107 protein-coding genes, 1 tRNA gene and 4 pseudogenes (2 of these 112 running past the window's edge) are annotated in these 113,081 nt (G+C 58.0%); 72 read left to right on the top strand and 40 right to left on the bottom strand.

Going from position 1 to position 113,081, the window contains the following annotated elements:
* Both mdh and ACTG27_RS13550 read left to right on the top strand, forming a co-directional pair.
* On the top strand, positions 1–553 hold the 3' portion of the coding sequence (gene mdh, locus ACTG27_RS13555) for a malate dehydrogenase (RefSeq protein ID WP_005340384.1). Its footprint begins 383 nt before the window's first position; the window shows 553 of its 936 coding nt (coding positions 384–936); its start codon lies off the left edge, out of view; the stop codon is at positions 551–553.
* Positions 554–948: 395 nt separating this feature from the next.
* Positions 949–1,533, top strand: coding sequence for a tetratricopeptide repeat protein (locus tag ACTG27_RS13550; RefSeq protein ID WP_026034955.1), 585 nt, complete (start codon positions 949–951; stop codon positions 1,531–1,533).
* 99 nt (positions 1,534–1,632) lie between these two features.
* On the opposite strand, the gene hmpA is transcribed toward ACTG27_RS13550, so the two are convergent.
* The gene (gene hmpA, locus ACTG27_RS13545; protein ID WP_227273001.1) at positions 1,633–2,826 is read right to left on the bottom strand and encodes an NO-inducible flavohemoprotein; all 1,194 of its coding nucleotides are present in this window, start codon (positions 2,824–2,826) and stop codon (positions 1,633–1,635) included.
* A 111-nt stretch (positions 2,827–2,937) separates the two neighbouring features.
* On the opposite strand from hmpA, the gene ACTG27_RS13540 reads away from it, so the two are divergent.
* Entirely contained in the window at positions 2,938–3,408 is a 471-nt protein-coding gene (locus ACTG27_RS13540) for an Rrf2 family transcriptional regulator (protein ID WP_005340388.1), read from the top strand.
* Positions 3,409–3,448: 40 nt separating this feature from the next.
* Here the strand turns inward: ACTG27_RS13540 and ACTG27_RS13535 are convergent, their stop codons facing one another.
* Together ACTG27_RS13535 and ACTG27_RS13530 are read right to left on the bottom strand one after the other, a co-directional pair.
* Positions 3,449–4,729, bottom strand: a complete 1,281-nt coding sequence (locus ACTG27_RS13535; protein ID WP_416004134.1) for an HlyC/CorC family transporter — start codon at positions 4,727–4,729, stop codon at positions 3,449–3,451.
* A gap of 42 nt (positions 4,730–4,771) precedes the next feature.
* Complete coding sequence (locus tag ACTG27_RS13530; RefSeq protein ID WP_005340390.1) at positions 4,772–5,560, bottom strand: cytochrome C assembly family protein; 789 nt, start codon at positions 5,558–5,560, stop codon at positions 4,772–4,774.
* A gap of 202 nt (positions 5,561–5,762) precedes the next feature.
* On the opposite strand from ACTG27_RS13530, the gene ffh reads away from it, so the two are divergent.
* The 5 genes from ffh to rplS all read left to right on the top strand — a co-directional run bounded on the left by ffh (position 5,763) and on the right by rplS (position 9,275).
* A complete protein-coding gene (ffh, locus tag ACTG27_RS13525; protein WP_005340391.1) occupies positions 5,763–7,139 on the top strand; it encodes a signal recognition particle protein in 1,377 nt (458 codons plus the stop codon).
* Positions 7,140–7,316: 177 nt separating this feature from the next.
* Positions 7,317–7,565: a 30S ribosomal protein S16 gene (rpsP, locus tag ACTG27_RS13520; protein WP_005340392.1), complete on the top strand. Its 249-nt coding sequence runs from the start codon at positions 7,317–7,319 to the stop codon at positions 7,563–7,565.
* Between the two features lie 24 nt (positions 7,566–7,589).
* Positions 7,590–8,111, top strand: a complete 522-nt coding sequence (rimM, locus tag ACTG27_RS13515) for a ribosome maturation factor RimM (protein ID WP_033114063.1) — start codon at positions 7,590–7,592, stop codon at positions 8,109–8,111.
* A 34-nt stretch (positions 8,112–8,145) separates the two neighbouring features.
* The gene (gene trmD / locus ACTG27_RS13510; protein WP_005340400.1) at positions 8,146–8,895 is read left to right on the top strand and encodes a tRNA (guanosine(37)-N1)-methyltransferase TrmD; all 750 of its coding nucleotides are present in this window, start codon (positions 8,146–8,148) and stop codon (positions 8,893–8,895) included.
* Between the two features lie 32 nt (positions 8,896–8,927).
* Positions 8,928–9,275: a 50S ribosomal protein L19 gene (gene rplS / locus ACTG27_RS13505; protein ID WP_005313505.1), complete on the top strand. Its 348-nt coding sequence runs from the start codon at positions 8,928–8,930 to the stop codon at positions 9,273–9,275.
* A gap of 108 nt (positions 9,276–9,383) precedes the next feature.
* Here rplS and ACTG27_RS13500 read toward each other — a convergent pair whose 3' ends face one another.
* Positions 9,384–9,707, bottom strand: coding sequence for an isoamylase early set domain-containing protein (locus ACTG27_RS13500; protein ID WP_005348910.1), 324 nt, complete (start codon positions 9,705–9,707; stop codon positions 9,384–9,386).
* Between the two features lie 80 nt (positions 9,708–9,787).
* Positions 9,788–10,462 carry a DNA mismatch repair endonuclease MutH gene (gene mutH, locus ACTG27_RS13495; protein WP_033135512.1) on the bottom strand — a complete coding sequence of 225 codons (675 nt, stop codon included), beginning with the start codon at positions 10,460–10,462 and terminating at the stop codon, positions 9,788–9,790.
* A 733-nt stretch (positions 10,463–11,195) separates the two neighbouring features.
* Between mutH and rppH the strand changes: the two genes are divergently transcribed.
* From rppH to ACTG27_RS13455, 8 genes and pseudogenes are all read left to right on the top strand, one after another.
* Positions 11,196–11,723 carry an RNA pyrophosphohydrolase gene (rppH, locus tag ACTG27_RS13490; protein ID WP_005357996.1) on the top strand — a complete coding sequence of 176 codons (528 nt, stop codon included), beginning with the start codon at positions 11,196–11,198 and terminating at the stop codon, positions 11,721–11,723.
* 14 nt (positions 11,724–11,737) lie between these two features.
* A pseudogene (gene ptsP, locus ACTG27_RS13485) lies at positions 11,738–14,016 on the top strand (phosphoenolpyruvate--protein phosphotransferase).
* Between the two features lie 67 nt (positions 14,017–14,083).
* Positions 14,084–14,908, top strand: coding sequence for a prolipoprotein diacylglyceryl transferase (lgt, locus tag ACTG27_RS13480; protein ID WP_439979803.1), 825 nt, complete (start codon positions 14,084–14,086; stop codon positions 14,906–14,908).
* Positions 14,908–15,702 carry a thymidylate synthase gene (gene thyA / locus ACTG27_RS13475; RefSeq protein ID WP_005340427.1) on the top strand — a complete coding sequence of 265 codons (795 nt, stop codon included), beginning with the start codon at positions 14,908–14,910 and terminating at the stop codon, positions 15,700–15,702. Before lgt ends, thyA begins: the two co-directional genes overlap by 1 nt.
* Before the next feature lie 223 nt (positions 15,703–15,925).
* Positions 15,926–17,116 (top strand): Na+/H+ antiporter NhaA, encoded by a 1,191-nt coding sequence (gene nhaA / locus ACTG27_RS13470; protein WP_439979802.1) that lies wholly within the window; start codon positions 15,926–15,928, stop codon positions 17,114–17,116.
* The gene (locus ACTG27_RS13465) at positions 17,113–17,520 is read left to right on the top strand and encodes a hypothetical protein (protein WP_019445581.1); all 408 of its coding nucleotides are present in this window, start codon (positions 17,113–17,115) and stop codon (positions 17,518–17,520) included. The genes nhaA and ACTG27_RS13465 overlap by 4 nt, the downstream gene beginning before the upstream one ends.
* Positions 17,507–18,439 (top strand): transcriptional activator NhaR, encoded by a 933-nt coding sequence (gene nhaR, locus ACTG27_RS13460; protein WP_005340434.1) that lies wholly within the window; start codon positions 17,507–17,509, stop codon positions 18,437–18,439. Before ACTG27_RS13465 ends, nhaR begins: the two co-directional genes overlap by 14 nt.
* 51 nt (positions 18,440–18,490) lie before the next feature.
* Complete coding sequence (locus tag ACTG27_RS13455) at positions 18,491–18,793, top strand: ArsR/SmtB family transcription factor (protein ID WP_013724128.1); 303 nt, start codon at positions 18,491–18,493, stop codon at positions 18,791–18,793.
* 49 nt (positions 18,794–18,842) lie between these two features.
* On the opposite strand, the gene rpsT is transcribed toward ACTG27_RS13455, so the two are convergent.
* Complete coding sequence (rpsT, locus tag ACTG27_RS13450; RefSeq protein WP_005308808.1) at positions 18,843–19,106, bottom strand: 30S ribosomal protein S20; 264 nt, start codon at positions 19,104–19,106, stop codon at positions 18,843–18,845.
* Between the two features lie 191 nt (positions 19,107–19,297).
* On the opposite strand from rpsT, the gene murJ reads away from it, so the two are divergent.
* The 12 genes from murJ (at position 19,298) to tapY2 (ending at position 33,128) form a co-directional block, all read left to right on the top strand.
* Positions 19,298–20,860 carry a murein biosynthesis integral membrane protein MurJ gene (gene murJ / locus ACTG27_RS13445; protein WP_439979801.1) on the top strand — a complete coding sequence of 521 codons (1,563 nt, stop codon included), beginning with the start codon at positions 19,298–19,300 and terminating at the stop codon, positions 20,858–20,860.
* 155 nt (positions 20,861–21,015) lie between these two features.
* A complete protein-coding gene (gene ribF / locus ACTG27_RS13440) occupies positions 21,016–21,990 on the top strand; it encodes a bifunctional riboflavin kinase/FAD synthetase (protein ID WP_439980522.1) in 975 nt (324 codons plus the stop codon).
* Positions 21,990–24,851, top strand: a complete 2,862-nt coding sequence (gene ileS / locus ACTG27_RS13435) for an isoleucine--tRNA ligase (protein ID WP_439979800.1) — start codon at positions 21,990–21,992, stop codon at positions 24,849–24,851. The genes ribF and ileS overlap by 1 nt, the downstream gene beginning before the upstream one ends.
* On the top strand, positions 24,851–25,348 hold the full coding sequence (gene lspA / locus ACTG27_RS13430; RefSeq protein WP_005340447.1) for a signal peptidase II: 498 nt from the start codon (positions 24,851–24,853) through the stop codon (positions 25,346–25,348). The genes ileS and lspA overlap by 1 nt, the downstream gene beginning before the upstream one ends.
* Entirely contained in the window at positions 25,345–25,797 is a 453-nt protein-coding gene (gene fkpB / locus ACTG27_RS13425; protein ID WP_042059691.1) for an FKBP-type peptidyl-prolyl cis-trans isomerase, read from the top strand. Before lspA ends, fkpB begins: the two co-directional genes overlap by 4 nt.
* A complete protein-coding gene (gene ispH, locus ACTG27_RS13420; protein ID WP_058057986.1) occupies positions 25,797–26,732 on the top strand; it encodes a 4-hydroxy-3-methylbut-2-enyl diphosphate reductase in 936 nt (311 codons plus the stop codon). Before fkpB ends, ispH begins: the two co-directional genes overlap by 1 nt.
* A gap of 110 nt (positions 26,733–26,842) precedes the next feature.
* Positions 26,843–27,247, top strand: a complete 405-nt coding sequence (locus ACTG27_RS13415; protein WP_021230967.1) for a type IV pilin protein — start codon at positions 26,843–26,845, stop codon at positions 27,245–27,247.
* 2 nt (positions 27,248–27,249) lie between these two features.
* Entirely contained in the window at positions 27,250–27,816 is a 567-nt protein-coding gene (pilV, locus tag ACTG27_RS13410; RefSeq protein ID WP_005340453.1) for a type IV pilus modification protein PilV, read from the top strand.
* Positions 27,813–28,796 (top strand): type IVa pilus pseudopilin TppC, encoded by a 984-nt coding sequence (gene tppC, locus ACTG27_RS13405; protein WP_107683790.1) that lies wholly within the window; start codon positions 27,813–27,815, stop codon positions 28,794–28,796. Before pilV ends, tppC begins: the two co-directional genes overlap by 4 nt.
* Positions 28,796–29,233 carry a type IVa pilus pseudopilin TppD gene (gene tppD, locus ACTG27_RS13400; protein WP_041202403.1) on the top strand — a complete coding sequence of 146 codons (438 nt, stop codon included), beginning with the start codon at positions 28,796–28,798 and terminating at the stop codon, positions 29,231–29,233. Before tppC ends, tppD begins: the two co-directional genes overlap by 1 nt.
* Positions 29,234–29,244: 11 nt before the next feature.
* Positions 29,245–32,856 (top strand): pilus assembly protein, encoded by a 3,612-nt coding sequence (locus tag ACTG27_RS13395; RefSeq protein WP_439979799.1) that lies wholly within the window; start codon positions 29,245–29,247, stop codon positions 32,854–32,856.
* Positions 32,853–33,128 (top strand): type IVa secretion system protein TapY2, encoded by a 276-nt coding sequence (tapY2, locus tag ACTG27_RS13390; RefSeq protein ID WP_069529597.1) that lies wholly within the window; start codon positions 32,853–32,855, stop codon positions 33,126–33,128. The genes ACTG27_RS13395 and tapY2 overlap by 4 nt, the downstream gene beginning before the upstream one ends.
* Before the next feature lie 3 nt (positions 33,129–33,131).
* On the opposite strand, the gene ACTG27_RS13385 is transcribed toward tapY2, so the two are convergent.
* Positions 33,132–33,629, bottom strand: a complete 498-nt coding sequence (locus ACTG27_RS13385; RefSeq protein WP_041202404.1) for a GspH/FimT family pseudopilin — start codon at positions 33,627–33,629, stop codon at positions 33,132–33,134.
* Between the two features lie 146 nt (positions 33,630–33,775).
* On the opposite strand from ACTG27_RS13385, the gene ACTG27_RS13380 reads away from it, so the two are divergent.
* The 4 genes from ACTG27_RS13380 to luxS are packed head-to-tail and all read left to right on the top strand — an operon-like array spanning position 33,776 to position 36,927.
* The gene (locus tag ACTG27_RS13380) at positions 33,776–35,398 is read left to right on the top strand and encodes an NAD+ synthase (RefSeq protein WP_439979798.1); all 1,623 of its coding nucleotides are present in this window, start codon (positions 33,776–33,778) and stop codon (positions 35,396–35,398) included.
* A gap of 9 nt (positions 35,399–35,407) precedes the next feature.
* Positions 35,408–35,746, top strand: coding sequence for a nitrogen regulatory protein P-II (gene glnB, locus ACTG27_RS13375; RefSeq protein ID WP_005308848.1), 339 nt, complete (start codon positions 35,408–35,410; stop codon positions 35,744–35,746).
* A gap of 50 nt (positions 35,747–35,796) precedes the next feature.
* Positions 35,797–36,399, top strand: coding sequence for a transglycosylase SLT domain-containing protein (locus tag ACTG27_RS13370; RefSeq protein ID WP_439980521.1), 603 nt, complete (start codon positions 35,797–35,799; stop codon positions 36,397–36,399).
* A gap of 18 nt (positions 36,400–36,417) precedes the next feature.
* Positions 36,418–36,927 (top strand): S-ribosylhomocysteine lyase, encoded by a 510-nt coding sequence (gene luxS / locus ACTG27_RS13365; protein WP_005340462.1) that lies wholly within the window; start codon positions 36,418–36,420, stop codon positions 36,925–36,927.
* Positions 36,928–37,252: 325 nt separating this feature from the next.
* On the opposite strand, the gene ACTG27_RS13360 is transcribed toward luxS, so the two are convergent.
* Complete coding sequence (locus tag ACTG27_RS13360; RefSeq protein WP_439979797.1) at positions 37,253–37,879, bottom strand: type II secretion system protein; 627 nt, start codon at positions 37,877–37,879, stop codon at positions 37,253–37,255.
* A 41-nt stretch (positions 37,880–37,920) separates the two neighbouring features.
* Between ACTG27_RS13360 and ACTG27_RS13355 the strand changes: the two genes are divergently transcribed.
* From ACTG27_RS13355 to deoD, 7 genes and pseudogenes are all read left to right on the top strand, one after another.
* Positions 37,921–38,694 (top strand): TatD family hydrolase, encoded by a 774-nt coding sequence (locus tag ACTG27_RS13355; RefSeq protein ID WP_439979796.1) that lies wholly within the window; start codon positions 37,921–37,923, stop codon positions 38,692–38,694.
* A gap of 222 nt (positions 38,695–38,916) precedes the next feature.
* Positions 38,917–40,191, top strand: coding sequence for a NupC/NupG family nucleoside CNT transporter (locus ACTG27_RS13350; protein ID WP_005340466.1), 1,275 nt, complete (start codon positions 38,917–38,919; stop codon positions 40,189–40,191).
* Positions 40,192–40,316: 125 nt separating this feature from the next.
* Positions 40,317–40,487, top strand: coding sequence for a XapX domain-containing protein (locus ACTG27_RS13345; RefSeq protein WP_005340467.1), 171 nt, complete (start codon positions 40,317–40,319; stop codon positions 40,485–40,487).
* A 424-nt stretch (positions 40,488–40,911) separates the two neighbouring features.
* Positions 40,912–41,685 carry a deoxyribose-phosphate aldolase gene (deoC, locus tag ACTG27_RS13340; protein WP_005340468.1) on the top strand — a complete coding sequence of 258 codons (774 nt, stop codon included), beginning with the start codon at positions 40,912–40,914 and terminating at the stop codon, positions 41,683–41,685.
* A 109-nt stretch (positions 41,686–41,794) separates the two neighbouring features.
* Positions 41,795–43,126 (top strand): thymidine phosphorylase, encoded by a 1,332-nt coding sequence (gene deoA, locus ACTG27_RS13335; RefSeq protein ID WP_439979795.1) that lies wholly within the window; start codon positions 41,795–41,797, stop codon positions 43,124–43,126.
* Positions 43,127–43,140: 14 nt separating this feature from the next.
* A pseudogene (locus ACTG27_RS13330) lies at positions 43,141–44,347 on the top strand (phosphopentomutase).
* Positions 44,348–44,423: 76 nt separating this feature from the next.
* Positions 44,424–45,140, top strand: a complete 717-nt coding sequence (gene deoD, locus ACTG27_RS13325) for a purine-nucleoside phosphorylase (protein ID WP_005340471.1) — start codon at positions 44,424–44,426, stop codon at positions 45,138–45,140.
* A 67-nt stretch (positions 45,141–45,207) separates the two neighbouring features.
* Here deoD and ACTG27_RS13320 read toward each other — a convergent pair.
* Positions 45,208–45,835: pseudogene (locus ACTG27_RS13320) on the bottom strand (AhpA/YtjB family protein).
* Between the two features lie 120 nt (positions 45,836–45,955).
* On the opposite strand from ACTG27_RS13320, the gene serB reads away from it, so the two are divergent.
* Both serB and ACTG27_RS13310 read left to right on the top strand, forming a co-directional pair.
* A complete protein-coding gene (gene serB, locus ACTG27_RS13315; RefSeq protein WP_439979794.1) occupies positions 45,956–46,966 on the top strand; it encodes a phosphoserine phosphatase SerB in 1,011 nt (336 codons plus the stop codon).
* A gap of 28 nt (positions 46,967–46,994) precedes the next feature.
* Positions 46,995–47,900 carry an alpha/beta hydrolase family protein gene (locus tag ACTG27_RS13310; protein WP_439979793.1) on the top strand — a complete coding sequence of 302 codons (906 nt, stop codon included), beginning with the start codon at positions 46,995–46,997 and terminating at the stop codon, positions 47,898–47,900.
* 54 nt (positions 47,901–47,954) lie between these two features.
* Here ACTG27_RS13310 and ACTG27_RS13305 read toward each other — a convergent pair whose 3' ends face one another.
* Positions 47,955–50,333: a PilZ domain-containing protein gene (locus ACTG27_RS13305; protein ID WP_439979792.1), complete on the bottom strand. Its 2,379-nt coding sequence runs from the start codon at positions 50,331–50,333 to the stop codon at positions 47,955–47,957.
* A 100-nt stretch (positions 50,334–50,433) separates the two neighbouring features.
* On the opposite strand from ACTG27_RS13305, the gene radA reads away from it, so the two are divergent.
* Entirely contained in the window at positions 50,434–51,801 is a 1,368-nt protein-coding gene (gene radA / locus ACTG27_RS13300; RefSeq protein WP_005340481.1) for a DNA repair protein RadA, read from the top strand.
* Between the two features lie 81 nt (positions 51,802–51,882).
* Here radA and ACTG27_RS13295 read toward each other — a convergent pair whose 3' ends face one another.
* Both ACTG27_RS13295 and ACTG27_RS13290 read right to left on the bottom strand, forming a co-directional pair.
* A complete protein-coding gene (locus tag ACTG27_RS13295; RefSeq protein ID WP_005340482.1) occupies positions 51,883–52,263 on the bottom strand; it encodes a PilZ domain-containing protein in 381 nt (126 codons plus the stop codon).
* Between the two features lie 100 nt (positions 52,264–52,363).
* Positions 52,364–52,846, bottom strand: a complete 483-nt coding sequence (locus tag ACTG27_RS13290; RefSeq protein ID WP_005348975.1) for an Rsd/AlgQ family anti-sigma factor — start codon at positions 52,844–52,846, stop codon at positions 52,364–52,366.
* A 337-nt stretch (positions 52,847–53,183) separates the two neighbouring features.
* Here ACTG27_RS13290 and hupA point away from each other — a divergent pair, with 337 nt between their 5' ends.
* Positions 53,184–53,456: a nucleoid-associated protein HU-alpha gene (gene hupA / locus ACTG27_RS13285; protein WP_005340484.1), complete on the top strand. Its 273-nt coding sequence runs from the start codon at positions 53,184–53,186 to the stop codon at positions 53,454–53,456.
* Between the two features lie 127 nt (positions 53,457–53,583).
* Here the strand turns inward: hupA and ACTG27_RS13280 are convergent, their stop codons facing one another.
* The 3 genes from ACTG27_RS13280 to ACTG27_RS13270 form a co-directional block, all read right to left on the bottom strand.
* On the bottom strand, positions 53,584–54,027 hold the full coding sequence (locus ACTG27_RS13280; RefSeq protein WP_439979791.1) for a PACE efflux transporter: 444 nt from the start codon (positions 54,025–54,027) through the stop codon (positions 53,584–53,586).
* A 163-nt stretch (positions 54,028–54,190) separates the two neighbouring features.
* Positions 54,191–55,048 (bottom strand): hypothetical protein, encoded by an 858-nt coding sequence (locus tag ACTG27_RS13275; protein WP_439979790.1) that lies wholly within the window; start codon positions 55,046–55,048, stop codon positions 54,191–54,193.
* 111 nt (positions 55,049–55,159) lie between these two features.
* Entirely contained in the window at positions 55,160–56,383 is a 1,224-nt protein-coding gene (locus ACTG27_RS13270; protein ID WP_439979789.1) for an Nramp family divalent metal transporter, read from the bottom strand.
* Between the two features lie 237 nt (positions 56,384–56,620).
* On the opposite strand from ACTG27_RS13270, the gene rpsF reads away from it, so the two are divergent.
* From rpsF to ACTG27_RS13250, 4 genes are all read left to right on the top strand, one after another.
* Positions 56,621–57,007: a 30S ribosomal protein S6 gene (gene rpsF / locus ACTG27_RS13265; protein WP_005308887.1), complete on the top strand. Its 387-nt coding sequence runs from the start codon at positions 56,621–56,623 to the stop codon at positions 57,005–57,007.
* Between the two features lie 30 nt (positions 57,008–57,037).
* Positions 57,038–57,268, top strand: a complete 231-nt coding sequence (gene rpsR, locus ACTG27_RS13260; RefSeq protein ID WP_005308890.1) for a 30S ribosomal protein S18 — start codon at positions 57,038–57,040, stop codon at positions 57,266–57,268.
* A 52-nt stretch (positions 57,269–57,320) separates the two neighbouring features.
* Positions 57,321–57,767 (top strand): 50S ribosomal protein L9, encoded by a 447-nt coding sequence (gene rplI, locus ACTG27_RS13255; RefSeq protein WP_005340490.1) that lies wholly within the window; start codon positions 57,321–57,323, stop codon positions 57,765–57,767.
* A gap of 101 nt (positions 57,768–57,868) precedes the next feature.
* Complete coding sequence (locus tag ACTG27_RS13250; RefSeq protein ID WP_150996058.1) at positions 57,869–58,609, top strand: ferredoxin--NADP reductase; 741 nt, start codon at positions 57,869–57,871, stop codon at positions 58,607–58,609.
* A gap of 49 nt (positions 58,610–58,658) precedes the next feature.
* Here ACTG27_RS13250 and ACTG27_RS13245 read toward each other — a convergent pair whose 3' ends face one another.
* Together ACTG27_RS13245 and ACTG27_RS13240 are read right to left on the bottom strand one after the other, a co-directional pair.
* Positions 58,659–59,009, bottom strand: coding sequence for a hypothetical protein (locus ACTG27_RS13245; RefSeq protein WP_162507950.1), 351 nt, complete (start codon positions 59,007–59,009; stop codon positions 58,659–58,661).
* 19 nt (positions 59,010–59,028) lie between these two features.
* Entirely contained in the window at positions 59,029–59,325 is a 297-nt protein-coding gene (locus tag ACTG27_RS13240) for a hypothetical protein (RefSeq protein WP_439979788.1), read from the bottom strand.
* Between the two features lie 255 nt (positions 59,326–59,580).
* On the opposite strand from ACTG27_RS13240, the gene ACTG27_RS13235 reads away from it, so the two are divergent.
* Entirely contained in the window at positions 59,581–60,591 is a 1,011-nt protein-coding gene (locus ACTG27_RS13235) for a hypothetical protein (RefSeq protein WP_058058685.1), read from the top strand.
* Positions 60,592–60,645: 54 nt separating this feature from the next.
* On the opposite strand, the gene ACTG27_RS13230 is transcribed toward ACTG27_RS13235, so the two are convergent.
* Positions 60,646–60,813: a hypothetical protein gene (locus tag ACTG27_RS13230; RefSeq protein WP_005308905.1), complete on the bottom strand. Its 168-nt coding sequence runs from the start codon at positions 60,811–60,813 to the stop codon at positions 60,646–60,648.
* Positions 60,814–60,869: 56 nt separating this feature from the next.
* Between ACTG27_RS13230 and ACTG27_RS13225 the strand changes: the two genes are divergently transcribed.
* The 4 genes from ACTG27_RS13225 to gshA are packed head-to-tail and all read left to right on the top strand — an operon-like array spanning position 60,870 to position 66,753.
* Positions 60,870–61,847, top strand: coding sequence for an NADP-dependent oxidoreductase (locus ACTG27_RS13225; protein ID WP_439979787.1), 978 nt, complete (start codon positions 60,870–60,872; stop codon positions 61,845–61,847).
* Positions 61,844–62,281, top strand: a complete 438-nt coding sequence (locus ACTG27_RS13220; RefSeq protein WP_058058683.1) for a YqaA family protein — start codon at positions 61,844–61,846, stop codon at positions 62,279–62,281. The genes ACTG27_RS13225 and ACTG27_RS13220 overlap by 4 nt, the downstream gene beginning before the upstream one ends.
* Before the next feature lie 27 nt (positions 62,282–62,308).
* A complete protein-coding gene (locus ACTG27_RS13215; RefSeq protein WP_227095817.1) occupies positions 62,309–65,122 on the top strand; it encodes a M16 family metallopeptidase in 2,814 nt (937 codons plus the stop codon).
* Positions 65,123–65,154: 32 nt separating this feature from the next.
* Positions 65,155–66,753 carry a glutamate--cysteine ligase gene (gene gshA / locus ACTG27_RS13210; RefSeq protein ID WP_005340500.1) on the top strand — a complete coding sequence of 533 codons (1,599 nt, stop codon included), beginning with the start codon at positions 65,155–65,157 and terminating at the stop codon, positions 66,751–66,753.
* Between the two features lie 97 nt (positions 66,754–66,850).
* Here the strand turns inward: gshA and ACTG27_RS13205 are convergent, their stop codons facing one another.
* Positions 66,851–68,641 carry an AMP-dependent synthetase/ligase gene (locus ACTG27_RS13205; RefSeq protein WP_439979786.1) on the bottom strand — a complete coding sequence of 597 codons (1,791 nt, stop codon included), beginning with the start codon at positions 68,639–68,641 and terminating at the stop codon, positions 66,851–66,853.
* A gap of 227 nt (positions 68,642–68,868) precedes the next feature.
* Here ACTG27_RS13205 and ACTG27_RS13200 point away from each other — a divergent pair, with 227 nt between their 5' ends.
* The gene (locus tag ACTG27_RS13200; RefSeq protein ID WP_439980520.1) at positions 68,869–69,372 is read left to right on the top strand and encodes a hypothetical protein; all 504 of its coding nucleotides are present in this window, start codon (positions 68,869–68,871) and stop codon (positions 69,370–69,372) included.
* Between the two features lie 37 nt (positions 69,373–69,409).
* On the opposite strand, the gene rimI is transcribed toward ACTG27_RS13200, so the two are convergent.
* Together rimI and ACTG27_RS13190 are read right to left on the bottom strand one after the other, a co-directional pair.
* A complete protein-coding gene (gene rimI, locus ACTG27_RS13195) occupies positions 69,410–69,859 on the bottom strand; it encodes a ribosomal protein S18-alanine N-acetyltransferase (RefSeq protein ID WP_439979785.1) in 450 nt (149 codons plus the stop codon).
* 109 nt (positions 69,860–69,968) lie between these two features.
* The gene (locus tag ACTG27_RS13190) at positions 69,969–70,403 is read right to left on the bottom strand and encodes a DNA polymerase III subunit psi (protein WP_128834966.1); all 435 of its coding nucleotides are present in this window, start codon (positions 70,401–70,403) and stop codon (positions 69,969–69,971) included.
* Between the two features lie 314 nt (positions 70,404–70,717).
* On the opposite strand from ACTG27_RS13190, the pseudogene ACTG27_RS13185 reads away from it, so the two are divergent.
* From ACTG27_RS13185 to ACTG27_RS13175, 3 genes and pseudogenes are all read left to right on the top strand, one after another.
* Positions 70,718–72,332, top strand: a pseudogene (locus ACTG27_RS13185) (ATPase RavA domain-containing protein).
* A gap of 9 nt (positions 72,333–72,341) precedes the next feature.
* A complete protein-coding gene (gene viaA / locus ACTG27_RS13180; protein ID WP_167570859.1) occupies positions 72,342–73,796 on the top strand; it encodes an ATPase RavA stimulator ViaA in 1,455 nt (484 codons plus the stop codon).
* A 217-nt stretch (positions 73,797–74,013) separates the two neighbouring features.
* Positions 74,014–75,861, top strand: coding sequence for a diguanylate cyclase (locus tag ACTG27_RS13175; RefSeq protein ID WP_439979784.1), 1,848 nt, complete (start codon positions 74,014–74,016; stop codon positions 75,859–75,861).
* A 140-nt stretch (positions 75,862–76,001) separates the two neighbouring features.
* On the opposite strand, the gene ACTG27_RS13170 is transcribed toward ACTG27_RS13175, so the two are convergent.
* Positions 76,002–76,355, bottom strand: a complete 354-nt coding sequence (locus ACTG27_RS13170; protein WP_439980519.1) for an SDR family NAD(P)-dependent oxidoreductase — start codon at positions 76,353–76,355, stop codon at positions 76,002–76,004.
* Complete coding sequence (locus ACTG27_RS13165) at positions 76,313–76,723, bottom strand: SDR family NAD(P)-dependent oxidoreductase (protein WP_439979783.1); 411 nt, start codon at positions 76,721–76,723, stop codon at positions 76,313–76,315. Before ACTG27_RS13165 ends, ACTG27_RS13170 begins: the two co-directional genes overlap by 43 nt.
* Positions 76,724–77,152: 429 nt before the next feature.
* On the opposite strand from ACTG27_RS13165, the gene prfC reads away from it, so the two are divergent.
* Positions 77,153–78,742, top strand: coding sequence for a peptide chain release factor 3 (gene prfC / locus ACTG27_RS13160; protein WP_085942998.1), 1,590 nt, complete (start codon positions 77,153–77,155; stop codon positions 78,740–78,742).
* 72 nt (positions 78,743–78,814) lie between these two features.
* Here the strand turns inward: prfC and ung are convergent, their stop codons facing one another.
* The 3 genes from ung to mdtH all read right to left on the bottom strand — a co-directional run bounded on the left by ung (position 78,815) and on the right by mdtH (position 81,811).
* A complete protein-coding gene (ung, locus tag ACTG27_RS13155; RefSeq protein WP_439979782.1) occupies positions 78,815–79,483 on the bottom strand; it encodes a uracil-DNA glycosylase in 669 nt (222 codons plus the stop codon).
* Between the two features lie 83 nt (positions 79,484–79,566).
* Positions 79,567–80,475 carry a bifunctional helix-turn-helix transcriptional regulator/GNAT family N-acetyltransferase gene (locus tag ACTG27_RS13150; RefSeq protein ID WP_439979781.1) on the bottom strand — a complete coding sequence of 303 codons (909 nt, stop codon included), beginning with the start codon at positions 80,473–80,475 and terminating at the stop codon, positions 79,567–79,569.
* A gap of 139 nt (positions 80,476–80,614) precedes the next feature.
* The gene (gene mdtH / locus ACTG27_RS13145) at positions 80,615–81,811 is read right to left on the bottom strand and encodes a multidrug efflux MFS transporter MdtH (RefSeq protein WP_005340523.1); all 1,197 of its coding nucleotides are present in this window, start codon (positions 81,809–81,811) and stop codon (positions 80,615–80,617) included.
* A gap of 92 nt (positions 81,812–81,903) precedes the next feature.
* On the opposite strand from mdtH, the gene ACTG27_RS13140 reads away from it, so the two are divergent.
* Complete coding sequence (locus tag ACTG27_RS13140; RefSeq protein WP_005349020.1) at positions 81,904–82,797, top strand: LysR family transcriptional regulator; 894 nt, start codon at positions 81,904–81,906, stop codon at positions 82,795–82,797.
* A 32-nt stretch (positions 82,798–82,829) separates the two neighbouring features.
* Here ACTG27_RS13140 and ACTG27_RS13135 read toward each other — a convergent pair whose 3' ends face one another.
* Entirely contained in the window at positions 82,830–84,605 is a 1,776-nt protein-coding gene (locus ACTG27_RS13135; RefSeq protein WP_439979780.1) for a M4 family metallopeptidase, read from the bottom strand.
* 346 nt (positions 84,606–84,951) lie between these two features.
* On the opposite strand from ACTG27_RS13135, the gene ACTG27_RS13130 reads away from it, so the two are divergent.
* Complete coding sequence (locus tag ACTG27_RS13130) at positions 84,952–85,506, top strand: GNAT family N-acetyltransferase (protein WP_115522024.1); 555 nt, start codon at positions 84,952–84,954, stop codon at positions 85,504–85,506.
* A complete protein-coding gene (rimJ, locus tag ACTG27_RS13125; protein ID WP_107683760.1) occupies positions 85,506–86,057 on the top strand; it encodes a ribosomal protein S5-alanine N-acetyltransferase in 552 nt (183 codons plus the stop codon). The genes ACTG27_RS13130 and rimJ overlap by 1 nt, the downstream gene beginning before the upstream one ends.
* Positions 86,058–86,119: 62 nt before the next feature.
* Here the strand turns inward: rimJ and ACTG27_RS13120 are convergent, their stop codons facing one another.
* The 3 genes from ACTG27_RS13120 to ACTG27_RS13110 form a co-directional block, all read right to left on the bottom strand.
* Positions 86,120–86,368 carry a hypothetical protein gene (locus ACTG27_RS13120; RefSeq protein ID WP_005340533.1) on the bottom strand — a complete coding sequence of 83 codons (249 nt, stop codon included), beginning with the start codon at positions 86,366–86,368 and terminating at the stop codon, positions 86,120–86,122.
* A gap of 309 nt (positions 86,369–86,677) precedes the next feature.
* Positions 86,678–87,727 carry an oxidoreductase gene (locus ACTG27_RS13115; protein ID WP_330124875.1) on the bottom strand — a complete coding sequence of 350 codons (1,050 nt, stop codon included), beginning with the start codon at positions 87,725–87,727 and terminating at the stop codon, positions 86,678–86,680.
* Between the two features lie 135 nt (positions 87,728–87,862).
* Entirely contained in the window at positions 87,863–89,026 is a 1,164-nt protein-coding gene (locus ACTG27_RS13110; RefSeq protein WP_076495766.1) for a multidrug effflux MFS transporter, read from the bottom strand.
* Positions 89,027–89,264: 238 nt separating this feature from the next.
* On the opposite strand from ACTG27_RS13110, the gene rdgB reads away from it, so the two are divergent.
* Positions 89,265–89,861, top strand: coding sequence for an RdgB/HAM1 family non-canonical purine NTP pyrophosphatase (gene rdgB / locus ACTG27_RS13105; RefSeq protein ID WP_005340539.1), 597 nt, complete (start codon positions 89,265–89,267; stop codon positions 89,859–89,861).
* A gap of 90 nt (positions 89,862–89,951) precedes the next feature.
* Complete coding sequence (hemW, locus tag ACTG27_RS13100; protein WP_330124874.1) at positions 89,952–91,097, top strand: radical SAM family heme chaperone HemW; 1,146 nt, start codon at positions 89,952–89,954, stop codon at positions 91,095–91,097.
* Positions 91,098–91,214: 117 nt separating this feature from the next.
* On the opposite strand, the gene ACTG27_RS13095 is transcribed toward hemW, so the two are convergent.
* On the bottom strand, positions 91,215–91,454 hold the full coding sequence (locus ACTG27_RS13095) for an alternative ribosome-rescue factor A (RefSeq protein ID WP_330124873.1): 240 nt from the start codon (positions 91,452–91,454) through the stop codon (positions 91,215–91,217).
* A 235-nt stretch (positions 91,455–91,689) separates the two neighbouring features.
* Positions 91,690–92,124: a Zn(2+)-responsive transcriptional regulator gene (zntR, locus tag ACTG27_RS13090; protein WP_368152943.1), complete on the bottom strand. Its 435-nt coding sequence runs from the start codon at positions 92,122–92,124 to the stop codon at positions 91,690–91,692.
* 416 nt (positions 92,125–92,540) lie between these two features.
* Between zntR and purH the strand changes: the two genes are divergently transcribed.
* From purH to ACTG27_RS13070, 4 genes are all read left to right on the top strand, one after another.
* The gene (gene purH, locus ACTG27_RS13085) at positions 92,541–94,133 is read left to right on the top strand and encodes a bifunctional phosphoribosylaminoimidazolecarboxamide formyltransferase/IMP cyclohydrolase (RefSeq protein WP_042084461.1); all 1,593 of its coding nucleotides are present in this window, start codon (positions 92,541–92,543) and stop codon (positions 94,131–94,133) included.
* A 114-nt stretch (positions 94,134–94,247) separates the two neighbouring features.
* Positions 94,248–95,534 (top strand): phosphoribosylamine--glycine ligase, encoded by a 1,287-nt coding sequence (purD, locus tag ACTG27_RS13080; protein ID WP_005341242.1) that lies wholly within the window; start codon positions 94,248–94,250, stop codon positions 95,532–95,534.
* A gap of 277 nt (positions 95,535–95,811) precedes the next feature.
* Positions 95,812–96,186: a cytochrome b562 gene (locus ACTG27_RS13075; RefSeq protein ID WP_005349056.1), complete on the top strand. Its 375-nt coding sequence runs from the start codon at positions 95,812–95,814 to the stop codon at positions 96,184–96,186.
* Positions 96,167–96,724 (top strand): cytochrome b/b6 domain-containing protein, encoded by a 558-nt coding sequence (locus ACTG27_RS13070; RefSeq protein WP_368152944.1) that lies wholly within the window; start codon positions 96,167–96,169, stop codon positions 96,722–96,724. The genes ACTG27_RS13075 and ACTG27_RS13070 overlap by 20 nt, the downstream gene beginning before the upstream one ends.
* Before the next feature lie 164 nt (positions 96,725–96,888).
* Here the strand turns inward: ACTG27_RS13070 and ACTG27_RS13065 are convergent.
* From ACTG27_RS13065 to rpsU, 5 genes are all read right to left on the bottom strand, one after another.
* Positions 96,889–96,965 (bottom strand) — tRNA-Ile (locus ACTG27_RS13065).
* Between the two features lie 187 nt (positions 96,966–97,152).
* Positions 97,153–99,048, bottom strand: a complete 1,896-nt coding sequence (gene rpoD / locus ACTG27_RS13060) for an RNA polymerase sigma factor RpoD (protein ID WP_263718854.1) — start codon at positions 99,046–99,048, stop codon at positions 97,153–97,155.
* A gap of 183 nt (positions 99,049–99,231) precedes the next feature.
* A complete protein-coding gene (dnaG, locus tag ACTG27_RS13055; protein ID WP_111900991.1) occupies positions 99,232–101,019 on the bottom strand; it encodes a DNA primase in 1,788 nt (595 codons plus the stop codon).
* Between the two features lie 88 nt (positions 101,020–101,107).
* Positions 101,108–101,551 carry a GatB/YqeY domain-containing protein gene (locus ACTG27_RS13050; protein WP_042084472.1) on the bottom strand — a complete coding sequence of 148 codons (444 nt, stop codon included), beginning with the start codon at positions 101,549–101,551 and terminating at the stop codon, positions 101,108–101,110.
* A 15-nt stretch (positions 101,552–101,566) separates the two neighbouring features.
* Entirely contained in the window at positions 101,567–101,782 is a 216-nt protein-coding gene (gene rpsU / locus ACTG27_RS13045; RefSeq protein ID WP_005309452.1) for a 30S ribosomal protein S21, read from the bottom strand.
* Between the two features lie 179 nt (positions 101,783–101,961).
* Here rpsU and tsaD point away from each other — a divergent pair, with 179 nt between their 5' ends.
* On the top strand, positions 101,962–102,975 hold the full coding sequence (tsaD, locus tag ACTG27_RS13040) for a tRNA (adenosine(37)-N6)-threonylcarbamoyltransferase complex transferase subunit TsaD (protein WP_005340567.1): 1,014 nt from the start codon (positions 101,962–101,964) through the stop codon (positions 102,973–102,975).
* 244 nt (positions 102,976–103,219) lie between these two features.
* Here the strand turns inward: tsaD and ACTG27_RS13035 are convergent, their stop codons facing one another.
* Positions 103,220–104,539 carry an anaerobic C4-dicarboxylate transporter gene (locus ACTG27_RS13035; protein WP_376890085.1) on the bottom strand — a complete coding sequence of 440 codons (1,320 nt, stop codon included), beginning with the start codon at positions 104,537–104,539 and terminating at the stop codon, positions 103,220–103,222.
* 125 nt (positions 104,540–104,664) lie between these two features.
* Positions 104,665–106,107: an aspartate ammonia-lyase gene (gene aspA, locus ACTG27_RS13030; protein ID WP_005340569.1), complete on the bottom strand. Its 1,443-nt coding sequence runs from the start codon at positions 106,105–106,107 to the stop codon at positions 104,665–104,667.
* A 442-nt stretch (positions 106,108–106,549) separates the two neighbouring features.
* On the opposite strand from aspA, the gene ACTG27_RS13025 reads away from it, so the two are divergent.
* Positions 106,550–107,026, top strand: coding sequence for an FxsA family protein (locus ACTG27_RS13025; RefSeq protein ID WP_005340570.1), 477 nt, complete (start codon positions 106,550–106,552; stop codon positions 107,024–107,026).
* A 47-nt stretch (positions 107,027–107,073) separates the two neighbouring features.
* Here the strand turns inward: ACTG27_RS13025 and ACTG27_RS13020 are convergent, their stop codons facing one another.
* A complete protein-coding gene (locus ACTG27_RS13020; RefSeq protein ID WP_234918731.1) occupies positions 107,074–108,408 on the bottom strand; it encodes an MATE family efflux transporter in 1,335 nt (444 codons plus the stop codon).
* Between the two features lie 260 nt (positions 108,409–108,668).
* On the opposite strand from ACTG27_RS13020, the gene ACTG27_RS13015 reads away from it, so the two are divergent.
* The 4 genes from ACTG27_RS13015 to ACTG27_RS13000 form a co-directional block, all read left to right on the top strand.
* Positions 108,669–108,962: a co-chaperone GroES gene (locus tag ACTG27_RS13015; RefSeq protein ID WP_005340573.1), complete on the top strand. Its 294-nt coding sequence runs from the start codon at positions 108,669–108,671 to the stop codon at positions 108,960–108,962.
* 43 nt (positions 108,963–109,005) lie between these two features.
* On the top strand, positions 109,006–110,640 hold the full coding sequence (gene groL, locus ACTG27_RS13010) for a chaperonin GroEL (RefSeq protein WP_005340575.1): 1,635 nt from the start codon (positions 109,006–109,008) through the stop codon (positions 110,638–110,640).
* 102 nt (positions 110,641–110,742) lie between these two features.
* Positions 110,743–111,243, top strand: coding sequence for a molybdopterin-binding oxidoreductase (locus ACTG27_RS13005; RefSeq protein WP_019444953.1), 501 nt, complete (start codon positions 110,743–110,745; stop codon positions 111,241–111,243).
* A 23-nt stretch (positions 111,244–111,266) separates the two neighbouring features.
* A protein-coding gene (locus ACTG27_RS13000; protein WP_439979779.1) for a putative bifunctional diguanylate cyclase/phosphodiesterase crosses the window boundary here: on the top strand, positions 111,267–113,081 show its 5' portion. Its footprint extends 117 nt past the window's final position; the window shows 1,815 of its 1,932 coding nt (coding positions 1–1,815); it begins with the start codon at positions 111,267–111,269; the stop codon falls past the right edge of the window.

Here is a 113,081-nt window from a genome sequence, read left to right as displayed (position 1 = left end):
CGCCGAAGTGCTGAAGAAAGCCGGTGTCTATGACAAGCGTCGTTTGTTCGGCGTCACCACCCTGGACGTGATCCGCGCCGAGACCTTCGTGGCCGCTGCCAAAGGGCTGAACATCGACAAGGTTCGCGTCAACGTGATCGGTGGTCACAGTGGCGTGACCATTCTGCCGCTGCTCTCCCAGATTGAAGGCGCTTCCTTCACCGCTGAAGAAGTGGCAGCCATGACCAAGCGCATCCAGAATGCCGGTACCGAAGTGGTGGAAGCCAAAGCCGGTGGCGGTTCTGCGACCCTCTCCATGGGTCAGGCGGCTTGCCGTTTCGGTCTCTCCCTCATCAAGGGTCTGCAGGGCGAAGCCAACGTTGTTGAGTGCGCCTACGTGGAAGGCAACGGCGAGCACGCCACCTTCTTCGCACAGCCGGTACTGCTGGGCAAGAACGGCGTCGAAACCGTACTGGATTACGGCAAGCTGAGCGCGTTCGAGCAGGAAGCGATGGAAGGCATGCTGGCTACCCTGAAAGCCGATATCCAGCTGGGTGTCGATTTCGTCAAGTAAGCGGGTCAACCGTGCCAACAAGGGAGCTTCGGCTCCCTTTTGTATTGATGAGATCCGCCCGGAAGGCTAAGGGGATGGGGCTTGGTGCCGATAACAGAGTGCAGCAGGAGATCCTTATGATGAAACCCCTTACCCTTCTCGTTCTTGTCGGTGCATTCACCGCGCCCCTTTATGGTGCCGAGGCGGTATCGGCTGCCGTATCGAGCGATGCGCCTGCAGCAAGTGCATCGGCACCGACAGCAAGCAGTGCTGCGGTGGCAACGGCCCCTGTCTCTGCTGCTACGCCAGCGCCCTCTGACGCTGTCCCCGTCTTGCTTCCGGCCGAGCCGGTCACACCCGTTGCCAGCAGTGGCGAGGGGGCCGCGCCGCTGCCAAAACCGGCTGAGCCTGCCGCTGTGGTGGCGCCTCCCGCGCCTCTGGCCGCTGGCGAGTTGCAGGCGGTGCCGCTCTATCGTCAGGACGAGCTGCTCAACTGGATTGAGCAGGGGCGCCATCTCACTCAGGTTAAACAGGATCGCTGTCAGCTAACTCAGGATATCGAAGCACGCGCCTCGGTGATGAAGATCCCTGCCTATCAATTCCTCTGGGGGGATATGCTGGCGTGGGGGGTCTGTACCAAGTCCAACGCCGAGCTCGGGGTGCAATATATGTGGGAGGCGGCCAATCAGGGGTTGGCGCCGGCGCTGGAGCAGTTGGGTCGCTACTACTGGAAAGGAACTTTGGTGCAGAAGGATTTGGTGCGAGCCGAAACTCTGATGCGCGAGGCAGCCAGCCTCGGTTTTCTGCGGGCCCGCATCGAGTGGGTCGAGATGCTGTTGCAGGGGATGGGCAGTCCGCTCGATTATGAGGACGCCTATCGCTGGCTCCATGGCTCCGTCATCGGTGACAAGGCGCTGCACCAGAAGGCGGCGAGTCTGCTCAACCGTCTTGGCAACAGGATGCCGGCCAACGTGGTGGCCCGCGCCAAGGCGATGCACTGATCCAAAAAAATGACCCACAGATCTGCACCTGTGGGTCCGGTTCCAGCCGCCGTGCCATGACAGGCCGGAACCTCCCTCTGTTATATGGCTGCCTGCGCCTTAGAGATCTTGATGGGGGCCAAAAACTTCGTAATGGAGCTGCCCCGCTGGCACCCCAGCCGCCAGCAGCTGCCGCTTGATCTCTTGCATGAAGCCGACAGGGCCACAGAAGTAGTAGTGGGCCTCAGGCGTGATGCGCTCCTTCACGGCAGTCAGATCCATGGTGCCGGCCAGATCGTAATCTTGACCCTGCACATCACTGGCTTCCGGCTCCCTATACCAGATCCGGCTCAGCAAGTTGGGATGCTGGCGGGATTTTTGCTGAATATCCTCCCGGAAGGCGTGTACAGCGCCCTGTTCGCAGGCGTGCAACCAGGTGACATCAGCCTGATGGCCGTTCGCCAGCAGCTGGTTGAGCATGCTCATCATCGGCGTCACGCCGACACCGGCGGAGAGCAGTACGACCGGGGTCTGGCTGTCGGCTTTCAGGTAGAAATCGCCGGTAGGGGGCATCACCTCGATCTTGTCACCCGCCTGCAGGTGATCGTGCAGCAGGTTGGAGACCTGGCCCTGTGGCTCACGCTTGACGCTGATGCGGTAATCCTGCCCGTTGGGGGCATCGGAGAGGGAGTACTGGCGGATCTCCTGATATTCCAGCTTGGGGTGAACCAGCTTGATGCTGAGGTATTGGCCCGGTTTGAAGGTCAGTACCGGCTTGCCATCTTCCGGCGCCAGCAGGAAGGAGGTGATGAGTTCGCTCTCGGCTCGCTTCTCCTTGATGATGAAGGTGCGGGTACCTTGCCAGCCGCCATCCTGATTGGCCTTCTCCTGATAGATCTCTCGCTCGCGGCCGATGAAGATGTCTGCCAGCACGCCATACGCCTTGCCCCATGCCTCCAGCACCTCGTCGGTGACCGCACTTCCGCCCAATTCTTTGAGCGTGGCCAAGAGATGACTACCTACAATGTGATATTGTTCCGGCTGGATCAGGAATCCGGTATGTTTGTGCGCAATCCGCTCGACCGCACCGGCGAGCGCTCCCAGATTGTCGATATTCTTTGCATACGCGGCGACTGCATTGAACAGGGCCAGCGGCTGGCCGCCACTGCGTTGATGGGCCAGGTTGAAGATATCTTTCAGCTCCGGGTTATGGCTGAACATCCGCTGGTAGAAGTGCTGGGTGAGGGCAGGGCCTGCCGATTCGAGCAGCGGAATGGTGCTTTTGATGACGGCAACGGTGGTTTGATCTAGCATAGGGGCCTCGTTCTAATTGAACATATAAAATGTCATTTAATAAGTGGCATCCTAGATGTTTATTTGATTTGAATCAATACTCCACTTTTCGCATCGCGCTAATCAGGTTTTATGAGACTAACCAGTTATACAGATTTTGGATTGAGAGCCCTGCTCTATCTTGCCACCCTGCCGGAAGGGGAGTTGTCGAGCGTTGCCAAGGTATCGGCCCTGTATGGCGTTTCCCGCAACCACATGGTGAAGGTGGTCAATCAGCTGGTGAAGCTGGGCTATCTGCAATCCCAGCGTGGCAAGAATGGCGGTATTCGTATGGCTTGCGATCCCGCCACCATCAATATCGGGCAGGTGATCAGGGCGCTGGAAGGCAATCTGGACGGCATTGACTGCGGCTCGCCCGCTTGTCACATCGTCTCTGTCTGTCTGCTCAAGAGTGCGCTGAAAGAGGCGATGGATGCGTTTCTGGCGGTGATGGACAGCTATACGCTGCAAGACCTGCTGGCCAACCGCGACGAGTTGCAACGGGTGTTTGGCGAGTTGATCCCGACGCTGGTGCTGGAGCCGGATGATGAAGATGAGCAATGACGATGAGCAATAGAAAAGGGCTGCCACTGGCAGCCCTTTTTCAATCTTGTGAATCCGACTCCGCCCGGTACGATGCAGGCATGATCCGCGCCATCTTGACCATATTGTTCTCCACATCGAGGATCTCGATAGGATAACCGGCCAACCGGATCCCGATGTTGGGCTGGGGGATCTCCTCCAGATATTCGAGGATCAGACCGTTGAGGGTACGCGGGCCGTCGATGGGCAGGTGCCAATTCATCTCCTTGTTCAGCTCACGAATATTGGCTGAGCCTTCGACCAGATAAGAACCATCTGACTGGGGGTGGATCTCGTCGCTCGGCGCTGGCGTCATGGAGGTGGTGAAGTCGCCCACTATCTCTTCCAGAATATCGTCCAGAGTGATTAGCCCCTGAATGTCGCCGTATTCGTCGACGATCAGGCCAATTCGCTCCTTGTTGCGCTGGAATTTGGCCAGCTGCACGTTGAGCGGCGTTCCTTCCGGAATGAAGTAGATCTCGTCCACTTCACGCAATAGACTCGATTTGTTGAACTGATCCTTAGCTACCAGCCGCAGGGCATCGCGCGCGTGCAAAAAGCCGACAACGTCGTCGATATTGTCGCGATAGAGCAGGATCTTGGTGTGAGCGCAGTGGGCTAGCTGGCGCTGGATGCTCTTCCAGTCATCGTTGATGTCGATGGCGTAGATATCGCTGCGTGGCACCATGATGTCCTCGACCAGCATCTTGTCGAGATCCAGAATGCTCAGCAGCATCTCCTGATGACGCTGGGGGATCAGGTTACCCGCCTCATTGACTATGGTGCGCAGCTCCTCGGTGTTGAGAGAGTCATCCTTGTTGGGGTTGATCTTCAGCATCTTGAGCAGGCCGCTGGTGATGCCGTTGATCAGCCAGACCAGCGGCGAGAGTGGCACCATCAGCCCCTTGAGGATCCAGGAGGCGGGATAGGCGATCTTCTCCGGGAACATGGCTGCCAGCGTCTTGGGGGTCACTTCACCGAATACCAGCACCACCAGGGTCAGGCCGAAGGTGGCGATGGCGACCCCGAGATCACCAAACAGCCGGATACAGACGATGGTGGCGATGGCGGAGGCGAGAATATTGACCAGATTGTTGCCGATCAGGATCAGCCCCAGCAGGCGATCGGGGCGGGCGAGCAGTTGCTCGACGCGACGTGCGGCTTTGTGTTTGGTCTGTGCCAGATGCCGCAGTTTGTAGCGGTTGATGGACATCAGGCCGGTTTCGGCACTGGAGAAGAAGGCGGAAAGAAGGATCAAGATAACGAGAACAATCAGTAATGTACTCGTTGAGATGCTGTCCAAAAAGGGCTCCTGTTGGATGGTATGGCTAAAAGAGTATAGGTGTCAGCTCAACAGCACTTCTTTGACGAAGCGGCTGCCAAAGTAGGCAAGAGTCAGGATGAAGCTGCCAATCAGACTGAGTGTGATGACTTTACGGCCGCGCCAGCCATAGGTGTGATGACCCCACAGCAGCAACACGTAAACACACCATGCCAGGATGGAGAGCACGGCCTTGTGAGACTTGCCCTGGGCGAACATATCTTCGAGGAAGAAGAGGCCGGAGGCGATGGAGAGTGTCAGTAGCAACACCCCTGCAGAGATCAACTGAAACAGCCGTTTTTCCACTGTCATCAGTGGCGGCATGGCTGGCAGGTTGCTGATTTTTCTCGATTTAAGCTGCTTGTCCAGACAGGCGAGCTGCAGCGCAAACAGACAGGCGATCATCAATACCGAGTAGGCCATCAGGGCGAGGCCGATGTGCAGCAACAGCTGGGGATGGGCCTCCAGATGGGTGATATAGCGACCCGGGATCAAGGCGCTGGCAGCCAGCAACAGGGCCGAGAAGCTGTAGACCACCGGCAGCAGGATCCAGCCGTTGAAGCGGCGGGTCACGCAGGTCATGAAGCAACTGATGATGAGGCTGACCAGCGAGGCAACGTTGAGCATGCTCAGGTTCTGGCCGTAACTCTGCAATACCTCTGAACCGAGGGCGCTGGCGTGGGCGATCAGGGCCAATCCGATACAGGCAAACAGGGAGCGCTGTCCCACCGGCTTGGCGCTCAGTAACAGATGCAGGGAGGCGATGATGGCCAGCAGATAAAACGCCAGGGCCAGAACAGAGATTACGATCATAACCAGGTCGTTGTTGCACAAGCTTTTGAGGGTAAGAGGGGCAGTATACCTTGCACGAGAAGTGCTCGCCAGTTGTGCAACGGCCGATCTGCCCATATATAGGGAGAAGGTCCCTGCTGCTGCGGTGCGGTGAATAATCGTCCTCGCGCCCGCTCTGGGTTATAATGCCCCCAATTTATTACGCCAAGAACCGGAATCCGTCATGTTTGAGAATTTGACTGAACGACTCTCGCGCACCTTGCGCAATGTCAGTGGCCGTGGTCGCCTGACCGAAGATAATATCAAGGAAACCCTGCGCGAAGTTCGCATGGCGCTGCTCGAGGCGGATGTCGCCCTGCCGGTAGTGCGTGATTTCGTGGCGCGTGTCAAAGAGCGCGCGGTCGGGCAGGAAGTGGCCAAATCCCTGAGCCCGGGCCAGGCATTCATCAAGATTGTGCACGGTGAACTGGTCACCGTGATGGGGGAGGCCAACGAACAGCTCAACCTGGCTGCCCAGCCGCCAGCGATCATCCTGATGGCCGGTCTGCAGGGTGCCGGTAAGACCACCACAGTTGGCAAACTGGCCAAGCTGCTCAAAGAGCGCAGCAAGAAGAAGGTGCTGGTGGTCAGTGCCGACGTTTATCGACCTGCGGCGATCAAGCAGCTGGAGACCCTGGCCAGCGACATCGGTGTCGACTTCTTCCCGAGCGATGCCAGCCAGAAGCCGGTCGACATCGCCACCGCAGCCATCGATCAGGCGCGCAAGAAATTCTATGACGTGGTGATCGTCGATACTGCCGGTCGTCTGCACGTTGATAGCGAGATGATGGCCGAGATACAGGATCTGCATGCCACCATCAAGCCGGTCGAGACCCTGTTCGTGGTGGATGCCATGACCGGTCAGGATGCCGCCAACACCGCCAAGGCGTTCAACGAAGCGCTGCCGCTCACCGGCGTGATCCTCACCAAGGCGGACGGCGACGCCCGGGGTGGTGCCGCGCTGTCGGTACGTCACATCACCGGCAAGCCGGTCAAGTTTATCGGTATGGGTGAAAAGACCGATGCGCTGGAGCCGTTCCACCCGGATCGTCTCGCCTCCCGCATCCTCGGTATGGGCGATGTGCTCTCTCTTATCGAAGAGGTCGAGCGCAACGTCGATAAAGAGAAAGCGGCCAAGCTGGCCAGCAAGGTCAAGAGTGGCAAAGGCTTCGATCTGGAAGATTTCCGCGAGCAGCTGGCCCAGATGCGCAACATGGGCGGCATGATGGGGATGCTCGACAAGCTGCCCGGCATGTCCGGGCTGCCGGATAACGTTAAAGATCAGATGGATGACAAGCTCACCGTGCGAATGGAGGCTATCATCAGCTCCATGACGCCGAAGGAGCGTGCTCACCCCGATCTCATCAAGGGTTCCCGCAAACGCCGTATCGCCGCAGGTTCCGGCATGCAGGTGCAGGATGTGAACAAGCTGCTCAAGCAGTTCACCGAGATGCAGCGCATGATGAAGAAGATGTCCGGCAAGGGTGGCATGCGTAAGATGATGAGCCAGATGAAGAACATGATGCCCCCCGGTTTCGGTGGCGGTCGCGGCCCGTTCTGATCCGGCCTGCGTGTTGATGGGGGTCTGCAGCGGCAGGCCCCTTTTCATTGCCGCTCTGCGCAAAAAATGGCTGGCTTGGTTGCAATTATTACGAATCCAAGTAGAATTACGCGGCTTATTTTAAGCTAGGGTCCGCGTGTTTGCGGGCCTTGTTCATTAGATGTTAATGAGGACGATATGGTAACCATTCGTTTACAACGTGGTGGCGCGAAAAAGCGTCCGTTCTACCAGGTAGTAGTTTCTGACAGCCGTTGCGCCCGTGACGGTCGCTTCATCGAGCGCGTTGGTTTCTTCAACCCGGTTGCTGCTGGTCAAGCTGAAAAGCTGAACCTGGACCTGGCTCGTATCGAGCATTGGGTTGCTACTGGTGCCGCTGTTTCTGACCGCGTTGCCAAGCTGATCAAAGACGCTAAAAAAGCTGCTTAATCAGCCCAACGGTAAGGAGTTAAGGTGGAAAAACCTGTAGTTCTGGGCACCCTGGGTACCGTTTATGGCATCAAGGGCTGGCTTAAAGTGAACTCCTTCACCGATGTTGCCGAAGCGATTTTCGATTACAACCCCTGGCTGATTAATCAGAACGGGGCGTGGCGTGAAATTCGGGTCTCATCCTGGAAACGTCACAACAAGGGTCTGATTTGCAAACTCGATGGTATCGATGTGCGCGAAGATGCCCTGGCATTGACCAATGTCGAGATTGGCGTAGCCGCCGATCTGTTGCCTGCGTTGCCTGAAGGTGAGTTCTACTGGCGTGACCTGATTGGTTGCTCCGTGGTGACCACCAAGGGATACGACCTGGGCAAGGTGACCGAATTGATGGAAACCGGCTCCAACGATGTGTTGGTGGTTGAGGCCAATGTAAAAGATGCCTTTGGTGCAAAGGAGCGGTTGATTCCGTTCTTGGAAGAGCAGGTGATCAAGAATATTGATCTGACTGCTCGAACAATCGAAGTTGATTGGGATCCTGGTTTCTAGTTTCCCGCGCTAACACGGGTGCCGGAGGTTTCTTATGTGGATTGGGGTTATTAGCCTCTTCCCTGAAATGTTCCGAGCCATTACCGAGCACGGGGTAACGGGTCGGGCCGTCAAGAGTGGCCTGCTGCAGATTGAGTGCTGGAACCCCCGGGAGTTTACCCACGACAAACACCGTACGGTCGATGATCGTCCTTATGGTGGTGGGCCTGGCATGTTAATGATGGTTCAGCCGCTGCGTGACGCGATTCATGCAGCCAAGCAAGCAGCGGGAGACGGGGCGAAAGTCATCTATCTCTCTCCTCAGGGACGCAAGCTGACTCAAGCGGGCGTAACCGAGTTGGCGACGAATCAGAAACTGATTCTGGTAGCCGGTCGATACGAAGGTATCGATGAACGCGTGATACAAACCGAAGTCGACGAAGAGTGGTCTATCGGGGATTACGTGTTAAGTGGTGGCGAGTTGCCTGCCATGACCCTGATCGATGCGGTTTCGCGTCTGGTCCCCGGGGTTTTGGGTGATCAGGCCAGTGCCGAGCAGGACTCCTTTACGGATGGCTTGCTGGATCACCCCCACTACACTCGGCCGGAGGTGTTGGATGGATTGGCGGTGCCCGAGGCGCTGACAAGCGGCAATCACGAAGTGATTCGACGCTGGCGTCTCAAGCAGTCGCTCGGACGAACCTGGCAAAGAAGGCCGGAACTTATTAACAACCTAGCTCTGACTGACGAGCAAGAATCACTTCTTGCCGAGTATGTCCGCGAAGTGCGTGACAGCGTTAAGTAGAGTTTTCAGTTTATCCTAGGTAAGGAAAGACAATGAGCAAGATTATTCAGCAGCTTGAACAAGAGCAACTGCGTACCGACATCCCGGCTTTTGCCCAGGGCGACACTGTACGTGTTCAAGTTCGTGTTAAAGAAGGTGGTAAAGAGCGTCTGCAGGCTTTCGAAGGCATCGTTATTGCCAAGCGTAACCGCGGTCTGCACTCTGCTTTCACCGTTCGCAAGATCTCCAACGGCGAAGGTGTTGAGCGTGTATTCCAGACTCACTCTCCGCTGATCCACAGTGTAGAACTGAAGCGTCGTGGTGATGTTCGCCGCGCCAAACTGTACTACCTGCGCAACCTGTCCGGCAAAGCTGCTCGTATCAAAGAGAAGCTCAACTAATTCGATTCGAATTGGTGTCGGTATGTCGGCAAATAGCTCGACAGGTAGTGAAAAGGCTCGCCAATGGCGAGCCTTTTTTGTATCCGTCTATTGGCTCTCTGGTTGCCGTTACTGGATGACCCGTACCACCGAGTTGTCACGCCCGAAGGGGCCAGGCACATAGTCGTCCGCAGCCCAGTCATTCTCGTAGAGGGTTTCCCCTGCCGGTGTGATGAGTTGGTAGCAATATTCAAAGTAGCCCGGGCCGTCGGTCGGCAGATTGAGGGTGGCTTTGAACTCGCCGCTCTTCATGCGTTTCAGCTCGACCGGTTGCCACTGGGTGAACTCGCCGATCAGCATCACCTGTTCCGCTCCTGCAGCCGCCTCTTTCTCTACGGCAAAGGTCACCTTGACCTCGGGCTTGGACTTCAAAAACTGTTTGATCAGTGGCATGACGCCTCCTTGTCTGTGAGTTAAAAATGGCTCCTGTCTATTTTTATACCACCATATGACAAAGATGTTGATAAGGCAGATCAAGTCGGCAAGGCAAAATAGCGTTGCAGCAAACTGTGGGTGAAGTCGATCTTGAGATAGAAGCCACGGGGCAGGGTCATGATGGGTTGACCATCGCGGCCGATGGCGCGAGTCAACGCCTTGTTGTTGGCCGCCTTGGGCCGCAGTTGCATCACCTGGCCGTGGCGGGCGCTGATCTGCTCAACTTCTCCCAGCACTATCATGTCCATCAGCTCCTCCCAGTCCTGACGCAGTAGCCGATCTTCCTCTTCATTCGGGCTCCACATCAGCGGCATGCCGACTCGCCGCTCGCCAACCGGGATCTCCCGACTGCCTTCCACCGGGATCCAGAGCACCCGGGAGAGCTTGTTGCGCACGTTGGAGTCCTCCCAGCGCTGGCCGCTGACGCCGATCAGCGGGGCGACGCAGACGAAGGTGGTCTCCAGCGGTTTGCCTTGAGGATCCACGGGGATCGTCTTGAGTTCGATCCCCAGCTCTGGGAAGTCCTGCTCCGGCTTGCTCCCAGCGCTGGCCCCCAGTTGCAGCTCGATCAACTGACCGACCCACCCCTTGTCACGGCGCAGGTCTTTGGGCACCGCAACGCCAGCCTCGGCGGCCAGCTGCGCCAGCGTGAAGCCGGCCATGGCATAGGCGCGGCTCAATAACTCCTGCTCGGATTGGGGATTGCTTGGCATAGTTGGCTCCATCTTGCTCACCATATTCTAACAGGGGAGGATCCCGAGAAGGATCGCTGTTTTTATAACCGATCCTGAGTGGATAAGATCAAATGCAGAGAATTTGGGGGCCATCAGTTCATCATTATGATTTTAAAGGATTTTGTCTGTTTTATCGAGCAGTAAGCCAGGTCTGGTTTGACCTCGAAATAGTTGTCCAAGGGTTTGTGCATGATGTTACACACAGTTATCCACAGAAATCTTGGATAAGTGGATGAAAGTGGTTGGAGTCGCTGATATGTTACAAAAAATTGTGAATGCCACCCCATTTTTACCGGGTAAACGGGGTAGATATTGTGCCACTCCTGTGGATAATTTCGCCACGGTGGATCTTTGAGCAGTTGAACTTGTTCACAATCCGGATCATGGATCTGACTCTTGGTGAAACATGGATCTAGATCCAGTTGCTTTATCTCAAGTATATAAAAAATAAAGGTTTTTTATATTTTATGTCGCGTGGTGATACGGAGGGGCACTTTTCGCGTACAGTTAAAAAGTACTGTATATACCCGTTTGCTAACAGCTTTATGCACAACCTGGGTGGGCAACTTGGGGGCGTGGATCCTTGGATTTGTTTATAAGTATGTTTGAAATTGAAAGTTATTCATGAAACAGGGGATTCACTCCTTGTTTGCTGCCACGGAGTGAATGTGGAACAATCTCCTTATAGATTCAGCCTTTATAAGGTGATCACGTGATTGATGGCGACGGATTTCGTCCCAATGTCGGTATCGTGATCTGTAACCGTGAAGGACAAGTGTTGTGGGCTAAACGCTATGGGCAGCACTCCTGGCAGTTTCCGCAGGGGGGGGTTGATGATGGTGAAACGCCAGAGCAGGCCATGTATCGAGAGCTGTATGAGGAGATTGGCCTCAAGCCCGAAGATGTGACCATCATGGCCACCAGTCGTAACTGGCTAAAGTACCGTTTACCCAAACGTCTTGTCCGCTGGGACAGTTCACCGGTCTGTATTGGCCAAAAACAAAAATGGTTCCTGTTGCAGCTGAATTCGGGCAAGGAGTCGCGGATCCAGTTCGGCTGTCATGGCCATCCCGAATTTGACGACTGGCGTTGGGTCAGCTTCTGGTATCCGGTGCGTCAGGTCGTTTCGTTCAAGCGGGAGGTTTACCGCCGGGTCATGAAAGAGTTTGCCCCGCTGGCGATGCCAGTGCCGGTAGTGCAGGTCAACAAGAAGGATGGGCGGCGCAACCGCGCCCGTTAAGGAGCACAGATTAGTTGTTAACGGAACTGAGACGTATCGTCGAGAGCATGGCCGAGGCCAACACCCTCGAGCAGGCCTTGCAAGCATTGGTGAGCCAGACCCGGCACGCCATGGCAGTGGACTGCTGCTCCGTCTATGTCTCGGAACCCGAGGTGCGCCGCTATCGCCTGGCGGCTACCGACGGCTTGGCCCCGTCCGCGGTCGGCAAGGTGACCCTGCCTTACGAGCAAGGCATCGTCGGTCTGGTGGGTCAGCGGGAAGAGTTGATCAACCTGGCTGATGCCCCCGCGCACCCCAGCTTCAAATTCCTGCCCGATGTGGCCGAAGAGGCGTTTCGCTCCTTCCTCGGCGCACCCATCATGCACCAGCGTCAGGTGGTTGGCATTCTGGTGGTGCAGCAGAAGGAGAGTCGCCGCTTCGATGAGGGGGAAGAGTCCTTCATGGTCACCCTGGCGGCCCAGCTGGCGGCGCGGATTGCCCAGGCGCAGGCCAAGGGGTGGTTGCAGAAGACCGACTGGAGCAAGCCACTGCGTGGTATTGCCGGTGCCAGCGGTATCGCCATGGCCAAGGCCTGGGTGTGGCGGCCCCGCAAGGCGCTCTCGTCCATTACCCCGCGCAAGGATGAAGACCATGCCAGCCAGCTGGCGCGGCTGGAGCTGGCGGTGGAGGAGGTGCGTCACGACTTGGAGAGTTTGGCGCTGCGTTTTCGCGAGAGCTACAGCCAGGATTCGGTGGCGATCTTCGATATCTACCTCCATCTGCTCAGCGATCCCGGCTACATCAAGCCCATTCGCAACAAGGTGAGCAAGGAGCACTGGACTGCGGTCTCTGCGGTCAAGCTGATCAGTGATCGCTTGATCGAGCAGTTCAAGGGGATGAAGGATCCCTACTTACAGGAGCGCTCCACCGATGTGAAGGATATTGCCCAGCGGCTGATCAGCCGACTGGTGCAGAACGAACCGGAACATATCTCCATCGGCGAGCCGGTGGTGCTGGTTGCCGACGAGGTGACTGCTACCATTCTGGCGGAAGTGCCCCGCGAGTATCTGACCGGGGTGGTCTCGCTCAAGGGGGGAACCAACTCCCACGCGGCCATTCTGGCCCGTGCCATGGGAGTCGCCGCCATCATGGGGGTGGATCTGCCACTTGGCGACATCGGCGGTCGCATGCTGGTCGTCGATGGCTACAGCGGCGATCTCTTCATCGAGCCCAATCAGGTGATCCTGACCGAGTATCGTCAGCTGCTGAGCGAAGAGCGGGCGCTCGATACCCTGGTGCGCAGCGTCGATAACCTGCCATCTGAGACGGCCGACGGCACCAAGGTCTCCCTGCTGCTCAACGCCGGTCTCAGCGCCGATACCGAGATTTCCCTCAATCAGCTGGCGGACGGGGTCGGTCTCTATCGCACCGAGATCCCCTTTATGCTGCAGGAGAGCTTCCCCTCAGAGTGGGAGCAGACTGCCCGTTATCGCGGCATTCTGGAGACCTACCGCAACCGGCCGGTCTGCATGCGGACGCTGGATGTGGGCGGCGACAAGCCGTTGCCCTATTTCCCCATCGTCGAGGAAAACCCCTTCCTTGGCTGGCGGGGGATCCGGATCACCCTGGATCACCCCGAACTGTTTCTGGTGCAGCTCAAGGCGATGCTGCGGGCCAGTGAAGGGCTGACAATCTGGCCATCATGCTGCCGATGATCAGCAGCGTCAGCGAAATCAAGGCCTCCCGTCGTCTGCTGGATCAGGCATGGCGGGAAGTGTCGGAAGAGGCGGCGAGCCGCGATGCGGTGATCCGCTATCCCAGCCTCGGGGTGATGATCGAGGTGCCCTCAGCCCTCTTTATCTTGCCGGAGATGGCGCCGCTCATCGATTTCTGGTCGGTGGGCAGTAACGACCTGACCCAGTACCTGCTGGCGGTAGATCGCAACAATTCCCGGGTTGCCAACATCTACGATGCCTTCCATCCTGCGGTGATCCGCGCCCTGCAACAGCTGGTTGATGCTTCCCACCGTTACCAGAAGCCGGTGTCGGTCTGTGGCGAGCTGGCCGGTGATCCGGTCGGTGTATTGCTGCTGCTTGCCATGGGCTATCGCCGCTTCAGTATGAACACCCACAACATCGCCCGGATCAAGTACGTGCTGCGTCAATCCACCCTGAGCGAGTTGACCGAACTGATGGCCGATGGCCTCAAACATGACAACCCCCATGTACTGCGCGGCCTGTTTGCCCGCTATCTGGAGGAGCATGGTTTGGGCGGTTTGCTGCGAGCCGGTCATAAATCGAAACAGAGTGATTGATAATCATGCCTTGTCCCTGCTGACGAATGATCGGAAAATGCGGCTTTTATTTTGACTGGGGCCGCATATGCAGCACGATGGATATTGGGTTTTCTCGCAGATTGATCCCGTAGCATTCAGTTTGGGACCACTATCGGTACGCTGGTATGGTCTCATGTACCTGTTCGGTTTCGCGTTTGCCATGTGGCTTGCCGGCCGTCGCGCCGATACACCGAACAGCGGCTGGACCCGCAACGAGGTGTCGGATCTGCTGTTTTACGGTTTCCTCGGGGTGATCCTCGGTGGCCGTGTCGGTTACGTGCTGTTCTACAACTTCGATCTCTTCCTCGCGGATCCCACCTATCTGTTCAAGATCTGGACCGGCGGTATGTCGTTCCACGGTGGGTTGATCGGGGTGATCACCGCGATGATCTGGTTTGCCCACAAGACCAAGCGCCACTTCTTCACCGTGGCCGACTTTGTGGCACCGCTCATTCCGTTTGGTCTCGGCGTTGGCCGGATCGGCAACTTCCTCAACGGCGAGCTGTGGGGCCGGGTCACCGATGTGCCCTGGGCCATCATCTTCCCGGAGGCTGGCCCCGAGCCTCGTCACCCTTCCCAGCTTTACCAGTTCGCGCTGGAAGGGGTGGTGTTGTTCATCATCCTCAACCTGTTCTGGCGCAAGAATCCGCCGCGCGGCGCCATCTCCGGCATGTTCCTGCTGTTCTACGGCCTGTTCCGCTTCCTGGTGGAGTTTGTGCGCCAGCCGGATAGCCAGCTCGGTCTCTACTTCCAGGAGATCAGCATGGGCCAGATCCTCTCCACCCCGATGATTATCGCCGGTGCCCTGATGATCTGGGCCGCCTACAAGCGTCCGCAGTTGTTCGGTAATGCCGTGAAGGAGGTGAAATAATGCGAGCTTATCTCGACCTGATGCAGAAAATCCTCGATGAGGGCACCGTCAAGTCAGACCGTACCGGCACCGGTACTGTCTCCCTGTTCGGCCATCAGATGCGCTTCAATCTGGCGGAAGGTTTCCCGCTGGTCACCACCAAGAAATGCCACCTGCGCTCCATCATTCACGAGCTGCTCTGGTTCCTCAATGGCGATACCAATACCGCCTATCTGAAGGAAAACGGCGTCAGCATCTGGGATGAGTGGGCCGACGAGAATGGTGATCTGGGGCCGGTTTACGGCGCTCAGTGGCGCTCCTGGCCTGCGGCTGACGGGTCTGTCATCGACCAGATCCAGAAGGCGGTGGATGACATCAAGCACAACCCTGATTCGCGCCGCATCATCGTATCCGCCTGGAACGTGGGTGAACTGGACAAGATGGCGCTGGCCCCTTGCCACGCCTTCTTCCAGTTCTATGTGGCGGACGGCAAGCTCTCCTGCCAGCTCTACCAGCGCAGTTGTGATGTATTCCTCGGCCTGCCGTTCAACATCGCCAGCTACGCCCTGCTGACCCACATGATGGCCCAGCAGTGCAATCTGGAAGTGGGTGACTTCGTCTGGACTGGTGGTGATGTGCATCTCTACTCCAATCACATGGAGCAGACTGCGCTGCAGCTATCCCGCGAGCCGCGCCCGCTGCCGACCCTGGTGATCAAGCGCAAACCTGACTCCATCTTCGACTACAAGTTCGAGGATTTCGAGATCGAGGGTTATGACCCCCATCCCGGCATCAAGGCGCCCGTCGCCATCTGATAGCAAGGCGCCTCAGGGCGCCTTTTTTATGCAGTTAAATAATTGAAAATTCATTTTATTGATTAATAAGACGGTAGCCAGAGACGAGGAAAAACCTGCTTATAGCAGGTATGTTCTATTTTGCCTTCGGTTTTTTCGTTGTATTGAGCAGCAAGAAACGATTTTCCATTGGTTGTTGCAAGGGATAGACTCAAACCAAAGCAATACGGTGGAAAATTTAACCATGAGTGACGTAATCAAAAAGTTCCTGAAGCTGGAGGCCGCCTCCGGAATTATTCTGATCATGGCTGCCATGCTGGCAATGATTTTAGCCAATACCGCGCTGGCTGGCGGGTATCAGGCGTTTCTCGACACGCCGGTGCAGGTGCGCATCGCGGCTCTCGACATCAACAAGCCGCTGCTGCTCTGGATCAACGATGGCTTTATGGCGATCTTCTTCCTGCTGGTTGGTCTGGAAGTGAAGCGTGAAATGCTGGAGGGGGCGCTCTCGACCCGGGTTCAGGCGACCTTCCCGGCTATTGCCGCGGTTGGCGGCATGCTGGCTCCAGCCTTGATCTACGCCTTTTTCAACTATTCGGACGAAGTGGCGCGCGCTGGCTGGGCAATTCCGGCTGCGACCGACATCGCCTTTGCCCTCGGGGTGATGGCGCTGCTCGGCAAGCGGGTGCCGGTGAGCCTCAAGGTATTCCTGTTGGCGCTGGCCATCATGGATGACCTGGGTGTCATCATCATCATCGCGCTTTTCTATACCCAGCAGCTGTCGCTTGAGGCGCTGGCCATCGGTATTCTGGCAACCCTCACTTTGCTTTGGATGAATCGCCGTGGTGAGGACAGGATCAGCCTTTACATGCTGGTTGGTCTGGTGCTCTGGGTTGCGGTGCTCAAGTCTGGTGTCCATGCGACGTTGGCCGGTGTGGTGGTGGGCTTTATGGTTCCGCTTAACGGCAAGCGTTACGCCTCGCCGCTCAAGTATCTGGAGCATCAACTGCACCCCTGGAGTGCCTATCTGATCCTACCTCTGTTTGCCTTTGCCAACGCAGGGGTATCGCTGGAAGGGATTGGTCTCTCCTCCCTGCTGAGTCCGGTACCCATGGGGATCATGCTGGGGCTGTTTGTCGGCAAGCCGCTCGGGGTGTTCACCATCAGCTGGCTGTCGGTCAAGCTGGGCATCGCCCAGTTGCCGCCCGGGGTCAACTTCAAGCAGATTTTTGCGGTCAGCATCCTCTGTGGCATCGGGTTCACCATGTCGATGTTTATCGCGTCTCTCGCCTTCGAGCACGGTGGGCTGGATTACGGCAGCTACTCTCGCCTCGGGATCCTGGTGGGCTCCACCATGGCGGCGGTAGTCGGCTATCTGGCCTTGCGCATGGCCCTTCCCAAGGGAGAAGGGGAACAGAGTACGGAGGGACTATGAAGCTGCATACAGGGTTGTTGATGCTGTTGTTGAGCCCCGCGGCCTGGGCCGGCGGGCTGGAGGATTGCAAGCAGGACGCCGCTTCGGCGAACTGCTCTGCCTATCTGAACGGAGTGGTAGACAGTGCCCTGCTGCTGGGGGACAAGCAGGCCAAGGCGCGCTTTGGCGAGACCTTCTCCGAGCGGGCGCTAAGCAGCCGGGCTGGCGAGATGGTCAAGCGCTCCAACAAGCGTTATTGCGCTGACCGGATGCCGGACAAGGCACGCCTCAAGGCCAGTCTGATGGAGCAGTTTGGCGCGAACAAGGTTGACTCGGTTAGCGACATGTATGACATTCTGGCGGTTGAACTCAGCTGCTACCGGAGTCCGCGTCAAGCGGGAACCCCATCGGATGTCACACCTTAACTACAACCATCTCTACTATTTCTGGATGACTCAGAAGAAGGGCTCCGTTACCCAGGCAGCAGAAGCCCTTTTTTTGACCCCGCAAACCGTCACCGGTCAGATCAAGCTGCTGGAGCAGCGCCTCGGGGGCAAGCTGCTCAAACGCAAGGGGCGCTCTCTTGAGGCAACCGAGCTGGGCCAGCTGGTGTTTCGCTATGCCGACAAGATGTTCAGCCTCTCCTACGAGATGCTCGATATCGTCAACTACCGCAAGGAGAGCCAGATCCTGTTCGACGTCGGCATCGCCGATGCCCTCTCCAAGCGCCTTGCCAGCCGCGTGCTTCTCTCTGTCATCCCCAATGATGGTTCCATCCATCTGCGCTGTTTCGAATCGACCCACGAACTGCTGCTGGAGCAGCTGAGCGAACACAAGCTCGATATGATCCTCTCCGACTGTCCAGTGGACTCCAGCCAGCATGCGGGGCTGCTCTCCAAACGACTGGGCGGCTGTGGTGTCAGCTTCTTCTGCAAGGCGCCGCTGCCTGAAAAGCCCTTTCCCGCTTGTTTGGAGGAGCGCAAGCTGCTGATCCCCGGTCGCCGTACCGCCATGGGGCGCCAGCTGACCCAGTGGTTCGAGCAGCAGGGGGTTTCTCCCAGCATTCTTGGCGAGTTTGATGATGCCGCCTTGATGAAGGCGTTTGGCTTCTTCAATCAGGGCATCTTCATGGCTCCCACCATCTATCGGGAGGAGATCCTTGAGGGGGAGGGGGTGATGCTGATCGGGGAAACTCAGGATCTGATGGAGGAGTATTACGTCATCTTCGCCGAGCGGATGATCCAGCATCCGGCGGTGAAGCGGGTCTGTGAGAGCGATTTTACCTTTCTCTTTTCCGGCCAGGAGAACTTCTCCGCCATCCAGCCGGCCACCCTGTCGTTTTAAAACGACCCGTCACCACGTATCATCGGCGATCAGTGGCAGAGGAGAGATGTGATGCAACTTGAAGAGATGGAAGCCAATGCGAGTAAAGCGGTGGCCTTGCTCAAGGCGCTGGCCAACGAACGGCGACTGTTTATTCTGTGCCAGTTGCTGGAGCGCGAACTGTCGGTGGGGGAGCTCAACGAGCGATTGGGATTGAGTCAGTCGGCCTTGTCACAGCATCTTGCGCTGTTGCGGCGGGATGAGCTGGTGACGACGCGCAAAGAGGCCCAGACGGTCTACTATTCGCTGCGCAGCCATGAGGTGCGTGAAATGATCAGTTTGCTGCATCGACTTTATTGCAGCGCAGATAAATAAAAAACCGGCACTAAGGCCGGTTTTTTCAGCTTTGATCAGCAGACGCTGATTAAGCCATAGCTTTGATCTGGGCAGACAGGCGGCTCTTGTGACGAGCAGCTTTGTTCTTGTGGATCAGGCCTTTGGTCGCCATACGATCCATGATCGGCTGAGCAACAGCGAAAGCGGCAGTCGCAGCAGCTTTGTCGCCAGAGGCGATAGCAGCAATGACTTTCTTCAGGTAGGTACGGGTCATGGAACGACGGCTGGCGTTGTGCTGACGGCGTTTTTCTGACTGAAGAGCGCGCTTCTTAGCAGATTTGATGTTAGCCAAGGTAAAACTCCTAAAACTGTCTTAGCGAGTGTATTGAAAAGGCCCGGAAATATGCCCTTCCAACCACATATTGTCAAATGATTTGTGCAAATAAACACCGCCTCCCGGTGGTGTGTCAGTAGGGAGACGGTTAAACTGTCGGCCGATTCTAGCAGCATTCTTTTCATTCTGACAGTTCCAGAGGCCTCGTCTTGAGTAAGAAATTGATCAAATCCGGCATGATAGTGTCCGGAATGACGCTGGCATCCCGCGTAATGGGCTTGGTTCGCGATGTAGTCATCGCAAATCTGCTCGGTGCCGGGGTGGCCGCCGACGTCTTCTTTTTTGCCAATCGCATTCCCAACTTTCTGCGTCGCCTGTTCGCCGAAGGTGCCTTCAACCAGGCCTTTGTTCCCGTGATGACGGAGTACAAGAAAAATGGCGACGAGGGGGAAGTGCGTGAATTGCTGGCGGCGGTTGCGGGCACGCTGGGGGGGATAGTAACTGTGGTCACCCTGCTCGGTGTGCTGGGGTCGGGTGTGCTGACCGCGCTGTTTGGCTGGGGCTGGTTCTGGGACTGGCTGCACGGCGGCCCTGCGGCCGAGAAGTTCGAGCTCGCCAGTCTGATGCTCAAAATCACCTTCCCTTACCTATGGTTCATCACCTTTACCGCCATGGCGGGGGCTATCCTCAACACCTTCGGTCGCTTTGCGGTCTCGTCGTTCACGCCGGTGTTTCTCAACATCACCATGATTGCGGCGGCCTGGTGGATTGCACCGCTGATGGACAAACCTGAGATCTCGCTGGCGATTGGTGTCTTTTTGGGTGGTTTGGTGCAGTTTCTGTTCCAGTACCCCTTTTTGCGCCAAATCAACATGCTGGTATGGCCCAAGTGGGGATGGAATCACCCGGGGGTGGTGAAGATCCGCACCCTGATGCTCCCGGCCCTGTTCGGGGTCTCGGTCAGCCAGATCAACCTGCTGGTCAACACCATGCTGGCTTCCTTCCTGGCGACTGGTGCCATCAGCTATCTCTACTACTCGGATCGCCTGCTGGAGTTCCCCCTCGGGCTGTTTGCGGTAGCCATCAGTACCGTGATCCTGCCTGCGCTGGCGAAAAAGCATGTGGATGCCGATCCGGCCGACTTCTCCCGCACCATGGATTGGGGGGTGCGGATGGTGATGCTGCTCGGCCTGCCCGCCATGATAGGCATTGCGGTCATGCGCGAGCCCATTTTGCGAGTGCTGTTCATGCGCGGCGAATTTGGCCTGCATGAAGTGGCCATGTCGAGCGCCAGCCTGCTGGCCTCCACTACCGGTCTGCTCTCCCTGATGCTGATCAAGGTGCTGGCGCCCGGTTACTACGCCCGTCAGGACACCAAAACGCCGGTGCGGATCGGGGTGATGTCGATGATTGCCAACATGGTTTGCAACCTCATCTTCATCTACCCGCTCGGTTACGTGGGGTTGGCGCTCTCGACCGCCTGCTCGGGTACCCTGAATGCGGCTTTGCTGTTCAAAGGGTTGTACCAGCAGAGTGTCTATCGTCCCTCCCGCCATACCGGCGTGTTCTGCCTCAAGTTGCTGGTCGCCAGCGTGCTGATGGGGGGCGTGCTCGCCTATCTGTCGCCGGATCTGACCCAGTGGGGCGCATGGAGCATGGGCAAGGCCAGTTTGCAGCTGACCATGCTGCTATCGCTGGGGGCTGCGGTCTATGCCGTGGTGTTGCTGCTGCTGGGCATTCGGCCGCGTCACCTTAAATCGGGGCAGCAGTAGCCGTGATCCTGCGGCGCCATGGGGATAGTGCCTCATGACGCCGCAGATGGGCGGGATTGGGCCCGGATAGTTGAAATCAGGCTATGAGGGCTGACCCTGCTTGCTGCCTGATATATAATCCGCCGATTTCCATGGCAGCAACGCACAAGGCACTGATGGAGCTTATTCGCGGCATTCACAATCTCAAGCCCCGTCACCGGGGATGTGTATTAACCATTGGCAACTTTGATGGGGTTCATCAGGGTCACCATGCGGTATTGGCACGTCTCAAGGAGAAAGCGGCCCAGCTGGGATTGCCCGCCTGCGTCATGCTGTTTGAGCCGCAGCCGCTGGAACTGTTTGCCGGCACGGCAGCGCCCGCCCGGCTGAGCCGGTTGCGGGAAAAGTACGAAGCGCTGCAGGGGCTGCATATCGACCGCATGCTCTGCGTGCGCTTCAGTCACCGCTTTGCCGAGCAGGCGGCCTCGACCTTCATCGAGCTGTTGCTGGTCGAGAAGCTCGGGGTGCGCTATCTGGTGGTCGGCGACGATTTTCGCTTCGGCAAGGGGCGGGAAGGGGACTTCCACCTGCTGGAGGAGGCGGGTCATCGCTACGGCTTTGAGGTGATCAGTACCCAGAGCTTCCAGCTCGAACGGCAGCGGGTCAGCAGCACACTCGTACGCGAGTCCTTGAAAGCGGGCAGGATGGCGGAGGTGGAGCTGATGCTTGGCCGTCCCTACACCATCAGCGGCCGGGTGGCCCACGGCGACAAGCTGGGGCGCACCATAGGTTTTCCCACCGCCAATCTGGCCCTCAAGCGCCAGGTGATCCCGGTCGGTGGCGTGTTTGCGGTGGAAGTGATATGTTCCGGCAAGACCTTCCCCGGTGTAGCCAATGTGGGTGTACGGCCGACCTTGAGCGGTACACAAGCCAGATTGGAAGTACATCTATTTGATTTTTCTGGTGATCTATATGGTCAGCAGGTCAAGGTGCTGCTTCGCCACAAGCTGCGCGAAGAGCAGAAGTTTGCCTCTTTCACTGCCTTGAAAGAGCAGATCGAACGAGATGCCCTGGCGGCCCGAGCCTGGTTCGGGCTGCCACAATTCAATTTACCCAGCACTCTTTTAGAAAAGAAGGGAACCCAGGACTGATGAGCGACTATAAACACACCCTGAATCTTCCGGAAACCGAGTTTCCGATGCGTGGCGATCTGGCCAAGCGCGAACCCAACATGCTGAAACGTTGGTACGATCAGGATCTCTACGGCGCTATTCGCCGCGCCAAAGCGGGCAAGCCTTCTTTCATTCTGCATGATGGCCCCCCCTATGCGAACGGCAACATTCACATCGGTCACTCGGTCAACAAGATCCTCAAAGACATCATCATCAAGTCCAAGGGCCTCTCCGGTTTCGATTCCCCCTATGTGCCGGGTTGGGATTGCCACGGTCTGCCTATCGAACTGAAAGTAGAAGGCATGGTCGGCAAGCCGGGCGAGAAGGTTTCCGCTGCCGAATTCCGCGCCGAGTGCCGCAAATACGCCAAGACCCAGATCGAAGCGCAGAAGACCGACTTCATCCGTCTGGGTGTGCTGGGTGACTGGGAACACCCCTACCTGACCATGGATTTTGGCACCGAAGCCAACATCATCCGCTCCATGGCCAAGATCGTTGAAAACGGTCACCTGCACAAAGGTTCCAAGCCGGTGCACTGGTGTACCGATTGCGGCTCCGCGCTGGCTGAAGCCGAAGTGGAGTACTACGACAAGAACTCTCCCTCCATCGATGTGCGCTTCAAGGCCGTTGATGAGGCGACCGTTGCCGCCAAGTTTGACTGCGCCGAAGGCCACACCGGCAAGGGCCCGATCTCTGCGGTGATCTGGACCACCACTCCGTGGACCCTGCCAGCCAACCGCGCCATCGCCATGCACGCCGACCTGGATTACGCACTGGTGCAGGTTGAAGGTGAGCATCCCGAGCGTCTGATCCTGGCCGCCGAGCTGGTCAAGGATGTGATGGATCGCGCCGGTATCGAGAAGTTCCACAATCTGGGTTACGCCAAGGGCGCCGCGCTCGAGCTGCTGCGCTTCAACCACCCCTTCTACAGCTTCGACGTGCCGGTGGTACTTGGTGACCACGTCACCCTGGATGCCGGTACCGGCGCTGTACACACCGCCCCTGGCCACGGTCAGGAAGACTTCGTGGTCGGTCAGAAGTACGGTCTGGAAGTGGCCAACCCGGTTGGCAGCAACGGTGTTTACCTGCCGGATACCGAACTGTTTGCCGGCCAGCATGTGTTCAAGGCCAATGCCTCCGTGATCGAAGTGCTGACCGAGCGCGGCGCCCTGCTGCACCACAAGGTGTTCAACCACTCCTATCCGCACTGCTGGCGTCACAAGACCCCGATCATCTTCCGTGCCACCCCGCAGTGGTTCATCAGCATGGAGCAGAAGGGTCTGCGCAAGCGCGCGCTGGAAGAGATCGAGCGCATCGAGAAGGACGGTATTGCCCAGCAAGGCCAGAGCGGCTGGGTGCCGGCCTGGGGGAAAAACCGCATTCAGGCGATGGTCGAGAACCGTCCTGACTGGTGTATCTCCCGTCAGCGTACTTGGGGTGTGCCCATCTCCCTGTTCGTCCACAAAGAGACCCAGGAACTGCACCCGGAATCCGTGAGCCTGATGCACGAAGTAGCCAAGCGGGTCGAGCAGTCCGGCATTCAGGCATGGTGGGATCTGGACAAGGCCGAGCTGCTGGGTGCCGATGCCGACATGTACGACAAGGTGCCTGACACTCTGGACGTCTGGTTTGACTCCGGTTCTACCCATGCTTCCGTGGTCGATGCCCGTCCCGAGTTCAACGGCAAGCCAGCCGACATGTATCTGGAAGGCTCTGACCAGCACCGTGGCTGGTTCATGTCCTCCCTGATGATCGGTGTGGCCATGAAAGACAAGGCTCCCTATAACCAGGTGCTGACTCACGGCTTCACCGTGGATGGTCAGGGTCGAAAGATGTCCAAGTCCATCGGCAACGTGGTGAGCCCGCAGGACGTAATGAACAAGCTGGGTGCCGACATCCTGCGTCTGTGGGTAGCGAGCACTGACTACACCGGCGAGATGACTGTCTCCGACGAGATCCTCAAGCGTTCTGCCGATGCTTATCGTCGTATTCGCAACACTGCCCGCTTCCTGCTGGCCAACCTGAACGGCTTCAATCCGGCGACCGACATGGTGGCGCCTGCCGACATGGTGGTGGTGGATCGCTGGGCTGTGGGTCGTGCCAAAGCGGTACAGGCCGAGATCATGGCGGCATTCGACGAGTACAACTTCCACGGTGTAACCCAGAAGCTGATGCAGTTCTGCTCCATCGAGATGGGCTCCTTCTATCTGGATGTCATCAAGGACCGCCAGTACACCGCCAAGGCCGACAGCTTGGCCCGTCGCTCCTGCCAGACTGCCCTCTATCACATCGCCGAAGCCATGGTGCGCTGGATGGCGCCGATCATGAGCTTCACCGCTGATGAAATCTGGGCCCTGCTGCCGGGCGAGCGCGGTGAGTTCGTCTTCACCGAGGAGTGGTACGATGGCCTGTTCGGGCTGGAAGCGGGCGAAGTGCTGAACGACGAGTTCTGGGCCGAGATCCTCACCGTGCGTGGTGAAGTGAACAAGGCGCTGGAAGTGGCCCGTGGCGAGAAGCGTATCGGCGGTTCCCTGCAGGCCGAACTGACCCTGTTCGCCAAGCCGGAGCTGGCTGCACGCCTGAATGCCCTGGCCGATGAGCTGCGCTTCGTGCTGCTCACCTCCAAAGCCAAGGTGGTGGTGGCTGACACTGCGCCGGAAGGCTCTGTGGCGACCGAGCGTGATGACCTGTGGCTGAGCGTGGCCCAGTCTGCCGCCGCCAAGTGCGACCGCTGCTGGCACCATGTGGAAGATGTGGGCACCATCGCGGGTCACGAAGAGATCTGTGGTCGCTGTGTGACCAACGTTGAGGGTGACGGCGAAACGCGTCAATTTGCCTGATGAACATGACTCAACATAAAAGCGGCCTGCGTTGGCTGTGGCTGGCAGTGCTGGCCTTTGTACTGGACCAGGCGAGCAAGCTCGCCGTGGTCAAGTTGCTGCCATTTGGTTACCCGGGGGTGGAGATCACCCCCTTCTTCAATCTGGTTCACGTCTACAACAAGGGCGCCGCATTCAGCTTCCTGGCTGATCAGGGGGGCTGGCAGCGCTGGTTCTTCGCGGTGCTGGCTTTTGCCATCTGTGGATTGCTGATCCACTGGCTGCGCAAGCAGTCGGTGACCCAGCGTTGGAGCGGTATCGCCTATTCACTCATCATCGGCGGCGCCCTTGGCAACGTCTTTGATCGACTGGTGTTGGGCCATGTGGTCGATTTCCTCGACTTCTACTGGCAGCGTGCGCACTGGCCGGCATTCAATCTGGCCGACAGCTTTATCTTTATCGGGGCCGCCATGATCGTGCTGGACGGTTTCCGTGGTGAGAAAAAGGAGCAGGCATGAGCCAGCAGATCACCGCTAACAGCAGCGTGCTGTTCCACTTCTCCATCAAGCTGGAAGATGGCTCGGTTGCCGACAGCACGGCGCTGCACGGCAAACCAGCCCGCCTGCGGATGGGCGATGGCAGCCTGACCCCCACCTTCGAGCAGTGTCTGCTGGGCCTGTGCGAAGGGGAGAGCAAGAGTTTTACTCTGGCGCCGGAAGAGGCCTTTGGTCTCTCCAATCCCGACAACATCTACCATCTCGACCGTGCCAAATTTGGCGCCGATGTGGAGCCAAAAGTCGGCACCATCATCCTGTTCGATCAGCCCAATGGCAGCGAGCTGCCGGGCATTATCCGGGCGGTAGCCGGGATGTCGGTCACGGTCGATTTCAACCACCCGCTGGCCGGTCATACCGTGACCTTCGAGGTGGAGATCCTGGGCGTTGATGATGAGGAGAAGGTGCATTAATGGATATTCTGCTCGCTAACCCTCGCGGTTTTTGCGCCGGTGTAGATCGCGCCATCAGCATTGTCGAGAGCGCGCTGGAGAAGTTCGGTGCCCCCATCTATGTCCGCCACGAAGTGGTGCATAACCGCTATGTGGTGAACAAGCTGAAAGAGGCGGGCGCTGTCTTCGTCGAGGAGCTGGACGAGGTGCCGGACGACAGCATCGTCATCTTTTCTGCTCACGGCGTGGCCAAGACAGTGCGCGAGATGGCCAAGTCCCGCGCCCTCAAGGTATTCGATGCCACCTGCCCGCTGGTGACCAAGGTGCACATGGAGGTTCATCGCGCCAGCCGCAAGGGCTCAGAAGCCGTGCTTATCGGTCATGCCGGCCACCCCGAGGTGATCGGCACCATGGGTCAGTACGAGAACCGTGAGGGTGGCATGTATCTGGTGGAGACGCCTGAAGATGTGGCCAAGCTCAAGGTGAAGAATCCGGATGACCTCTGCTTCGTCACCCAGACCACCCTGAGCGTGGACGAGACCTCTGATGTTATCGATGCGCTGCGCAAGCACTTCCCCAAGATCCAGGGGCCGCGCAAGGATGATATCTGCTACGCCACCCAGAACCGTCAGGATGCGGTGCGGGAGATGGCGGGGCTGGTGGACGCCATGCTGGTGGTGGGGTCTCGAAACTCCTCCAACTCCAACCGTCTGCGCGAGCTGGCCGAGAAGGTGGGCGCCAGAGCCTATCTTATCGACGATGCGTCGATGATCGAGGCGAGCTGGCTGGAAGGGGTGAAGGCGATCGGCGTCACTGCAGGTGCATCCGCCCCCGAGGTGCTGGTGCAAAACGTGATTGCCCGCCTGCGGGAGCTGGGTGGCAAGGTGGTCGCCGAGCATCCTGGCCGTGAAGAGAACGTAGTCTTTGAGGTTCCTCCCGAACTTAGAATAATTTGAGTGCAGCCAGGAAGGCTTAAGAATAAAGTGTGTTGATAATGACGCCGGGTTTGTTCAAGAGACAGGCTCGGCGTTAAACTTATGAAGCAGTCTGTCACCAAGGATGGGATATGATTGGATACTTTCGTGGTTTTTCTCTTATTGAGTTGATGATTGTCATCGCCATCGTGGCGATTCTTGGCACCATCGCTTATCCCGCCTATCAGCAATATGTGCTGACCAGTCATCGTGTCGAAGCCAAGAGCATGCTGCTCAATGCGGCCAATCGGCAAGAAACCTATTTTATGGATTTCAATCAGTATGCATCCTCTGCTGCTGCTCTTGGTATCAGTAGTGCATCTGAGAATGGTCTGTATCAATTATCCATTGCCGTATCAGGCAACACCTACACCTTGTCAGCCAGTGCTGGCTCGACGACAGCCCAAGCCAAAGATACCGATTGCACGGTGTTTTCCATTAATCAGTTGGGTGTCAAAAGTGCCTCTGGTGCAGCTAGCAATAGCTGTTGGGAATAGCCATGGCCATTCATGTCTCATCACATGAGAGAGGATTCAGCCTGCTGGAGGTGATGATAGCTGCAGTTGTGTTGTCATTTGGTTTGCTGGGACTGGTTGCTATGCAGGCTCAGTCGAAGTTTTCCGGATATGAAGCCCGACAACGAACAATTGCCAGCTGGTTGGCTAACGATATGGTCGAGAGGCTCAGAGTCAACCGTGGAGCCTGGGAGTCGCAAGCTAACAATACCTGGATTGTCAGCGCCGGAACTTCATCATTGCCATCCTGTGCTAATGAAAATGGCACTATGAGCAGCTGTAGCGATGCTCAGTTACGGGATCTCGATCTTTATTATTGGCGACAGTCATTAATGGGAAGTGCTGCTTCGGGGGCCGGCGCAACATTACAAAATCCCACCGGCTGTATTATCAAGGGAGCCAGTAATGCATTGACGGTCTCAATTTTTTGGGCTGGACGTGAATCATCTCATGATGGGGCAAATGGCGTTGCGTCAACGATTACGACGGCATGTGGAATTGCAGGTGTTGATTTAACGAGGCGTCAGTTTGTTCTGATGACGACGCTATGAAACATCATGGGTTTACGCTGGTTGAATGGCTCATCGCAATGGTGATTGGTGTTTTTCTGCTCGGTGGGGTGATGAGTATTTTTGTGGCCTCACGCGCTACCACCAATGAGTCCTTCGATCAGAGTGAGCTGCTCGAAAATGGTCGAATTGCCATGCGTCTCATCACTCAGGATTTACGCTGGGCCGGGTTTTGGGGGGATTTCACGGGGGGGGCTCTGATTGCGGGTGATGAGCTCACTTTGTCTGCTGATGCTGCCGTGACAAATGACTGTCTGGATGAGAGAAATGAAGGGAGTCTACCCTCCAACCTTTTTCCAGTACGCCCGCTGTGGGTTACTCATATCAGTGCTGCAGGCACCATGAGTGGTTTTGCCTGTATCTCATCCTCTACTCGCGTTGCCGGCTCGGATGTTATCAGTATCAAGCGCCTGATTGGCAATCCGGTGACAGGAGGACTGGATGCCAATCGTTTCTATATGGCCACCAATACTCAACAGGCTCATTTATTCAGAGGTAATGAGGCTGCGCCTTCCGAGGCTGCCATGCCGATGCGTCAGATTTGGGAGTACCAGCATCATGTCTATTACCTCTCGCCTAATGGTCGTGGGGGTTTTGAACTGCGCAAGCGTATCCTCACTGCTGATGGCGGTTCTTGGTTGATATCTGGGGCTTTGGTTGATGGTATTGAACGCATGGTGCTGTTGTTTGGGGTCGATACAAGCAATGTGCCAGATGGGCGTGTAGACAAGTTCTCCTCCATAGATGCAGTCACCTCGCAAGAGTGGGGCGAGGGGCGGGTCATCGCAGTCCGTGTTTTTTTGCTTGTGCGCTCGCTGCAGGCATCCAGTCGCTATACCAACAACAATGTCTATCAACTGGGAGATATCAGCGTGGCTGGCAATGGGGATGGGTTTCGACGCTTGTTGCTGGAAAGTACTGTGGTACTGCGTAATCCCATGGTGATGGCGGGAGGTGGGTAGTGAAGCATTCACGTGGCGTGGCATTGATCGTGGCGCTGGTGATTCTGGCCCCTTTGACTTTGATTGCCGTGGTGTTGATGCAATCTGGGGGCATGGATTTACGTGCTAGTGGAGCGGCGGCAGCGTTACAGCAAGTCGAACACAGAGTAGAGGGCATCATAGGTGGCGCCATGCAGCAAGCAGGGCTTGCTACCCAGATTGCTCAGATGCCTTCTGTTTCGACGGCAACGTCAACAGTGAGTGGCTCTATGGGTAACGCCACCATGCAATATAGAAGTGAAACAGTGTGCAAGCGCCGATTTGACGCGACCAGCAAGAACGTCATACCAGCCTGCCGTTATGTAGAGCTAGAGGCAAGCCAAACGTACGGAAAACAGGGGCGTCCTATGACGTGGACGGTTGGAGTCGAACAGCCATTGTTAAAGACGGCTGAATAGGAGCGACAGCGATGTTACATCATGGAAAACTGTGGCTGATGGCCCTGTGTGCACTTAGTGTGCCAGCTGTCGCCAGCGATGCTTACTCGGATGATACCGAACTGTTCATCTATGACTTCTCGAAAGCGGGAGATTATCGGCCCAAGGTGCTGATTATCTTCGACAACTCTGGCAGTATGGCCGAAACCATGGAGCTGGAGCGGGAAAAGTATAATCCTGCCACTGTCTACCCAGCGCTGAACCGAGATCCTGATACCAGTAACTCGCTTAATTATATCTATTATTCGACCGATGGTTCTGTGCCCGCCATCAATAGTTCTCGGCGTTTTCGCGACAGCATCAATGCTTGCGCCTCATCAAAGACCCCCCTAAGCACGGTCGGTTATTTTCAGTCCCAAGTCTGGACGTATGTCTATTCAAGTTATCGCAATGGATTACCTCGTCAGGGGGATTGGGAGACCATCTCTGGCAAGTACGAAGATGACATCACCATTGTCGACTGCAAGCAGGATATTCAGAACCGCAATCCTGCCAATCCTTTCAACGGAACGCTGGTGGTGGGGGCGGTCGGCGATGGTTATCCGGTCGACAAAACCAGCAACACTCGCGGCGAGTGGTATTACACAGCTAATGCGAATAATGCCACATCGGGTAGCAATACCAGTGTAACTCTCTACACTGCCAACTATATCCGCTGGTATTACGGGCCGACGGGTTATGCCGTTGAATCGCGCTTACGTATCGCCAAGGATGCAGTCAAGTCGGTGATCTCCTCCACTCCTGGGGTTGATTTCGGCTTGGCCATCTTCAATACCAACAATAGTACCAGCACCAATGGTGGCAGAGTGGTGCGTCGCATCCTCAGTAACGACGATATTGTCGGCACCATTACTGCCGAACAGGACTTGCTCAATACTGTGGAAGACCTGTCGGCTACGACCAATACGCCATTATGTGAAACCCTCTATGAAGCCTACCGTTTCTACGGAGGGCAATCCGTGCTCTATGGCAAGCAAGGTGGTACGCGGGACAAGCTTGCTGAAGATCCGGAAGGTACTTACACCTCGCCTTATGACAAATGTTCAAATAATGGCTATGTCATCTATGTCACTGATGGTGCTCCGACCAGCGATACGGCTGCTGATAGTGCAGTAAAAGCGTTGACGGATTCGCTAAGCCCAGATGAACGGGCTGCCTACGGCTCAACAGTGGGATATGGTTCCGGCACTTCCAAGAGCTATCTGGCAGCGATGGCTGGCTACATGAAGAACAAGGATGTAAATACTTCATCGCCCGGCAAGCAGACTGTTACCACGTTTACCGTGGGGTTTGGTGATGACGCGATCTCTGGGGCGGGCAATCTGCTGGCAGAAACGGCGAGACGTGGAGGCGGTCAATATTACCCTGCGGTCAGTGCTGAAGCGCTCACTCAGGCGTTGCGATCTTCCCTGTTAGCCATTTTGCGGATAAACACCTCTCTGGTGTCGCCAGCTATTACCACTAACAACTTTGACCGGACTCGCAGCCTCAATAATATCTATTACGCCATGTTCGAGCCTGATACAGGGCCGCGCTGGAAGGGTAACCTGAAGAAGCTAGTTTTGTCTGGTGATGGGTATGTGGCAGATGTTAACGGTTTGCCCGCCATCAAGGTAGATGGTTCCATTCTGGATCAGGCTCAGACCTATTGGTCATCGGAACGGGATGGCAATCTGGTTGCCAAGGGCGGCGTGCAGGCCATGCTGGCAGAGAAGACCAATCGCAATCTTTATGTGATCAATACGGTTGCATCGCCCAAGCGATTGGATGCCTTTAACAAAGCCAATTTGGTGTCGATCGCAGGCTCAGCCGACAATTTGGCCAGCTACATGCGGTTAGCCAGTGCCACCGAGCTTGACGGACAGATCGACTGGACAAAAGGTGTCGATGTGGACGATGAAGATTATGATGCCAGTACCACCATTCGGCCATACATAGTGGGAGACCCCCTGCACTCTCGTCCATTGGTGGTCAATTATGGTTGCTCCATTGCTTCAGGCCAGAGCACCTGTACCCCTGACTTGCGGATCCTGATGGGAACCAATGCTGGTTTCCTGCATATGTTCAAAGATCTAGGTAGTACGGTTGATGAAAGCTGGGCCATGATCCCCTATGAGTTGTTGCCCAGGCAAGAAGCTCTACGTCTCAATGCCGAGTCTGGCGATCATATCTACGGTGTTGATGCTTCACCGGTTGCGTTGATCAAGGATGCCAATAGGAATGGTGTTATCAAGGCATCAGAGGGAGACTTTGTCTGGCTGCTTTTCGGTTTACGAGGGGGTGGTAGTAGCTACTATGCACTCGATATTACCAATCCAGATGCCCCCAGCTTGAAATGGACGATCAATAGTCAGACTGCGGGCTTCTCATTACTGGGGGAAACCTGGTCAGTACCGGAGGTGGCTTATATTCCTTGGGATGCTCCTCCGAGCAACAAGCGATTGGTGATGGTTTTTTCCGGTGGTTACGATGCCAATAAGAGTAAAGTCGGGATAGGTAGCTCTGACAGCAAGGGTATGGGCGTCTACATGGTCGATGCCGATAGTGGTGCTCTTGTGTTCAGCGCAACACCTGGAGCTGGCTCCAGTACCAACAAGCAGGTGACTGCGATGGTTGATAGCATGCCGGGGTCAGTTTCCACTCTAGACAGTGATGGTGATGGGAAAACTGACCGAATTTATGCTGGTGATACAGGCGGCAATATCTGGCGCCTGGATATGCCTTCAACCAGTACTAGCTCCTGGAGTATTTTCAAGTTTGCCAGTCTTGGGTCTGATGATGTACAGGCTAATGACCGCCGATTTTTCACTCAGCCTGTATTGGTACGTACTATAAACAAGCAAGTGACCAAGACGGTAATTAGTGGCGAAGATTATTTCTCGTTCAAAGATAGGCCATTCGATGCAGTGCTGGTTGGTTCTGGTGATCGAAACCGCCCATCGTCCGAGTCTACCGTGCAAAACGCCTATTTTATGTTGCGTGACTACGGGGTAGTTACCAAGAGTTATAACACTGCTGCTCCGGCCCCTATCACGATGACGGACTTGTATGACGTCTCGGTTGATCCTCTGGCTGGTGTCACGGACACCAATGACCTGCTTAGTTTGAGAGCTGCCATTACCAGTAAATTGGGTTGGAAATATTGGCTAGCCGAGTCAGGAGAGAAGTCGATGGGGTCTGGGGTTGTGCTGCAAGGCAAGCTCTATTTCACCTCTTTTTTGCCGCAGGTTCAGTCATTCGAGGAGTGTACGATTCAGTCGATAGGCGCCATGCGGCAGTATATGGTCGACATGCATTACGGTACCTCTTTCAAATATGTGGTGGATCAGGATGGTAATGAAATCCCGGAACGCTATGTGGAAGTCAATAACAAGGTGGCCGATGATCTAGTGATCCATGCTGGTGATGATTCAAAGATCCGGATTATTGGTGGTGCCCCGGGTGAAGAGGTGATTCTCAAAGACGAAGGAGAAGGGGTTCCTGAGCGCTGTACCGGCGAGGGGGAGTGTTCGGAAGGGGCGGAGGAGGCTGAAATGGATATGACGCCCAAGAAAATATACCTGTATGAGGATGAGTCACAATGAAAATGATCCTCTGGCTGATGGCGTTGTTAAATGCAGTCAATGTCTATGCTGTCGTGGATAGAAAATGCTATGTCGAGTTGGCAAATGATACCTATGTCGTTATTCAGGGAACGATAAAGGATAGCCAGAGTGCTGAAATCGTCTTTCAAAAGAAAGGGTTTGAACTGAATGGGCAACTTCTGATGGTGAAGAGAGTTATCGAGTGTCAGCCAACCGAACAGCCATTCAATCTTGAGGCTGCGCAACGGCAAGAGAAACTGCAGCCAAGATAGTGGTCAAGGGCAAATGCTGGTGGTTTCGGATTTACTGCTGCGACCTGATGCTGCGATTACAACATCAACTCTGGGTTCTTCGCTGATGCAGACTCTTACGGTCATATTGGTACCTAGGCTGGTTCCATCAGCGGCAAACAAGACTCGGGGTCTGGTTGAACTGATGGTGGCATCAGGAGTAAAAGCTGGTGTGCGCGCGAGTTCTACTTCCCCTTCGTCCAGCTCGGCATTACCGTCATCATCGATGAAAACCAATAATTGAACCGGATCCTGTTCAACACACTCGTTATCGTTGTTTATTAGGCATGCGGTGACAGTTTGCTGGTCACTGATAGCTTGGGTGCGGGCAAAGCGCAGGAGCTTAATCAACCGCTCGCTTTCATAGTTAGCCGTGCTGTCTTTAAGCAGAGAGCCCAAAGAAGGAATACCAATCCCCAACAGAATGACGCCCAGTGCAATGGCTATCATCAACTCCATCAGGGTAAATCCGGCGTTTTTCATATCTGCGAAGGCCTGTCGTTCCGTGACTATCTACAGCTTATCCTTCTCACTGGTTGCTGTCACACGGTTACGCCTGTCTTGAACTGGCAGATTGCCCCCCTTTTCTTTATCATTCCCCATCATTTTCGAATTCAAGATGCATCGCCATGGCAAAAGCCCTCTCTCTGATGCTTGCCCAGTTGAATCTGACGGTAGGCGCCATCGAAGATAACACTGACAAAGTGCTCGCTGCGGCGGCTCAGGCCGAACAGCAAGGCGCTGATCTGCTGGTCTGTTCCGAGCTTGCCCTGACCGGCTATCCACCGGAAGATCTGTTGCTGCGCGCCGATCTGATGATGCGGGTCGAAGCCGCGTTGGCTCGTGTTGCCGAATGGCAGGGCAACTGTGCCATTTTGGTGGGTCACCCTTGGCGTGAAGGAGAGGCGCTCTACAACGCGGCTTCCCTCTATGAACAGGGCCAGCTGATTGCCCGTTACTTCAAGCAGGATTTGCCCAACTACGGCGTGTTTGATGAGAAGCGCTACTTTACCGCTGCAACCGAGACCTGCGTGGTGCCATTCCGGGGTCACCAGCTGGGGCTGCTCATCTGTGAAGATCTGTGGCAGCCGGGTCCGGCGCTGGCCGCCAAGGCGGCAGGGGCCGAACTGCTGCTCACCATCAACGCCTCGCCCTATGATCAGGAAAAACCCTGGATCCGCCGCGAGCTGATGGCCGAGCGCTGCGATCAGACCGGTCTGCCGCTGGTCTACCTCAATCAGGTCTGCGGTCAGGACGAGCTGATTTTCGACGGCTGCTCCAAGGTGTTCAGTAGCCAGGGCGAGTTGACTCACAAGCTGGCCCCGTTTGCCGAAGAGCTGATGCTGGTACGTTTTGCTGATGGCCAGCCAGTGAAGGAGCGGGAGCCCGCTGCGCCGCTGGAACCCTTGGCCGAGACCTATCAGGCGCTGGTGCTGGCGGTGCGCGACTATGTCACCAAGAACGGTTTCCATGGTGCCGTACTGGGTCTATCCGGTGGTATCGACTCGGCGCTGACGCTGGCCATTGCGGCCGATGCCATCGGGGCCGACAAGGTGCAGGCGGTGATGATGCCGTTCCGCTACACAGCACAGATGAGTGTGGAAGATGCCAAGGAGCAGGCCGAGCGGATGGGGGTTGAGTTCAACATCATCTCCATCGAGCCGATGTTCGAAGGCTTTATGGCCCAGCTGGCGCCCTTGTTTGAAGGCACCGCCCGCGATACCACCGAAGAGAACCTGCAGGCCCGCTGCCGCGGCGTGCTGCTGATGGCGCTCTCCAACAAACGTCGTCGCATCGTGCTGACCACCGGTAACAAGAGCGAGATGGCGGTCGGCTATGCCACGCTGTACGGTGACATGGCCGGTGGCTTCGACGTGCTGAAAGATGTGCCCAAGACGCTGGTATTCAAGTTGTGCGAATATCGCAACTCGGTTGACTATGTGATCCCGCAGCGGGTTATCGACCGTCCTCCTTCAGCGGAGCTGGCGCCGGATCAGGTGGATCAGGACAGCTTGCCCCCGTACGACATCCTCGATGCCATCCTCAAGCGTTATGTGGAAGAGGATGCGTCCGTGGCCGACATGGTGGCCGAAGGCTTCGAGGAAGCGGTGGTGCGCAAGGTGATCCGCTTGGTGGATCTCAACGAATACAAGCGCCGTCAGGCGGCGGTCGGGCCCCGCATTACGGCTCGCAACTTTGGTAAGGATCGCCGTTACCCTATTACATCCGGGTTCGGCAAACAGAACTGGTAAGGAGTCACCATGAAGAAGATTGAAGCCATCATCAAACCGTTCAAGCTGGACGATGTGCGCGAGGCCCTGGCCGAGATCGGCATCAACGGCATGACCGTATCCGAAGTCAAAGGCTTCGGCCGCCAGAAGGGCCATACCGAGCTCTATCGCGGCGCCGAATATATGGTCGACTTTCTGCCGAAAGTGAAGGTGGAGCTGGTGGTGCAGGACGAGGATCTCGATGCCTGCCTGGAAGCGATCCAGAACACCGCCCGTACCGGCAAGATTGGTGATGGCAAGATCTTCGTCTGCGAGGTGGAGCGTGTCATTCGTATCCGTACCGGCGAAGAGAACGAAGACGCGATCTGACCTTGGCTATCTCTTTACCTGACCAGAGGCGTGAAGTGCGGCCTCATTTGATGGGGTGGCTGCGCTTCGTGGTGGTCGCCAGCCTGTTGGCGGGCCTGACTGCTTGCAGTACCCGTCCACCGGCTCAGCCGGAGAATCTGTGCCAGATTTTTCGCGAGAAACCCGAGTGGCACAAGGCCGCGCTCAAGATGAACGAGAAGTGGGGGACGCCGATCCATGTGGTGATGGCCATGATGTATCAGGAGTCCTCTTACGTACATGATGCCCAGCCGCCGATGCAGTATTTTCTCTTCATCCCGACCGGGCGGGCCAGTTCGGCTTATGGTTATGCTCAGGTCAAAGATGAAACCTGGGCTGATTACCAGCGGGAAACCGGCAACAGCTGGAGTGACCGCGATGACTTTGCCGACGCCATCGATTTTATGGGTTGGTACACTAACAAAGCCCAGCGGCTCAATGGCACCTCCAAGTGGGATGCCTATGGCCAGTACCTCAACTATCACGAAGGGTGGGGTGGCTACCGGCGTGGCAGCTATCGCAGCAAGGGGTGGTTGATGAAGACCTCTCGCAAGGTAGAGGCTCGCGCCCAGCGCTACGGCGCCCAGTACCGTCAATGCAAGGGTCAGCTCTCCCGCGGGGGCTGGTTCTGGTAACCAAATCAGGAGTCAGAAATGCCGTTATTGGACAGTTTTACCGTTGACCACACCCGTATGGAAGCGCCAGCGGTGCGTGTGGCCAAGACCATGCAGACCCCGAACAAGGACACTATTACCGTGTTCGACCTGCGTTTCTGTGTGCCTAACCAGGAGATCCTCTCCGAGCGCGGTATCCATACGCTGGAGCACCTGTTCGCCGGTTTTATGCGTGATCACCTGAATGGCAACGGCGTGGAGATCATCGATATCTCCCCCATGGGTTGCCGTACCGGCTTCTACATGAGCCTGATCGGCGCGCCGGACGAAGCCCGTGTTGGCGCAGCCTGGCAGGCGGCCATGAGCGACGTGCTGACCGTGCAGGATCAGGCCAAGATCCCCGAGCTGAACGAGTATCAGTGCGGCACCTACAGCATGCACTCGCTGGAAGAGGCGCACGCCATCGCCCGTCATGTGCTGGAGCGCGGTATCGGCGTCAACCACAACGACGAGCTGGCCCTGCCGGAAGAGAAGCTGAAAAGTCTGTGAGGCTGATGAGCTGTCGCTCATCGGATAACCTCTTCAGAGAATGTTAAAAGAGCCGGTCAGCCATGCTGACCGGCTCTTTTTTATCTCGCCCGACCGCAATAGTGGGGATGGCTTGCTCACCTTGCCGACTCTGATTAGGATGGTTTTTGAACCGAATCCGTTGGCGGAGGTGTGACGATGAAAGGGGTATTGCTGCGTTGGCTGGCCCGTTACGACGCGTGGTGCGAGGAGTGGGGGCTCACTCAGGAGAACCGGCGCTGCTGCTCGCCGGTTCGTTATGATGATGATTCAAGCAAAGAGCGAGCTTGCGCAGAAGAGGCTGAGCTCAATCAAAATTGCGGGTCACGGCACCGGTAACACTGTTGTACTCGAAGCCGAGGCCGTTGGGGTGATCCGGGAAGCGGCCGATAGAATCGCGAAGAATATAGGTGCAATTCCTATGGGTTTGACCATGCTCATCAGTTTTGTAATTGATGCTGACTGTAGATATGTAGTCTGCTTTGTCGATCAGAGCTTGGTTTTCATTGCTGGCTACAACTGTGTATTCAGTTTCGAGTAACTCCTTGAAGACAAGCTTGCAGTCATCATTTCCAGAAATAGAAATGTAGTCTGATGGCAGCTTGCTCAAATCATACGTCTCGTTTATGCCTTTTCCGCTGCCCTCTTCAGAGCCCACTGGCCAGCCATAGAGATTGATGTCCATATTCTTGGCACCAAAACTTCCCAGATTATATAGAGCGAGAGCTTGTCCTTGTGTGGCTACTGCCCAGCCAGCATGAGCCAGCTGAACAGCACTGGCAAAGCTGCCTGCGGTCGCCGAGACAGTGTTTTTCAGGGCATCATCCTTGATATTGATAAAGCGGGGCAGGGCGGTGACGGCCAGGATCCCCAGCACTATGATCACCAGCACCAGTTCAATCAGGGTAAAGCCGTTGTTTCTGTTGTTCATCATGTTCAATGACCCATTAAATACCGCAAACAGGTGTGAGTGATATGCAGCTGATAGATACCCATTGCCATCTCGACTTTCCGGTGTTCGACCAGGACAGGGAGGCGCTGCTGGCCCGTTGTCGGGCATTAGGGGTGACGGAGTATATCATTCCTGCCATCGCAGAAGATAACTGGACTCGTGTGATGGCACTGGCAGAGCAACATGACGGCCTCTTTTACGGTCTGGGCATTCATCCCTGGTATGCCGGTGAACAGCGGGAGGGGGTGATGGAACGGTTGCGAGCGTTGGTGATGAGCCAGCCTGCAGGGCTGGTGGCCATTGGCGAGTGCGGGCTGGACCTCCGTTCACACGTGCCTCAGGAGGGGCAGCTTGCGCTGTTTGAGTCTCAGATCCGGCTGGCTGCCGATGTCGGGCTTCCCCTGATGATCCACTCGGTGCGTGCCAATGACACTGTGGCCAAGCTGTTGCGCCGTTTCAAGCCGCCTCGTGGCGGGGTGATCCATGCTTTCAGCGGTTCGTTGCAGCAGGCGGAGGCTTTCTGGCAACTGGGCTTTCGACTCGGGGTGGGCGGGGTGATCAGTTTTGAACGGGCGAACAAGACGCGAGAGGTATTTCGGGCTATGCCGCTCGAGGCTCTGGTGCTGGAAACCGATTCGCCCGATATGCCCTTACAAGGTGAGCAAGGCACCCGGAATACCCCGGAAGCGCTGCCGAAAATAGCGGAAATATTGATGACATTGCGAGATGAACCATCGGCAGATGTTGCCAAGGTGTTATTTGAAACTGCCCGACATATTTTCCATCACGACCAATAGCCATGAAACAATTTCGCAACACCTGATTTAGTTGTCAGGAAAAAAAATGAGCGTAAAAATCGTTTGCTGTCTAATTTTGTGACACTTGGATATTTTGATAACGATAAAATGTGACCAGCATTCTATTTTATCGGACTTTAATTAGTATAATGCGCTCCCCTTGATTAGTTGGGTTTAATAACAACTAACTAACAAGCCAGGTGCTACTAGAGGAAGATAATAATGAATTTGTTCATGGGTCTGGTAGGGATGGCGACGCTCGTCCTTATCGCGGTGCTGTTCTCCAGCAATCGCAAGGCAATCAACGTCCGTACCGTTGTCGGTGCGTTCGCAATTCAAGCCGGTCTGGGGGCGTTTGTTCTCTATGTTCCGGTTGGTCGCGATATCCTGGTCGGCGTGTCCGACGCGGTATCCAGCGTGATCAGCTACGGCCAGAACGGGATCGACTTCCTGTTTGGCGGTCTGGTCAGCAACAAGATGTTTGAAGTGTTCGGTGGCGGCGGCTTTGTCTTTGCCTTCCGTGTTCTGCCGGTCATCATCTTCTTCTCTTCCCTGATTGCAGTGCTCTACTACCTGGGCATCATGCAGATGGTCATCAAGTTGCTGGGCGGCGGTCTGCAGAAAGTACTGGGTACTTCCCGCACCGAATCCCTGTCTGCAACTGCCAACATCTTCGTAGGTCAGACCGAAGCGCCGCTGGTGGTTCGTCCCTACATCGCCAAGATGACTGACTCCGAGCTGTTCGCCGTCATGTGTGGTGGTCTGGCTTCCGTTGCCGGTTCCGTACTGGCCGGTTACGCCTCCATGGGCGTGAAGATGGAGTACCTGATTGCTGCCTCCTTCATGGCTGCACCGGGTGGTCTGCTGTTCGCCAAACTGCTGGTTCCCGAAACCGAGACCCCGAACTACGACGAAAGCTCTGCTGATGCCGAGCTGGATGACAAGCCTGCCAACGTCATTGACGCTGCTGCTGCTGGCGCTTCTGCCGGTATGCAACTGGCCCTGAACGTCGGCGCCATGCTGCTGGCCTTCATCGGTCTGATTGCCATGATCAACGGCATCTTCTCCGGTGTGGGTGGCTGGTTCGGTTATCCGCAACTCTCTCTGGAACTGCTGCTGGGCTGGATCTTCTCCCCGCTGGCCTTCCTGATCGGTGTGCCCTGGAATGAAGCAGTGGTTGCCGGTTCCTTCATCGGTCAGAAGCTGGTAGTGAACGAGTTCGTGGCTTACCTGAACTTCGCTCCGTACCTGAAAGACGAAGTGCTGATCAACGGTGTGGCCATGTCCGATCACACCAAGGCGATTATCTCCTTCGCACTGTGTGGTTTTGCCAACCTCTCCTCCGTTGCCATCCTGCTGGGTGGTCTGGGGTCCATGGCGCCGAACCGCCGCGGTACCATTGCACGCTTTGGTCTGAAAGCCGTACTGGCTGGCTCTCTGTCCAACCTGATGTCTGCCACTATCGCAGGCTTCTTCCTGGCACTGTCCGGCATGTAATCGCCGCCTGACTGACAGGGTATAAACACGAACGCCACGGCATCTGCCGTGGCGTTCGTGTATGGAGCGGTGACAACCGTTTTCCTATCTAAACTAATAATAAAATGAGTCAAATCGGAGGTTATATGAATGAAGTGCTACTGGCGATGGTGGCCGGCTTTATAGTTGGTTTGTTGTTTTCTTTCCTCAAATTGCCGATCCCGGCGCCTCCTGTTTTATCCGGGGTAATGGGGATCGTCGGGGTCTATCTGGGGGGATTGGCCTACTCCTGGATCCTGACTCGTTTCTTTTCGTAAGGCTTTTTTAGACCTGGATTTGCCAGATGTGAGGTACCTCTGAAATTGGCAAATCCGGCTTGCAAACAGGGGGTATCTCGGCTGAAATAGGCGTTGCCAGCAGGGTGCTGGCAATGACTAATACTCGATGAAATCGGGTGTTGGCGGTCAAATGGAATTGATTGGGAAGTCGGGTCAGATGTTGTCGGCCTTTCTCAAGTCTTCATGGAACCAAGTCCGCACTTTTGTAAGAAAGTGACAGGGCTCTTGCCTTATTTACAGTCGCAGTGCCTGCAGGGTGTTTTGAATAGCATCCCGATAGTGCCGGTGCCTTCGCACTGTAATTCCATTCCCGTATAGCTGGGGATTACTGCCTGTGCATCCATCGCTGGATGGTATGGTGGTGCCCGGTTATCTGGATTAAATCGAGACTTTGGAGAACAGAATGACTGATCTGAAAGTGGCCGCTCAGCGCGCCCTGAACCTGATGGACCTGACCACCCTGAACGATGACGACACCGATCAGAAGGTGATCGACCTGTGCCATAAGGCCAAGTCACCGGCTGGTCTGACCGCCGCCGTCTGCATCTACCCCCGTTTTATCCCTATCGCTCGCAAGACTCTGCGTGAGATCGGCGCAGCCGACGTACGCATTGCGACCGTGACCAACTTCCCGCACGGCAACGACGACATCGAGATCGCCGTGGCCGAGACCCGTGCCGCTGTCGCCTACGGTGCTGACGAAGTGGACGTGGTGTTCCCGTATCGCGCCTTCATGGCCGGTAATGAACAGATCGGTTTTGATCTGGTCAAAGCCTGTAAAGAGGCCTGCGGTGCCAACGTGCTGCTGAAAGTGATCATAGAAACCGGCGAGCTGAAAGAAGAGGCGCTGATCCGTCGCGCTTCCGAGATCTGTATCGATGCCGGTGCCGACTTCATCAAGACCTCCACCGGCAAGGTGCCGGTCAATGCGACCCCAGAAGCGGCACGCATCATGATGGAAGTGATCAAGGCCAAGAATCCGAAAGTCGGCTTCAAGCCTGCTGGTGGCGTGAAAGATGCCGCCGTTGCCGGTCAGTATCTGGCCATGGCCGAAGAGATCCTCGGCAACGACTGGGTATCCGCCCGAACCTTCCGCTTTGGTGCATCCAGCCTGCTGGCCAGTCTGCTGGCCACTCTGGGGCATGGCGACAAGCCAGCCAACACCAGCGGTTACTAATAGGTTGATGAGAGGGCGGACTGCTGTCCGCCCTGTTAGCCCCCACCATGCGGTGTGCGGGCAAGGATTCAGGCTTGTGTAACGCCAGCAATGGCGGAGGGAATGAAAGATGTTTTTGCCTCAAGAAATTATTCGCAAGAAGCGCAACGGTGAAGCGCTCAGTACCCAAGAAATTCAATTCTTCGTTCAGGGCATTACCAACAACACCATCGGTGAGGGGCAGATTGCCGCCCTGGCGATGGCGGTCTACTTCAAAGACATGACCATGGATGAGCGGGTTGCCCTGACCTGCGCCATGCGCGACTCCGGCATGGTGCTGACCTGGGATCACCTCAATCTGGGTGGCCCGATTGTCGACAAGCACTCCACCGGCGGTGTGGGTGACGTTGTCTCCCTGATGCTTGGCCCGATGGTCGCCGCCTGCGGCGGTTTCGTGCCGATGATATCCGGCCGTGGCTTGGGCCACACCGGCGGTACCCTCGATAAACTGGATGCTATTCCCGGCTACCAGACCTCGGTCGACAACGACCGTTTCCTGAAAGTGGTGAAAGAGGCGGGTGTCGCCATCATCGGCCAGACCGGCGATCTTGCCCCCGCTGACAAGCGTATCTATGCAGTACGTGACATTACTGCAACCGTCGAATCCATCGCCATGATCACCGGCTCCATCCTCTCCAAGAAGCTCGCCTCCGGGCTCGAAGCGCTGGTGATGGATGTGAAAGTGGGCTCCGGCGCCTTTATGCCGACCTTCGAAGCGTCCGAAGAGCTGGCCAAGAGCATAGTCGCCGTGGCCAACGGTGCCGGTTGCCGCACCTCTGCGCTCTTGACCGACATGAACCAGGTGCTGGCCTCCAGCGCCGGTAACGCGGTGGAAGTGCGTGAAGCGGTGCGTTACCTGACCGGCGAATACCGTAACCCGCGGATCCACGAAGTGACCATGGCGCTGTGCGCCGAGATGCTGATCTCTGCAGGCTTGGCCAGCGACGAGCGTGATGCCCGCGCCAAGCTGCAGGCGGTGCTGCATAATGGCAAGGCGGCCGAGATCTTCGGTCGCATGGTGACTGGTCTCGGTGGCCCGGCCGATTTCATGGAGCGTTACGACGCTTACCTGCCCAAAGCCGCCATCGTGCGCCCGGTCTTCGCGGCCAACAGCGGTTTTGTGACCGCCATGGATACCCGCGAACTGGGTCTGGCTGTGGTCGCCATGGGCGGTGGTCGGCGCGCTGCCGGTGACAAACTTGATTATGCGGTCGGTCTGACCGACTTTATCCGCCTGGGTCAAAGCGTCGATGCTGACAAGCCGATCGCGATGATCCACGCTCAGACTGAAGAGCAATATGCTCAGGCTGCCAGCATGGTGCAGGCGGCTGTCCGGATTGGTGGCGAGCGGCCGGAGGCACTGCCTGAAGTGTACCGCCGTATCACCCTGGCCGATTTGTAACAAGGGGAAGACCCATGAAACGTACCTTTATTCTGATGATGGACTCTTTCGGTATTGGCGCTGCTGCCGACGCCGACAAGTTCGGAGATGTGGGCGCCAACACCCTTGGCCATATCGCCAAGGCGTGTGCGGCAGGTGAAATTGAAGGCCGTGGCGCCCTCAATCTGCCGAACCTCAACAAGCTGGGTCTGGGCCACGCCTGCGAGCAGGCCTCCGGCTACTTCCCGGAAGGGCTGAAAAAAGATATCGAGGTGGTCGGTGCCTACGGCTTTGCTCAGGAGCTCTCCTCCGGCAAGGATACCCCGTCCGGTCACTGGGAGATCGCCGGTGTGCCCGTGCTGTTCGAGTGGGGCTACTTCACCGATCACCACAACAGCTTCCCGCAGGAGCTGCTGGACGCCATCGTCGAGAAGGCTGGTCTGCCGGGTTATCTCGGCAACTGCCACGCCTCCGGTACCCAGGTGCTGGATGATCTGGGCGAAGAGCACATGAAGACCGGCAAGCCGATCCTCTACACCTCTGCCGACTCCGTGTTCCAGATTGCCTGCCACGAAGAGACCTACGGCCTCGAGAAGCTCTATGAGCTGTGCCACATCGTGCGCGAGTTGTTGGAGCCCTACAACATCGGCCGCGTGATTGCGCGTCCGTTCGTAGGCACTGGCAAGGGTAACTTCAAGCGTACCGGTAACCGTCACGACTACTCAGTGCTGCCGCCGGCGCCGACTGTGCTGGATTACATGAAAGATGCGGGCGGTCAGGTGGTCTATCGGCAAGATTGCCGACATCTATGCCCAGCAGGGCATCACCAAGCAGGTGAAAGGGACCGGTCTGACCGAGCTGTGGGATCGCACGCTGGAAGAGGTGAAAGCGGCCGGTGATAACACCATCGTCTTCACCAACTTTGTGGACTTCGACTCCTCCTACGGCCACCGCCGTGATGTTGCCGGTTATGCCGGTGCGCTGGAGTATTTCGATTCCCGCCTGCCCGAGCTATTTGAGCTGCTGCAAGATGGCGATGTGGTGGTGCTGACTGCCGACCACGGCTGTGACCCGACCTGGGGTGGCACCGACCACACCCGCGAATACATTCCGGTGCTGTTCTTCGGCAAGCCGGTCAAGGCTGGCTCCGTCGGTCGTCGCGAGACCTTTGCCGATATCGGCCAGAGCATCGCGGCTTACCACGGCCTGCCGAAACTGGCGTACGGTACCAGCTTCCTGTAATTTACCCGCCCGCCACTTCGGCGGCGGGCAATTTATAAAACAATAAAACTCAACCTAGTGTGAAGGAATCAAGAGAATGGCAACTCCTCATATCAATGCGAAAGATGGCGCCTTTGCTGATACCGTGCTGATGCCGGGCGACCCCCTGCGCGCCAAGTACATCGCTGAAACTTTCCTGGAGAACGTTGAGCAGATCTGCGACGTGCGCAACATGTTCGGTTTCACCGGTACCTACAAGGGCCGTCGTATCTCCGTGATGGGCCACGGCATGGGTATCCCGTCCTGCTCCATCTACGCAAAAGAGCTGATCACCGATTACGGTGTGAAGACCCTGATCCGCGTGGGCTCCTGTGGCGCTGTGCGTGAAGACGTGAAACTGCGTGACGTGGTGATCGGTATGGGTGCCTGCACCGATTCCAAAGTAAACCGTCTGCGCTTCAAGGATCACGACTTCGCTGCCATCGCCGACTTCGATCTGGTTGCCAATGCCGTGCAGGCCGCCAAGAACAAGGGCGTTGCCGTGCGCGTCGGTAACATCTTCTCCGCCGACCTGTTCTACACCCCGGACCCCTCCATGTTCGACGTCATGGAAAAATACGGCATCCTGGGTGTCGAGATGGAAGCCGCAGGTATCTACGGCGTGGCCGCAGAGTACGGTGCCAAGGCACTGACCATCTGCACCGTCTCCGACCATATCCGTACCGGTGAGCAGACCACCTCTGAAGAGCGTCAGCTGACCTTCAACGACATGATCGAAATCGCACTGGATTCCGTCCTGCTGGGCGACAAGTAATTCCCTTGCGAATAAGAAACGGCGGCCTTCTGGCCGCCGTTTTTGTATCTGCTCTCTGGTTGCGCCATCAATTTTCCGGAGGTGGCGAGGGGGGCGTACTCTTTTTCTTGTGCTTGCGCACCCGCATGTAGTTGCGGCGTACGCCGTAGGAGATGAGCACTCCGGCCAGCAGGGCGACCAGCAGCATCAGGCGCTGTTTCTCCGGGTGTCTGCACCACCTTGAGCCGGGTGTCCTTGTCTGCCAGCATCTGCTGCTCTTCCAGGGTGATGCGCAGGAAGCCGATGGTCTGCTCGCCATCCCGGATCTCCTGTACGAACTGGATCCGCCCCTTGCCCTGCTCCGGCAGTGACTTGTTATCGCTGCCGATGGGCAGCAGGCTCTCCAGCGGCACCGCCTGCTCAGACTGGGCGAGGGGAATGCCGCGTCCATCGTAGAGGGTGGCATCAAGGATCTCCGGCTCCGCCGCCAGATCCCGCGCCAGACGCTCCAGCTCGCTGCTCTTCTCCTCCTTGATCCAGCGCTTCATGTCGCGGGAGGCATAGGCGACCAGCGCCTGTGCCCGGTTGCGCGCTTCGCTGTGCAGCGAGGCCTGGCTTTCACCCTGCATATGAATGAGCACACCGAGCACCCAGCATCCGAGCAGGATACCGGCACCCAGGCTGAGAACACGTTTGATGGGAAGATGACGCTGCAAGCGCGAGACCTCATGGTAACAAGGAGTGGCGGGATCTTGGCGCTTGCCTGTACAAAAAGCAATACGCTACTCTGGGCCAGCATTGTTAACCCCCTGATCACCAAGGAAGGCGTATCCCTTATGTTGTTGTCCCGGCTCCCCCCTCTGTTATCCGATTGGCCCGCGTTGTTGTCAGGCTCACCCTGTTGGCAGCTCAACGCAGATGCGTTGCAACCGACAGAGACTCCGCAGGCTGGCGGCTGGTTGGTGCTGTTTGGCAAGGGGCTGGGTGCCTCCCATCTGGCGCGCCTGTCGCCACTGTTGGCTGCGCAGGAGTTGGCAGCCACCCTCTATCCTCCCACCGAGGTGGCGGGCGTGCCGTTGCTGCTGCTTGGCTGCGATCGCTTCTCTGCCGAGCTGGTGGCCGAGCTCAAGAGCGGTGAGTGGGAGATCGATCTCTGCCATCTGCCAGCGTTACCTACCCTGAAGGAGCCCGGCCTGCTGGTGATGGATATGGACTCCACCGCGATCCGCATCGAGTGCATCGACGAGATTGCCCGGCTTGCCGGGGTTGGCGAGCAGGTGGCGGCAGTGACGGCCGCAGCCATGCAGGGCAAGCTGGAGTTTTCCGACAGCCTGTGCAATCGGGTGGCCCTGCTGGCAGGGGCGCCGGTCACCATTCTCGACGAGGTGGCGGCATGGATGCCCTGGATGCCGGGCTTGCAGCTGATGGTCGATATCCTCAAACAGGCGGGGTGGCGTGTGGCCATCGCCTCCGGCGGTTTTACCCGTTTTGCTGGCCAGTTGCAGCGCGAGCTGGGGCTCGATGCCATCTTCGCCAACGAGCTGGCGGTGGAAGGGGGTCAGCTGACCGGCAAGGTGAGCGGGCGCATCGTTGACGCCAGCGTCAAGGCCGAGATGTTGCAACAGCTTGCTCAGGAGTACGGCATTGCTGCCGACCAGACCGTGGCCATCGGCGATGGTGCCAACGATCTCAAGATGATGGGGGTCGCGGGTCTTGGCATCGCCATTCACGCCAAGCCGCTGGTGCGGGCGCAGGCGGCGGCCACCCTCAATCATCACGATCTGGAGGGGGTGATCTGCCTGCTGGCGGCGCGGGCCTGCAGCGAGCAACGTTGGGACAAGCGCTGACAGTGTTTCAAGGAGGAAACCAATAAAAATGGAATTGTTGCAGCAGTCTCTGTTTATCCCCTGTGGTGGCCATCAATTGCATGTGCGCCACATCAAACCCCGGGTCGCAGTGCATGGAGAGCCGATCCTGATGGTGCATGGCGCCATCGAGAACGGGCGGATCTTCTATACCGAATCGGGCAAGGGGCTGGCCTGCTTTCTGGCCCGTCACGGCTATCAGGTCTATGTGGCTGATTTGCGGGGGCGGGGGCTCAGCACTCCGGCCATCGCCGAGCAGGCGGAGCACGGTCAGCATGAGCTGATCACCGAGGATCTGCCCGCCCTGCAGCGCTGGATTGCCGAGCGCCATCATGGCTTCAAGGTGCACTGGGTGGCCCACTCCTGGGGCGGTGTCATCATGGCCTCGACCCTGGTGCGCTTCCCCGAGCTGGCGGAGCAGGTGGCCAGTCTGCTGTTTTTTGGCACCAAGCGCGGCGTGTCGGTGCACAATCCCGAGCGCTGGCTGAAGGTAGATCTGATCTGGAATCGGCTGGCCCCCTGGCTGGCCCGCCGCCGTGGTTTTCTGGCGGCTCGCACTCTGAAGATCGGTGCTGACGACGAGCCGCTGCGCTATCTGCAGGAGACCATCCCCTGGGTCAAGTGCGGCCCCTGGCAGGATCCTCACGACGGTTTTGCCTATGACGAGGCGGCGGCACGGGTCAACTGGCCACCGCTCTGGATGATTTCGGCCAAAGCGGACAAGGTGCTGGGTCACCCGACCGATGTGCGCCGTTTCAGCGACGAGATGGGGTCGGTCACGCGTCACACCCGATTGGGGCGGGACAATGGCAACTGCCTCGATTATGACCACATCAACATGCTGACCGCCCCGCAGGCGCAGGAGGATCACTTTCCCCAGATCCTCGACTGGCTGCTTAACCCGCAGGCGGCATGACAAAAAACAGGGCGCCTCGAGCGCCCTGTTTCATTTTTGTCTGTTTCCGGATCATCAGTTCAGTGGTGGCGTGATGCCAAAGCGGAACAAGGTGGCCTGGGTGGTATCGGTCAGCTCGCCCACCCCCACCACGCTCCACAGCTCCTCTTCCAGCTTGCGCGCCTTGTGGATGGCGAACTTGGCGATGTAGTCCAGCTCGTTGGCGATGAAGTTGGTGTCGGGCCGTCCGGTACGGGAGATGCCGACCATCACCGAGTAGAACTCCCCCTGTTGCTGCGCCAGCTCGATGAACTGACGCTTCTCTTTGACGTTGGCAAAGCTGCTGGCCAGCCGGCTGCTGAAGATGGGCAGGCCGGCCTTGGTCTGGATGCTGGCGATATAGACCTCGTCTTCTCTCGGTTTGTCCTCCCGCTCGATGGCACGCAGCGGGTTCATCAGCAGCTCCTTGAGCAGCTCCCCCTGAAACAGCGGGTAGAGGTTCTCCTGCTCCGGCAGCTCGGCACAGGCTTGCAGCAGCCGCTGCAGACTGCGCGGTTGCAGAGACTTGCCGATGGAGGCCGGTTTGGGCGCGCCTTTCAGCTTGTTGACGTAGACCGGCGAGTTGAACAGGTGGTGGGTGTAGATGTTGCGCAGTGCCCGCGCTAGCCCGCGATAGCGACGCTGCTCCTGCGCCGCCTTGAGCTTGTTCTGGTTGCTCTCGATCAGCAGGCTGAAGAACTGGCGGCCGGTATGGCGATCCGAATCCCCTTCGATGCAGAGGTGCAGCACGGTGCGGGTCATGTTGAGGCTGACCAGCCGATAGGAGAGGCGCTGCAGATCCATGCTCTTGGAGAGCTCCTGCAAGCGGGGCAGGGCGATGGTCACCACATCGTTCTTCTCGCCGATAAAGGCATCTTCCAGCTCGATTTGCAGGCCGTGAGTCGAGATGTCGCGAGTCCAGCCGATCCAGGATTTGCCGTTGTGATGGATGGCGACCGCGGTCTTGTGGATATAGCGCGACTCCTTGCGCAGCTGAACATAGTGCAGGGTTTCGATCTCGAACGGAGCAACCCCCTGTTCGTGACCAAAGCGTTGCAGCTCGTTGGCGTTGTTGCTGACCCCTTCCTGATGGAACTCTTCCCGCTGGGACTCCAGGCCGATCTCCTGCAGCAGGCCGCAGTAGCCGACCTGCTTGAGCCGCTCGAGCAGCAGGATGTCTTGCAACTGCGGGTTGTCCTGCCCCTGCAGTTGTCCCACATCTGCTTCGATCAGATCGCACGCCTCCAGCGTGAACTTGTAGACTCGCCAGCTGGGGCGGCGGGAGCCTACCTGGAAGAAGAGGGCGGTGAGGCCACTCTGGCGCAGCTCCTCGGCGGTGGCGGAGAAGAAGTAGATGTGGCTGCGCACCGTGTGGGTAAAGCAGTAGATGATGGTCTCGGTGGTGGTGCCGGGGGCCGGGCAGAGCCGTTTCATCCGCTCCGCGCTGAAAAGCCCCGCGAGGGCATCGCGGTTTTTCTCATCGCGCCAATACTCCAGCAGGTGCTGGTTGTTTTCCGTGCGCAGGGCAATCTCGAGATTGGGGCTGTCGCCGGTGCCGAAGAAGAGCGGCATGCCGGTCATCCGCGGCAGATAGAACTGCTCATACCCCTTGATGATGGCGGCGGAGAGCAGATAGTCGACGCTGACCCGATAGCGGATTTTGTTGGCGTCGATAAAGTCGCTGAGGAAGGCATCAAAGGCTGGCTGTTCGCCGGAGCGCACCAGTCGCAGCCAGTATTTCCCCTCTTTGCTCTCTTCGCCAAGGATCTGATAGCCGACCGGCTGGTGCAGCACCGGATTAGGGGTGTCCCGCTCCAGTCCGGTAAAGAAGACCTCCACCTGGGCGCCGGTGTGATAGTTCGGCAGATAGGGAACCGAGACCCGCATGCCACCCAGCGAGAGATCTGAACTCTTGGCGAACAGCTTCTCTCCGTCCTGAAACTTGATCAGCACCGGTGAGCTGAAGTGCATCCGCTCCTGGCGGCGGCCGTAGTAGCTGGCAAAGGCGATGGTGTTGACATCATATTGCCGGAAGGGGCTGGCCGGCGGAGACAGCTGACCATCCACGCGGGCGTTGTGGTGCTGTTTTTGCCACTGTTGCAGCGCCTCGTAGACACCGAGGGTATAGATATCGCGGTAGAGATAGCACTGGGACTGGAACAGGGCAATCGCATCGGCGGGCATGAAGTGAGTGATGCTGTCGAACTCATGTACCAGGCACTCATCCTCCAGCTCATCGCGCATGTCGATGACCCTGCGGCAGGGGGAGCACTTGCGCTTGAGCTCCATCTTGATCAGAAAACGGCTGTTGCTGTTTTCCTCCTGAGTCATGCGGTTGAAGATCTCCTCGAAATCTTTCTCCCGCAGCAAGGGGACGAGTTGTTCAATCAGATGTTGCTGGTGTTCTGAATCCATTTGTTCCTGCCACGGAAAGTCACTTTTCCGATTCTGGGTTTGATCTGTCGGTCGCAAACAAGTATATCAAGCAGGAATTCATCCTGTCCCCGAGTTATCAATGGCCAAAAATAAAACTGCTTATGTTTGTTCCGAATGTGGTGCCGACTTCACACGCTGGCAAGGTCAATGCAGCGAATGCAAGGAGTGGAATACCATCACCGAGGTGCGCCTCGGTTCGGTGAGCCCCGCTGGCAAGAGTGCCCGTTACACCGGTTATGCCGGCGCGGTCGGCAGTCAGGTACAGACACTGGCAGAGATCGCCACCACCGAAATTCCCCGTTTTACCTCAGGTTTCAAGGAGCTGGATCGGGTGCTTGGTGGCGGTGTGGTGCCAGGCTCGGCCATTCTGATCGGCGGCAACCCGGGGGCGGGCAAGTCGACCTTGCTGCTGCAAACCATGTGTGGTCTCGCTGAACGGATGAAAACCCTCTATGTCACTGGTGAGGAGTCGCTCCAGCAGGTGGCGATGCGGGCCAACCGCCTTGGGCTACCTACCGACAAGCTGCGGATGCTTTCCGAGACCAGCGTCGAGCAGATCTGCCTGATTGCCCAGCAGGAGCAGCCGCAGATCATGGTGATTGACTCCATTCAGGTGATGCATGTGGCGGATGTGCAATCGTCCCCCGGTTCTGTCTCTCAGGTGCGCGAAGCGGCAGCGCTGCTGACCCGCTATGCCAAACAGAACCATGTGGCCATCTTTATGGTGGGTCATGTGACCAAGGATGGCAGTCTGGCGGGTCCCAAGGTGCTGGAGCACTGCATCGACTGCTCTGTGCTGCTCGATGGTGGCCATGACTCCCGTTTTCGTACCCTGCGCTCTCACAAGAACCGCTTCGGTGCGGTCAACGAGCTGGGGGTCTTTGCCATGACTGAACAGGGGATGCGCGAGGTGAGCAACCCCTCCGCCATCTTCCTCAGCCGGGGGCAGGAGCAGGCGCCTGGTTCCATCGTCATGGTGATCTGGGAGGGCACCCGGCCGCTGCTGGTGGAGTTGCAGGCGCTGGTGGACTACTCCCAGCTCTCCAACCCGCGCCGGGTGGCGGTGGGGATGGATCACAACCGGCTCGCCATGTTGCTGGCGGTGCTGCACCGTCACGGCGGGTTGCAGATGGCGGATCAGGATGTCTTCATCAACGTGGTCGGCGGGGTCAAGGTCGAGGAGACCAGTGCGGATCTGGCGCTGCTGCTGGCGATGGTCTCCAGCTTCCGGGACCAGGCGCTGCCCAAGGATCTGGTGGTGTTCGGCGAAGTGGGTCTTTCCGGTGAAATTCGCCCTGTGCCGTCCGGCCAGGAGCGGTTGCAGGAGGCGGCCAAACACGGTTTTCGTCGTGCCATCGTGCCGCACGCCAATGCCCCCAAGCATCCCATCGAAGGGATGGAAGTGGTGCCGGTCAAGAAGCTGTCTGAGGCACTCGAGGCGCTGTAATCCCTCAGCATTGCAATCGAGACAACCGCACAACGAAAAAAGAGCGCCTCGGCGCTCTTTTTTATGGGCTGGCACCTGCCATCAGGGCTGGCTATGTTCCAGATGTTCGCTCAGCAGTTGTTCCAGCTCGCGGTGGAGCAGCTCTTCGTCGCCGACGTTGAGCTCGATCATCCGCTTGAGATGGGTGGCGCTGTCGATATCGATGTGGTGGCAGTAGAAACCCAGTTTTTTGCTGGCTTCGTGGGTCAGCTCGACCTGCATTTTGATCTCGATATCGCTACCGCTCAGGATAAAGCTGAGCTGGTACTCCTTGTTGTCACGGCTCTCCCAGTCGTCGGGGCGGATCAGCAGGGCTCCCTGCAAGGAGACGTCGACAAGCTGGGTCTGCCACTTCTGTTCCCCCTGGGTGAGTTCTGCCATGGTCAAGTAGAGGATCCGTGCAAAACGGCGGCGCTCAGACATGCTCATCTCCTGTATGCAATAAGTGTGGACGCTAGGGTCATTGCTCTGAGTGTAATCCACCTTGGTTGCCAGTATCTTGAACTTGCTCCGAAAATGGCATTCAGGCTTGCTGGGTACTTAAGGATTCCACCACATGAAGCGCCTTGACCAGGCGATCTTCCTGTTTGAACCGCTCTTCCAGAACCGGCCCCAACTCGTTGAGATCATCATCCAGTAGCAGCAATTGGGCCTCGTCGGCATCACTGTATTTGTCGTTGAACTCGAGGGCGAATTCAGTGCTGTTACGAATATGGGGATAGATGCGCTTGGCCAGCTCCAGTGTTTCGCCGCTGGCTTGCTCGAAGGCGGTGACGACGTGGTGGTAGATTTCGAAATGGCCCGCGCTGACATAGTCGACCAGGCGGTCGCAAAACTGATGCAGCTCTTCTGTTTTGGGCAGGCTGCGTTGCTTGGTTCGCGCCGGAGTGAGGCCTGCCAGCTGCATGTATCCGACCAGCAACGCTTGCCTTGCATCCAGCCAGTCGTCGATAGCTTTATGCTTGCCTGCCAGCGCCTGCTTGGTCTGTTCCAGTTTCGTCAACATAATCCCTATCCCTCCGTGGGGCAAAGGCTGGCCGATTGTTCGGTATTCCGAGCCGTTTGAGCAGTGACACAACCTATAACTAGGGAAAATCTGGACAAGCGTCAATAGCCATGGGGGGATAATGTTAAGTGGCGAAGAAATAGTCAGTGGATTGTGTCTGCGTGCTAGCAGGTTTCAGGCCTACTCACGGTTTTTCGCGTGTGGAATGTGACTATTTCCGCAGATCTTGATGAAAACCCCAGCGTTTGACGCGTTCGGCTCGATAAAGGCTTTGCCTGTGAGTTTTTTTTTGCATAGAGTGACCCAGCGCTAAATGCCCGATCATAAAGGAAATGTTATGAACAAAGCTCAACTTGTCGATGCGATTGCCGCCAAAGCAGATCTGAGCAAAGCTCAGGCCAAAGTGGCTCTGGAAGAGATCATCAATGGTATTACCCAGAGCTTGAAAGAAGGCGATGCTGTGCAACTGGTCGGTTTTGGCACCTTCAAGGTCACCCACCGCGCAGGCCGCACCGGTCGTAACCCGCAAACTGGTAAAGAGATCCAGATTGCTGCTGCCAACGTGCCTTCATTCGTGGCTGGCAAGGCTCTGAAAGACGCCGTCAAGTAAGTCCGAAAGTCTGTTTTGTCCAATGCCAGTCAGCTTGCTGACTGGCATTGTTTTTATGGGATTCTCCCATCCTTCCTATTAGTCCTTCCTGACTTTTCCTTCTGTCAGCCTCGTGGCGGCTGAGGCCTTATGCCGTTTGCGGGTTGGATGGCAGCGGCCAGATCCGCTCATAGGCCCAGGTAAAGACCATGATGTAGACGAGGTAGAAGGCAGCGAAACCGAGATCCAGCATCAGGGCGTCCCACACTCCCAAATCGAGCCAGAACATGACGCAGGGGAGGGAGAGCATCATAAAGCTCGCCTCATAGCCAAACGCGTGCAGGAAGCGGTCCAGTGGTCGCTTGTTGGTGCGCCCGCAAAGTTTGAGCAACCCCTTGTCGAACAACAGGTTCCAGCCATAGGTCCAGGCGGTGGCGACGATGGAGAAGAAGATGGCCAGCGAACCGACCTCGGCGACGCCCTGACCGAACAGCTGGCTGATCAGCGGTGCGACCAGTGCCAGCCCGATGCCTTCGTAGAGAACCAGATAACGAAGTCGATCCGGGGTGGTGCGAAGTTGAGTACTACTCATGGGGATATGCCTCCTGTGGGAGGCGCATTCTAATCAGGGGGTTGGTTAAAAGAGAAGCATCGGCCCGTCATGACTGGCGTTGAGGGGCATGATGATGCCCCCTCTTTGCGATACTTTTCTATTGCCTACTTGGGCGGTAGCCCTGAGTGGTCAAGTCTGCGACTCAGGCGCCGGTTGGCGTAACCCGGGTCAGCATGGCAAAGCCCTCCTCCACTTGATTGAGCTCTACCTTGACCTCTCCCAACTCGGCGAGCGAGGCAACATGGGTGCCGCCACAGGGGATGGTGACCTCCTGGCCTTCCAGCATGCAGTGCCAGTAACGGGAATCGATGATCGCCTCGCCAGCGCGGCTGCGGCGGATCTCGCTCCCGGCTGCGATCCAGTCGGCCAGCTGCTGGTTGACCTTCTCTTCAATCAGCGCCAGATCTGCCAGCAGTGCCTCGCTGTTGACCCCTTTCTTGCGCAGGCTCTTGCCGATTCGGTACTGCTCCCGCGAACCGCAAGGCTCGACCCGCGAGCTTTGAATAGCCAGACGGTCGAAGTCGGGCTGGCCCAGTGCATCGCGCTCGCTTACCTCCTTGCGCCAGTAGGGAGTTAGTACTCGATTGAGCGCCAGCGCGGCCAGATGGCAACCGCTATGGCCAAGGCTCAGGGCGTGGCGGGCAGCGCTATCTACTTGCAATTCGACCTGGCTGCCAACGGCCAGCTCATGGTCACCGGTCAGCGGGTGGACCACCACGAAACGCCATCCCTCTGCGCCCCGCTTGACCGGAATGGCAGTATCGACGAACAGCTCGCCATCCGGGCTGATGGCCCCCATTCGGCAAGGGCCAATGGTGGCTTCGCCCCCTTCCCAGCGAACATGGCCTACATCCCCCGGCTGATCGGGCCAGAGGTGGCTCTGGGGATGAAAGGGGGTGAGGTCGGTGACCAGCAGCGTGGTGTCACCGCGCTGGCAGCAGACCACGCTGGCCTGCTCTTGATGATGGCCCAGTACGAAGCTGGCTCGGGTATGTTCCATGGCAAGGCTCCCGCAACGATAAATGAGAAGAGAAAGCGGCAGCATACGCCAAAGTGCGAAGAGGCTCATTAACCAGAGTTAATGAGCCTCTCTTCTCGGTTTTACGGTTCGCTAGATCATGGCGACCAACAGATAGGCATTGAGCCCGATCACCAGCGCAACGATAAGGCGGCCGACGGCTTGTGTGACCGGATGGTTGCGATGTTGCCCCATCAGCGTCCGATCGCCGGTCAGCATCAACAGCGGGATCAGGGCCAGCGCGATGCCAAAGCTCAGGATCACCTGACTCAACACCAGAATTTCGGTGGTGTTGAGTCCCATGGCGATTACCACGAAGGCGGGAGCCATGGTGATGGCGCGACGCAGCCAGAGCGGGATGGTAAAGCGGACAAAACCCTGCATTACCACTTGCCCGGCCAGGGTCCCTACCACGGTAGAGCTGATGCCGGAGGCGACCAGCGAGAGGCCAAACAGGGTCGCGGCAGCCTGACCCAGCAGTGGAGTGAGGGTCTGATAGGCGGATTCCAGCTCCGCCACCTGCTGGTGGCCCGAGCTGTGGAACGCGGCGGCCGCCATCGCCATCATCGCCAGATTGACGAAGCCGGCGATAGTCATGGCAATCGCCACATCGACCCGGGTGGTGTGCAGCCGCTGGCTGACTGAACCCTGATCCTGCGTGTGCTGGGTCAGTGCCGAGTGCAGGTAGATAACGTGGGGCATCACGGTAGCACCGAGCACACCGGCGGCCAGATAGACGGCATCGCTGTTGGGCAAACCGGGGAAGAGGGCGCCCTCCAGCAGGCTGGGCAGATGGGGGCGGGAGAAGATCAGCTCGACGATGTAGGCCGCCGCGACAAACAGCAGCAGGCCACCGACCACGAACTCCAGCGGTTTCTGACCACGGGATTGCAGCATCAGGATCCCCCAGGTCACTACGGCGGTGATACAGGCTCCTTCAAGCAAGGTCACGCCAAGCAGCAGCTTGAAGCCGACTGCGGCGCCGATAAATTCGGCGAGATCGGTGGCCATGGCGATGATCTCTGCCTGTACCCAGTAGGCCCAGACCGCCGGTTTTGGCAGTCGGTCGCGGATGTGCTCCGCCAGATTCTTGCCGGTGACGATACCAAGTTTGGCCGAGAGGGTCTGCACCAGCATGGCCATCAGGTTGGCCCATACCACCACCCAGAGCAGTTGGTAGCCAAAGGTAGAGCCCGCCTGAATATTGGTGGCGAAGTTGCCCGGATCGATATAGCCGATGGCGGCGATAAAGGCAGGCCCGAGCAGGGTCAGTTTGAATTTGCGGGCTGGAATCGTAGTCGTCAGTGCGGGTTGCATGGCATCACCCTCCATAAGGATATGGAGAGAGAATAGATCTAAGTGATAATCATTATCAATTGTTGTTTCTGATGATTTCCATCGGGAAAAACATTTGAGGCGGTCAGTTGCAGTGAGGGATGTGATTTCGTACAATACGCCGCCCTAGAAAAGCAGCGACTAAACACCTTTATGTTCCTTGCCTCCGAGGTCTGGCTGCACCTGGGCGGAGGCTGAATTAATCCGTAAGGAGCTAAAATGCGTCATTACGAAATCGTCTTCATGGTTCATCCGGACCAGAGCGAGCAAGTTCCCGGCATGATCGAGCGTTACACCGGCGCCATCACCACCTCCGGTGGTACAATTCATCGCCTGGAAGATTGGGGCCGCCGTCAGCTGGCTTACCCGATCGACAAACTGCACAAAGCCCACTACGTTCTGATGAACGTAGAAGCAGAGCAAGCCGTTATCGATGAGCTGGAAACCAACTTCCGCTTCAACGATGCCGTTATCCGCAACATGATCATGCGCACCAAGCACGCCGTGACTGAAGTTTCTCCGATGGCCAAGGCCAAAGAAGAGCGCTTCACCCGTCGTGACGACGAGCGCCGCGAAGAAGCTACTGAAGCTGCTTCCGAAGAGTAATTCTGGATCACTGACTAGAGGATAAAGGCCATGGCACGTTATTTCCGTCGTCGTAAGTTCTGCCGCTTCACCGCCGAGAACGTTACCGAGATCGACTACAAAGATATCGTTACTCTGAAAAACTACATCACTGAATCTGGCAAGATCGTACCGAGCCGTATCACCGGTACCCGCGCCAAGTATCAGCGTCAGCTGGCACGCGCCATCAAGCGTGCTCGTTACCTGGCTCTGCTGCCGTACACCGATCTGCACAACAAGTAAGAATCGGCCCGGCACTTAAGCCTAACTCAACGAAATTTATAGAGGAAAGGTAATGCAAGTTATCCTGCTCGACAAAATCGCCAAACTGGGCGGTCTGGGTGACCAAGTTTCCGTGAAATCTGGTTATGCCCGTAACTACCTGATCCCGCAAGGCAAAGCTGTTATGGCCACCAAGGCCAACATCGAAGCTTTCGGTGCTCGTCGCGCTGAGCTGGAAGCCAAACTGGCTGCCAACAAAGCTGCTGCTGAAGAGCGTGCTGCCAAGCTGGCCGAACTGGCTACCGTGGTTATCGCTTCCAAGTCTGGCGACGAAGGCAAGCTGTTCGGTTCCATCGGTACCCGTGACGTGGCTGAAGCCATCACTGCTGCCGGCGTAGCCGTTGCCAAGAGCGAAGTCCGCATGGGCAACGTTCTGCGTAACACCGGTGACTACGAAGTTGCTGTTCAGCTGCACGCTGACGTTAAAGCAACCGTACAGATCCAGGTTGTTGCCCTGTAATAGCGATTCGCTTTTGCAGAAAAAACCCGCGCTTTTGCGCGGGTTTTTTATTTTCCGGCCCGGGGGTAGAGTGAAGGTCTGTTCCACTGGAGGAGATCCTTATGGCTTGGGTAGAAGGCCGCGTCATCGAACGTATCGAATGGACACCCACCCTTTTCTCCCTGCGGGTAGCGGCCGAGCTGGCTCCCTACAAGGCAGGCCAATTCACCAAGCTGGCCCTCGAGCAGGGCGATCGCCGCATTCAGCGCGCCTACTCCTTCGTCAATCCCCCCTCTTCGCCATACCACGAGTTCTATCTGGTCGAGATCCCGAGCGGTGAGCTGACTCCCTCGCTCGGCTCGCTGCAAGCAGGCGATACCCTGCTGGTGCAATCCCAGGCCACCGGCTTTCTGACGCTGGATGAGGTGCCCGCCGGGCGCGATCTCTGGCTGCTCTCGACCGGTACTGCCATCGGCCCCTTCCTCTCCATGTTGGCCGAGGGTGAGGCCTTCAACCGTTTCGAGAATTTGGTGTTGGTGCACGGGGTGCGCAAAGGCGAAGAGCTGAGCTATCAGGGTTTGATTGCCAGCTTTGCCGAGCAATATGGCGCGCGCTTCCGCTATGTCCCCTTTGTCAGCCGCGAGCCTTGGCCCGATGCAATGGCAGGGCGGATCCCGGCGGCGATTGCCAATGGTCAGCTGCAGGCTAGAGTGGGGTTGGAGTTCTCACCCGAGCTGAGTCAAGTGCTGATCTGCGGCAATCCGGAGATGGTGAAAGAGACCCAGCAGACCTTGCTGGCACTGGGGTTGGCCAAGAATCTGCGCCGGGCGCCGGGCAATATCAGTGCGGAGAATTATTGGTAAAACAATCAGTACAGGGGCGCCAAGCCCCTGTTGCATCAGGAGAGGGCGTTCAGTTCTTCTTGCCGTTGCCCTTGTTTTTATCCTTCTGTTTGTCGTGACCTTGCCCGGGGTTATTGCCGCTGTGGATACTGCGGTTGTAGTGATCCCGGTACTTGCCATCCATCTTGTCGCAGTTGAGTTTGATCCGGCTGTCGCCAATGCCAAGATCCAGGCAGTTGTCCTGCCACCAGTCGTACTCTTTGTCATCCCAGTCGAGATTGATCTTGATGTCATCACCGGAGATCTTGATGCCATCGCTATTTTTGCTTGGCGGTGCCGCAACCGCGATGCCGTGCGCCATGAGCAGGGAGAGCAGCAGGGCGCCACGCTGGATAACGGGGTTGTGTTTGGCTTGGGTCATCGCCAGGGTACTCCTGTCGTTATTGGCCACTCTGCGCGTTGGCAGGGAGCTGGTTGGTTTGCGGCGGCTGGTTGCGGTTCTCTTCATCTTCCAGATTGAATTTGACTGCCCTGCAGTCGGCCGGGGCGGTTTCGCCGACCCCCAAGTCGAGGCAGTCGTTCTGGGTCCAGCCGAACTGCTTGTCATCCCAGTCCAGATTGAATTTAAGCTCATCGACGGAGAATTCGGAGCCACTGCTCTCTTGATATTGCTGGATCGCTGCGGCGCTGCCGGTAACCAGAAGAAGGGAGAGTAGCAAAGTGCTCTTACTGTTCATGATGGCCTCGGATAATTGCAACGGTGGATGAGTGTACAGACCGGAGCTGAACCCGGGCGGAACTGTTCCCCATCTCACTACATGATCAAGTCAGGGAGGGATTGTATCGCTTTTCTGCTGCCGATTTGTCCGTTTTGGTCGCACTCTGGGCAGCTGGTTGCCAATCTGAAGGAATTCAGTCATTTGCCCTTCTCTGGGCGAGTCTGGCGACTATAATCGGCAGCCAACTTTTCCTGCACAGCACACCCCTTCATCATGACCACACAGGACTCCTCCACATTGCGCTACCCCAAGGGGTGGTTTGCTCTGACGACGGTATACAGTTTCACCGGGTTGGCTATTCTGGCCTCCATTATCTTCTCCCTGCTGCTGTTCCTCTCCATCGATGACAACCCGCTGATGAAGTGGCTGTTCGGCGGCTTGGCCATCATCTTCGAGCTGGGCAAGTTTTATGTCTGGTACGAGTATGGCGAGCGCAAGGCGCGGCGGGATTTGAGTGGCGCTTTCTGGTCGCTGTTGTTCTACAGCGTGTTGGCGGCTATCTCCATCGGCGGCAGTATTGGTGGCATCAACAGCGCCACCAACACGGTACTGAGCCAGCAGGCGCGCCACGAACGGGAACTGGCCCGTTTCGACGAGCAGATCGCCAGCATCGAGCGGCAGATCCAGCTCAACGAGGAGGCGGCCCGCAAATACATCGAGCTGGAGCGTATCTCCAGCGGCGTCTCCTCGTTGCAGCACGCCAATACCAAGCTGCGCTTGCAGCAGGATGAGCTGCGTCAGCAGCGCGATGCCAAGCCGGTCAACGAACAATCCTCCATGTTGGGGCTGATGAGCAGTCTGGCGGACGGGGTGGGGATGAGCATCAGTCAGGTGCAGTTCCTGCTGGTCTGCTTCCTCTCGGTGCTGCTCGACGTGTTCGGTGCCTTTTTCGTCAGTCTGATCGGCGAGGAGAACCGCTTTCGCCGGATGTGGCGCTGGCAGCAGGATCAAGCTCGCAGAGAGGCGCAGGCAGCGTTGGCGATGGCAGCCCAGCCCGAGCCCATCATGCCCCCAGAGCCAGCCCCTGAAGTGCTGGCGCAGGTACGCGGAGCGCTGGTGAGCGGTGAGCTCAAGTGCAGCAAGCGCTCGGTGGCGCAGGCTTTGTCACTCTCGCTGGAGGAGGTGGATCGGGTGTTCCACCATCTGCTGTCGCAAGGGGTGTTGGGGCAGGGGAGCAATCGCCACTACTACCTCAATCCGGCGCTGGAGCAGCAAGCCGGATAGTGAGAAGGCCACCGGAACGCGGTGGCCTTTTTCGTTATCGAGTGGCTGTGGAATTCAGTGAGTCAGCACCATCATCAGGCTGAGGAAGGCGGCCAGTCCGCCACCGATGCCGATGATCCAGTAAAACCCCTTGGCCCCCTGTTTGAGCGGGATGCGGAAGTAGAGCAGAAACGCCCACCACCCCAGTGCCAGCAACAGAGGAATAAGAAACATTCGAGCCATGGTGTCCTCGCTGTTATTCTGTTGACCCTTGATCAATCAACAGGATGGATTGTGCAATGACGCAACTACAGATTACCGCATTCGGTGACCCCTCGGTACTCAAGCTCAACCCTTCCCTCGATAAGGTGCCAGCCGATGGCGAAGTGCGGGTGCGCATCTGCTTTGCGGGGGTCAACCCCATCGATGCCAAAACTCGCGCCGGTCTTGGCTGGGCGGCGGCCCAGAACAAGGACAAGCTGCCCTGGACACCGGGTTATGACATCTCCGGCGTGGTGGAGAAGGTAGGCCCCGGCGTAACCTCGCTGATCGAGGGGGATCGGGTGTGCGGCATGGTCGGTTTTCCCCTCACCGCAGGTGGCTACGGGGAGTCTGTGGTGGCAAGCGAGAGCGAGCTGGTCAAGCTCGACGGGGTGAGCCTGCAGCAGGGAGCTGCGCTGCCGCTGGCCGGTCTCACCGCCTGGCAGGGGCTGCTTGAGCACGGCGGCCTCCAGAGCGGTCAGCGGGTATTGATCCTCGCCGGTGCCGGTGGTGTCGGCCATCTTGCGGTACAGTTTGCCAGCGCTTATGGCGCCGAGGTGGTGGCCACCGCCAGCCCCGACAACCATGGCTTCCTGCACGCACTGGGGGCGCGCTGGAGGGTGGATTACCATGATGCGAACTGGCCAGCTCAGGTGGTGGCAGAGGCCGGCCAGGTCGATCTGGTGCTGGATCTGGTAGGCGGCGAGAGCGGCAAGGCGGCGATCGCCTGCGTCAAACCGGGTGGTCGCTTGGTGACTGTGCCTACCATCACTGCCCAGCAGATCAAGGATGCTGGGGCTGCGGCGGGTATCGAGGTGGTCGGTATGCTGGTTCACCCCGACCAGAAGCAGCTGGGTCAGATGTTGATGCTGCTGCGTCAGGGGGAGGTGAAGGTCACCCTCGCCGGTGAGTTCGCTCTGGCTGAGGGGGCGCTAGCCCATCAGGCTATCGAAGGGGGCCATGTGCGCGGCAAGCTGCTGCTGCGCATGCCCGCCGCCGATGGTTATCCCGGATGAGCGAGATGATGGATATGGGGCTGGGGTGGCTCTTTTTAAGCGCGTTTACCTCCGCCACCCTGCTGCCCGGCAGCTCGGAAGTGCTGCTGGGAGCCATGGCGGCCAAGGGGGAGTGGAGCATGGCGAGCCTGCTGCTGTGGGCGACGCTGGGCAATACCCTCGGATCCATGACCACCTGGTGGCTCGGCTGGCTCGCCACCTTCAAGAAAAAACCGGAAGATTTTCAAGGCCGTGGGGAACAAAAAGCCCTCGGCTGGCTCAAACAACATGGTCACTGGTGTCTGCTGCTTGCCTGGACGCCGGTGGTCGGTGATGGTCTCTGTCTGTTGGCCGGTTGGCTGCGCCTCTCCTTCTGGCGCTCTCTCATTTTGATCGGGCTCGGCAAATTGTTCCGTTATGCCCTGGTTTTTCTGCTGGCCAGTCACATTTTCTAGCCTGTTTTTGTCACTCACGAGGTTACCGTGAACAAAGTCATACCTTTAACGATTCTGCTGGGCTTCACCCTGCCGGTGCTGGCGGCACCGACCCTGATCGCCGAACAGGGCAAGGAGGAGGGCAAGCTCGCCATCCCCTACCAGATGTACAAGCTGGACAACGGCCTGACCGTGATCCTGGCCCCCGATCGCTCCGATCCGCTGGTGCACCTCGATGTGACCTATCACGTCGGCTCATCCCGCGAGACGGTCGGCAAGTCCGGTTTCGCCCACTTCTTCGAGCACATGATGTTCCAGGGCTCGAAACACGTCGGTGATCAGGAGCATATGCGGATCATCAACGAAGCCGGTGGCGACATGAATGGCACCACCAACAAGGACCGCACCAACTACTACGAGACAGTGCCTGCCAACCAGCTGGAAAAAGTGCTCTGGCTGGAGGCGGATCGGATGGGCTTCCTGCTCGATGCGGTGAGCCAGAAGAAGTTCGAGATCCAGCGCGCCACCGTCAAGAACGAGCGGGCCCAGCGGGTCGACAACCAGCCGTACGGGCTGGTGAGCGAGAAGGTGGGGGAGGCGCTCTATCCACGTACTCACCCCTACTCCTGGCAGCCTATCGGTTACGTGGAAGATCTCGACCGGGTCGATGTGAACGACCTCAAGCAGTTCTTCCTGCGCTGGTATGGCCCCAACAACGCCACCCTGACTCTGGGCGGCGACTTTGACAGCAAGCAGGCCCTCGCGTGGATCGAGAAGTACTTCGGCTCCATCCCGCGCGGCCCGGACGTGGCCGAGCCGACGCCAAAGCCGGTGACCCTGCCCGAGACCCGTTACGTGACGTTGCAGGACAAGGTGCACCTGCCGCTGCTCTATATCAGCTACCCCACCGTATCCCTTGGTGACCCGCAGGAGCCTGCGCTCGACATGTTTGCCGACGTACTCGGCGGTTCCGCCAGCTCCATGCTCTACCAGTCGCTGGTGAAAACCGGCAAGGCGATCGATGTGGGGGCGTCTCACTACTGCGAAGAGCTGGCCTGTACCCTGACCGTCTACGCCTACCCCAATCCGTCGCAGGATGGCAGCCTCAAGACCCTCAAGGGGGAGGTGGACAAGGTGATCGGCGAGTTCGCCCAGCGCGGCCTCAAGCCGGAAGATCTGGAGAAGGCGATCGCCAAGTACCGCGCCTCCGCCATCTGGGGTCTGGATAGCGTCTCCGGCAAGGTGAGCCAGCTCGCCATGGGTCAGGTGTTTGCCCAGGATCCCAACTATGTGTTCAAGACGCTGGATGCCATCGGCAAGGTGACACCTGAGCAGGTGAAGGCCGCCTACGACAAGTTCATCGCCGGCAAGCCGGCGGTGGTGCTCAGCGTGGTGCCCAAGGGCAAGACAGAGTGGCAGGTTGCCACCCCGAACTTTACCCCCGCCAAGCGCGAGCTGCCGGATTACAGCAAGCATGACGAAGCGCTGGCCGAACGACCGGTAAAAGACAATTTCGATCGCAGCGTGCAGCCCAAGGCGAGCGAGGCGGTGAGCGTCAAGGTGCCCGCCATCTGGCACGGTAAGCTCGACAAGAACATCGAGATCATTGGCACCAAGAGTGACGAGATCCCCGCCGTCTCCATTATGATCGCCCTGCCGGGCGGTATTCGTGCCGAAGATAAGGGGCAACTGGGGCTGGCCAATCTGACCGCCGCCATGATGGGGCAGGGCACGGTGCGCCTGACCGAGGCTCAGCTGAGCGACGAGCTGCAAAAGCTGGGCTCAAGCATCGATGTCTCCAGCGCCCAGTACAACAACCTGATCACCGTCAGCTCGCTGGCGGACAAGTTGCCCCAGACCCTTGCGCTGGTGCGCGAGGTGCTGGAGCGCCCGGGCATGCGGGAGGCTGACTTCGAGCGGGTCAAGGCGCAGCTGCTGCAAGGGATGCAACAGGCCCAGCAGCAGCCCGAGTGGCTGGCCGGGCAGGCGTTCCGCGAGCTGGTCTACGGCAAGCAGAACCGCCTCGGTCAACCTACCGACGGGGTTGCGGCCGATGTGGCCAAGCTGACGCTGGCGGACGTGAAGCACTTCTATCAGGCCTACTACAACCCCACCAACGCCAAAGTGGTGGTGGTCGGTGATGTGGGCCAGAAGCAGATCGAGGAGCAACTTGGCTTCCTGACCGAGTGGAAGGGGGCCACGCCGACTCTGGGGGATCTCAAGCTCAAGGGTGAGCAGGCCAAGCCGGGCATCTATCTGGTCGACAAACCGGGGGCGCCCCAGTCGGTGATCCGCATCGGTCGTCGCGCCATGCCGTTCGATACCACGGGGGATTACTTCACCGCCGGGCTGATGAACTTCAATCTGGGTGGCAACTTCAACAGCCGCATCAACCTCAACCTGCGGGAAGACAAGGGTTACACCTACGGCGCCAGCTCCGGTTTCTCCGCTAACCGCGAGGTAGGCACCTTCGCCACCGGCGCCAATGTGCGGGCCGATGCAACCGTCGATGCCATCCGCCAGTTCCTCAAGGAGATGGACAACTACCGCAAGAGCGGCCCGACCCCGGTCGAGCTGGCCTATATGCGCAGCGCTGTCTCCCAGCAGGATGCCCTCTCTTACGAGACCTTGGGCCAGAAGGCGGGCTTCCTGCTGCAGATGGTGATGTATGACCTGAAACCGGACTATGTGCAGGCCCAGAACAACCTGATCAAAACGGTGTCGCCCGAGGCGCTGAAGGCCAGTGCTGCCCGTTGGCTCAATCCGGCCGACATGGTGATCGTGGTGGTGGGAGACAAGCAAAAGCTTGAAAAACCCCTGAAGGAGCTTCATCTTCCCATCTATCCGCTGCAGTTGCCGTAACTGACGCTTTATAAAAATCAAGAGCCGTGAATATGACTACAACAAGCTTGTCGCTCACCGAGTTGCTGAATGCGTTGGGATCACCGGAGCGCCTCACCGCGCTCAAGGGGATCCGGCGCGGGATCGAACGTGAATGCCTGCGCATCACGCCGGATGGCCGACTCGCCCAGAGTGACCATCCCCGGGCGCTGGGCTCGGCCCTGACCCATCCCAATATCACCACCGACTACTCGGAGAGTCTGCTGGAGTTCATCACCCCGGCCACTGACTCCATCGACAGCCTGATGGAGCAGCTCGGCGACATCCATCACCATGTGATTCAGCATCTGGGTGACGAGCGGATTTGGCCGCTCTCCATGCCCTGCTTCGTCGGCGGGGAAGAGAGCATCCGGCTGGCCCAGTACGGCAGCTCCAACATCGGCAAGATGAAGACCCTCTACCGTCAGGGCTTGAAGAACCGCTACGGCAGCCTGATGCAGGTGATCGCCGGGGTGCACTTCAACTTCTCCATGCCCGACAGCTTCTGGAGCGAGTGGCAGGATCTGGTGTGCGAAGGGTGCTGCAGCCAGCGCTTTATCTCCGACAAGTACATGGGGCTTATTCGCAACGTCTACCGCTTCGGCTGGCTGGTGCCCTATCTGTTTGGCGCTTCCCCGGCCATCTGCGAATCCTTCCTCAAAGGGCGCAAGAGCAACCTGCCGTTCGAGAAGACCGGCAAGGGTACCCTCTATCTGCCTTACGCCACCGCGCTGCGTCTCTCCGATCTTGGCTATACCAACAGCGCCCAGGCTGGGCTCAAGATCAGCCACGACAATCTGCCGGCCTATGTCAGCAGCCTGCGCCGCGCCATCAACACCCACAATCCTGACTTTGCCAAGATCGGGGTCAAGGTGGATGGGGAGTATCGCCAGCTCAACGACAACGTGCTGCAGCTGGAGAACGAGCTCTACGCCCCGATCCGCCCCAAGCGCACCCCGCGCAGCGGCGAGAAGCCCTCGGATGCACTGGATCAGCGCGGCATCGAATACATCGAGCTGCGCACCGTAGACGTCAACCCCTTCACTCCGCTCGGCATCGATGCCGACCAGATCCGCTTCTTCGATCTGTTCCTGGTCTGGTGCCTGCTGCGCCCCTCTCCGGTGTTGAGTGACGAGGAGATTGCTCGCAACCGCCGCAACCAGAACAAGGTGGTGCTGGAAGGACGTCGTCCCGGCCTGACGCTGGAAGATGAGCAGGGCAATGCCATTGGCCTCAAAGAGTACGGCCTCAAACTGTTTGACGAGCTGGCTCAGGTGGCCGATCTGCTGGATCGCTGCTGTGGCCGCAACCGCTATCGTGAGACGCTGGCGATGCATCGCGAGAAGCTGCTCAACCCCGAGCTCACCTATTCCGCCCGCATGCTCAAGGAGCTGCTGGAGAGTGGCAAGGACAACGGCTGCTACGGCGACAAGCTGGCGACCCGCTATCGCGAGGAGCTGCTGGCAGGGGAGCTGCAGTACTGGGATGAGGCCTACTTTGCCGGTGAGGCGAAGGATTCGCTGGCCAAGCAGCGCGAACGCGAGCGCAGCGACAGCCTGTCGTTCGATGACTTCCTGGCCGACTACTTCGGGACCAGTACCACTACGGCCTGAAGGCGGGTTCGTACCAACCAAAGTGCCAACAAAAAGCCGCTCGAGTGAGCGGCTTTTTTATTTCCCTGAACCCGAGCGGTATCAGACGTGGTTGTACTCAGACATGGTTATACATGGCCTCGATTTCGCTCTGGTATTTTGCTTCAATGATCTTGCGGCGCAACTTCATGGTGGGGGTCAGCTCACCCAGCTCCATGGAGAAGGCGCTCGGCAGCAGGGTGAACTTCTTCACCTGCTCGAACTTGGCCAGCTCTTTTTGCAGATCGGCGATGCGGGCTTCGAAGAACTCCATTACCCGGGAGTGGCGCAGCAGCTCGGTCTTGCACTGGTACTGCAGGTTGATGGAGCGGGCGTACTCCTCCAGCGACTCGAAGCAGGGCACGATCAGCGCCGAGACGAAGTGGCGGGCATCGGCGACGATGGCGATCTGCTCGATAAAGCGATCCTTGCCGATGGTCCCTTCCACCAGTTGCGGAGCCACGTACTTGCCGTTGGAGGTCTTCATCAGCTCCTTGAGGCGCTCGGTGAAGTAGATATTGCCCTGGCTGTCGAGCTCACCGGCATCGCCGGTACGCAGGAAGCCATCCTCGGTCATCACCTCGGCGGTCGCCTCCGGCTTGTTGTAGTAGCCGCGCATTACTGTGGGGGAGCGCACCAGCAGTTCGTTGTTCTCACCCAGCTTCACCTCGATGCCGTTCAGTGCCGTGCCGATGGAGCCGAGCTTGAACTGGCTATCCTCGTAGCAGCAGACGGTGGCGGTGGTTTCGGTCATGCCGTAGCCGTACTTGAGGTTGAGTCCCATCGCCTGGAAGAAGAGGTTCACATCGTCGGCCAAGCGGGCGCCCGCCACCGGCAGGAAGCGGGTACGACCGCCAAAACGGGCGCGCAGCTTGCGAAACACCAGTCGCTCGGCGAGCCAGAGCTGGCCGTAGAGCAGCGGGGAGGCGGACTTGCCAGCCTGACGGGTGGCAACCATCTGCTTGCCGACCTTGGTCGCCCAGCCAAACAGAGCGCGGCGCAGAGCCGGAGCCTGAGCGACTTTGGCTTGGATCATGGCGTAGGCCTTCTCGTAGAGGCGCGGCACGGCGCACATCACGGTCGGCTGCACCTCGCTAATCACATCCATCACCTTCTGCGGATCGCGGATATAGACGTTCTCGGCACCGCAGTAGAGCACGTAGTAGCTCCAGGCCCGCTCGAACACGTGGCTGAGTGGCAGCATGCAGAGCGACACATCCTGCTGATTGAGGTCGAGGCGGCTGTTGTGCATCTCGAAACAGGCGGCGATGTTGCTGAAGTCGAGCATGACCCCCTTGGGCTCGCCTGTGGTGCCGGAGGTGTAGATCAGGGTCAGCAGATCATCCATCCGGTACTGGGTTTCCCGTACTCGCAGTTCCTGCTCGCTGGGCTGATGGTTGCCGGAGACCAGAAATGTCTGGAAGTGGCTCGCCTGCTCGCAGCCGCGTAGATTGACGTTGCCATCGAGAGCGACGATCTGGCGGATTTCGCCGTTTTGCAGCAGGGTCAGCGCCTGATCGAACTGGGGTTGTTCGCCAACGAACAGTACCTTGATGCTGGCATCTTTGACGATGTAGCGCAGCTGATCGAGCGTGCTGGTGGGGTAGATAGGGACGCTGACACCGCGGGCGGCAAGGATGCCGAGATCGGCCTGGGTCCACTCCGGCATATTGCGGGCATAGATGCCGACCATTTCGGTTGGCTGGTGGCCGGCACGGATCAGTGCCTGTGCGCAGTAGTCCATGGCCTGGCCCAGAGTACGCCAGCCGATGGCGCGCCACTGGCCATCTTGCTGAACCCGCAGGGCAGCCTTGTTGCCAAGCTGGGCAATACGTTCACGCATCAGTCGAACCAGATGAAGCTTCGGCATCAGTTAAACATCCTTTAATTACAGTTGTACGCCCGCGAGGGCACTAAAAATCGGGCTAGAGTTTAAACTCCAACATTACGGCTTACAAGTGTTCGCCATTTGTCTTGGATCACAAAGAGCGCAAATAGCTCTCCCTTTGCTCAGACTGGCCGATACTGCTAGGAGGCAGAGAGAGGGTTAACGATATGAATCTGTGGGTGAAAGGGGCGTTGGCCGCGGTCGGGCTGATGGTGGTGGGGGGCGCTGCGTTTTGGTTCTTTGCCGGAACGTCATCAAAGGGGCCCGCCAATCCCTGGTATCAGGGGGCCGAGGGGTATCAGCAGGCGCAGCAACAGGCGCTGGCGTTGGGCTATCCGCTGCTCTATGTGCTGGAGACCCCCAAGTGCCGCCGCTGCGGCGATCTGGAGAAGAAATTCTGGCAGAGCAAGGAGATGGCTGGCCCGCTTGCCCGGCTGGTGAAGGTGCGGCTCAACCCGGGCAAGGGGGATGGCAGCGAGCAGATCCTGCGCCGCTTTCCCAAGGTTGCCACGCCGCCCGGCATCTATATCCAGCAGCCGGACCAGCCTCTCAGGCCCATCAAAATAGTGGTGGATATCGACCAGATCTGGATGCCTGGAAAAACCTGGCAGCGTGGCTTCTATATGCCGCTCTCCGGTGCCGGATTCGAGGCGGTGGTGCATACCACTCTTGCCTTGCAGGATCCAGCGCTGGACAACGCCCCCCTCGATTGAGGGGGACAAAAGGCTTGGGTGCGACGAACAGGCTGGATCAGCCGAAATCGAACAGTCGCGACATCAGCACCGCATCTTCCCTGTCGTTGCCGGTGCCGTAGTAGTCGGCGCGGCGGCAATACTCGGCAAAACCGGCACTCTCGTAGAGGTTGATGGCGGTCTGGTTACCGGCCCGTACCTCGAGAAACCAGGCCTCTGCCCCGGCTTGCTTGCTGCGCGTCAGATAGGCCTGCAACAGCGCCCGTCCCAACCCCTTGCCCTGAAATGCCGGATGCACACAGATATTCATTAGCGAGCTGTCACCGGCCACCAGATCCGAGATATAGAAGCCCGCCGGGCGACCATCGACCAGCATCAAGCCGTTGAGATAGCGAGGGCCGAAGCAGGAGAGCAGGTTGGCCTCACTCCATGGCTCCTTGTGAGCGGCTTGCTCGATGGGGTAGACAAGGTCGAAATCGCTCTCGAGCAGGGGACGAAACTCAGGCATGGGGGCTCCGAATGGCAAGGTGTTGGGCACTGGGGTTGGCAGAGGCGGCATTTGTAAAATCAGGTAAAAAGAGCAGCATCACTGTGGGTCTTGGCGGCATGATGCAGGATCACGCCGCGCTGGCCGCAAGGTGCTGGCGCAGTTGTTGCCACAGGGCGCGCTTTTGCGCGGCGCTGGGGGCGAGCGGGCAGATCAGCGCATTTGGCCGTGCGGGGTTAGCCTCCGTCAGCCAGAGCAGGGGGGAAGCGCCCGCCGTTTGCAGATCGGCAGGCGGCAGCTCGCTGAGCAGTGAGACCTCGTCGGGGGTCATGCCGAGCAACTGGCAGATATCCGCCAGCAGCGTGGTGGCAGGCAGCTGAGGCGCCTGCAGCCAGAGTTTGCCGCTGGGTAGCGGAGCGCTGGTGGCTGGTGCCGTCTGGCCCGGCTGTGTGGCGTTTTGCTCAAGCTCGGGAGCGGGTGCTGCGCCCAGCAATGCCGGACGACGCAGTTGCCAGCTTTGAATGCCCATGCGGGCCAACATGCTCTGACGAACGGGATCTTGCATTTGAGGCGACTCACTCTTGATCTGCATTGGGGAAAATTGTGTTGCGCAGGGTACACTCGAACCGCTTTTGCTGCACCCTTTGCAACGCATCATCTGGCGCATGCGGGCATGGTGCTCATCACGACACTGGCTATGCATGGGCGCAGCACGCTGTCGATACGGTATCGCACTGCCTTTGCGTTTTTTCCTGCCAGAGGCGGGTATTGTGCGGCAAGAGATACCAGAATAAACATCATAACAAGACAAAACCCAAGGTCGAGCAAATGGATATCGCGCCTTGGGGCTAACATCATCCCAGCTTCGGAACACTCTCTATGTCGTCTTTAGCTCAAGCCCAGAATCCTGCGCGTCTTATTCCCATCCAGGAGCGCTTGCCCCGGCTGCTGGCCGCCCTCGGTGAGGGACTCTACGAACGGCAGGATGCCTTGCGCCTCGGTCTGCTGGCGGCCCTCAGCGGTGAGAGTGTCTTCTTGCTGGGGCCACCCGGTATCGCCAGAGAGCCTGATCGCCCGCCGCCTCAAGCTGGCCTTTCACGACGCCCGCCACTTTGAATACCTGATGACCCGTTTCAGTACGCCGGAGGAGGTGTTTGGCCCCCTCTCCATTCAGGCGCTGAAAGAGGATGGCAAATATCTGCGTCTCACCACAGGTTATCTGCCTGAGGCCGAAGTGGTGTTCCTCGACGAGATCTGGAAGGCGGGCCCTGCCATCCTCAACACCCTGCTCACCGCCATCAACGAGCGGCAGTTTCGCAACGGAGACAGCCAGCACCCCATCCCGATGCGCTTGCTGGTGACTGCCTCCAACGAGCTGCCGGCACCGGACAGCGGGCTGGAAGCGCTCTACGACCGGATGTTGGTGCGGATTTGGATGGACCGGGTGCAGGAGAAAGCCAACTTTCAATCCATGCTGGCCAGCGATGGCCACGCCCACCAGAACCTGCCGGAATCCCTGCAGATCCGGGGGGATGAGTACGAGCAGTGGCAGAGCCAGATTGAACAGGTGCGCCTGCCGGATGCCTGTTTCGAGCTCATCTATCAGCTGCGCCAGCAGCTCGACAGCCAGCTGGCCCATCGCTGCTATGTGTCGGATCGTCGCTGGAAGAAGGCAGTACGGCTTATCAAGGCGAGCGCCTTCTTCAATGGCCGCGATGAGGTCGCACCGGTAGATCTGCTGCTGTTCAAGGATTGTCTCTGGCATGACGAGGAGTCCCGCACCGCCCTGCTGGAGATGATGACCGAATTCTCCCGTCTCTACGGCTATCAGCAACTGGCGATGACCCGTCAGCTGCTGGCGTTGCGGGATCAGTTCAAACAGCTCAAACAGAGCGTGGCCCAGCGCCTGTGCACAAAGGCCCGGCAACGCAAGCAGTGGTTTGGTCGGCGGGCTCGGGGCATCGAGATCCCGCTCGCCAATGCCAGGCCCTTTGGCAAACAGGTGCACTTCCATCTGCTCACCCCGGCGCCGCTGGATGGCAGCGATCCCGAACGGCTCACCCGCACCCTGGTGTTCGATCGCACCTTGCTCTCCCATTGGCATCCCACCGGTGAGGCGCTGGTGGGTTATGAGTTCGGCAACCCGAAAGAGGGGCATTACGAGCTGGTGCTGGACGATGAGCTGCGGCTGCAGGTGCTCGATATCCAGCGCCAGCAGATCCCGTTGGTGCTAATGGAGCGCAACGCCATCCCCGAGGTGGTGCTGGCGCCCTGGTTGCAGTCGCTCGACGAGCTGCTGGTTCAGGTCGGCAAGGTGATGCAGATACTCAAGCAGCAGCGCAGCCTGTTCGAGCGTCACCAGCAACACCTCTTTATCGCCCAGCGCTGGCTGCAGCAGGTGGAAGACAGCTTCTTCGTGCTGAACCGGGATCTCGAACTGCTGCGTAGCGAGCTGACCCAGTGGCGCGAGCGGTTGCCAAGGCTGGACGAGTAAGGAGCGCTCATGCTTGAGATCGGCATGCTGGATCTGGGCCTTCTCATGGGAGAGGGTGAGCTGGCGGGAGAGGTGGTGGCGCTGCTGGCGGCCTCACCCAAGATTTCCGAATTTATCAAACGCTCCCCGCTACAGGGCAAGCTGCTGAAAAAGCGCCTGCAGAGTTGGGGCGAGCAGCTTGGTGAGGAGATCCGTCACAAGCCGGTGCCGGTGGCGTTGGAGCAGGAGTACTTGCTCTATCAGGCGCACCGGCAACTGCCGATGACCGAGCTGATTGGTCGCCTGCCCGGCTTGCTGGAGTCGCTGGAGCAGTACAGCCCCTTCGCCGGTGAGGCCAGATCCTTGGTGCGTCAGCTGACGGCCCACCCCACCGAGGGGCTGCGCCAGCTCTTTATCGACAAGTGGCGCGCCAGTCTGGTGGGGAGCCTGCTGCAACTGCAGCAGCAGATCGCCGAAGCGGAGCGAGAGAAGCAACGTCAAGAGATTGAAGATCAGCTGCTGGCGAGCCGCACCCTGGCCGATGCCCTCGACCCCAACCAGATCTCAGCCGGTGGTCTTTGGGATCTGGCGCAGGGGCACTGGCACAAGCGCAGTCTGGTGCTGGTCAAGCAATACGCCCGCATGTTGCAGCGCGAACCCTTGCTGGCGGAGATTGCCGGTCTGCTCGGGCGCAGCGAGCGGGATCGGCGGGCGCAGGAGCAACCTGTGCCGCCGGTTCAGGTGCTGGAGCTGGAGCCCGCTCCCAGCGATGATGTGCCGGACGACTTGGTAGGCATTCATCAGGCCAGCGATCTGATGCGGTTATTGCCAAGCGAAGCTGTGATGCTGGGGCTGCCGGAGCTGGAGCTGGAGTTCTATCGCCGCTATCTGGAGCGGCGTCTGCTGAGCTACCAGTCGCGAGGTACCTTGCCGCGCCAGCGCATCATGTTGCGTACTCCGGAGCAGGGGGGGCAGCAGTTGCAGCAGCGAGGCCCCTTTATCGTCTGTGTCGATACTTCGGGCTCCATGGGGGGCTATCCCGAGGAGTGTGCCAAGGCGCTGTTTCTGGCTTTGCTCAAGGTGGCGATGGATGAGAAGCGCGGCTGCTACCTGATGCTCTTCTCCACCGAGGTGGCGACCCTCGAGATCACTGCAGATACCGGGCTGGACAAGGCGGAGCGCTTCCTCTCCATGAGTTTTCACGGCGGTACCGATCTGGTGCCCTGCCTGGAAAAAGCGCTGGCCAAGCTCGATGATCCCGCCTTTGCCAAGGCGGATGTGCTGGTCATCTCCGACTTTATCGCCCAGAGCCTGCCTCATCCCCTGCTCGATCAGATGAACCGCTATCGCCAGCGCCAGACCCGTTTTCACGCCGTCGCCATGTCCCGCCACGCCAAGCAGGCGCTGTTGCGGGTATTTGACAACAGCTGGCTGCTCGATTGTGGCCTGCGCGGCCGACTGCTGCGGCGCTGGCAGCATCTGTGACGATATAGAGGACACAAGTTGGGCATCTGATTGCGATTTTCCCCCTCCCTGATTCGGCCGGCGCTCACCCTGACTCGACGATGATTCGCTACTGTTGGTCCGGTGGACATATCTTTGGGCTTCCTGCGGTGGCGCTTCCCTTTACAAGGCTTGTGGCAGAAGGGAACAATAACAATAGTCATGTAGTATCGGATTGCCCCTTTTATCCGGAGAGTTTATGCGTCATCTCGCTGTACTGCTGTTGTTGGCAGCGTTTAGGCTTGCGGCTTATCCTTTGGCTCCTGCCCAGCTGGAAGGGGTGCTTGATGAGATGGAGCGAACCTACCAGCTTATAGAGTTACAGAGCGAGCGACTTAACCAGTTATTGCTGGAGGGGGATTCTTATTCACAATCGCAGCTGATGCGGATCAGGCGTTTGACCTGTTGGGCACAATCTGCCGATGACATGCAGAAGTCCAGTGCGGCTGTTACCTATGCCAATGCCCAATTGTTACTGGCGTATCAGCAGCAGGATGGCGTTGCTATGGCAGACCTGACCATCTGTCGTGGTTGGTTCAATCAGCTACTGGGTGATGTGGCACATGCCCGTAAGGACTACGATGAGGGGTTGCAACGGGCCAGGGTGGCCCACGAGCCAAAGCTTGAAGCTCAGGCTCTGTCTCACCGTGGCGCTATGTTGTCGTTTCACGGCGCGGCAGGCCAAGGGTTGGTCGATCTTACCAGGGCGCACACCATTTATGAACGGCTCGGATTGATATCATGGTCTCAGCACGTCCAGCTGGAGATTGCAGCAGCATTTCGTCGTATGGGCCTTTATACCGATGCATTTACTGCTTTGGCGCCGCTTCGTCCGTACTTTATCGCCAGCAGTGATCGCTTCGGCATGGCCAGACTTAGCGATCAACTTGCTCTTATCTACCTGCGGACCGAACGTTATCAGGATGCCTTGGCTGAACTTGAGCTCAGCTCTGCATACTACCGTCAGATCCGGTATCGGATTGAGCATGCTGCTCGTCAGATAATGAAGGCCGAGGCCCAGCTCGGGCTGGGTAATCCCGATGAAGCAAAGAGCTTGTTGGATGCGGCTAGCAAAGTCTTGTTGGCAGATGTGGATCCCGTGCTTTATGGCCGTGTAGAGTTGGTGAGAGCCAAGTGGCAGCTGCAGGCTGGGCAACCGGAACATGCGCTGCAGTCGCTGGAGCGAGTTGAGCCCATTCTCAAGGCGAAGGGCTATGTACTGTTTCTTACCACGTTGTATGCATTGCGTGCTGAGGCACAGGAGGCGTTGCATAACTATCCTGCGGCGTTGGCTGCCCAGCGGGATAACCTGACGCAAGAACAGCTCCTCGCTCAACTGTTACGGGAGCAAAGCATTGCCTGGGTTCGCGGCGAGTTCGAACTGGCCCGTCAAGAAGGGGATAATGCACGACTGAGAATCGAGCAGCAGTTGCAGCAGCAGGAGCTGGAGCAGGTCAAGGAGCGTCGGTTCTGGCTGCTGGTGGTGATGGTGCTTTGCGGGGTACTGGCGCTGCTGACGATGGGGTGGCTGCTTGATCGCAACCGTCGGATGCGTCGTCTGGCCTTTACCGATGAGCTGACCGGCATCAACAACCGCCGTCGGGTGCTACGGCAGGGCAGCGATATGCTGGCGCAGGCTCGCAGGCAGGGCACGCCATTTTGCTTGCTGGTGTTCGATATCGATCACTTCAAGCGGATCAACGATACCCTGGGCCATCATCAAGGAGACAGGGTGCTGCAATGGGTCTCTCGAGCGGCAGATCGTCAGCTGCGGCACCAGGATCAGTTGGGGCGTACCGGCGGAGAGGAGTTCTTGATCCTGCTGCCGGATACCAGCCTTGAAGAGGCGTGCCGGGTGGCTGAGCGGATCCGTCACTCGGTCGCCAACCGGGCGCTGCCCGGCATGTCGTACCCGGTAACCATCAGTATCGGGTGTGCCTCTCTGCGAGACGATGATCAGGATCTGGCGGCCTTGATCCAGCGTGCCGACAATGCGCTGTATCGTGCGAAAGAGGCGGGTCGCAACCGGGTGGAAACAGACGAGTGACGGGCTGGGTATTGTCACTCACCAGGGTGTCATCGCTATTGGGAGCACACTGATACGGCGATGAGACTCGCCCCCTGCGCTCGTTCTTGCCTGCGATGACAGATTGGCAAGCGCGAGCGCAGATGACCGTCAGAAGGGTGTTATGCCCAGGCGCTGCCACCATTGAGGTGAAGCACTTCACCATTCATGTTGTTATTGCTCATCAGGAACAGTGCGGCCTGCGCATAATCCTCTCCCTCACCCAAGCGTTTCAACGGCAGGCTTTGCGCCACGGCTGCCACTTTTTGTGGGTCATTGCCCAGCGCTTTAAGCAACATGGGAGTACGCATGGGGCCCGGGTTGATAACGTTGATCCGACGGGGGGTCAGCTCGGTAACCAGACTGTGAGCCAATGTTTCAACAGCGCCAGCCGCAACGGCAGGGAGTGCTTTACCCAGTTGTGGGCGGCGCGTCACCATCCCGGACGTGAGCACGATGGAGCCGCGTTCGGACAGTTTGGGTGCTGCGGCGCGGATCGCATGAACACTTCCCCAGAAGGGCTGTCCATGTTGATTTTCAAGTCTTCGATGGCAGCGGTGAGAAAGCTGCCTGGTCGCATGACTGCGGCGGTGATGACGAGATGATCCAGCGAATCCAGCTGGTTGAAAAAGTGATTGACGGAGTCGACGTCGAGAATATCCAGTTGATGGCCACTGGCATTTGGGCCCAGTTCAGCCAGTGCAGTGGCAAGCTGCTCACGGCTGGAACCGCCGATAATGACCTTGGCGCCTTGCTCGATCGCCTGTTGGGCGGTGGCCAGGCCAAGACCCGAGGTACCACCGATAATGACGATCTGTTGATTGTGCAGGGTGGAATGTTTCATGTAATGACCTCTCCATTATGTAGATACGATTTACATATTTGTAGCTGGATAGGGAAAGTCCAAGTATGAAAATTTATCAAGAGTGGTTGTTGCTGGCATGAGGAGGGGGCCAAGTCCACGTGGTCCGGATGCTGCCATCCGATTCGGAGTGTTTGATTTTCTGTTCAGTTGGAACCTGTGGAACGGCTGAGCGGCCAAATTATCATCTCTTGTCAGGCTGGGTATTTTTCACTCGCGCGGGTATAATGTCGCGCAATTTTGCTTTGACTCAGGCGAGAAGACCCATGTAACGCAACCCTCCTCCCTCTCTCCACCAGGTTGGCAAAACGCCAGCTGGCGTGGCTTTCGTTGCGTATACATGTGCCGTGAGCGGCATTCCGGATTTATTCCCACGGTGGCTGATGCCACCGCTCAATAGAAGAACGTTGAATTATGTCAGCTGAATTTCTGAGTGAAGTCTCCAAGAGACGCACTTTTGCGATCATTTCGCACCCGGATGCGGGTAAAACCACCATCACCGAGAAAGTCCTGTTGTTCGGACAGGCCATTCAGCGCGCCGGTACCGTCAAGGGCCGTGGCTCGGGCCAGCACGCCAAATCCGACTGGATGGAGATGGAGAAGCAGCGTGGTATCTCCATCACCACCTCGGTGATGCAGTTCCCCTATGCCGATTGTCTGGTCAACCTGCTCGATACCCCGGGTCACGAGGACTTCTCTGAAGATACCTACCGTACCCTGACCGCGGTCGACTGCTGCCTGATGGTCATCGATGCCGCCAAGGGTGTTGAAGACCGGACCCGCAAGCTGATGGAAGTGACCCGTCTGCGTGATACCCCCATCCTCACCTTCATGAACAAGCTGGACCGCGAAGTGCGCGATCCGATGGAAGTGATGGACGAGGTGGAGCGCGAGCTGAAGATCATGTGCGCCCCCATCACCTGGCCCATCGGCTGTGGCAAATCCTTCAAGGGTGTCTATCACCTCTACAAGGATGAGACCTATCTCTATCAGAGCGGTCAGGGCCACACCATCCAGGAGAAGCGGGTGGTCAAGGGGCTGAACAACCCGGATCTGGATGCCGCTGTCGGCGAAGATCTGGCCCAGCAACTGCGCGACGAGCTGGAGCTGGTGCAGGGCGCCTCTCCCGAGTTCGATCACGATGCCTTTATCGCTGGCGAGATGACCCCGGTCTTCTTCGGTACTGCACTGGGTAACTTCGGTGTTGACCACATGCTGGATGGCCTGACCGACTGGGCGCCGTCTCCCATGCCGCGCAAGGCCGAGAGCCGCGAAGTGGTGGCGACCGAGGAGAAGTTCTCCGGCTTCGTGTTCAAGATCCAGGCAAACATGGATCCGAAGCACCGCGACCGTATCGCCTTTATGCGTATCGTGTCAGGTACTTACAGCAAGGGCATGAAGATGCGCCATGTGCGTATCGGCAAGGATGTGAACATCTCCGACGCCGTAACCTTTATGGCCGGTGACCGTGAGCAGGCGGAAGACGCCTTCGCCGGTGACATCATCGGTCTGCATAACCACGGTACCATCCAGATCGGCGACACCTTCACCCAGGGTGAGGATCTCAAGTTCACCGGTATCCCGAACTTTGCACCGGAACTGTTCCGCCGCATCCGCCTGCGCGACCCGCTCAAGCAGAAGCAGCTGCTCAAGGGGTTGGTCCAGCTCTCCGAAGAGGGCGCGGTACAGGTGTTCCGTCCGCTGATCAGCAACGATCTCATCGTTGGTGCGGTCGGTGTGCTGCAGTTTGACGTGGTGGTTTCGCGCCTCAAGAGCGAGTACAACGTTGAGGCCATCTACGAGGCGGTCAACGTCTCCACCGCCCGCTGGGTGGAAGGGACCGACGTCAAAAAGTTCGAAGAGTTCAAGCGCAAGAACGAGGTCAACCTGGCCCTCGATGGCGGTGACAACCTCACCTATATCGCACCGACCATGGTCAACCTGCGCCTGGCACAGGAGCGCCACCCGGACGTGGAGTTCCGTCAGACTCGCGAGCACTGATATTGCTGCGTCTGCCTGCATGGCTGACGAAACAAGAGACCCCGCTTCGGCGGGGTCTTTTTATTAGAGGGATTAACGACAGACCGAGGTCCAGTCGATAGGTGTTTTGTTCTGGGAAATAAGAAAAGCATTGGTTTGTGAGAAATGTTTACAGCCAAAAAAGCCACTCTCTGCAGACCATCCGCTTGGATGTGATGTTTTGAGTATTTTGTGACTCTGTTTGTTAATTAGGCTCTCTTTTTCCTGTGCCTTTTTCCCCCAAAGTAGAAAAACCACCTCTTCACAGTGTTCATTGACTTCTGAAATTGCCTTATCGGTGAACGTTACCCACCCATAGTCATTATGAGAGTTTGGCTTCCCTTGTTCAACGGTCAGCACTGAATTGAGCAATAAAACACCTTGCTGAGCCCAGCTTTCCAGATTGCCGTGAGTAGGTTGTTGAAAGCCCGGAATATCATCGGCCAGCTCTTGGTAGATATTGACAAGCGAAGGAGGGATTCCCACTCCGTGGGGAACTGAGAAGCTGAGACCATGTGCTTCACCATGATTGAAGTAGGGATCTTGTCCCAAGATGACGACTTTCACATCACTCAACTCGGTCAATTTGAATGCATTACATATCTCTGACTGTGGCGGATAGATAGTTTTACCTGCGTCTCGTTCAGCCTTCACTCGGTTCCAACATGCTTTGAAGTAAGGTTGTTCTTTTTCTGGCCCCAATACATCGCCCCAAGTTTTCATTTATTACTCCTGTCGGTTGAGTCGGCAGTATAGGAATTCGTATAAGGTAGAGCAATTTGAGGCCAATTATGTTCGGGAGTGGATCACAGTAATTTCTCCATGCAGATCTCGCAATCCCCGTGGCCGGTGCAGCCAAGGGGACCGGGCAGGTGTTCAAAGCCCAGTGATTCATAGAGGCTGGTGGCTTCGCGCAAGACCTCGGTCGTTTCCAGATAGCAGCGCTGATAACCAAGTGCGCGCGCCTCGTCCAGTGCCTGCAACACCAGCCGCTTGCCAAGGCCCAGTCCGCGCAGGGCGGGCATAAAGTACATCTTCTGCAGCTCGCAGACTCCCTCTTCTCCCGCCAATGGCGCGATACCACCACCGCCGAGGATGGAACCGTCCGGCCCTTCGATGACCCAGTAGCGACTCTTCTTCCCCTGATAACTCTGAGAGAGGGTATCGAGATTGGGATCCGAGACCCCATACCCTTTGTCAGCGGTGAGGCCATATTCGGCCGAGACGGCGCGGATCACCAAGGCGATCTGGGCATTGTCCGCCGCCGTGATGGGGCGGATCTGGTAACCCCGCTGGCGACGGGCGTGGGAGAGGGCGCTGCGATAGAGCCGCAGCCCTTGCCACAGCTGCTCCCGCTCGGGCAGGCTCAACTGCGCCAGCATCTCTTCCATCGCCCCGTCCATCTCCCGGTGCAACTCCAGCAGCATCCCCTGACCGTTGACGGTGAGGCGGGCCTCCTTGCTGCGGCCGTCGGAGGGGTGCGGGTGCCAGCTGATGAGCTCCCGCTCGGCGAGGCGCGCAAGCGGACGACTGGCGTTGGATTTGTCGATGTGCAGCTTTTCTGCCAGCTGCTGGTTGGTGGCCGGGGCGTTTTCCAGCTCGATCAGCAGGTGAGCCTCGATGGGGGTGAGGGCCAGGTTGCCGCACTGCTGGGAGAGCATGCCGAGTTCGCGAACCAGATCGCGCGACAGGGCGCGCAGGGGACGGGGATCCATGTCGTGGTTTCCTGTTTAGTTGTGCATGACAACTAAAATAGCGTAAAAGTTGTAATTCGCAACCTTTTGCTGTGATGACTTGCAGAATATGGGGTGAGCGGCAGCACCGTTGATTGGGCTGCCGCAGGTGGGGCGGTCGTCAGGCGGCTGCTCTGATGGCCAGCTCCGGGCGGCGGGAGAAGCAGCGGGCGAGCAGCAACATGGTGGCGACGCCTATGGTGCCCAGCACCAGCCAGGGGAGGGCCGGTTGTCCCTGTTGCAGCGAGAAGTCATAGAGGGAGCCACCGCCCACGTAGCCGGTCATGCCTCCCAGCGCCAGTCCGAGGCGGCTGAAGCCCATGTAGCTGCCGCGGGCTGTGGGGTTGGCAAGCCGGGTCATCAGGGTCTCCCGGGCCGGTTCACAGATGATGATCCCCAGATAGAAGCAGGCCAGCAGCACGAAGATGCCGGAGAGGGTGCTGACGAAGGCGACCAGCCCGATCCCCACCGTCATGAGCAGGATACCCGCCATCAGCCGGCTCTCCAGCCGATAGCGCCGCTCGCTGAAACGGGCAATAGGGTAGAGCAGCGCCAGTGATAGCGCCGTTTCCAGGCTGTACATCCAGCCCACTGCCGTGGTGGTGCCGGAGAGCTGCTTGACCAGAATGGGGAAAATCAGCATCACCTGTACCCACAGCATGTAGTAGCCGCTCAGGATCAGTACCAGTCGGCAGAAGGCGCGATCCGCCAGCACCTGCCCTAACCCTTCCCGCATCGGAGTCGGTTTGACCGAGAGGCGGTAGGCGGGCAGCAGGGTCCAGTTGCAGAGTGCCGCCAGGGTGAAGAGCCCTGCCCCCAGCAGGCAGACGTAGGTGAAGTCAAAGCGCAGCAGCCAGCTGCCGAGCAGGGCACCGGTGACGGCCCCTGCGCTCTCCAGCATCATCAGCAGGGAGATAAAGCGGCCCCGCTCATGGGGACGGGTAAATTTGATCACCAGTGCGGCCCGTGGCGGGTCGAACAGGCAACCGCCCAGACCGGAGAGGAAGCAGGAGAAGATCAGCATGGCGCCGCTGTCGGCCCAGGCCAGGGTGGCAAAGCCGACGGCGCGCAACAGCATGCCGGTGACGATGAGCGGGCGGGCGCCGAAGCGGTCGGCAAGCGAGCCGCCAAAGATCCCCAGCCCCTGCTGGGTCAGCTGGCGCAGGCCGAGGGCCAGCCCCACCAGACCGGCCGCCCAGCCGAGTTGATCGACGAAGCGCAGGCTGATCATCGGCATCACCACAAAGAAACCCAGGATCACCAGTGTGGTATCCAGCGCCAGAAACCAGCGCCCCCAAAACCTCGCCCTATCGACCATAACGCCCTCTCATTCACAGATACCTTCATTCTGGAGAGGGTTTAGATATAGTGGTAGACGACAACTACCTATATTTCATATCAGGATTATTTATGTCTATGGATCTGGACGATCTGCAACTGCTGCTGGATGTGGCCGAGCTGGGCAGTTTTAGTCAGGCTGCGGCCATTCGTGGCTGGTCACAGCCGCTGGTGAGCCAGCGGATTGCCCAGCTGGAGGAGAGCCTCGGGGCGCCACTGTTTCAGCGCCATCGGCGTGGCGTAACGCCGACCCGTGCCTGCGAGGAGTTTCTGCCATCGGCCCGCTCTGCGCTGGCGATCCTGAGCGAAGGGCGGCTGGCACTGCAGGGGGCGCCTGCGCTGCCTTGTATCCGTCTCTCCAGCCTGCCATCCCTCACTTCGGTGGTGTTTGGCTCGCTATTGATGGAGCTGGTGGACGAGCCGTTTGAGATCCGCTGCACCACGGATCACTCCGGCGAGATCATGCAGTCGCTGCTGACCGGCGAGGCCGATATCGGCTTTGTGCTCAAGCGCCCGCCGGTTGCGGGCCTGCAGATGGAGCTGCTCTGTTGCTCCCCCATCATCGCTATCGCCTCGCCATTGCATCCGCTGGCCGGTTGTCACGGCCTCACCCTGGAGGATATTGCCGACCAGCGGCTGGCGCCTCAGGTATGGGGGCCGGGATGCGACGTCTTTATCCAGCAGTTGCGGCGGCTGCGGCGGGCCGCCAGCCCCCTGCATGCGGTGCAGCCCGCCAGTGCGGCGCGGGATCTGGCGCTGGAACACGGGTTCATCACCCTGATGCCGGAGCTGGCCATCAAGCGGGATCTGGAGGTGGGGCGGCTGGTCAGGCTAGATGTGCGCAATCTGCCGCAAGAGCATTGGGATGTGATGATGGCGTGGCGCGGTGGCAAGCGGCCCAACCCGGCCCGGGAAACCGTGTTGGCCACCGCTCGCACGCTGGCGAAACGGTGGCGCAATGAGTAGAACGATGCGGGACAAGGCCCGCATCGGGTGGATCAGTAGCTGGCCTTGAGGGTCACGCCACTGAATGCAGCAAAGCCGGAGAGCTGGACGTACCAGGTACCTGCCTTGGGATTGGTGAACGAACAGCTTTCGTTGTTACCGCCCTTGTAGGGGCGGCAGTCGTAACTGCTGCTGGTGGGGGCGCTGCCAAAGCGGACGTAGAGGTCGGCATCACCGGTACCGCCGCTGCTGCTGATCTGCAGCGACCTGGTGCCCGCCGGTACGTTCAGGGTGTAGTTGAGTTTGCCACCCTTGCTGGCGGCGAGGTTGCTCACCGGCACGCCGTTTTGCAGTACGTTGTCGCTCGGTGGCGGCGTGCTGCCGCAGCTGGCATCAACCCCGACGGTCTGGAAGGCCCGTGCCACATCCGCCTGACTGTAACCCAGATCGGCGGTCGCCCGGCTGACGCCGCAGGCCCCTTGCTGGTAGTTGGTGTTGGCGCCCCAGTAGAGGCGGTTGGCCAGCAAGAACACTTCAAATGCCTTGCGGGTGTTCCAGCCGCTGCTGGTGGCGAGCAGGTAGAAGGCGCGGTTATAGACCCCGGAGCTGTGGTGTACATCCATCCCCTCCTGATAATCCGCGGCATGGCCGATGGATCTGCCATCCCGGGTCGGATCCTCGAAGTAGCGCAGGGAGCCGTTGCCCTTGAAGATCTGGGCGCCGACCAGCCAGTCGTTGCTCCCTTTCATGTAGAACTCGGCCGCTTCCCCCGCCATATCGGAGAAAGCCTCGTTGATGCCGCCGGATTGTCCTGAATAGATCAGCCCGGAGTTCTGTTCGGTAAAGCCGTGGCTCACCTCGTGGGCGGCCACATCGAGGCTCACCAACGGGTGGAAGGTGGTGGCGCCGTCCCCGAAGGTCATCTGGCTGCCATCCCAGAAGGCGTTCTCGTAATTCTTGCTGTAGTGAACCCGCATCTTCAGCTTGAAGGTCAATGGCGCCGTGTTGTACCAGTTGCGGTACATGTCGAACACAACGTTGCCGAAGTAGTGGGCGTCGTTGAGGGGCGAGTAGGCGCCGTTGATCTCCTTGACCCGGTTCTCCGGGCAGGTGAACTGGTGGATGGCGCCGCCAGAGGTGGCGTGGTTGAGGTTGATGGTATCGACGTTGGGGCTGGTCATCCGGCAGTTGTCATCGACGATGAGCGGGCCAAAATCGGTGCCGTAGACGTATTTGCCGGTCTTGATGTTGCCCCCCGGGCCGGTCGCATCCTTGTGGTTGATCCCCTCCCAGCGTTTGAGCTCCTCACCGCTCTGGGCATCAAGTATGACGAAGGGGCGGCTTGGCTTGTCACCTTCGGCGATGAAGGAGACCTGATAAACCAGCCGAGCCAGCCCGTTCTCATCCTGCATCACGTAGAGTTTGACCTGCTCGTTGCTCCCCTTGCTGCCCGCCTTGGCCTTGCTGGCGGCATCCTGTGGCGAGAGGGTGGCGGCCGGGCTTGCCACATCCTGATCGATCTGGCGCAGCATGCGCCCGCTGGCCTGTTGCAGCTGGCCGTTCAGGCTCTTGTCTGCCACCACCACCTGACCCATTACCGGGATGCCGTTCCAGACCTGCTCGTAGCGGATCCGCTGCTGGCCGTTGGGTAGCTTGACCACCCGCACCTGACGAAACTCGCCATCTTCCAGCTGCAAGGTGCCACTCGCGGCACTGAGGTCGGTCATGGCCCGGATGCCGTTTGCCGTTACGTTGATCTCTACCTCTTGCGCCGCCAGTGCGGTGCTTCCCCAGCAGGCCAGCGCAACGGCCAGATAAATTTTATTCATCTCTTCTTTCCTTAAATCGATGAGGTTGATAAACCGACCGAAGGTCGGGCGTTTTGAAGCTAGTGCCGGTGGGGGAAAGTGCCCCCTGTCAAAAGTGACAGCGCAGCACAAAGGGGTAGCAGGATCTGCCAAAGTGCCGTTTGTGGGCATTCTTCGGCGCCATGTGGAGAGCATTATTCGGTTTCAGACACCCACCCTCCTCTTTTGAAGGAGGAGAGTACGCACGCTGTCACCCTCTGAGAAGCCTGCCGGAGGAGGGTCGTAAAAGTGGCTGGCGCGGCCAGTGGCGATTGGCTACATTGGATGCTGGTTCGCGATTTGATCACTGATTTAAAAGGAGAATCCCATGTTTTCATGGCAGTTGGACGACGAGCTTGCGCTGCTCTTCTTGCAGCCCGATATGGCGAGCGAACTGTTTGCCCTCTGCAATGACAACCGGGAGTACCTCTCCCAGTGGCTACCCTGGCCGCCACTGATCCAGCGCCCCGTCGACAGTGCCCTCTTCATTCGCAGTGCCATCGAGAAGTTCGCCCGCGGCGAGGGGCTCACCACCGCCATCGAGTATCAGGGGGAGGTGGTGGGGGTTATCGGTTACAACAGCATCGATCACGACCTTGGCAAGGTGGTCATCGGTTACTGGCTGGCGGAGCGCTGGCAGGGTAACGGCATCATCACCCGGGCCTGCCAGGCCCTGATCCACCACGCCTTCGAGGAGATGGGGATGGAGAAGGTGGAGATCAGCGCCGCCACCGATAACGAGCCCAGCAGAGCCGTCTGTGAGCGGCTCGGGATGCAGCAGGAGGGGGTGACCCGGCGCGCAGAGCGGCTGGGCAACCGGATTGTGGACCATGTCCACTACAGCCTGCTGCGTGACGAGTGGCTAAGACAGAGGGAGTCCTGATGGCGCTGCCACATATCAAGACGGCCCGCACCCACCTGACCATACTGTCGCCGGATCGGGCCCCCATGATGCTCGACTTCTACCGGCGCAACCGCGCCCATCTCGCCCCCTGGGAGCCGCTTCGGGACGAGCAGTTTTACACTCTCTCTTACTGGCATGCCCGGCTGCAGGACAGCTACAGCCAGTTCTTCAACGGCACCGGCGTCAATCTGGTTGCCCTCGATCCGGCTGGCGAGCGGGTGATCGCCACCTGCAACTTCAGCAATATCCTGATGGGGGTCTTCAAGGCGTGTCATCTGGGCTATGCCATCGACCAGCAGCATCAGGGACAGGGGGTGATGGGAGAGGTGCTGTCAGCCGCCATCGACTACCTGTTTCGGGAGCACGATCTGCATCGCATCATGGCTTGCTATATGCCTGCCAATCAGCGCAGCGGCGCCTTGCTGGAGCGGCTCGGCTTCGAGCGGGAGGGATTCGCGCGGGCGTATCTGATGATCAATGGCCGCTGGGAGGATCACATCCTCACCTCGCTGATTAATCCGGCCCCCTGAACGACAGATAAAAAAACGGGCCCGAAGTTGCCTTCGGACCCGTCTTCGAATGAGGTGCAGGCTTAGTTGGCCTTGGCATCGCTCACTGCAGCTTCAACCTTGGTAGCGGCTTCGGTAGCAGCTTTTTCTACGGTTGCAGTCGCTTCGGAGGTGGCCTTCTCTACGGTAGAGGTGGCTTCGCTAGCGGCTTTTTCTACAGTGGCAGCAACTTCGGCGGCCGGAGCAGCAGCAGGAGCGGCAGCTTTTTCTTCTTTCTGACCGCAAGCAGTCAACATCAGACCCAGGATACCGGCTACCAGTACTTTGTTCATGTGCATTCCCTCAAAAAAAGATGGAGAGATGGTCTGTGCAACCATCACAGCGCCCACCGTTGCCCGGTATTGAAACAAGAAGCCGGGAGGCAGCAGGCGGGCGCAATATAGCCCCATTAGTTACCGATGAAAACGGATATCACAATGACATTTTTTCGTGCCGTGGATAAAAAGCTCCACTGCAACGACTGATATCAATACAAGATGCCGTTAAATGGTGCTGATTGCGCAATAAAACACCGCTTTGCTGTCATCTCATGGCGGTTTAACAAGGTCAAGGTTGGTCAAGCGTGGCCGATGACCCGCACCTTAGTCAGACAGCTTCTGACAGGGCAGCCGTTTTCCCTCAAGGTGGCTCTGACGGGCCAGATCCAGCAGCGCCATCACCGCCAGCGCTTCACTTGCTGGCACCGGGTTGCTTCCCTCGCCCTTGATGGCGGCGCAGACACCGCGATAGTAGGCGCCATAATCCCCGGCCTCACCCACCACGCTCTGCTGCTGCAACTGACCATCGACAATGCGGCTGAGCTGACCGGGTTCACTATCAATGCCCCAATCCGCCGCCGGTGGCCGCTTGCCCAGCTTGAGCTGGTCTTCCTGTACATCCATACCGCATTTCACGAACGAACCCTGGTTGCCGTGGACGATGAAACGCGGCATGGTGGCCGAGACCAGACAGCTGCCATGCAGAATAACCCGCAGGGCACCGTAACCCAGCACCACATGGAAGTAGTCGTCCGCTAGTGCGCCGGGGCGCTGCTCGGCCAGATCGGCCTGCAACCAGTCCGGTTGGCCGAACAGCTGCAATGCTTGATCCAGCACGTGAGGGCCGAGATCGAACCAGAGGCCGGAACCCGGGCCACCCGCTTCGCGCCAGCGCTGGCGAACCTCGGGGCGATAGCGATCGAAGTGGGATTCGAACTGGGCGAGCTGTCCCAGCGTCCCCTCGGCAATCAAACGGCGCACGGTAAGGAAATCCCCGTCCCAACGGCGGTTGTGGAAGATGCTGAGCAGTCGCTGCTGCTTTTCGGCCAGTTCGACCAGTGCTTTCGCTTCTGCCAGATCCAGTGCAAAGGGCTTGTCGATCACCACATGTTTGCCTGCCAGCAGCGCCTGGCGGGCGAGGGGGGCGTGGGTGTCGTTGGGGGTGGCGATCACCACCAGATCGACGGTCTCATCGCTTAGCACCTCCTCCAGTGAACCGACTCGGCAGCCGGGCAGATCGGCCTGCACCTTGGCGGCATCGCGGCTTACCACCCAACTCAGGGACAAGCCCGGCGTGGTGGAGAGGAAGGGGGCGTGGAAGGTCTTGCCTGCAAAGCCATAGCCCACCAGGGCTGCGTTGAGAGTGTGGCTCATCGGGAGTTCTCCGCTGACATCGAGTGAGTGGGGTTGCCATCGCAGGCTCTCTGCCGGATGGCCATTCGTTGTAAAGGCGATACAAACGAGAAGGGGGCCGATGGCCCCCTGAGTGTGCCCATCAGAGCACAGGATTTATTGCAAACACAAGCGGCGACCGCGTCGGGTCATCAGCATCACCAGAGGCGGCAGCAGCAGCCACATATGCAGCGCCAGCTGGCTGAGCGGGTCGTGCATCAGGGCACCAGTCAAGCCAACGAGGGCGCCGGATCCGCTCATCTGGAACAGGCCGAGCAGAGCGGCGGCGGTACCGGCGCAGTGGCCGAACGGTGCCAGCGCCATCCCGGCAGCCGAGCCCAGAATCATGGCAAAGCCGATGCTGGAGAGGAACACCGGCCCCATCATCGCCAGCGGGTGCTCGATATGCATGGCCAAAGTCAGGGTGATGGCCGAGAGCATCAACACCAGCAGGCCGATGCGCAGGGTACGTCTTGGCCCCACCTTGGCGATAAAGCGCGGCGCCATAAAGCAGGCCAGAATGTTGAGCGCGGCGTTGGCGGTAAACCAGTAGCTAAAGCCGCTCATGTCCAGCCCCAGTTTCACCATCAGCTGCACCGGTGCGGCGGTGACATAAGCGAGGATCACCGCCATCGCCAGCATGCACAGGGACGCGTTGAACAGGAAGCTGGGGGAGCGCAGCACCGGGCTGTAGCGAGACCAGCTGATGAGGGCCCCTTCACTGCGGGTCTCCTCCGGGCGGGTCTCCGGCATCCGCCACATCAGCCAGCTGCCGACGATGAGCGCATAACCGGCCATAAACCAGAAGTTGGCAGACCAGCCCGCCTTGGCGGTGAGCCAGCCACCGAGCAGGGGGGCCAGCGCAGGAATAAAACAGATGGCGCCATTGAGATAGGAGATCATCTGGCCGCTCTTTTTCGGGCCGTAGCTGTCACGTACCACCGAGAAGGCGGCAACCGAAGTGGCGCAGGCGCCAAAGCCCTGCAGCACTCGCGCCAGCATCAATTCGCCGAGGCTGGCGGCAAAGCCGGCCCCCAGCGCGCTCAGGCCATAGAGCAGCACGCCGCCCAGCGCGATGGGCTTGCGACCGTAGCGATCGGCCAGCGGGCCAACAAGCAGTTGCCCCAGCCCCATGCTGAACAGGAACCAGGTGATGGTGCCCTGCATCAGTGTCACTTCGGCGCCCAGCTGCTCGGCCATCTGCGGAATGGCGGGCAGGTAGATGTCGATAGCCAGCGGACTGAACAGCACCAGTAGTACGAGTAAAAGTATCAATGGCATCTGTCACCTCTTTAGTCAGCCAGGTTAATGAATTGGGGCGCGAGTCTACTGACTCACAGTAATGAATAGAAATGGTATTTAATCACTTTGGTTATTCCATTATGGAAACATGTATTAAAAAGCTGGTTATTCGATGGCGGCAAATCCCCCGTAACCCCATCACAGCGGGTGTAATTGACGCTTTTACTAAACGCTTGCGCCGCATAGAATGCGCAGATTATTTTTGCGGAGGTGCTCGATGAACAAGCTTGTCCTGGCAACAGGTAACCAGAAAAAGGTGAAGGAATTGGCCGCCATGCTGGCCGATATGAAGATCCAGGTGATCCCACAGAGCGAGTTTGCGGTCTCCGATGCCGATGAGACCGGCACCACCTTCGTCGAGAATGCCATCATCAAGGCCCGCCACGCCGCCCGCATTACTGGTCTGCCCGCCGTGGCCGATGACTCCGGACTGGAAGTCGATCTGCTGCAAGGGCGCCCCGGCGTCTACTCCGCCCGTTTTGCCGGTGTGGGGGCTGGTGACAAGGCCAACATCGAGAAGCTGCTCGGCGAGCTGCAAGGTGCCCCCGAGTACCTGAAGAGTGCCCGCTTCTGGTGTGTGCTGGTCTATATGCGCCACGCTGACGATCCCACTCCCATCATCTGTCAGGCGAGCTGGGAAGGGATGATCATCGACGAGCCGCGCGGTCAACATGGCTTTGGCTATGATCCAGTATTCTTCGTGCCGGATCACGACTGCACCGCCGCCCAGATGCCCGCCGAGCTGAAGAACCAGCTGAGCCATCGCGGTCAGGCGCTGGCAAAGCTCAAAGCGGCGCTGGCTGCGGCGCACTGAGTCACTTCGCCACCTTGTCGGTTACACACGGTCAATTACACATAGTCATCTACAATGGGGGCCTTGAGCCCCCGTTTTATTGGAAGCCCCATGCTGCAACTGCCGCCGCTCTCTCTCTATATTCATGTGCCCTGGTGCGTCCAGAAGTGCCCTTACTGTGACTTCAACTCCCATGCCCAGAAGGGGGAATTGCCTCATCTAGAATATGTCGCTGCCCTGCTGGAGGATCTGGATCAGGATCTGAAGTGGGCACAAGGGCGGCCGCTCTCCTCGATCTTTATCGGCGGCGGCACCCCCAGCCTGTTGACGGTGGAGGCGATGCAAGCCTTGCTGGACGGGGTACGGGCCCGCATTGTGCTCACCGCAGATTGCGAGATCACCATGGAGGCCAACCCGGGCACGGTGGAGGCGGACAAGTTCGCCGGTTTCCAGCGCGCCGGCATCAACCGTATCTCCATCGGGGTGCAGAGCTTCCAGCAGGAGAAGCTGACCCGGCTTGGGCGCATTCATGGCCCGGAAGAGGCGCGCAAGGCCGCCGCACTGGCCCACGCCATCAAGTTGCCCACCTTCAATCTGGATCTGATGCACGGTCTGCCGGATCAGAGTCTGGATGATGCCCTTTATGACCTGCAGCAGGCGATCGACTGCGCCCCGCCGCACCTCTCCTGGTATCAGCTCACCATAGAACCGAACACTGCCTTTGCCTCCAAACCGCCCAAACTGCCGGAAGATGACACTCTGTGGGACATCTACGAGCAGGGTCACGGCATGCTCACCGCCAGCGGTTATCGCCAGTACGAGATCTCGGCTTATGCCAAAGAGGGCTACCAGTGCCATCACAACCTCAACTACTGGCGCTTTGGTGACTATCTGGGGATCGGCTGTGGTGCTCACGGCAAGGTGACCGATCTCGCGGATCAGCAGATCCTGCGCACCGCCAAGGTGAAGCATCCAAAAGGGTATCTGGACAAGAGCCGTCCCTATCTGGACGAGCAGTGGCAGGTGACGGCAGACGATCTGCCGCTCGAATACTTTATGAACCGCTTCCGCCTGTTTGAACCTGCCCCCAAGGCGGAGTTCGAGGCCTATACCGGCTTGCCGCTGGAGCGGGTCGAGACGGTGCTCGCCATCGCCCGGAGCAAGGAGCTTATCGAGGATCTGGGGGATAGCTGGCAGCTCACTTCTCTCGGCCATCGCTATCTCAACGTGTTGCTCGAACTGTTTATGGATGAGTGAGTGGCCTGTTGAGACGCGCTGTTGAGGCAGTGAGTTGGCGTTGCCAAATCGCTTCTTCTGTCAAAACAATCAGGGCGCCAATGGCGCCCTGATTGTTTATGGTCGGTAGAAACCCGCTCAGCAGCAGACGCGGATCATCTGCTGTTGGCCGGGCTCCCACCGCTTGCCGAATTTGGCCTTGCGCTGGTAACTCCCCTTGCCCTTCTTGTTGCGCTCGACCCGGCTGCGAAACAGGGGATCGGAGAGCAGGGCATGCAGATGGTTATCCTTTATCTCGCCGCGCTGATGGGCATAGCTGCCCCCTTGCGCATTTTCCTCACGGGGGAGGGCGGGTTGGTCGATCCGGATCTTGGCCATGATGGCTCCTCTTCTTTTCTCTTGGTGTGTTGATGCTTGTGTCTGGATGGCGGTTTTCGCTGCGGGCGCCTGTTCAGATGAGCGCCCGGCAACCGGATGCACTGGCACCGGTTAAAAACGCGGCGATTTTGTCACCAAATCGCCGCCGGAGCAATGCGTCGGGCACGCCGAGTCAGTCACTCTGAGCTAGGCACGCTCAGTCAGGCGTACCATGTCAGCCGTGAACCGGGTCATGCTAGTCGTGGCTGTGATGCTCGTGATGGGCCGGGGCGCCAGATTCCAGTGTCTCGAGGATGGCGCAGTGCTCCGCCGAGCGCGGCCCGCCGCAGCAGATATTGGAGAGCTCGCGCAGGTTGTCGCGAAAGCGGGTCAGTTCGATGATCTTCTGCTCCACCTGGGCCAGCTTGGTGTCGGCCATAGCTTTCACCTCCTGACAGGTGACTTTGGCCTTGTTGGTATCGAGGTCGAGCAGCTCGCCGATATCGGCCAGCGAGAATCCCACCGACTTGGCGCGAATGATGAACTCCAGCCGCCGCTTGTCCTGTTCACTGTAGAGGCGGTAGCCGGATTCGTTGCGGATCCCCGGTGAGATAAGCCCGTTCTTCTCGTAAAAACGCAGGGTATCTGCCTTGACCCCGCACGCCTTGGCCAGTTCACCGATCCGATACATGCTCTTTTCTCCCCTTGAATGTATGCCGCCACAAAAACCGGAATCCACTATCACCCCTTTGCCCATGGATTGCCAGCCAAGGGCATAAAAGGGGCAGATAAACATCTCCTGGCGACCCTTTTTCCCATAAAACACTGAAAGTGCAAACGTTTCGAGAAAATCAAGTGGAAAACGTTTAACGCCGCGCCAAATAAGGCTTTGCTGTTTCAAAAAATCCACCACAGGTCACATTTTTTGTGTAGAATACGCGCCCATAACAGAGCGCCGCACCAAGCGGGCATTTCTTAAAACGCTTTTGCCGGATGTTGGGGCGAGAGTGGTTTGCGAAATCCCCCACTTCCATTTATTTGGGGACTCTCTGTGTTGAGCCTCGCCTCCCATGGAACGGTCCCCGTTATGTTGAGGACGATAGTGTGATGGAACAAGCTCGACCCATTCGCCGTGCACTGCTGAGTGTGTCTGACAAAACTGGCATTCTGGAATTTGCCAAGGCACTCAACGAGCGTGGTGTTGCCCTGCTCTCCACGGGCGGTACCGCCAAGCTGCTTGGCGAGGCGGGTCTGCCGGTGACCGAGGTCTCCGACTACACGGGTTTCCCTGAAATGATGGATGGCCGGGTCAAGACCCTGCATCCCAAGGTTCATGGCGGCATCCTCGGCCGTCGGGATCAGGATGACGCCATCATGGCCCAGCACGCTATCTCCCCCATCGACATGGTTGTCGTCAACCTCTACCCCTTTGCTGCCACCGTGGCCAAAGCGGGCTGCACCCTGGCGGATGCGGTCGAGAACATCGACATCGGCGGCCCGACCATGGTGCGTTCTGCCGCCAAAAACCATAAAGATGTCGCCATCGTCGTCAAAGCTGCCGACTATGATCGGGTTATTCGCGAAATGGATGCCAACGGCAACAGCCTGAAACTGGCGACCCGTTTCGATCTGGCCATCGCCGCCTTCGAGCACACTGCTGCCTACGACGGTATGATCGCCAACTACTTCGGCACCATGGTTCCTTCTTACGGTGACAACAAGGAGGGTGACGAGGAGTCCCGCTTCCCGCGCACCTTCAACAGCCAGTTCATCAAGAAGCAGGACATGCGTTACGGCGAAAACAGCCATCAGGCTGCCGCCTTCTACGCCGAAGAGCATGCCGCTCCGGGTTCTGTCTCCAGCGCTATCCAGCTGCAGGGCAAGGCGCTCTCCTACAACAACATCGCCGATACCGATGCTGCGCTGGAGTGTGTTAAGGAGTTCGACGAGCCGGCCTGCGTCATCGTCAAGCATGCCAACCCCTGCGGTGTAGCCATCGGTAACGACCTGCTGAGTGCCTACGATCGCGCCTACCAGACCGACCCCACCTCTGCCTTCGGCGGCATCATCGCCTTCAACCGTGAGCTGGATGGTGCCACTGCCGCAGCCATCGTGGCCCGCCAGTTTGTCGAAGTGATCATCGCCCCCACCGTCAGCCAGGAGGCCCGCGATGCGGTCGCTGCCAAGCAGAACGTGCGTCTGCTCGAATGCGGTCAGTGGACGGCACCGGCGCAAGGCTTTGACCTCAAGCGCGTCAACGGCGGCCTGCTGGTACAGGAGCGGGATCTCGGCATGGTGACGCTGGGTGATCTGACCGTGGTCAGCAAGCGCCAGCCGACCGAGGCAGAGCTGCAAGATCTGCTGTTCTGCTGGAAAGTGGCCAAGTTCGTCAAATCCAACGCCATCGTCTACGCCAAAGATGGCCAGACCATCGGCGTCGGCGCAGGCCAGATGAGCCGTGTTTATTCGGCCAAAATCGCCGGTATCAAGGCGGCGGACGAAGGGCTGACCGTGGCGGGCTCCGTGATGGCCTCCGATGCCTTCTTCCCGTTCCGCGACGGTATCGATGCTGCCGCGCAGGCCGGTATCTCCTGCGTGATCCAGCCGGGTGGCTCGATGCGCGATCAGGAGGTGATCGACGCCGCCGACGAGCACGGTATGTGCATGGTCTTCACCAACATGCGCCATTTCCGTCATTGATGGGTCAGGGGCTGCCGATGGCGGCCCTTTTGTTGTCTCTTTTCAACTGACTATTTCCACTGACTGACGGCCCGGGTGGCCGTCCAGTGACCACAAATAGAAGCGAGCGATACGATGAAAGTACTGATCATTGGCAACGGTGGCCGCGAACACGCCCTGGCCTGGAAGGCCAAACACTCCCCGCTGGTACGCCACGTTTTTGTGGCGCCGGGCAATGCGGGCACCCAGCTTGAGCCGGGTGTCGAGAACGTCGCCATCGAGGCGACCGATATCGAAGGGCTGCTGGCCTTCGCCAAAGAGAAGCAGGTCGGCCTCACCATCGTCGGGCCGGAAGCGCCGCTGGTGAAAGGGGTGGTGGATGCCTTCCGCGCCGCCGGTCAGCCCATCTTTGGCCCGACCGCTGCCGCTGCCCAGCTGGAAGGCTCCAAGGCTTTCACCAAGGATTTCCTGGCCCGTCACGCCATCCCGACTGCCGAGTACCAGAACTTCACCGAAGTGGAGCCAGCACTCGCCTACTTGCGCGAGAAGGGCGCCCCCATCGTCATCAAGGCCGATGGTCTGGCGGCGGGCAAGGGGGTGATTGTCGCCATGACCTTGCAGGAGGCGGAAGATGCGGTGCGCGACATGCTCTCCGGCAATGCCTTTGGCGAAGCGGGTTCCCGGGTGGTGATTGAGGAGTTTCTGGAGGGGGAAGAGGCCAGCTTCATCGTCATGGTCGATGGCGAGCACGTGCTGCCGATGGCCACCAGTCAGGATCACAAGCGGGTTGGCGACGGTGATACCGGCCTCAACACCGGCGGTATGGGGGCTTACTCCCCGGCGCCTGTAGTGACCGCCGAGGTACATCGACGCGTGATGGAGCAGGTGATCATGCCGACTGTGCGCGGCATGGCGGCCGAGGGCAACGTCTACACCGGTTTCCTCTACGCCGGTCTGATGATCGACGGCGCAGGCAATCCCAAGGTGATCGAGTTCAACTGCCGTTTCGGCGATCCCGAGACCCAGCCCATCATGCTGCGGATGCAGTCCGATCTGGTAGAGCTCTGTCTGGCGGCTTGCGCAGGCAAGCTGGATCAGAAAGAGGCCATCTATGATCCCCGCGCCGCTATCGGCGTGGTGTTGGCGGCGGGAGGCTATCCCGGCGATTACAGCACCAACCACCCCATCAGCGGCTTGCCGGTGGATGAAGTGGCGGGCGAGAAGGTGTTCCATGCCGGTACCCGCCTGGAGGGCGATACCAGCCTGACCGCTGGCGGCCGCGTGTTGTGCGCCACGGCGCTGGGCCACACTGTGGCAGAAGCCCAGCAGCGTGCCTATCAGCTCGCTGGCCGCATCAAGTGGGATGGCGTCTTCTACCGCAAGGATATCGGCTGGCGCGCCATTGCTCGCGAACAGGAGTAACTGACGCCAGCAAATGGCCAGCTGATTCAGACCCCGCTACGGCGGGGTTTTTTGTCCCTGTTTACCGCTTTCAACCATCCTCATGGTGCGCGTCACCGGCGTTCAGTCAGTTACCAAGCGCAAACAAGCGCGGCATATCTGTCACTATTTGCCACAAAAAACAGCATTTTTCACAAACGTTTCACCATGAGTCATGGCATCATGCTGGTGATGAATTCTTGTTTGGATTCATAAGTACCCCTAACAATTCGAGCATGTCGTTATATAAGGAAATCCCATGTTGAAAACCGTCCGCCCCCTGCTGTTGCCCCTGATGTTTGGCCTGATGACCCTGCCTGCCGTGGCGGGTGATCTGGAACAGCCGATGAAGAAGATTGGCTTCAACTACAAGCAGGCCGTCAAGGCTGATGATGCAGCCACCATGGAGAAGCACATCAACGAGATGAAGGCCCAGCTGGATGTGGCCAAGCAGAAGAACATGCCGGCCGCCAAGAAAGAGAAATTCCTTGAAGGGATGAACGAGGTACAGACCGAGCTGGACGCCAGCCTGGCCGCACTCAAGGCGGGTGATGAGGCCAAGGCGCGCGAACATCTGGCCAAGGTCAACGACCTGAAGAAGGAGTACCACAAATATGCCAAGCAAAAAGGGTGAGCCCTTTCGCTGGGATCCGCTGGTTCGCCTGACCCACTGGGGCTTGGTGGTGGTCTGCATCAGCAATCTCTGGGTTAACGAAGCGGGCGAGGAGTGGCACGAGTGGCTGGGTTACGGCGCCATTGGGCTGGTCTCCTTGCGTCTGCTCTGGGGGCTCACTTTTGCCCGTGGCTATGCCCGCCTTGGTGCCCTCATCCCCAGTGGTGAGGATTTTCGCCAGCAGGCGCGCGAGATGCGTGAGCGGCAGCCTCCGGCACCGGGTCATCACGGCAGCGGCAAGCTGGCCGTGTGGGCGCTCTGGCTGGTTGTGCTGGCGACCGCTGGCAGCGGCTGGTTTCAAAATACCGAGACGGGATTTGAACTGGGGGCTGACGAGTGGCATGAGTGGTGCGTGGTGGCGCTACAGGGGCTGATAGGTCTGCACCTGCTGGCCATCGTCTTCACCTCCTGGCGTCAGCGCAGCAATCTGGTTACCCGGATGCTGCCTGCCATCGGGCGTCGCTCGTCCATCCAGAGCGGCAGCAACGAGCAAACCTGAGGCTCAGCATTAGGCTCCTTGTCACTGAGTGAGGCGCCTGATCCGGACCCTGCCCAGACCCGCCCATGGCGGGTCTTTTCTATGACCTCATCGAGCTTATCACGGGACATTGCCCGATCAGCAGATGCAAAAAGGCCGCTCATGATGAGCGGCCTTTTCTAATTTGGTGGCCCCTGGGGGACTTGAACCCACGACCAATCGATTATGAGTCGACTGCTCTGACCAACTGAGCTAAGGGGCCAAATTGTGTGTTTAGCGGCGTGGATTATAGGGGAAGAGGAAAGGGCAGTCTATAGGCATATCAACCACTTGGCGACTAATTGTCCAGCTTGATTGAGGGCGCAAAGCGGGTCGCAAGGGTAAATGCCAGACAAAACAAAGCCCCGCATGGCGGGGCTTTGGCAGAGCAGTTTGACACAGGGTCAGGACTATTCGTCCAGGAAGCTGCGCAGCACTTCCGAGCGGCTCGGGTGGCGCAGTTTGCGCAGTGCCTTGGCTTCGATCTGACGAATACGCTCACGGGTAACGTCGAACTGCTTGCCCACTTCCTCGAGGGTGTGGTCAGTGTTCATGTCGATACCGAAACGCATCCGCAGTACCTTGGCTTCGCGGGCGGTCAGGCCAGCCAGCACTTCGCGGGTGGCGTTGCGCAGGCTTTCGCTGGTCGCCGCATCCGCTGGCAGAGCCAGGGTGGTATCTTCGATAAAGTCGCCCAAGTGGGAATCTTCATCATCACCGATGGGCGTCTCCATGGAGATAGGCTCTTTGGCGATTTTCAGTACCTTGCGGATCTTGTCTTCCGGCATGCCCATGCGCATCGCCAGCTCTTCCGGGTTCGGTTCACGACCCATCTCCTGCAGCATCTGACGGGAGATACGGTTGAGCTTGTTGATGGTCTCGATCATGTGTACCGGGATACGGATGGTACGGGCCTGATCCGCGATGGAGCGGGTAATCGCCTGACGGATCCACCAGGTGGCATAGGTTGAGAACTTGTAGCCACGACGGTATTCAAACTTGTCTACCGCCTTCATCAGACCGATGTTGCCCTCCTGGATCAGATCCAGGAACTGCAGACCGCGGTTGGTGTACTTCTTGGCGATAGAGATAACCAGACGCAAGTTGGCCTCAACCATCTCTTTCTTCGCACGGCGGGCCTTGGCCTCACCGATGCTCATGCGGCGGTTGATATCCTTGATCTGGGCAATCGACAGACCGGTCTCTTCTTCAATCTGCTGCAGCTTGCCGATGGCGCGCTGAATATCCTCGTCCATTTCAACCAGACGGGGAGACCAGGCTTTGCCAGCCTGCTTCTGGTATTCGAACCAGGCAGTTTCACACTCGTTGTTGGTGAAGGCCGCGACGAAGGTTTTCTTCGGCATCTTGGCCTGCTCAACGCAGAGCTTCATGATGATGCGTTCCTGCACGCGGACGCGCTCCATCATTTCACGCATGTTGTTAACCAAGCGATCGAACTGCTTGGGCATCAGGCGGAATTGGCGGAATACATCGGCCAGCTGGGCGATGGCGGCCTGGGTATCTTCGTGCGCGCGACCATTCTTCTGAATGGAGAGGCGGGTCACTTCATACTGGGCACGCAGTTCGCCAAACTTCTCGCGAGCGACTTCCGGATCTGGACCACCGTCACCGTCGTCGTCAGAGCTGTCGCCATCTTCGTCTTCGTCTTCTTCGTCTTCTTCATCTTCGTCGGCCAGATCGTCTTCGCCGAGTTCGGAACCGATATGCGTGGCGGTAGGCGCCATATCTTCAGTTTCGTTCGGGTCAATAAAGCCAGAGATGATGTCAGAGAGACGCAGCTGCTCGGCTTCGTACTTGTCGTACTGTTCGAGCAGGTAAGTAATTGCTTCAGGGTACTCGGCTACGGAGCTTTGTACCTGGTTGATACCGTCTTCGATCCGCTTGGCGATGTCGATTTCGCCTTCACGGGTCAGCAGTTCGACGGTACCCATTTCCCGCATGTACATGCGGACGGGATCGGTCGTGCGACCAATCTCAGATTCAACAGATGCCAGAGCCTGGGCCGCTGCTTCGGCAGCGTCCTCATCGGCGGTACCACCTTCAGCCATGATAAGGTCATCGGCATCCGGAGCGTTTTCAACCACTTGAATGCCCATATCGTTGATCATCTGAATGATGTCTTCGATCTGGTCTGAATCGACAATGTCTTGCGGGAGGTGATCGTTCACCTCGGCATAGGTCAGGTAGCCCTGTTCTTTACCTTTGGCAACGAGGAGTTTAAGCTGAGACTGCGGGGTTTGCTCCATAGAACTCATCCGGTTGGTGTTGCTAGGTTGCGCGTACAGTGCGCTGCTGCGCAAATAGCCAATTCTAATAGAAAACCGCCAGACATGCTATGTCTGGTTGCGGCGTCGGTCATGAGAAACCCCTGCCCGCAGTATTGTCGGGGCCAGGCGGTTATAAAATTTTTGCTTTTCATCCCGTCGATTCGGGCAACGCTATCCATATTGGGACTAATCACTCAAATATCAAGCCCCACTTTCATTTCTTTTCTCAATTTGCACCTCTCTTATCAGCATCATCAGCTCTTGGGTTTCTTCGGAGCTTAGTCCTTCCTGAGCCACTTTGGCCTGCAATTCTTCGATCCGCTGTTTCAGAAACTGGTTGATGAAGCCGACGAAGGTGTCCTGCAATTCTCCCAGAATATCCGGCTCCTGATCGAGTTTGATCTCCTCGAACAGGTCGTGCATGGCCAGCTGAGCAAGGATCTCTCCCTCCTTGGTACCACGCCAGTGTTCCAGCAGGATACCGGTTGTGATACTAGGCTGTGCCAGGATCTGCTGGTGCAGTTGCAGCAGGAACTTGATGCCCTGTACGCGTAGTCCGGCCAATTCCGGCATGGGGGGAAGCTCAGCCGTTACTGCCGGATATTGCACCATCAGTGCCAGCGCACGCCGCAGTGGGGTCAGCTTGGCTGCCTTGGGTTTGTTGACCTCGGCCTTGGGCTGACTGTTGCGGGCAAAGAGCTCGGCGATGCGCTGTTTGTTCTCACCCCAACGCATCATGCTGGAGAGACGAGTGATCAGCCCTTCGCGGGTAAACCCTTCCGGTACGCGACGAATAAGCTCGGCGGCCTTGTTGGCCACTTCGAACTTGCCTGCCTCACCGGAGAGCGCCGCATCCCGGCCGAGACGCTCGAACATGAAGTCGGCGAACGGCTGGGCTTCATCGAGCAGGGCTTCAAAGCCCTCCTTGCCGATCTGGCGTACCAACGAGTCGGGATCCTCGCCATCGGGCAGGAACACGAACTTCAGCTCGCGGCCATCCTGCAGATGAGGGAGGGCATTATCCAGCGCGCGCCACGCGGCTTCACGACCAGCATTGTCGCCGTCGTAACAGCAGACCACCTCGGCGGTGGTGCGAAACAGGGTGTGGATATGGTCGCTGGTCGTTGCAGTACCCAGCGCCGCCACCGCATAGTCGATGTCGTACTGACCGAGTGCCACCACATCCATGTAGCCTTCCACCACCAGGATCCTGCGTGGATCCTTGTGTGCCTGCTTCACCTCGTAGAGACCGAACAGCTCCCGCCCTTTATGGAAGATGGGGGTTTCCGGCGAGTTCAGGTACTTGGGGGTGCCATCACCCAGCACCCTGCCACCGAAACCGATAACCCGGCCACGCTTGTCGCGGATCGGGAACATGATGCGATCGCGGAAACGGTCATAACTGCCCGGGCCATTGTCACGGGTGATCAGCATGCCGCCCGAGATAAGCAACTGCTCGTGATCCCGGCTGGCACCAAAGCGGCGGCGCACCTGATCCCAGTCGCTGGGTGCATAACCGATGTTGAAGCGCTTGACTACTTCGCCGGTCAGGCCACGTCCCTTGAGGTACTCCACCGCGTGGGGGGCACTCTTGAGATTGCTCTCGTAGAAGCGGGCTATCTGGTTCATCAGCTCGAACAGATCCTTGCTGACTGCGGGCTGGCTATTGGCCGAGCCGCCGATGCTCTGCTCGCGAGGCACCTGCATGCCCTGCATGCTGGCGAGCTCTTCGATGGCATCGGGAAATTCGAGACCGTCGTACTCCATGACAAAGCCGATGGCATTGCCGTGGGCGCCACAACCGAAACAGTGGTAGAACTGCTTCTCCTGGCTGACGGTAAAAGAGGGGCTTTTTTCGTTATGAAAAGGGCAGCAAGCCTGGTAGTTCTTACCGGCTTTTTTCAGCCGCACTCGCGAGTCGATCAGCTCGACTATGTCTGTGCGTACGAGCAGATCGTCGATAAAGGATTGGGGGATCCTGCCTGCCATAACCGTCCTGTTTCATTGCGGAGAAAATAAAAAAGCCGCGCATTCCAAGGGAAGCACGGCTTCTTCGACCAAACAAGAGAGTTGCCTGTTACGCCAAGCGGGTTTTCACCTGAGCACTGACGGCGCCGACATCGGCACGCCCCTGAATTTTCGGCTTCAAGACAGCCATGACCTTGCCCATATCAGCCATGATGGCAGCACCACTTTCAGTGATGGCTTGCTCGATCAGGGCGGCAATTTCATCTGCGGTCAGCTGTTGCGGCAGGAATTCCTGCAACACAACGATCTCGGCGGACTCTTTGTCGGCGAGATCCTGGCGACCGGCAGCTTCAAATTGGCTGATGGAATCGCGGCGCTGTTTGACCATTTTGGTCACGACAGCGAGGATATCCTCATCATTCAGCTCGATACGGGTATCGACTTCACGTTGCTTGATTTCTGCCATCAACAAGCGGATCGCTCCCAGACGTGCCTTATCTTTGGCAAGCATGGCGAGTTTTTGCTGATCCTTGAGTTGATCCTTCAGAGACACGGCAATATCTCCCGATTAGTACAGGCGGATACGACGTGCGTTTTCGCGAGACAGCTTCTTGGCGTGACGCTTGACAGCAGACGCTTTGGCGCGCTTACGAATGGTAGTCGGCTTCTCGTAGAACTCACGGCTACGAACTTCGGACAGGATACCGGCTTTTTCGCAAGAACGCTTGAAACGACGCAGAGCAACGTCAAACGGCTCATTTTCACGGACTTTGATTACTGGCATGTGCCTTTCACCTCAGTGATAAATTGTTAGCTGACCTTCAATCGATCAGCATGTCTTAAAATGGTGCGAAATTATACTCTGGACAGGGAATGAAAGTAAACCCGCAGAGATCGCTCTGGTTTAAAAAACCCGCGAAGGTTACCATAGCCGTCTCATTTTAGCAGTGAAATTTTTTAGCAATGCGTGTATTGGGCATAGAGACATCCTGTGACGAAACCGGGATCGCGATCTTCGACGATCAAAAAGGGATCCTTTCCCATCAGTTATACAGCCAGGTCAAGCTGCATGCGGACTACGGTGGCGTTGTCCCCGAGCTCGCCAGCCGGGATCATGTTCGCAAGACGATCCCGTTGATCCAGGCCGCATTGCAAGAGGCGGGACTGGGCAAAGATGACATCGACGGCATCGCGTATACCGCGGGTCCGGGTCTGGTTGGCGCCATTCTGGTGGGAGCCACTATTGGTCGTTCGCTGGCGATGGCATGGAACAAGCCTGCTATCGCCGTCCACCATATGGAAGGCCACCTGCTGGCTCCAATGCTGGAAGAAAAGGCCCCCGAGTTCCCCTTCGTGGCTCTGCTGGTCTCCGGTGGTCACTCCATGCTGGTGCGGGTTGACGGCATCGGCAGCTATCAGCTGTTGGGCGAATCCATCGACGATGCCGCTGGCGAAGCGTTCGACAAGACCGCCAAGCTGATGGGGCTGGACTATCCGGGTGGTCCGCTGCTCTCCCGTCTGGCCGAGAAGGGCACTAAGGGGCGCTTCCACTTCCCCCGTCCCATGACTGACCGTCCCGGGCTCGACATGAGCTTCTCGGGCCTCAAGACCTTCACAGCCAACACCATCGCCGCCAATGGTGATGATGAGCAGACCCGTGCCGATATCGCTCGGGCGTTTGAAGATGCGGTGGTCGATACCCTGGCCATCAAGTGCCGTCGTGCCTTGAAAGAGACAGGTCTCACGCGTCTGGTGGTCGCCGGTGGCGTCAGTGCCAACCGTCATCTGCGTGCCCAGCTGGCGGAGCTGATGGAGAGCCTCAAGGGCGAGGTGTTCTATCCGCGCACCGAATATTGCACCGATAACGGCGCCATGATCGCCTACGCCGGTATGCAGCGCCTGAAAGCGGGCGTGTTTGAGCCGCTGGCGGTCAAAGCCGTGCCGCGCTGGCCGCTGGATACCCTGGATCCGGTCTGAACCGATGGATCCCGCCTTCTGGCGTGGTGGTGAGTACCATGGTGGCCTACTACTCCGGCAATCCGGCAGCGGTGGTTATAGCGCTGCTGGCACGCTGATGTGGTGTCTGCTGTCGCCGTGGTTGAGCCATACGGATAAGAGGTCAGCCCTCTTGCTTGCAGACAGCCAAGCACAGAGTAAAAAGATAAAAAAATCCCCGCCAACTGGCGGGGATTTTTTGTTTGGCGATCGGCAGACTATAGGATTACAGCAGGATGCCGCCGAAGAAGAAGCCCAGTGCCACGGCGATGGCGATGGTGGCGGTGCCCGGTACGAAGAAGGGGTGGTTGAACACCGCTTTTCCAATACGGGTGGAGCCGGTGTCGTCCATCTCTACCGCGGCCAGCAGGGTCGGGTAGGTCGGCAGTACGAACAGGGCGCTCACGGCTGCGAAGGAGGCAATCGCAGTCAGCGGGCTGACACCCAGTGCCAGAGCAGCAGGCATCAGGGCTTTGGTGGTTGCACCCTGTGAGTAGAGCAGCATGGCGGCAAAGAACAGCACCACAGCCAGCAGCCAGGAGTACTGGTTCAGCAGGTCGCCAGCGATCAGCTGGATGGTGTCCATGTTGCCTTTCACGAAGACGTTACCCAGCCAGGCCACACCCAGTACGCAGATACAGGCGGACATACCGGACTTGAAGGTCGGCATGTTGGTGACCTGGGTGGCGTCCAGTTTGCACACCAGAGTCATGATGGTGGCCGCGGCCAGCATGATGCCCATGATGGCGCCGTCACGGGGGATCGGCGGGTTGGTGATCAGACCCACTTTACCGGAGATGGCAGTGGCATAAGCCATGACAGCAACGATGGCGGCGATGAAGATCCAGACAGACAGTTTGGCGTACGGTTTGATCTCGAGCTTGGTAGTACCACGCAGTTTGATCAGGCCCTTGCCTTTACGCTCCAGATAGACTTCGTCCTGCTCCAGCGGCTTGCCCATCATGTTGGCAATGAAGGCGCCCAGGATACAGGCCAGGAAGGTAGAGGGGATGCAGATGGCCAGCAGGGTCAGGTAGTCAACACCAAACGGCTCGAGCATGCCGGAGAAGGCAACCACAGCGGCAGAGATCGGGGAGGCTGTGATGGCGATCTGGGAGGCGACAACCGCGATGGAGAGCGGACGGGATGGGCGGATCCCTTGCTCTTTGGCCACTTCAGCGATCACCGGCAGGGTGGAGAAGGCGGTATGACCGGTACCGGCCAGCATGGTCATCAGATAGGTAACCACCGGAGCGGCGAAGGTGATGTATTTGGGGTTCTTGCGCAGCGCTTTTTCTGCCAGGAAGACCAGATAGTCCATCCCGCCAGCCAGTTGCATACAGGCGATGGCGCAGATGACGGACGCGATGATCATGATCACATCCCAAGGGATGTAGCTGACCAGTTGATCGCTCGGGATGGGCATGCCCAGACCCCACGTCAATACCAGTACCCCCAGACCACCGGCAAAGCCGATGCCGATGCTGCCTATCCGGGCCCCCAGATAGATAGCGGCGAGCACGACAAGTAACTCGATTCCAATCATAGCGATAACTCCATTTTTTAGTTTTTGGTTTTTATTTGGCAAAAAGCCAATTCCCGATCGGACTGGGGATAAAGACCAATCGGGAACTGACTTTATGGGCCGGGAAGATCCCGGCCCACACTCGCTTATACGGCCGCTTCGCGGGTGAAACGCTTGGCTTTGTATTGCGGGTTCATCAGGTTCTCGATGGAGAGAATTTCGTCCAGCTGCTCGGCGCTCAGCAGACCGCGCTCAAGAACGACTTCACGGACGTTCTTGCCGGTCTGGGCACAGATCTTGCCGACGATATCCCCTTCGTGGTGGCCGATGAAGGGGTTCAGGTAGGTCACGATACCGATGGAGTTCAGCACGTGATTCATGCAGATTTCCGGGTTGGCGGTGATACCTTCCACGCACTTCTCGCGCAGGGAAATACAGGCTTTTTCCATCAGGCTCAGGGATTCGAACATCGCCTGACCAATCACCGGCTCCATGACGTTCAGCTGCAGCTGACCGGCTTCGGCGGCGAAGGTGATGGTGATGTCGTTACCGAATACCTTGAAGCAGGATTGGTTGACCACTTCCGGGATAACCGGGTTGACCTTGGCCGGCATGATGGAGGAGCCCGCCTGCATTTCCGGCAGGTTGATCTCTTTCAGTGCAGTGCGCGGGCCGGAGGAGAGCAGACGCAGGTCATTACAGATCTTGGACAGCTTCATGGCCAGACGCTTGATGGCGCCGTGCAGCATGACGTAGGCGCCACAGTCGGAGGTCGCTTCGATCAGATCTTCTGCTGGCACATAGGCACGACCGGTGATCTCGGCCAGACGCTTGATGGCCAGTGCAGAGTACTCGGGCGGAGTGTTCAGACCGGTACCGATGGCGGTCGCGCCCAGGTTCACTTCCAGCAGCAGCTCCTGGCAACGTTTGATGGACTTGATCTCTTCACGCAGGGTCACGGCGAACGCGTGGAACTCCTGACCCAGAGTCATCGGAACCGCATCTTGCAGCTGGGTACGGCCCATCTTCAGGATGTTTTTGAACTCTTTCGCTTTGGCATCGAATGCCGCGATCAGGTGCTCCAGCGCGTGCAGAGTCACGTCAGTGCTGTTGACCACAGCAACGCGGAAACCGGTCGGGTAGGCATCGTTGGTGGACTGGCACTTGTTGACGTGGTCGTTCGGGTTGATGACGTCGTAACGGCCTTTCTCCAGACCCATGATTTCCAGGGCGATGTTGGCCAGTACTTCGTTGGTGTTCATGTTGACGGAGGTGCCGGCACCACCCTGGTAAACGTCGACCGGGAACTGGTCGAAGCATTTGCCGGTGTTCAGCATCAGGTCGCAGGCTTCTACGATCTTGTCAGCAATTTCAGGACGGATGGTACCCAGTTCACCGTTTGCCAGCGCAGCGGCCTTCTTGGTCAGCACCATACCGCGGACGAATTCCGGAACGTCAGAAATCTTCTGAGAGCTGATCTTGAAGTTCTCGACAGCGCGCAGGGTGTGCACACCGTAGTAGAGATCATTGGAAACTTCTTTGGTGCCCAGCAGGTCTTCTTCAATGCGGACGTTCTTGATGTCGCTCATTGTAATGCCTCAGAAATCAGATAAATGGAAAAATCCTCACCGAGTGGTCGCGAGTTCCTTGCGCACAGCTCATCCTGAAGCACCACACATCGAGTGGGGCGGTTGGGAGAATGACCTCCCGAAAAACTAATCAATATACTACTCCAATTGAGGTATCGGTTATTAGAGGTGGATCACTAAATTTGCGACATTTTCAAATTACTTTGAGAAAAGTACACATATGTTATGAAGTTTTTATCATGATGATTTTTATAAATTTTTGTGACTTTTTGCTGGTTTTTTAGATTGCTGATGACGTAGGAGTCAGTTGGCCAACTTGAAAAGAGGGGGGCCGCCCCCATTTATTCAGGGCAGAAAGTGGTGATGACGGGGCGGCAAACTCGCCTCTGGCCATCGTTGGATGGGCGCCACTTTTTCTCAATTTACCGGTGCTGGAGTGGATATGGGCAAGTTGTTTTTGTTGTTGGTGGGTCTGGTTGTGCTGGAGCTCACCGTGATGATCGAGGTCGGCTCGGTAATCGGGGCGTTGCCGACTGTCGGCTTGCTCATCCTGACAGCGGTATTGGGCTCCTCACTGGTGCGCAGTGAAGGGATCAAGACCCTGTTCAGCGCCCAGCAAAAGATGCAGATGGGCGAGATGCCGGGCCGCGAGGTGATGGGGGGCATGATGCTGGCGTTGGCCGGTTTGCTGCTGATTATCCCGGGTTTCGTGACCGACATTTTCGGTGTGCTGTTGCTGCAACCCTGGCTGCGTAACAAACTGGCTGACAAGCTGATCGGCAGCAGCCAGTTCCGGATGCAGATGGGTGGCTTCCAGCGTACTCAATCGCCGTTTGGCAACGCACCGTCCGATGATCATCTGGGGAACGCCAAGCAGGGCGGCACCACCATCGAAGGCGAATTTGAGCGCAAAGAGTGAGCGCAAAGAGTAATCGACGAGACGAAAACCCGAGGCGAGTGACTGAATCAGGGTTTGCCTTGATGGCACAAGGTCTCGAAGCGGTGTCGGGCATACCACCATGCGAGGGTGCCCGCCGCCAGATTGGCCAGCAGTATCCCCAGATATATCCCCTGTTCTCCCCCCAGCTTTGCCCCCAGCCAGGCTCCTGGCAACAGAAAACCAAACAGCCGCAATCCGTTGAACAAAAACGAGATACTGGATGCTCGCACGCCATTGAGTGCCGAGGCCAGCAGCATCACCATGCCCTGAAAGCCGTAACCGATCGGCACCAGATGCAGATAGAGAATGATGAGGCGAATGACCTGCGGATGATCGCTGAACAGGTTGGCGATGAGTGGCGCCAGTAGCCAGGTCAGGCCATAGATGGCGAGCTGGAACAGCAACGCAAACCTCATGCAGCTTTGCAGCGCAGCCTTGGCGCGGGCCGGATTGCCAGCGCCGCAGTTTTGCGAGATGAAAGGGGCCAGCACGGAGGCGAGTGCCATCATCACAATCAGCAGCAGTGCCTCGACCCGCGACGCGGCACCATAAGCCGCCACCACTTCGGTACCCAGTCCTGCAAAGATCGTCATCAGTACCGCATTGGCCAGGGGGTTGAGCATATTGGTAAAAGAGGCGGGGACGGCGACATGGAGCAGCGCCCGCCAGTGGGTCAGCAACCGGGCCCGCGGCGAGAGGCGCCACAGCAGCAAGCCTTCCCGATGACGCAGGATATAGAGGCTGACCAGCATCGCCATCAACCAGGAGAGAGAGGTCGCGATAGCGGCCCCGCGGATCCCCCATTCGGGAAAGGGGCCGATACCGAAGATCAACAGAGGATCCAGTACCCCGTTGACCAGCCCGGCTACGGCCATCACCAGACTGGGGGTTTTGGTATCGCCGGTCGCCCGGATGGCGGCATTGCCCACCATGGGCAGCACCAGCATGGGGACGGTGAGATACCAGATCAGCATGTAGTCATGGATGAGAGAGATAAGCTCGGCACTGGCCCCCAGCAGAGTAAACAGAGGCTTGATGGTGAGAGCTCCCCCCGCGGAGAGCAGGGCCACCATGATCACCGCCAGAAACAGGCTGTCGGTGGCGAGATGGGCTGCCTCATCGTGTTTGCCCTGCCCCAGGGTATGACCGATCACCGCTGACAATCCGGCGCCCAATCCCATCGCCAGCGAGGTAACCACAAAAGTGACGGGAAAGGTAAAACTGATGGCGGCCAGAGCGTCGGTTCCCAGCATACCGATAAAAAAGGTATCGACCAGATTGAAGGCCAGAATGGCGATGATGCCGAAGATCATGGGGCCCGTCATCTGGCGCAGTACGACCGGAATAGGGGCTGTCAGCATGGGGTTGGTGCGGGTCAAAGGCTCGTCTCTACAGCTGGCTTTGAAGGTTCTTGCATGGAAACCGGGCGGCTTGAACCGACCTTGCACCAGAGTGCGGACATGGCTGAACCATCGAAGATGTTTATAGTACGTGAAAAAATTTTTTTTGTATTTGCCCTTGAAGGGTTAGCAACTCTGCCCCACATCAGGGACATATCCGATTTGGCCTGGAACGGCCATTCCTCAAAGCAACAATGAGACTCATTTTGGGAGAGTTATCGATGAAAATTCGTCCACTGCACGACCGCGTCATCATCAAGCGCATCGAAGCTGAAGCCAAATCTGCCGGCGGTATCGTCTTGACTGGTACTGCGGCCCAGAAGTCCACCCGTGGTGAAGTGCTTGCCGTGGGGACTGGTCGCATCCTGGATAATGGCGAAGTCAAAGCGCTGGCCGTGAAGGTTGGTGACAAAGTTATCTTCAACGAAGGCTACGGTGTGAAGACCGAGAAGCTGGATGGTCAGGACGTCCTGATCCTCTCCGAAACCGACATCCTGGCGATTGTCGAAGAGTAATCCATCCTCCTTTTCCCCGAATTGATTTAAGGATTGAAGAAAAATGGCAGCTAAAGACGTTAAGTTTGGTAACGAAGCCCGCATCAAGATGCTGGAAGGCGTAAACATCCTGGCTGATGCCGTCAAGGTGACTCTGGGCCCGAAAGGCCGCAACGTGGTGCTGGACAAGTCCTTCGGCGCCCCGACCATTACTAAAGATGGTGTGTCTGTTGCGCGCGAAATCGAGCTGGAAGACAAGTTCCAGAACATGGGCGCCCAGATGGTCAAGGAAGTGGCTTCCAAGGCGAATGATGCCGCCGGTGACGGTACCACTACTGCAACCGTTCTGGCTCAGGCCATCGTCAACGAAGGTCTGAAAGCCGTTGCCGCCGGTATGAACCCGATGGATCTGAAGCGCGGTATCGACAAGGCCGTTGTGGCTGCTGTTGCCGAGCTGCAGGCGCTGTCCCAGCCTTGTGCTGACAGCAATGCTATCGCTCAGGTGGGCACCATCTCCGCCAACTCCGACGAGAAAGTGGGCAAGCTGATTGCCGAAGCCATGGACAAAGTGGGTCGCGATGGCGTCATCACCGTTGAAGATGGTCAGGGTCTGGAAGATGAGCTGGCAGTTGTTGAAGGTATGCAGTTCGACCGCGGCTACCTGTCCCCCTACTTCATCAACAAGCAAGAGACCGGTTCCGTTGAACTGGACGACCCGTTCATCCTGCTGGTTGACAAGAAAGTCTCCAACATCCGCGAAATGCTGCCGGTGCTGGAAGGCGTTGCCAAAGCTGGAAAGCCGCTGCTGATTGTTGCCGAAGACGTAGAAGGCGAAGCCCTGGCCACTCTGGTGGTCAACACCATGCGCGGTATCGTGAAAGTGGCTGCCGTCAAGGCGCCTGGCTTCGGTGACCGTCGCAAGGCCATGCTGCAGGATATCGCCGTACTGACTGGCGGTACCGTCATCTCTGAAGAAGTTGGCATGGAGCTGGAAAAAGCGACGCTGGAAGATCTGGGTCGTGCCAAGCGCATCGTCATCACCAAAGAGAACACCACCATCATCGATGGCGTGGGTGATGCCGGTGTGATCGAAGGTCGTGTTGCTCAGATCCGTCAGCAGATCGAAGAGACCTCTTCCGACTACGATCGTGAGAAGCTGCAAGAGCGCGTAGCCAAGCTGGCTGGCGGTGTTGCCGTGATCAAGGTTGGCGCAGCCACCGAAGTCGAGATGAAAGAGAAGAAAGCCCGCGTTGAAGATGCCCTGCACGCTACCCGCGCCGCGGTTGAAGAAGGCGTGGTTGCAGGTGGTGGTGTTGCGCTGGTTCGCGTTGCAGCCAAACTGGCTGGTCTGCGCGGTGACAACGAAGACCAGAACGTCGGTATCAAGGTTGCCCTGCGCGCCATGGAAGCCCCGCTGCGTCAAATCGTCATCAACGCCGGTGAAGAAGCCTCCGTCATTGCCAATGCAGTGAAGAACGGCGAAGGCAACTTCGGTTACAACGCTTACAGCGAACAGTATGGCGACATGCTGGCCATGGGCATCCTGGATCCGACCAAGGTAACCCGTTCCGCCCTGCAGTTTGCCTCTTCCATCGCCGGTCTGATGATCACCACCGAGTGCATGGTCACCGAACTGCCGAAGAAAGATACCCCTGCCATGCCTGACATGGGCGGCATGGGTGGCATGGGCATGATGTAATCATCCCCCCTTGCTCTGTTTGACAAACGGCTCGCTCAAGGCGAGCCGTTTTTTTATATCTGGCTAAACTGAGTCTGTTGAGACAGCAAATCTGGGGGAGATATGAAAATGTTTGGTTGGCTGACACTACTGTGTTCATTGGTCATCATGCCGGTGATGGCTGCTGAGGCGCTGACGGGGCCGGTGATCCTGAAAGTCGGTGGCAACATCAGGTCGGCAGACGAAGTTGATGGCAAGGTGTTGTTTGATCTGGCAAAACTACAGGCTCTGCCGCAACATGAGATAGTGACAGGCAACCCGTGGGTGGATAAGCCGCACACCTACAGAGGCCCAAAACTGGCCGATGTATTGGCTGCAGTCGGTGCGGATGGCAAGACCATTACGTTGACGGCACTGAACAGTTTCCAGGTCCGCATTGAATGGGACAAGGTTGCCAAATACGAGCCCATTCTTGCATGGGAAGACAATGGCGCTGTCATGCGTGTGCGTGACAAGGGGCCGGTCTGGTTTATGCTGCCTCTTGATCAATATCCGGAATTGAAGCGATCCGAATATACCGACATGATGATTTGGCAGCTGGATTTGATAGACATTCAGCACTGATAAAAACAGCACGGGAGCATGGGGTGAAAGGAAAGACTAGGGCGTGGCCACTGCTCGTCATTCTGTATGTATCCATCCTGTTGTTTACCGGGAGCACCCTCTATTGCCTGATGCAAATCCAGAATGCGACCAGAGCGATGGAGAAATACACCTATGATGTCTCCTGGGCGCTGATGCAGTTGCAGCTGGAGCTCGGTCGTTTCCTCAATGCGGTAGAGGTCTATCACTATGGCGGGATTGATCATGACGCCTTGATGTTGCGTTATGACATTCTTTGGAGCAGAACGCCCATCCTGTTGAGCGGCCAGCTGCGCAAGAGCATGCAGGACAAGCAGAAAACCTTGCGTCTGGTGCAGCTGATTGAAACCAATATTCGCCAAATAGAGCCCGACATCATCAAGTTGCAAAGCGGGGCATCTGACTATCAGCAGATCATGATGCGCCTTGCCCCGCTGCAAGAGCCGCTCTCTTACTCCCTCGCTTCTGTGATGCAGAAGAACATCAACGTCTATTCCGAGAACGATCGCCATTTTGGCCAATTGCGCAATGCCTTGTTGCTGATGGTCTCCGGTCTGGTCATGTCAGTGCTGCTGCTCAGCATGCTACTTATATATGAAGGGCGTCGCCATTTCAGAGCGGCCAGACGGGATCCGCTGACCGGGTTGTCCAATCGGGTTGCTTTGCTGGAGCGAATGGAGCTGTACGCCACACAGGAAGTGCCGTTTGGGCTGGTGCTGGTCGACATCAACGACTTCAGGGATATCAACAGCAAGTTTGGCTATGACACCGGTGATTATCTGCTTTGTGAGTTTGCTGCCCGGATCAGAGTACTCTGTGAAGAGGGGGAGTTGAGCGGACGTCTGGGGGGGGATCAATTTGCCATTATCCAGCGTGGCAGCAGTGATCTGCGTCAGGTCAGGGAGCTGGTAGCGCGATTGCTGCATGCGCTGAAGCAAGATATCGTCTATGACAACTATCCCTTCCGGCTTGAAGTCGGGATCGGGATTGCCTTCTATCCGATGGACAGCGACAAGACTCAGGAGTTGCTGAGTCGTGCGGAACAGGCCCTGTTCCATAGTCGCAAGACCCATGTTCCCTATGTGATTTACGATAACTCCCTGCTCAACGAGACGGCGCGGCGCAAACATCTGGCGTCGGACATGATCATGGCGCTGGAACACAATGCGCTGGAACTCTATTACCAACCCATCGTCAATCTAGAGAGTGGCCGCTGCGAAGCTGTCGAGGCTCTGTTGCGCTGGCGGCATCCGGAACTCGGTTTCATTCCGCCAAACGAAGTGATCATGGTAGCTGAGGAGTTCCAGCTTGCCGAACGGGTTGGGAGCTGGGTGCTGAACACAGCTTGCGAGCAGCTCTATCAGTGGCACCAGCTTGGTATGGTTGATCTGCAAATGTGTGTGAATATCTCGCCAGGCATGTACCAGCGTAATTTGCTCAAACTGGTGGCCAAGGCATTGATGGAGCACCACCTGCCTGCCCGTAGCCTGGTCTTGGAGGTCACGGAAGATACCACCATGCGCGAAGTGAAGAACTCGCTGCAACTGATGCAGGATCTCAATCAGCAGGGGGTACTGCTGGCATTAGACGATTTTGGGACTGGTTATTCATCTTTGAGTTATCTGCAAAAGTTACCGGTCAGCAAGGTGAAGATCGACCGCTCCTTTATACAAGGCATTGACACCTCAATGGAGGCATCCGAACTGGTCGCCAATATTTGTCGGATGGGAGCCATGCTGGGCAAGAGTCTGGTGTGTGAAGGTATTGAGACACAGGCTCAGTTGGATGTACTGCGATCTCTGACCGACATCCACTTGTAT

The organism is Aeromonas sp. 97A (genome assembly GCF_051919185.1).
GTDB lineage: Bacteria > Pseudomonadota > Gammaproteobacteria > Enterobacterales > Aeromonadaceae > Aeromonas > Aeromonas veronii.
This window is presented reverse-complemented; position numbering and strand designations above follow the sequence as displayed.

Excerpts from the sequence above, each read along its gene's own strand:
- purD (WP_005341242.1), top strand. The coding sequence starts at position 94,248 with ATGAAAGTACTGATCATTGGCAACGGTGGCCGCGAACACGCCCTGGCC.
- ACTG27_RS13310 (WP_439979793.1), top strand. The coding sequence starts at position 46,995 with ATGGAATTGTTGCAGCAGTCTCTGTTTATCCCCTGTGGTGGCCATCAA.
- ACTG27_RS13175 (WP_439979784.1), top strand. The coding sequence starts at position 74,014 with ATGCGTCATCTCGCTGTACTGCTGTTGTTGGCAGCGTTTAGGCTTGCG.
- serB (WP_439979794.1), top strand. The coding sequence starts at position 45,956 with ATGTTGTTGTCCCGGCTCCCCCCTCTGTTATCCGATTGGCCCGCGTTG.
- hmpA (WP_227273001.1), bottom strand. The coding sequence starts at position 2,826 with ATGCTAGATCAAACCACCGTTGCCGTCATCAAAAGCACCATTCCGCTG.
- ACTG27_RS13345 (WP_005340467.1), top strand. The coding sequence starts at position 40,317 with ATGAATGAAGTGCTACTGGCGATGGTGGCCGGCTTTATAGTTGGTTTG.
- ACTG27_RS13235 (WP_058058685.1), top strand. The coding sequence starts at position 59,581 with ATGACCACACAGGACTCCTCCACATTGCGCTACCCCAAGGGGTGGTTT.
- ACTG27_RS13120 (WP_005340533.1), bottom strand. The coding sequence starts at position 86,368 with ATGAACAAAGTACTGGTAGCCGGTATCCTGGGTCTGATGTTGACTGCT.
- hupA (WP_005340484.1), top strand. The coding sequence starts at position 53,184 with ATGAACAAAGCTCAACTTGTCGATGCGATTGCCGCCAAAGCAGATCTG.
- rimJ (WP_107683760.1), top strand. The coding sequence starts at position 85,506 with ATGGCGCTGCCACATATCAAGACGGCCCGCACCCACCTGACCATACTG.
- ACTG27_RS13415 (WP_021230967.1), top strand. The coding sequence starts at position 26,843 with ATGATTGGATACTTTCGTGGTTTTTCTCTTATTGAGTTGATGATTGTC.
- rpsR (WP_005308890.1), top strand. The coding sequence starts at position 57,038 with ATGGCACGTTATTTCCGTCGTCGTAAGTTCTGCCGCTTCACCGCCGAG.
- ACTG27_RS13135 (WP_439979780.1), bottom strand. The coding sequence starts at position 84,605 with ATGAATAAAATTTATCTGGCCGTTGCGCTGGCCTGCTGGGGAAGCACC.
- groL (WP_005340575.1), top strand. The coding sequence starts at position 109,006 with ATGGCAGCTAAAGACGTTAAGTTTGGTAACGAAGCCCGCATCAAGATG.
- ACTG27_RS13465 (WP_019445581.1), top strand. The coding sequence starts at position 17,113 with ATGAAGCTGCATACAGGGTTGTTGATGCTGTTGTTGAGCCCCGCGGCC.
- ACTG27_RS13140 (WP_005349020.1), top strand. The coding sequence starts at position 81,904 with ATGTCTATGGATCTGGACGATCTGCAACTGCTGCTGGATGTGGCCGAG.
- deoD (WP_005340471.1), top strand. The coding sequence starts at position 44,424 with ATGGCAACTCCTCATATCAATGCGAAAGATGGCGCCTTTGCTGATACC.
- ACTG27_RS13230 (WP_005308905.1), bottom strand. The coding sequence starts at position 60,813 with ATGGCTCGAATGTTTCTTATTCCTCTGTTGCTGGCACTGGGGTGGTGG.
- ACTG27_RS13540 (WP_005340388.1), top strand. The coding sequence starts at position 2,938 with ATGAGACTAACCAGTTATACAGATTTTGGATTGAGAGCCCTGCTCTAT.
- ung (WP_439979782.1), bottom strand. The coding sequence starts at position 79,483 with ATGAAAACTTGGGGCGATGTATTGGGGCCAGAAAAAGAACAACCTTAC.
- gshA (WP_005340500.1), top strand. The coding sequence starts at position 65,155 with ATGACTACAACAAGCTTGTCGCTCACCGAGTTGCTGAATGCGTTGGGA.
- pilV (WP_005340453.1), top strand. The coding sequence starts at position 27,250 with ATGGCCATTCATGTCTCATCACATGAGAGAGGATTCAGCCTGCTGGAG.
- ACTG27_RS13270 (WP_439979789.1), bottom strand. The coding sequence starts at position 56,383 with ATGCAACCCGCACTGACGACTACGATTCCAGCCCGCAAATTCAAACTG.
- thyA (WP_005340427.1), top strand. The coding sequence starts at position 14,908 with ATGCGAGCTTATCTCGACCTGATGCAGAAAATCCTCGATGAGGGCACC.
- ACTG27_RS13020 (WP_234918731.1), bottom strand. The coding sequence starts at position 108,408 with ATGCTGACAGCCCCTATTCCGGTCGTACTGCGCCAGATGACGGGCCCC.
- ispH (WP_058057986.1), top strand. The coding sequence starts at position 25,797 with ATGGATATTCTGCTCGCTAACCCTCGCGGTTTTTGCGCCGGTGTAGAT.
- ACTG27_RS13150 (WP_439979781.1), bottom strand. The coding sequence starts at position 80,475 with ATGGATCCCCGTCCCCTGCGCGCCCTGTCGCGCGATCTGGTTCGCGAA.
- dnaG (WP_111900991.1), bottom strand. The coding sequence starts at position 101,019 with ATGGCAGGCAGGATCCCCCAATCCTTTATCGACGATCTGCTCGTACGC.
- hemW (WP_330124874.1), top strand. The coding sequence starts at position 89,952 with ATGCTGCAACTGCCGCCGCTCTCTCTCTATATTCATGTGCCCTGGTGC.
- rpsF (WP_005308887.1), top strand. The coding sequence starts at position 56,621 with ATGCGTCATTACGAAATCGTCTTCATGGTTCATCCGGACCAGAGCGAG.
- ACTG27_RS13250 (WP_150996058.1), top strand. The coding sequence starts at position 57,869 with ATGGCTTGGGTAGAAGGCCGCGTCATCGAACGTATCGAATGGACACCC.
- ACTG27_RS13200 (WP_439980520.1), top strand. The coding sequence starts at position 68,869 with ATGGTGGTGGGGGGCGCTGCGTTTTGGTTCTTTGCCGGAACGTCATCA.
- ACTG27_RS13130 (WP_115522024.1), top strand. The coding sequence starts at position 84,952 with ATGTTTTCATGGCAGTTGGACGACGAGCTTGCGCTGCTCTTCTTGCAG.
- ACTG27_RS13360 (WP_439979797.1), bottom strand. The coding sequence starts at position 37,879 with ATGATGAACAACAGAAACAACGGCTTTACCCTGATTGAACTGGTGCTG.
- ACTG27_RS13395 (WP_439979799.1), top strand. The coding sequence starts at position 29,245 with ATGTTACATCATGGAAAACTGTGGCTGATGGCCCTGTGTGCACTTAGT.
- ACTG27_RS13015 (WP_005340573.1), top strand. The coding sequence starts at position 108,669 with ATGAAAATTCGTCCACTGCACGACCGCGTCATCATCAAGCGCATCGAA.
- fkpB (WP_042059691.1), top strand. The coding sequence starts at position 25,345 with ATGAGCCAGCAGATCACCGCTAACAGCAGCGTGCTGTTCCACTTCTCC.
- ACTG27_RS13025 (WP_005340570.1), top strand. The coding sequence starts at position 106,550 with ATGGGCAAGTTGTTTTTGTTGTTGGTGGGTCTGGTTGTGCTGGAGCTC.
- ffh (WP_005340391.1), top strand. The coding sequence starts at position 5,763 with ATGTTTGAGAATTTGACTGAACGACTCTCGCGCACCTTGCGCAATGTC.
- ACTG27_RS13380 (WP_439979798.1), top strand. The coding sequence starts at position 33,776 with ATGGCAAAAGCCCTCTCTCTGATGCTTGCCCAGTTGAATCTGACGGTA.
- ACTG27_RS13075 (WP_005349056.1), top strand. The coding sequence starts at position 95,812 with ATGTTGAAAACCGTCCGCCCCCTGCTGTTGCCCCTGATGTTTGGCCTG.
- deoA (WP_439979795.1), top strand. The coding sequence starts at position 41,795 with ATGTTTTTGCCTCAAGAAATTATTCGCAAGAAGCGCAACGGTGAAGCG.
- mutH (WP_033135512.1), bottom strand. The coding sequence starts at position 10,462 with ATGCCAAGCAATCCCCAATCCGAGCAGGAGTTATTGAGCCGCGCCTAT.
- ACTG27_RS13385 (WP_041202404.1), bottom strand. The coding sequence starts at position 33,629 with ATGAAAAACGCCGGATTTACCCTGATGGAGTTGATGATAGCCATTGCA.
- ACTG27_RS13220 (WP_058058683.1), top strand. The coding sequence starts at position 61,844 with ATGAGCGAGATGATGGATATGGGGCTGGGGTGGCTCTTTTTAAGCGCG.
- ACTG27_RS13110 (WP_076495766.1), bottom strand. The coding sequence starts at position 89,026 with ATGCCATTGATACTTTTACTCGTACTACTGGTGCTGTTCAGTCCGCTG.
- ACTG27_RS13370 (WP_439980521.1), top strand. The coding sequence starts at position 35,797 with ATGGGGTGGCTGCGCTTCGTGGTGGTCGCCAGCCTGTTGGCGGGCCTG.
- lgt (WP_439979803.1), top strand. The coding sequence starts at position 14,084 with ATGCAGCACGATGGATATTGGGTTTTCTCGCAGATTGATCCCGTAGCA.
- rpsU (WP_005309452.1), bottom strand. The coding sequence starts at position 101,782 with ATGCCAGTAATCAAAGTCCGTGAAAATGAGCCGTTTGACGTTGCTCTG.
- ACTG27_RS13225 (WP_439979787.1), top strand. The coding sequence starts at position 60,870 with ATGACGCAACTACAGATTACCGCATTCGGTGACCCCTCGGTACTCAAG.
- luxS (WP_005340462.1), top strand. The coding sequence starts at position 36,418 with ATGCCGTTATTGGACAGTTTTACCGTTGACCACACCCGTATGGAAGCG.
- aspA (WP_005340569.1), bottom strand. The coding sequence starts at position 106,107 with ATGAGCGACATCAAGAACGTCCGCATTGAAGAAGACCTGCTGGGCACC.
- ACTG27_RS13290 (WP_005348975.1), bottom strand. The coding sequence starts at position 52,846 with ATGTTGACGAAACTGGAACAGACCAAGCAGGCGCTGGCAGGCAAGCAT.
- lspA (WP_005340447.1), top strand. The coding sequence starts at position 24,851 with ATGAACATGACTCAACATAAAAGCGGCCTGCGTTGGCTGTGGCTGGCA.
- ACTG27_RS13205 (WP_439979786.1), bottom strand. The coding sequence starts at position 68,641 with ATGCCGAAGCTTCATCTGGTTCGACTGATGCGTGAACGTATTGCCCAG.
- ACTG27_RS13115 (WP_330124875.1), bottom strand. The coding sequence starts at position 87,727 with ATGAGCCACACTCTCAACGCAGCCCTGGTGGGCTATGGCTTTGCAGGC.
- ACTG27_RS13455 (WP_013724128.1), top strand. The coding sequence starts at position 18,491 with ATGCAACTTGAAGAGATGGAAGCCAATGCGAGTAAAGCGGTGGCCTTG.
- rplI (WP_005340490.1), top strand. The coding sequence starts at position 57,321 with ATGCAAGTTATCCTGCTCGACAAAATCGCCAAACTGGGCGGTCTGGGT.
- rimI (WP_439979785.1), bottom strand. The coding sequence starts at position 69,859 with ATGCCTGAGTTTCGTCCCCTGCTCGAGAGCGATTTCGACCTTGTCTAC.
- purH (WP_042084461.1), top strand. The coding sequence starts at position 92,541 with ATGGAACAAGCTCGACCCATTCGCCGTGCACTGCTGAGTGTGTCTGAC.
- ACTG27_RS13095 (WP_330124873.1), bottom strand. The coding sequence starts at position 91,454 with ATGGCCAAGATCCGGATCGACCAACCCGCCCTCCCCCGTGAGGAAAAT.
- glnB (WP_005308848.1), top strand. The coding sequence starts at position 35,408 with ATGAAGAAGATTGAAGCCATCATCAAACCGTTCAAGCTGGACGATGTG.
- ACTG27_RS13035 (WP_376890085.1), bottom strand. The coding sequence starts at position 104,539 with ATGATTGGAATCGAGTTACTTGTCGTGCTCGCCGCTATCTATCTGGGG.
- ACTG27_RS13005 (WP_019444953.1), top strand. The coding sequence starts at position 110,743 with ATGAAAATGTTTGGTTGGCTGACACTACTGTGTTCATTGGTCATCATG.
- tapY2 (WP_069529597.1), top strand. The coding sequence starts at position 32,853 with ATGAAAATGATCCTCTGGCTGATGGCGTTGTTAAATGCAGTCAATGTC.
- ACTG27_RS13305 (WP_439979792.1), bottom strand. The coding sequence starts at position 50,333 with ATGGATTCAGAACACCAGCAACATCTGATTGAACAACTCGTCCCCTTG.
- ACTG27_RS13280 (WP_439979791.1), bottom strand. The coding sequence starts at position 54,027 with ATGAGTAGTACTCAACTTCGCACCACCCCGGATCGACTTCGTTATCTG.
- tppC (WP_107683790.1), top strand. The coding sequence starts at position 27,813 with ATGAAACATCATGGGTTTACGCTGGTTGAATGGCTCATCGCAATGGTG.
- zntR (WP_368152943.1), bottom strand. The coding sequence starts at position 92,124 with ATGTATCGGATCGGTGAACTGGCCAAGGCGTGCGGGGTCAAGGCAGAT.
- ACTG27_RS13350 (WP_005340466.1), top strand. The coding sequence starts at position 38,917 with ATGAATTTGTTCATGGGTCTGGTAGGGATGGCGACGCTCGTCCTTATC.
- mdtH (WP_005340523.1), bottom strand. The coding sequence starts at position 81,811 with ATGGTCGATAGGGCGAGGTTTTGGGGGCGCTGGTTTCTGGCGCTGGAT.
- ileS (WP_439979800.1), top strand. The coding sequence starts at position 21,990 with ATGAGCGACTATAAACACACCCTGAATCTTCCGGAAACCGAGTTTCCG.
- viaA (WP_167570859.1), top strand. The coding sequence starts at position 72,342 with ATGCTTGAGATCGGCATGCTGGATCTGGGCCTTCTCATGGGAGAGGGT.
- ACTG27_RS13355 (WP_439979796.1), top strand. The coding sequence starts at position 37,921 with ATGCAGCTGATAGATACCCATTGCCATCTCGACTTTCCGGTGTTCGAC.
- ACTG27_RS13530 (WP_005340390.1), bottom strand. The coding sequence starts at position 5,560 with ATGATCGTAATCTCTGTTCTGGCCCTGGCGTTTTATCTGCTGGCCATC.
- ribF (WP_439980522.1), top strand. The coding sequence starts at position 21,016 with ATGGAGCTTATTCGCGGCATTCACAATCTCAAGCCCCGTCACCGGGGA.
- ACTG27_RS13500 (WP_005348910.1), bottom strand. The coding sequence starts at position 9,707 with ATGCCACTGATCAAACAGTTTTTGAAGTCCAAGCCCGAGGTCAAGGTG.
- ACTG27_RS13190 (WP_128834966.1), bottom strand. The coding sequence starts at position 70,403 with ATGCAAGATCCCGTTCGTCAGAGCATGTTGGCCCGCATGGGCATTCAA.
- rdgB (WP_005340539.1), top strand. The coding sequence starts at position 89,265 with ATGAACAAGCTTGTCCTGGCAACAGGTAACCAGAAAAAGGTGAAGGAA.
- deoC (WP_005340468.1), top strand. The coding sequence starts at position 40,912 with ATGACTGATCTGAAAGTGGCCGCTCAGCGCGCCCTGAACCTGATGGAC.
- rplS (WP_005313505.1), top strand. The coding sequence starts at position 8,928 with ATGAGCAAGATTATTCAGCAGCTTGAACAAGAGCAACTGCGTACCGAC.
- ACTG27_RS13275 (WP_439979790.1), bottom strand. The coding sequence starts at position 55,048 with ATGGAACATACCCGAGCCAGCTTCGTACTGGGCCATCATCAAGAGCAG.
- ACTG27_RS13070 (WP_368152944.1), top strand. The coding sequence starts at position 96,167 with ATGCCAAGCAAAAAGGGTGAGCCCTTTCGCTGGGATCCGCTGGTTCGC.
- nhaR (WP_005340434.1), top strand. The coding sequence starts at position 17,507 with ATGTCACACCTTAACTACAACCATCTCTACTATTTCTGGATGACTCAG.
- rpsP (WP_005340392.1), top strand. The coding sequence starts at position 7,317 with ATGGTAACCATTCGTTTACAACGTGGTGGCGCGAAAAAGCGTCCGTTC.
- ACTG27_RS13165 (WP_439979783.1), bottom strand. The coding sequence starts at position 76,723 with ATGAAACATTCCACCCTGCACAATCAACAGATCGTCATTATCGGTGGT.
- ACTG27_RS13245 (WP_162507950.1), bottom strand. The coding sequence starts at position 59,009 with ATGACCCAAGCCAAACACAACCCCGTTATCCAGCGTGGCGCCCTGCTG.
- ACTG27_RS13295 (WP_005340482.1), bottom strand. The coding sequence starts at position 52,263 with ATGTCTGAGCGCCGCCGTTTTGCACGGATCCTCTACTTGACCATGGCA.
- ACTG27_RS13240 (WP_439979788.1), bottom strand. The coding sequence starts at position 59,325 with ATGAACAGTAAGAGCACTTTGCTACTCTCCCTTCTTCTGGTTACCGGC.
- tsaD (WP_005340567.1), top strand. The coding sequence starts at position 101,962 with ATGCGTGTATTGGGCATAGAGACATCCTGTGACGAAACCGGGATCGCG.
- trmD (WP_005340400.1), top strand. The coding sequence starts at position 8,146 with ATGTGGATTGGGGTTATTAGCCTCTTCCCTGAAATGTTCCGAGCCATT.
- nhaA (WP_439979802.1), top strand. The coding sequence starts at position 15,926 with ATGAGTGACGTAATCAAAAAGTTCCTGAAGCTGGAGGCCGCCTCCGGA.
- radA (WP_005340481.1), top strand. The coding sequence starts at position 50,434 with ATGGCCAAAAATAAAACTGCTTATGTTTGTTCCGAATGTGGTGCCGAC.